We start from the raw sequence: 94,985 nt of genomic DNA, 5'->3' as shown, positions 1-94,985 counted from the left end.
CCCACCCGGACCGTCGAAACGCCTCGGATCAGCGCCCGATACGCCGCCGCCCGCGTCTCCCACCCAATCTTCTTACCCACACCACACCCCGTTCCTCAAGGTGTTGCGCTAAAAACTAGAGACTGCCGCGGGCAGAGCGTGGTGAGGTGCAGTTTCGGCGGGGCGGAGCCCAGCCTGGGCGCTCGGGGGACGGCGGGCGGATACTACTTCGCGTCGGCGTAGGAACGGACCACGAGGACGTTGACCGCAAATTCGATCGGTATCCTGCCGAACATCATTTCCGTGGCCGCTGCGGCCGACTCCTCGATCAACCGGCTGACCTCGCCGGCGCGCTCCTCGGGCACATGCAGCATGACCTCGTCGTGCAGGAAGAAGACGATTCCGGTCACTGCCGCGGGGCCGCCCAGCAGGCGGAGCCTCCGGCGAACCTCCGCCAGCCAGCACAGCGCCCATTCCGCGGCGGTGGACTGCACCACGAAGTTCCGGGTGAAGCGGCCCCGCGACCGGGCCGCCGTGTCGGCGCGGCGCTGCTCCTCCGCACTGGTGGTCCGCTGCGCGGCCCGCCAGCGTTCCGAGGCCGGCGGGCATCCCCTCCCGAGGTAACTGCCGACCGTGCCACCTGATTCGCCGACCCGCGCGGCCGCTTCGACGACGCCGATGGCCCGGGGGTAGGTGCGGGCGAGCTGGGGCATCAGGCGCCCGGACTCGCCGGTCGTCGCTCCGTACATGGCACCGAGCATCGCCAGCTTGGCTTTCGCCCGGTCCCCGCCGAAGCCCTGTTCGGCGATGCCCTGGTACAGGTCCTTGCCGCGGGCGGCGGTGGCCAGGGCCGAGTCCTGCGCCAGCGCGGCCAGGACGCGCGGTTCGAGTTGGGCCGCGTCGGCGACGATCAGCACGTGGCCCGGGTCGGGGCGGACGGCGTCACGCACCATCTTCGGAATCTGGAGCGCCCCGCCGCCGCGGGAGGCCCACCGCCCGGAGACCACCCCGCCGACCACGTACTCGGGGCGGAAGCGGCCGTCATGAACCCAGGTGTCGAGCCAGGTCCAGCCGTTCGCCGTGAGCAGGCGGGAAAGCTTCTTATAGGCGAGCAGGGGCTCGATCGCCCGGTGCTTCTGCTGCTCAAGCTCCCAGGAGCGGGTGGTGGCCACCTCGATGCCCGCCCGGTGGAGTGCCCGGATGAGCTCCTGGGGCGAATCCGGGTTCAGCGTCGGGCTGCCGAGGGCGTCCCGGAGTTCGGCGGCCAGACCTTCAAGGACCGGTGGGCGCTGGCCCTCGGGCGGGCGGGAACCCAGCAGCCGCTCGAGCAGCTCTTCGTGGATGTCACGCCGCCATGGAAGGCCTGTCGATTCCATCTCGGCGGCCAGCAGCGCTCCGGCCGACTCGGCGGCCAGGAGCAGGGAAAGCCGGCGGGGGTGGGTTGATCCGGCCACCGCCTGCAGCTGGGAGCGGAACTCCGCGGCGACGGACCCCGCCTCGGGCCCGGACGCCGTGGGCACGTCATCGAACAGGCTGCTCTGGTTGGGTGCGGGCGGGGGAGGCAGGATCTGGCGGGGGAGGGACGGCTCCTCTCCGTCCACCAGGCGCGAGCGCAGCTCCTCCGCGTAGACCGAGTAGGAGCAGTAGGGGGAGAGGGCCAGGACGGCGCGGGCGAGCGCAAGGTCGTGGCAGCGTTCCAGGCTGATGCCCGCCGCGAGCAGCCCCGGATACCAGGCGCGCGTGCTCTCCCAGACCCAGCGCGGCGAGCCGGCCTCGAGGCGGGCGAAGGTTCGGTGCAGGTCTCCGGCGGCGGCGTTCACCGCAGGTCCCGACGGCGTGCCGGCGGCGTCGAGGGGTTGGAAGACGGCGGCGGTGTCCCGGTCGGTGCTGGGCGGGTGCGCCACGACGACATACATGTCCTCATTCTGCCCGTCCCTGGGCGGGAGCGTGGGCAGCAGGCCGCCGCGACGGCCTGCGGGTCGGCAGCGTTGTCCACATACGCCGCCGGCCGCCGCTGGAGCGAACCGCGCCCGCACACCCTTGGAGGATGACGGAACGGCGTTCCTGGACTCCCGCGGGCACGGAGGACCAGCGGGTGGTGCTGGTGGGCGCGGCGCAGGCCCTGCGGGATGAGGCTGCGAGGGTTGCGGCGGCGGCCGGGGTGGCACTGATCGTGGCGTCCTCGGTGCCCGAGGCACTTCGGCAGTCTCCCTCGGTGCTCCTGCTTGCCCCGGATGCGGGCGGGGGCAGCCTCCCGCACGGGTGTCCAGTAATCCTGGTCGGCCTGCGGGAGGAGGAGGACGCCGTCTGGTCCGCGGCTGCCGCGCGGGGTGCCGGCAGGGTGGCGATCCTGCCGCAGGCCGCCGGGTGGCTCGCCGAACACCTGGGCCGGGCGCGGTCGGCCGCTTCGGGGCCGGTGCTCGGCGTCCTCGGGGCGGCAGGAGGAGCAGGGTCGAGTACGCTCAGCTGCTGGCTCGCAGACGGCGCCGCATCGACCGGTGCCGCGACCGTCCTGATTGACGGGGACCCGCTGGGCGGGGGCATCGAACTGGCCCTGGGGGACGCCGCCGCCGGGCTGCGGTGGCGGGATCTGGAGGGTGTGCGCGGGGCGCTGAACCCCGCGCAGTTCGCCGCCGCCCTGCCGCGGCCCGCCGGTTTCTCCGTGCTCTCCCATGGTCCCTTCCCGGCTGCGCCCGCCGGGGCTTCCTCCGCGGCCGGTCCGGTTCTGGACGCCGCGCGGCAGGCGTTCCAGCTGACCGTTGTCGACCTCGGGACCGCAGGGGGCCTTGACGATACGCTCCTGGCCGCCTGCGGCAGCGTGGTGCTGCTGGTGCCGGCCCGGCTGCGACCGGTCGCGGCGGCGGCCGTCCTGCTCCCTCGGTTCTCGCCCATACCGGTGCACGTGGTGCTGCGCGGTCCCGTCCGGGGAGGACTCCTGCCGCACCGGGTGGCGGAGGTGCTGGAGGTGCCCGAGCCTGCCTTCCTGCCGCATCTGCCCGGAGTGCCGGCGGCCGAGGCCCAGGGCCGGCTCCTGGAGCGGGGCCGCCAGCGCTCCGTCCGCAGGCTTTGCCAGGGTCTCCTCGAGACCGCCCTCGACGGCCGGGACGCGGCATGACCGGGGGTCTTCCCGGCTCCCGGCCCCGCCGGGCTGAGCGGGTGCCGGCCGGAACCCGGACCGGTGGAGCCGACCCGGACATGGTCGACCTCGTCCGCCGCAGGGTGGTCGCCGGTTCGGCGCCGGTGACCGGTGCCGGGCTCGCGGAGGCCGTCCGGTCCACGGGCCGGTTCCTGGGTTCGGAAGGGACCCTCACCGCCGTCGACGGTATCCGGGCCGAACTCCAGGGCCTCGGGCCGCTGCACCAGCTCGCCCAGGACGACACGGTCACCGACATCCTGGTGAACGGACCCGGGGACGTCTGGGTGGATGGTTCCGGCGGGCTGCGGCGTGTGCCGCTGGCCTTCGCCGGCGACGACGATGTCCGTGCCCTCGCCGCCCGCCTGGTGGCGGCCGGAGGGCGCAGGCTCGACGACGCGAATCCGTGCGTCGATGTGCGGCTCAGGGACTTCCGGATCCACGCTGTGCTCCCGCCGATCTCGACGGCGGGAACCCTGCTATCCATCCGCATCCGCCGGGAGCGGGTCTTCACGCTGTCCGAACTCTGCGCCTCGGGCGCCGTTCCGGCCGACCTTGCCGCCGTCCTGGCGGAGGTCGTGCACCGGCGGCTGAACTTCCTCATCAGCGGGGCGACGGGGACGGGGAAGACCACGCTGCTTTCGACCCTGCTGGGCCTGAGCGGCCCCGCCGAACGCCTCGTTCTGGTGGAGGACGCCGCCGAGCTGAACCCGCTCCACCCCCATGCCGTCGGCCTTCAGTCCCGTCACGGGAACGTCGAGGCCGCCGGCGCGGTCGACCTGGCGGAACTGGTGCGGCAGGCCCTGAGGATGCGCCCGGACCGGCTGATCGTCGGGGAATGCCGGGGCGCCGAGGTCCGTGAACTGCTCGCGGCCATGAACACCGGGCACGACGGCGCCGGCGGTACGGTGCACGCGAATTCCGCGGCCAGCGTCCCGGCCCGGCTGACGGCACTGGGAGCCCTGGCGGGCATGACCCCCCAGGCGCTGGCGGTACAGGCCTCAAGCGCTCTTGATGTTGTCATCCATCTGGTCCGCGGCGCCGAGGGGCGGAGGGTGGAGCGGATCGCGCTGATCGGGATGTCCGGCGGGCGGCTCGTCGTCCGGCCGGCGCTGATCTCCGGCGGCACGGAGTGTATCCGCGGCGAGGCCTGGGCGGCGCTCACGGCCCGCCTGTCAGGGGAGGCCCCGCGGTGACCGGCCTGCTGGTGGGGATGCTGCTCGCTTTCGCAGCCTTGGTGCTCCGGGCGGATTCTCCACTGCACCGGCGGATCTCCGCCGAGGCAGCACCACCGTCCGGTGTCCCGGCAGGCCGGTCCGGCCAGACCGGCTTCGCGCGGCGTTTCCGGCGGCAGTCCGCCGTGGAGGCGCACGAGCCGGCCCTCCTGGTGCACCAGATCACGGGCCTGCTCCGGGCCGGAAGGTCACCGCTGGTGTTGTGGCGGGATCTGGAACTCCTCTACGCGGAGGCGGCCGGAGAAGGTTCGGCCTTCGCCGCGCAGGCCCTCCCGGTCCTCAGGGCGGCCGGGCGCAGCGCTTCCCTGGGCCTGAGCGTCACGGCGGTGCTGCGCGCGCCACCCATGGCGGAGGGCACAGAGGCCGGGGCGCGTGCGGGGCCGGAGGATCCGGCGCCGACGCTGTGGGTGGACCTGGCCTCGTGCTTTTCGGTCGCCGAACGCAGCGGGGCGCCGCTGGCCGAGGTTCTGACCCGGTACGCGGTGCAGCTGGATGCCGCGGTGGATGCGCAGGCTGCCCGGGAGACGGCGCTGGCGGGACCGCGGGCCACCGTGACGCTGCTTGGCTGGCTGCCGGTCGTCGGCGTGCTGCTCGGCTACCTCATGGGGGTCAACCCCGTCGGGGTGCTCCTGGGCTCTCCGATCGGACTCCTGACGCTGATGCTCGGCCTCGGGCTGATGCTCGCGGGGCGGCTGTGGTCCCGGCGTCTGGTGGCCGCCGCGGTGCGGGGTCCGTGATGCCCGCAGGAGCCAGCGTGGGGCTGCTTCTGCTCGCAGCGTTCGTGGTGCTGAGCGTCTCCCGCGGAGTGCCTGAGGTGCGCGGCCGGGCTTCGGAATTCTCCGCGCCGCCGGACGGCATCACCGATGTCCCCCTGATGCTCGACCTGATCGGTGCGATGCTCACCGCCGGCGCGCCGGTGACGCACGCGCTGGGGGTGCTGGCCGACTCCTGCGCGGAACCTGTCGCACTGAAGCTCCGGGGCGTCCGGGCAGCCCTTGAACTGGGCGCGGAGTGGAACAACGCCTGGGATTCCGGCCCGGCTCCCCTCGGCAGGCCCGGCCGGGCGGCAGTTACTGAACTGCGGTCGGCCCTGGGGTTCGCCGCGGTGACCGGCGCGCCGTCCGCCGCGATCGTCCACGCCCGGGCCGCCCAGCTGCGGCGCCGGCAGAACCGTGCGCTGGAGCGGCGGGCGGCCGCTCTGGGCGTCCGCCTCGTGGTGCCCCTCGGCGTCTGCGCGCTGCCGGCCTTCGCCTGCCTGGGCGTCGTCCCGGTCGTCCTGGCGCTCCTGCCCACCGGCTAGACCGGGCCAGCCGGGTTATCCACTTAGGGCCGGCGCGGGACCCACGGGTCCGCCGCGGGCGGGAGAGTCGAAGGACGCCGCAGCCGCGGCGGTTATGGATAGGTCCCGCCGGGCATCGGCGGGACGAGCACCTGAGGAGCACCCCCATGGCGAAGACCATTCTGTCCCCCGCGGTCCGGCTGCCGGGACGGGCCGTCCCGATGACCGGCCGGCTCTGCCGCTGTTCCACGGCCTCCCGCACCCCGCAGGCCTCTCCCGGGCCCGCCCCGTGCGGGGCGGACCCGGCCCCGTCCGACTCGGCCGTGCCGGGGCCGTCGCTGCCGGAGCAGGTACCCGGCGGGATGCGCGAGGCAGGGCTGGCGACGGCCGAGTACGCGATCGTGACGTTGGCGGCCGTCGGGTTCGCCGCACTGCTGGTGGCGGTGCTCTCCAGCGGCGAGATCCGCGGAATGCTGATGTCCCTGATCACCAACGCCCTCAGTTTCGGGTGAGAGTGTGAGCCGGCAACCGCAGGACGGCGGTGGGCCCGAACGCGGGTCGGTCACCGCCGAGATGGCGGTGGCCCTGCCGGCGCTGGTCCTTCTGCTCGGGGTGCTCCTGGGAGCCGCAACCGTCGGTGTCGCCCAGCTTCGCCTGGAGGAGGCGGCCCGGGCCGGGGCGCGGGAGATTGCGCGTGGGGAGGCCGGGGCTTCGGTCGAGGCGACGGTGAGGCGTCTGGCTGGGCCCGGCGCGGGCCTGGAGGTGGCCGGCGATGGGGGATGGACCTCGGTCACCGTGACCACGCAGGTCCAGGGGCCGTTCCTCGACTTCCTGGAGGTCCGGCTCTCGGCCACGGCCACCGGGTGGTCCGAGCATGCCCGTTAATCGCCCTCGGGCGGAGCGGGGGAGCGGCACGGTGCTCGTGGCAGGCCTTGCTGCGGTCCTCATCCTGCTGCTCGCAGCGCTCGTGCTGCTGGTCCAGGGCGCAGTCGGCGGGGCGCGGGCGGCGGCCGCCGCAGACCTCGCGGCGCTCGCGGGCGCGGACGCCGCGCGCGGCCTGAGGAACGGAGATCCCTGCGACGTCGCCCGCGGAACCGCCCGCCGGCACCGGGCGGAGCTGGTGGACTGCCTCCGTTCGGGGCCGGGAGGGGTGATCGTCACGGTGCGGACCTCCGTGCCGGTCCCGGGAATCCTTCCGCCAGCCACCGGGGCCGCGAGGGCCGGCCCGCCCCCGCAGCGGGCCCGCCCGCCGCCGCTCCGTCCGCCGCGGTAGCGGACATGATGTCCACGACGGCAGCGGAGGCGGTGTCCGCGCGGCGGAAGTGGGTCTGCCCGGAGCCGCGGGTCCGCCCTGCAGCCCTAGTCGGAACCCCCGGGACGGACCGCCGCCCCTGCTTCCAGCGGTGCCTCCGCCGACCCGGCCAGGATCAGGGACAGCAGCCTGACGGCCCCGGCCTTGCTCAGCGGATTGTTGCGGTTGCCGCACTTGGGGGACTGCACACAGGAGGGGCACCCGTCGGAGCATTCGCAGGAGGCAATTGCGTCGCGGGTGGCGGCCAGCCACACCCGGGCGGCCTGGAATCCGCGCTCGGAGAATCCTGCCCCGCCGGGGTGGCCGTCGTAGACGAAGATCGTCGGGAGCCCGGTGTCAGCGTGGAGCGCCGTTGACACCCCGCCGATGTCCCAGCGGTCGCTCGAGGCAACGAGGGGCAGCAGTCCGATCGCGGCATGTTCGGCGGCGTGCAGGGCACCCGGAAGCTCCTCGGCGGAGATCCCGCCCTCCTGCAGCAGTTCGTTGTCGATCTCGAACCACACGCTCTTGGTGAAGAGGTCGCGGGCGCCGAGTTCGAGCGGTTCCTCGCCCAGGATCTCGTTGGAGGCAAACGCCTTGCGCTGGAAGGACACCACCTGGGTCGTCACCTTGACGTCGCCGAAGTTCACCAGCACCTCGCCCCACTGCTCGGCCTCGCCGCGGTCAATCACCTCGATCTGGGTGACGTCCCTGGCCTGGGTGTAGTAGTCGGGGCTGGCCCGGGACACCACCGCGCAGTGGTCCTGTTCATTGAGGGTTTCCACCACGTAGGTGCGGCCCTGGTGCACATACACCGCGCCCGGATGGGCCTGGTAGTGGCTTTGCGGGGAATCCATGGTGCCCAGCAGCGACCCCGTGCCGGCCTCGACGATACTGATCGGCCCGCCGCCGTCGGCACGGAGGTTGACCATACCCGCGGCGCTCTGCGGGTGCGTCCAGAACCAGCCGGCGGGCCGGCGGCGCAGGTACCCCTGGTCCGTCAGCTGGCCAAGCAGGCCGGGGGAGGAGGGGCCGAACAGCCCGAGGTCGGCATCGGTCAGCGGCAGTTCGGCGGCCGCCGCGCACAGGTGCGGGCCCAGCACATAGGGATTGGACGGGTCGAACACCGTGGCCTCGACGGCGACGTCGAACACCGCCTCGGGGTGGTGCACCAGGTAAGTATCGAGCGGGTCGTCGCTGGCTACGAACGCCGCCAGGGCGTCCTGCCCGGAGCGGCCGGCACGGCCGATCTGCTGCATCAGCGATGCCCTCGTGCCGGGCCAGCCGGCCACGAGCACGGCGTCCAGTCCGGAAATGTCGATGCCCAGCTCCAGGGCCGAGGTGCTGGCCACACCGAGAAGTTCACCGCTGCGCAGCGACGCCTCAAGCGCCCGGCGCTCCTCGGGAAGGTACCCGGACCGGTACGCAGCGACCCGGCCCGGCAGGCTCGGGTGGACCTCCTCGAGCAGCCGCCGCGAGGTCGCCGCAATGCTTTCGGCGCCCCGGCGGGACTTGATGAACGCGATGGTGCGCACCTGGGCCGAGACGAGGTTCGCCAGCAGGTCCGAGGTCTCCGCGATCACCGTGCGGCGCGAGCGGGCACCGTTCTCGCCGCGGAGTTCGGTGAGCTGAGGCTCCCAGAAGGCGACCGTGGTGGAGCCGTGCGGAGAGGAGTCCTCGGTGACCGCCTGCGCCGGCGCGCCGACGAGCCTGCCGAATGACGCCGCGGGTTCCGCCGAGGTCGCCGAGGCGCCGATAAACACTGGGGAGGACCCGTAGCTGGCGCAGATCCGCCGCAGGCGGCGCAGCAGGTTGGCCACGTGCGAGCCGAAGACCCCGCGGTAGCTGTGGGCCTCGTCGATGACGACGTATCGAAGCCGGCGGAAGAACCGTGCCCAGGCTGGATGGTTGGGCAGGACGCCGTAGTGGAGCATGTCGGGGTTGGCCAGCACGAGGTTGGCGTGGTCGCGGATCCAGCGGCGGGCACCCGGGTCGGTGTCGCCGTCGTACGTTGCGGGGCGGACGGTGGGCAGCTTCAGGGCCTCGATGGCGGAGAGCTGGTCGGCCGCGAGCGCCTTGGTCGGCGCCAGGTACAAGGCGACGGATCCGGCCGGCGCGAGGGTCGACTGGTCGGCGAGTTCGCTGCGGTGGATCTCGTCGAGGACCGGCAGCTGGTAGGCCAGCGACTTACCCGAGGCGGTGCCCGTGGCGATGATTGTGTGCGCCCCGGAGTGCGCAAGACCGGCCCCTCGGACCTGGTGGCGCCACGGCTCGCGGACGCCGAGGGAGGCATAGGCGTCCACCACGTCGGGGTGGGCCCAGGCCGGCCACGGCTCGTGCTCGGCCCGGCGGGCGGGAAGCTCCCGGACATGCAGCAGCTGCTCCGGATGTGCTCCTCCGCCGAGCAGCGGGATGAGGGTATCGTGCAGTGCCACTCCACAATTCTTCCACCCGCCCGCGGCGGGAGGCACACGGACGGCGGTTATCCCCTCAGGATGAACACGTCGGCCAGCTGTTTCCAGCCGAGGTACGAATACAGTTCGCGCCCGTCCGTGGTGGCCATGAGCAGGCCGATGCGGACGTCGTCCTCGAGCACGGCCGCGGTGAGGGCGCGCATGACGAAGCTTGCCAGGCCGCGGCGGCGGAAGTCCTGCTCCGTCTCAATCCCGTCGTACACCGCGAAGTCGCCGACGACGGAGACGGCGCCGCGGGCGGCCGGCTGGCCTTCGAAGGTGACCTCGACGCGGCGGCAGCCCGGCTCGTCGTGGCGCACCAGCACGAAACCATCGGGGGTCGGGGGGTCCTCGACGTCCTGGTCGGCCATATCGGCGCTCATGAGGGACTGCCGGTCCGCCACCTGCAGCGCGAGCGGCCGGGTGACGGCGAGCAGGTCCTCCATGCGGTTTGTGGCCACGGTCAGCACCCGGTTGGGATCGGCCTTGGTCTCCGCTGCCACCTGAAGCAGGAGCTCCTCCGACGGCTCGTAGAGAAAATGCTCGTCCCGGCCGCCCTTGTCCGTGAGCACCACAGAGGTGGTGCGCCCGTCATCCTGCCGGTCGTAGCCCCGGCAGGTGGCCCACCCCGTGATCCAGGTGGAGAGGAGATCGTTGCTTCCTTGTGTTCCCATGCACTGACGATAGATGGCCGAGGGGCCAAAAAACACAGTCCCGGCGGACAGTGACGATTTTGAGACACAACGTACGCTTTAACCCGTGCCTTTGAACCGGATCGTCCTGTACTACGCCTTCACGCCCCTGCCGGATCCGGAAGCGGTCCGGCTGTGGCAGCGGGCCCTCTGCGAGAGCCTGGGGCTGCGCGGGCGCATCCTGATCTCGAAGGACGGCATCAACGGCACGGTCGGCGGGAGCCTGAACGCCGTCAAACGGTATGTGAAGGCCACCCGCGAGTACCCGGCGTTCAAGACGATGGACATCAAGTGGTCCGAGGGCGGGGCCGAGGACTTCCCGCGCCTGAGCGTGAAGGTCCGCGAAGAGATTGTCTCCTTCGGCGCGCCCGGGGAACTGAAGGTCGGACCGGACGGCGTGATCGGCGGCGGCACCCACCTGCGCCCCGAGGAACTCCACGAACTCATCGACACCAAACGCAGCCAAGGCCAGGACGTCGTCTTCTTCGACGGCCGCAACGCCCTCGAGGCGCAGATCGGCCGGTTCAAGGGCGCCATCGTGCCCGACGTGTCGACCACCCATGACTTCGTCGCGGAGCTCGACTCCGGCAAGTATGACGACCTGAAGGACAAGCCGATCGTCACCTACTGCACCGGCGGGATCCGCTGCGAGGTGCTCTCCAGCCTGATGGTGAACCGCGGCTTCAGCGAGGTCTACCAGCTCCAGGGCGGCATCGTGAGGTACGGAGAGACCTACGGCGACAAGGGACTGTGGGAGGGATCGCTGTACGTGTTCGACAAACGCATGCACCTCGAGTTCAGCAGCGACGCCGTGACCATCGGCAAGTGCGCCCGCTGCACGGCCCCGACGAACAAGTTTGAGAACTGCTCCAACTCCGCCTGCCGCAACCTCACGCTGTACTGCGCGGACTGCGCCGCCCGTCCCGAGACGCTCCGCTGCCCGCAGGGCTGCGAGACGGACGAAGCCGAGGCGACAGCCGCCGGAGCCGCATAGTGGGCGGCTTCGACGCGGATGTGGCCGACGCGCCGTCGGTTCTGCACCCGGGCCTGCTCGAGTCGCTGGCCGCCGACCTCGCGGCGCTGAACTACACGGTCGGCGGGGTGGCGGACTTCGTCGGGCAGGAGGCGTACGCGGCCCTGAACCGCGACCAGCTGGTGCCGGTTCTCCTGGCATGCGAGGAGGAACTCCGCGCCGCGGACCCCTCGCCGCTGGTGGCGCCGATCCTGCTGTGGCTCGTCGGCGGAACCCTCACCCAGGACCAGCTGAATCTCGCCTTCCCGATCACCGGCGCGGACGGGCTCCAGGCCCTGCGTCTGATCGACCCGATGGACGCCCCGGCCCCGGACACGCTCCGGCGCGCCGCGGTCGAGCTCCGCCCCTACTCCTCGGACGCCGACGGCGACCTGTGGGTGGCCAGCGATCTGGGCGCCCTGCAGCGCCCCGGCGTCCTGCGCCACGACCACGTGCTCGGCATCGGCGGGGCGTCCCTGACCCTGGCGCAGATCACCGTGCGGCCTCGGGTCCGCACGGCGCTGGACCTGGGCACCGGCTGCGGCATCCAGACCTTCCACCTGCTCTCGCACGCCGACCACGTCACCGCCACCGACATCTCGCCGCGGGCCCTGGCCTTCACCCGGTTCAACCTGCTGCTCAACGCCGGGCCGCTGGGGATCGACCCCCGCGCCCTCGACGCGCGCGTCTCGCTGCGCCTGGGCAGCCTCCTGGAACCGGTGGCCGGGCAGCGGTTCGACCTCGTGGTGTCGAATCCGCCGTTCGTCATCACCCCTCGGTCCACCGAAGAGTCCCCCGAGGACCAGTTCACCTACCGCGACGGCGGCCTGCCCGGGGACGACATCGTCTCGGGGCTCCTCGCGAACCTGCCCGGGGTCCTCGTCGAGGGCGGCACGGCACAGCTGCTGGGCAACTGGGAGATCCCCGCCGGCCGGCAATGGGATGAGCGGCTCCGGGAGTGGCTGCCGGAGGGCACCGACGCCTGGATCATCCAGCGCGAGGTCCAGTCCCCGCTGCAGTACGCCGAAACCTGGCTGCGCGACGCCGCCGAGAACCGGGACCGCGCGGCCTACGTCAAGCGGTACGCGGACTACCTCGGCGACTTCGCCTCGCGCGGTGTGGACTCGGTCGGCTTCGGTTACATCTGGCTGCGCCGTGCGCCCGGCGGCGCCCCCGCCTGGGTGCGGTGCGAGGAGATCACGCACGAGGTGGAACAACCCCTGGGCCCGCACCTGGGGGCCGCCATCGAACGCGGTGACTGGCTGGCGTCGGCGGCCCCCGGCGGCGCCGGGACCGCACCGGGCCAGGACGGGGCGGGCCTGGACGGGCCGGGCCTGGACGGGCCACATCCGGACAGGCCGGACCGGGACGCGCCGGGCCGGGACCTGAACTGGGAGTACCTGCTGGTGGCCGGGGACGTCACCGAGGAACGCCACCAGCGCCCCGGGGCCGAGCACCCCGGGGTGATCCTGCTCCGGCAGGGCGCCGGCCTGCGGCGGACCACCCTGCTGAGCACCGAGCTCGCTGGGTTCGTCTCCGCCTGCGACGGCGATCTGACAGCCGGCCAGATCGCCGGAGCGCTCGCCGTCCTGCTGAGTGAGGATGGTCCGGATTTCGTGCCGGACCTGCTCGCCATGGCGGGTCGGCTCGTGCTCGAAGGATTCCTGATTCCGGCCCCCTGAATTCTGCCGCTACCCTAATGCAGGAATGCATACCGCATACTGGGAGGGGTAGAGCCAGCAGCGGAACCCCCGCCGCGCGCCATCGACGGACTGGCTCAGCACCCCCGTATCGAGGAGAGAAGTGCCCACTAAGGCATCGGACAAAAAGCACGGAAAAAAGCTCGTCATCGTCGAGTCACCCGGCAAGATCAAGACCATCGCCGGCTACCTCGGGGAGGGCTTCGAGGTCGCGGCTTCGATGGGCCATATCCGTGACCTGCCCCAGCCCTCCGACCTGCCGGCCGAGATGAAGAAGAGCTCGGTGGGCAAGTTCGCCGTCGACGTCGAGAAGGACTTCGAGCCGTACTACGTCGTCTCCTCGGACAAGAAAAAGAAGGTGGCCGAACTCAAGGCCGCTCTCAAGGACGCCGACGAGCTCTATCTCGCAACCGACGGTGACCGCGAAGGCGAGGCCATCGCGTGGCACCTGCTCGAGGTGCTCAAGCCCAAGGTTCCGGTCTACCGGCTCACCTTCCCCGAAATCACGAAGGAAGCCGTCCAGCGCGCCCTGCTGGAGATGCGCGATCTTGATATTCCGATGGTCGACGCCCAGGAGACCCGCCGGATCCTCGACCGCCTCTACGGGTACGAGATTTCCCCGGTGCTCTGGCGCAAGGTGGCCCGCGGCCTGTCCGCCGGGCGCGTGCAGTCCGTCGCCACCCGGCTGGTCGTGGAGCGCGAACGCGAACGCATGGCCTTCCGTGCCGCCTCCTACTGGGACCTCACCGGGTCCTTCACCCCTGCCGAGGCCGCCAAGGGCGGGGCGTTCCCCGCGAAGCTTGTCTCCGTCGACGGCAGCCGCATCGCCTCCGGCAAGGACTTCACCGACCGCGGAGAACTGAAGACCTCCGGGGTGGTGCGCCTCGATGAGCAGGCCGCCCGGTCCCTGGCCACGGGTCTCGAGGCCGCCGCCTTCACCGTGCGCTCGGTGGAGACGAAGCCCTACACCCGCCGTCCGGCCGCGCCGTTCACGACGTCGACCCTGCAGCAGGAGGCCGCCCGCAAGCTGCGCTTCTCCTCCAAGACCACCATGCAGGTGGCCCAGCGGCTCTACGAAAACGGCTACATCACCTATATGCGTACGGATTCCCCGGCGCTGTCCGACCAGGCCGTCAACGCCGCCCGCCGCCAGGCCTCGGAGCTGTACGGCGCGGAATACGTGCCCGAGGCCCGACGGATCTACAAGGGCAAGTCCAAGAACGCGCAGGAGGCCCACGAGGCCATCCGCCCCGCCGGGGATTCCTTCCGCACCCCCGCCCAGGTCGCCAAGTCCCTGCGCGGCGACGAGTTCCGGCTGTACGAGCTGATCTGGAAGCGCACCGTCGCCTCCCAGATGGCCGACGCCAAGGGCTCCACCGCCTCGCTGCGGCTCGGCGCCGTCAGCGCCGACGGGCGCGACGCCGAGTTCACGGCCTCGGGCACCGTCATCACCTTCCGCGGCTTTATGGCCGCATACGAGGAGGGCCGCGACGCGGACCGCAACCAGGACGGCGGCGACGACGCCGGCCAGGGCACCCGCCTGCCGAACGTGGCCAAGGGCGACGCGCTCGGCGCCGAGGCCATCGAGGCGCTCGGCCACGAGACCTCGCCGCCGCCGCGCTACACCGAGGCCTCCCTGGTGAAGGTCCTCGAAGAGCGCGGCATCGGCCGTCCCTCGACCTATGCCGCTACCATGTCCACGATCGTCGACCGCGGCTACGTGCGGGTCCGCGGCCAGGCCCTGGTGCCCAGCTGGATCGCGTTTTCGGTGGTGCGCCTGCTCGAGGAGCACTTCAACAACTACGTCGACTACGACTTCACCGCCGAACTCGAGGAGGACCTCGACCGGATCGCCCGCGGCGAGGCCGGCCGGGTCGAATGGCTCGACCGGTTCTACTACGGCGACCGCAAGGACACCGGGCTTCACACCATCGTGAACGACCTCGGCGAAATCGACGCCCGCCGCATCAACTCGGTGGAGATCGCCGACGGCATCACCCTGCGCGTGGGCAAGTTCGGGCCCTACCTTGAGAAGCCGCTGCCGGCCGACTCGCCCGAGGGCGCCGAGCCGCAGCGCGCCAATGTGCCCGAGGACCTCGCCCCCGACGAGCTGACCGCCGAAAAGGCGATTGAGCTGATGGAGTCCCCGGTCTCCCAGGAGCGGGTGCTCGGTGTCGACCCCGAAACGGGCCGGACCATCGTGGCCCGGGACGGACGCTACGGGCCCTACGTGATCGAACTGATTCCCGAGCCGACCGAGGCCGAGCTCGCGGCCCAGCCGGTGGAGTACTACAAGAACGGCAAGCCGAAGCCGCCCAAGAAGCCCGCCAAGGTCAAGCCGCGCACCGGTTCGCTGTTCAAGTCGATGTCGGTGGAAACCGTGACGCTCGACGAGGCGCTGAAGCTGATGAACCTGCCCCGGGTCCTGGGTGAGGACGCCGAAGGCAAGGAGATCACCGTCCAGAACGGACGATTCGGGCCGTACCTGAAGAAGGGCAGCGACTCACGCTCCATCGGGTCCGAAGAGGAAATCTTCACGATCACCCTCGAGCAGGCCCTTGAGATCTATGCCCAGCCCAAGCAGCGCGGCGGACGCACCGCGACCCCGCCGCTGGCCGAGTTCGGCGACGACCCGGAGAGCGGCAAGGCGATCGTGGTGAAGGACGGCCGCTTCGGTCCGTACATCACCGACGGCATCACGAACATCACGGTCCCTGGCTCAATGGCCCTGGAGGAGCTCAGCCGGGAACAGGCGATCGACATGCTGGCGGAGAAGCGGGCCAAGGGGCCGGCTCCCAAGAAGACGACCCGGCGCGCCCCGGCCAAGCGCAAGGTAGCGGCGGGGAAGTAGCCCGCGGCGGCACGGGGTGTGCTGCGGGGTGCCTCGATGGACAGGATGAGTGGCTCGACGGATGGCGGAAGAATGCGGATAGGCGGGCTGGACACTGGCGCGGTGCACCCGTCGGGCGGGGCGGTCTAGATGACGCTCCCCGAGGAACCCCGGACCCCGATCCCCGTGGCGCTTTCCAGCGCCTCGGTGTACCCGCTGTCGGTGCACGACGCCTTCGCCATGGCACAGGATCTCGGGTACGACGGCGTGGAGGTCATGGTGACCAACAACTCCACCAGCCAGAACCCGGACCTGCTGCGCGGCCTGAGCGCCCGCTACGACCAGCCGATCCTGGCCATCCACGCCCCGACACTCCTGCTGACCCAGCAGGTGTGGGGACGGGCGTGGACGAAGGTCGAGATGTCCGCGGCCATGGCCGCCGAAGTGGGCGCCAAGACCGTCGTCGTGCATCCGCCGTTCCGCTGGCAGAGCGGCTACGCCGAAAACTTTGCGGAGGGGATCCGCCGGGTCACGGACGAATACGGCATCAAAATCGCCGTGGAGAACATGTATCCGTGGAAGGTCCGGGGGAGGGAGGCGAAGGCGTACCTCCCGCACTGGAACCCGATCCCGGAGCCCTACGACGCGGTCACCTGGGATTTCTCGCACGCGGCGATCGCGGGCATGGATTCCTTCGAGGAGATCCGGGGCCTTGGGGAGCGGCTCTCCCATGTCCATCTCACCGACGGCACGGCCAACGGCAAGGACGAACACCTCGTGCCCGGCCAGGGGGAGCAGCGCTGCGCCGAGGCGCTGCGGCACCTGAAGGACTCGGACTGGGGCGGCGTCGTGGCGGTCGAAGTCAGCACGCGCAGGGCCCGCGGGGCGGGCGAGCGTGAGGAGTGGCTCGCACAGACGCTCTCCTTCGCGCGGGAGCACCTGGGCCACTGACCGCGCAGGTAACCGGTCACCGGCCGGTCCCGGCGGGCGCACCCCGTCCCGCGCCCGAGGCGAATCGGCCATGAAAACGGCGGTTAACGCAGTGACGCCGCCGGTGTGGCCAGGTACTGGGGGAACACGTGGCCTACCAGCGGCGCCGGACCGGATCAGGAGAATCCGGCCCTCATCACTCGCACCTTCATGAGGTACGCAGAACGCTACCGGTCCATCTTGTGACTCCCCGGCGAAAATGCTGGGAGAACGCTGGGAGTCGCCCGTGGCAGGATTGATCCATGAGCGAAACTTCCCTTCACCTTTCCTTCCTCGGCACCGGATCGATGAACGAGGCGATCCTCGGCGGGCTGCTCTCCGCGGGGCGCGACCCCTCAAGCGTCACGGCGACCGTGCGGCGTCCCGACCGGGCCCGGGAGCTCCGGGACCGGTACGGCATCGAGGTCCTCGCCGCCGGGGACAGCCCCGAGGCCAACCGGGAGGCGGCCGCCGCGGCGGACGTCGTCGTCGTCGGGGTGAAGCCAGCCGGCGTGCTGCCCCTGGCGCGGGAGATCGGCCCGTCCCTGCGGCCGGACACCCTGGTCCTCAGCGTGGCCGCCGCCGTGACCACGGCGATGATCGAATCGGCGCTGCCCGCCGGGCAGCCCGTCATCCGCACCATGCCCAACACCCCCTCCCGGCTGGGCAGGGGCGTCCTGTCCATCTCTGCCGGTGCGTCCGCGGGTCCGGAGCACCTGCGGACGGCCCGGGACCTCCTGTCCGCGGCCGGGACCGTGGTGCAGATCCCCGAGGAGCAGGTGGACGCGCTCTCGGCGGTCAGCGGCTCCGGGCCGGCGTATGCCTTTTACCTGGCCGAGGCGATGGCCGCGGCGGGGGAGCGGCTGGGCCTCGAACCGGACCTGGCACGGCTGATCGCCAATGAGACTGTCGCCGGGGCGGGCTTCATGCTCGCCGAGGACGGCGCCGACGCCGCAGCGCTGCGCCGCGCCGTGACCAGCCCGAACGGGACCACGCAGAGCGCCGTCGAGACCTTCGACCGGGAGGGCCTGGCCGAGATCGTGGCGCGCGGCGCCCGTGCCGCCACCGAGCGCGCCGCCGAGATCACCCGGGAACTCGGCGGCAGCTGAGGCGGGGGCCCCGGCGCACCTGAGCGGCCCCGGCCGGGATCAGGGGCGGGCGGCGAAGCGTTCGAGCAGGTCGACGTGGCCCGAGACGATCAGCATGTCCCGGCCGGAGACCTTCGTGTCGGCCTGCGCGTACGTGAAGTCCTCGCCCGGGGACTTCACCCCGACGACGGTGACCCCGTACTTGGAGCGGACCGAGGACTCGGCGAGGGTAAACCCCTGCGTCTCCTTGGGCGGGTACATCTTCACAATCGCGAAGCCGTCGTCGAATTCGATGAAGTCGAGCATCCGGCCGCCCACCAGGTGCGCAGCGCGCTGCCCGGCGTCGGCCTCGGGGTAGATCACGTGGTTGGCGCCGATGCGCTTGAGGATCTTTCCGTGCGACGGGGTGATCGCCTTCACCCACAGATGGTCGATGCCCAGGTCCACAAGGTTGGCGGTGATCAGCACGCTCGACTCGATGGAGGTGCCCACGCCGACGACCGCGGCGGTGAACTCCTGCGCTCCCAGCTGGCGCAGCGCATCGAGGTTGGTGGCGTCCGCCTCGACGACGTGGGTGAGGGTTCCGGCGAACTTCTGCACCAGCTGCCCGTCCCGCTCGATGGCCAGGACCTCGCGTCCCTGCTTGACGAGCTGCTCGGCCGTCGCGGCACCAAACCGGCCAAGACCGATCACCAGGACCGGGGCGTTGTGTGCTGGTCTGTCAGCCAATGATCGGCCTTTCTTCGGGGTAGTGGTACAGGGTGCTGCGCTGGCGCAGGGCCAAGGCGGAGGCAAGGGTAATTGTGCCCATCCGGCCCGCGAACATCAAAGCCGCGAGCACGTACTTGCCCGCCGGCGGAAGCTCCGCGCTGAGGTTGGTGCTCAGCCCGCAGGTCGCGAAGGCCGAGATCACCTCGAACAGCACCCGGTTCAGGCCCTCCCCGGAGATGGCGAGGATGGCGCCGGTGCCGACCAGCACCAGGGTGGCACCCATAAAGATCACCGAGATTGCCACCCGCAGCGTGCCCTGCGGGATGGTGCGCCCCCACGCCCGCACGTCGGCGTCGCCCCGGGCCTCGGCCACAATGGCAAGGAACATCACGGCGATGGTCGTCACCCGGATGCCGCCGGCGGTGGAGGCCGACCCGCCGCCGGCGAACATGAGGGCATCGGTCAGGAGCATGGTGGTGGAGTCCATCGCCGCCTGGTCGACCAGGTTGAATCCGCCCGAGCGGGTCATGACCGAGGCGAACAAGGCGTGGATGACCTTGTCGCTGGCGCTGAGGCCCCCGATCGTGTCGGTGTTGGACCACTCGAGGGCGCCCCAGGCCAGCGTGCCCACCGCCAGCAGGATCAGGGACACCGTCACTGTCAGCTTGGTGTGGAGGTTCCATTTCCGGTACCGCCAGCGGGTCTGGAGCAGGACCATGATGACGGGGAAGCCGAGGCTGCCGAGGAACACGCCCACCATGAGCGGCACGATGATCCACAGGTCGGTCTGGTAGGGGATGAGGCCGTCGGAGTGCGGAGTGAACCCGGCGTTGTTGAAGGCTGAGATGGCGTAGAAGATTCCGTGCCACACCGCCTGGCCCAGCGGTTCCCCCAGGATGACGAAGCGGGGGATCATGGCCAGGGCGAGCACGAGTTCGATCACCACGGAGGTGGTGATGACGATGCGCAGCAGGGTGCCGATCTCCCCGAGCCTGCCGGCGTTGTTGAGCGCCTCCTGGGCGATGAGCTTCCCGCGCACGCCCAGGCGCCTGCTCACCACCAGGGCCAGCAGTGAGGCCAGGGTCAGGGTTCCCAGGCCGCCGATGAAAATGCCGAGCAGGATGATCAGCTGTCCCAGAAAGGACCAGTGGGTGGCCGTCGAGACGACCGTCAGTCCCGTCACGCACACCGCCGAGACCGCCGTGAACAGCGCGTCATGAAGCGGGGTGACGGTCCCGTCCGAGGAGGCCGCCGGCAGGCTTAGGAGCCCTGTGAACAGGAGGATGACGGCGACGAAGATGCTCAGGGCCAGGCGGGCCGGCGAGCTGTTGGCGAACCCGTCAAGGAAGTCGCGCAGGCGCGCCAGGATGCGCGTGAGCCCGCTCCGATCTTCCCTCAGCCACGGAGGCTGCTGAGTAATCATTGACGCCGCTTGCCCCGTTGCTGTTGATGCCGCCGTAGCGGCCCGAATGTTGTCCTTGGAGTAGTAAATCACTTTCACCTCTGCTTCGTGGCCGAAGTTCGGGGCATCGCGTAGCCTGAGGGCGATGTCTAATTCCTCCGCGCCCGCGCCCCCGACACACGTTGTCTGGGACGATGAGATGCTCGCCTATAACTTCGGCCCGCATCACCCGATGAACCCGGCCCGGCTCGCGCTGACGGCCCGGCTGGCGCGCGAGATCGGACTGTTCGACCTCCCCACCGTGTCGGTGGTGCGCCCGTTCGTGGCCGCCGACGCCGAACTGGCCACGGTGCACAGCCCCACGTACATCGCCGGGGTGCGCGCGGTGAGCGCCGACCCGAACACCGCGCGTCCCGAGTTCGGCCTGGGCACCGCCGACACCCCGGGCTTCGCCGGCATGCACGAGGCCAGTGCCCGGCTGGTCGGCGGCTCGCTGGCTGCGGCCGACGCCCTCGTCGCAGGCACCGCACTCCACGCCGTGAACTTCGGCGGCGGCATGCACCACGCGGCGCGCGCGGCGGCCAGCGGCTTCTGCATCTACAACGACGCCGCCGCTAGCGTCCAGCGGCTCCTCGACTCCGGGGTGGCGCGGGTGCTCTACCTCGACGTGGACGCCCACCACGGGGACGGCACCCAGAGCATCTTCTGGAACGAGCCGCGGGTCATGACCATCTCCCTTCACGAGACGGGCATGAGCCTGTTCCCCGGAACCGGCTTCGCTAACGAGACCGGCGGCCCCGGCGCCGAGGGCACCGCGGTCAACGTTGCCCTTCCGACCTCCGCCGGCGACGCGGCCGTCCTGCGTGCGTTCCACGCCGTGGTGCCCCAGCTGGCAGAGGTGTTCGCGCCCGAGGTGATCGTCAGCCAGCACGGATGCGATTCCCACCTGGCCGACCCGCTGACGAACCTGAGGCTCAGCGTCGACGCGCAGCACGCGATGATGCTTGGCGCCCGGGACCTTGCGGAGCGCCTGTGCGGCGGGCGGTGGATCTCCACCGGCGGCGGCGGATACAACCTCACCAACGTGGTGCCCCGCTCCTGGAGCCTGCTCATCGCGGTGGCGGCGGGAGCCGCGGTCGGGCCGTCCACCCCGGTGCCGCCGGCGTGGCGGGACCACGTGCGCGAACGCTACGGCTCCACCCCGCCGGCCCTGATGGGCGACGGCGCCGACACGTGGTGGCGGTCCTGGGAAGTGGGCTACGATCCCGGCGACGACCTCGACCGCTCGGTCATGGCCACCCGCCGGGCCGTGTTCCCGCTGCACGGGCTTGACCCGTGGTTCGACTGAGGACCCAGCGGGTCGGGATGCCGTCGGCGGCATATATCGCTAGGGTGAAGTAATGGGTATCGACGACGTGTTTGCAGTCATCGCCGAGCGCACGCGGCGGGACATCCTCGAGCTGCTGCGCACCGAGGGGAAGTCGGTCGGGCAGCTCGTGGGAGAGCTCGGCGTGAGCCAGCCGACGGTGTCGAAGCATCTCAAGGTGCTGCGCGAGGCCGGCCTGGTCACCATGCGAGCGCAGGGCCAGAAACGCTTCTATTCGCTCGAATCCTCACCCCTGCTCACGGTGCAGGACTGGATCGCCGGCTTTACCGCCGGGCCGGTCGAGGCCGCCCCCGAGATGCCGGTTCCCTCCGCCGCCCCCGGGCCCGCTCCCGCGGCATCGGAGGCACCCGTCTCCGCGGAGGAGGTGCCGGTCGGCGCAGGGGCCCCGGCCGCAGGAGTGCTGGCGGCGGCTGCGCTCGCGCCCGCCGGATCACCGCGGGCCACGGCGGAGGCAACGCGGCAGCAGCAGATCGGCAGGACCATGGGGCGGGCAGCCGAACGGGCGGCCGACCTGATCTCCCAGCTGCGGCGCCGGAAGGACCACGAGCGGTAGCGCGCGGCCGATGCGCCTGCCGATGCGCCGCCATCGGACACCCCGGCCGGCCTTCGCCGGCGGGTGAAGGAGCCTCCCTACCACAGGGGCTTTCACTTTTGTCACAGGTGCCACTAGAGTACCGTCCTAGGCAGAAAATCCTCATGCTTCGAGGCGGCGTATCCATTACGCGCATCCGGCATCAGTTCGAATGCCGGTCTCAGGGTGGGAAGCCTTCAAGTAAAGGAATAGTGGTGAGATGGCAGACGGGAACTTCTCGGATGTGCAGTTCTTGACGGTGGCGGAAGTCGCCGAGGTCATGCGGGTGTCGAAAATGACCGTCTACCGACTCGTTCACTCAGGGGAACTGCCGGCCGTCCAGTTCGGGCGCTCCTACCGGGTTCCCGAGTCGGCTGTCGCCGATTACCTCCGCCAAGCGCAGGTCGACGGGCAGTCCGCCACCGCGTAGCCGCCGGTCGGGGGCGGCACCAATTGCCTGTACCCTGTTAAGGAACGTTTTGCGCGGTCGGTAGCTGCCGCGCAACTACCGGTTTTACCGGGCCCGCGCCAGTTCGTGCGTGCCCATGTCAGCTCCGGGTGGTCCTGCGCTGTTTTCGCAGCGGGGGCAGCCGCCTGGATTCCTATTAAGTTTGTGAGGACTCTGTGGGTTCAGTAATCAAGAAGCGCCGCAAGCGTATGGCCAAGAAGAAGCACCGCAAACTGCTTCGCAAGACCCGCCACCAGCGCCGCAACAAGAAGTAGGGCAACGCTCTTCTGCTCCACAGCTGGAGGGCCGCCGTCCGGCGGCTCCCCTTCCAGTTTTCCCGGTCCGCAGCCCCAACCCCAGGTTGGAGCGGTGGGCCGGATGTGGTTAACGCCGGCGCGGATGATGGCGGTGATTGACGGCGGAATCCGGTGAGCGGCGTTGTCAGCGGTCGCGCAGTTTCACAAACCCCCGCCACATTCCATAGACGGCTCCCACGCCGGTCGCCGCCTTGAGCCCCAGGGTTGCGGCGCGGCGGCCGCTGCGGAAATCGAACACCGGCCAGTTGTTCGCCCGCGCGTGCCGGCGCAGCCGGGAGTCCGGGTTGATCGCGACCGGGTGGCCCACGCTGCTCAGCAGCGGGACGTCGTTGAAGGAGTCGCTGTAGGCCCAGCAGCGATCAAGGTCGAGGTTGTCCCGCGCCGCCAGCTCCTTCACCGCCGCGGCCTTGGCCGCGCCGTGGAGGAACTCGCCGACCAGCCGTCCCGTGTACAGGCCGTCGGCTACCTCCCCGACCGTGCCGAGGGCGCCGGTGAGACCGAGCCGATTGGCGATGACGCTGGCCACCTCGACCGGCGTACCGGTCACCAGCCACACCTTCCTCCCGGCGGCAAGGTGCTGGTCCGTCAGTGCCCGGGCCCCGGGCCAGATCTTGGAGGCGATCATCTCGTCGTAGACCTCCTCGCCGAGGGCAAGGATGTCCGCGTGGGCGATGCCGATGGCGAAGGCGAGCGCAGCATCGCGCACCGAGTTGACGTCGATCATGGTCTCGCCGCGCAGAACGAACCGGATCTGCTTCCATGCCAGGCCCGCGGCGAAGCGGAGGGTGAACGCACGGCGCTGATACATCTTCCGCGCCACGTGGAAGAGGCTGGCGCCGCGCATGAGCGTGTTGTCAACATCGAAGAAGGCCGCCGACCCGGGCGCGCCGGGCGTATCCAGGGGGAAGGGAAGGTCCTTCCCGGCGGCACCACGCATGATGAAAGTCTAGCCACAAGCGGCGCCCGCGTTGGTGTGCCGCGGCGGGTAGGTTGAAAGGATGAACACCCAGCCCGAAGCCCCGCCGCCCGACGTCGTGCTCGTGACGAAACCGCAGTGCCACCTGTGCGAGGATGCGCGCGCCGTGGTGGAAAGGGTCACCGCCTCGCTGGGCCTGCGCTGGCGGGAACGTTCGGTCACGGACGCGCCCGAGCTGCTGGAGAGGTTCGCGGAGGAACTGCCCGTGCTGATGATCGACGGCGTCCAGCGCGACTTCTGGACGATCGACGAAGAGCGGCTGCGGCGCCTGCTGCAGCCCTAGGATCATCCGGCCCGCACCGGTAGCCGGCCCGGGAGCTCACGGAGGCGGAGGGCCTCCCGCCGCCCTTCCGTGGTGGAGGAAACCTCCGGCGTATGGCGGGGGAAACCTGTTGCACCGGGACCGGCGGTCCTAGGCTTAAGTTGCAGCGTTCAGGCTTCGGCGCAACCGAGCCCCGGAGCCCACCGGACCCGACGGAAGCGAAGGCAGGGATCCGCCATGACCGAGGATCGCCCTCCCATGCGGGCGGCCGAAATCGCCCGGATCGGGCACCAGGAGGCCATGCGGCTGGCGGCAGAGGAGAATCAGCGGTTCTCCACTCTCCTGCAGCAGCTCAGTGCCGGTGACTGGGGCAGGGGGACCGACTGTGCCCGTTGGACGGTGCGGGATGTGGCCGTGCATGTCGTTGCCTCCGCCGAGGCGCAGGCCTCACCCCTTGAGTTCCTGCGCCAGGCGGTGCGGGGGCGCAGGCTGACCGCGCAAATCGGCGGCCAGCACTGGGTGGACGGACTCAATGAGGCCCAGCTTCAGGCTCGACGGGACCTTGGCGCCCCGGACATCCCGGCGCGGTGGGCGAGTGCGGCCGGGGCCGCGCTCAGGTCCCGCAGGCGGCTGCCCGGGGCCATCGGAAGGCTTCGGCTGCTGCCCCTGGGCAGCATGGCCGGCGTCGACTTCGGCTGGCAGCCGCTGAGCTACCTCTTCGACATCGGGTTCACCCGTGACGTCTGGATGCACCGCATCGACATCGCCCGGGCGACCGACCGGCCGCTCAACCCGACCCGGGAACACGACGGGCGCATTGTCGAAGACATCATCGCGGAATGGGCGACCCTCCACGCCGACCCGTTCCACCTTCGACTCACCGGTCCGGCCGGCGGTACCTTCGTCCGGGACGACGACGGGAGCCCTCCCCTGAAAATCGATGCCATTGACTGCTGCCGGATCCTCTCCGGCAGGGGGACGCCCGCGGGAGTGCTCGAGCACCCGCTCCCGCTCTGAGGTCCGCGCGGGCTTCACCCCGGCGAAGTCCGCACTTGGTGGGCCCGACCGCTGCGGCATAGAGTTGAAGGGATTTCGAGTCGGGGCTTTGGGGGCACCGGCTGGAACCGGCGCCGCTTCGGTGGGCCACCTGATGCAACGGAGCAGATTACAGTGACGACGCCAGATGTGCCAGAGCTTCATTCGGTGAGCGCCGATGGCGGGCGCCGCATTCCGCCGGCCTCCCTGACCCGACTCACAATCTACCTGAGGGCACTGAACTCGCTTCTGGCCGAGGGGATCGAACGGGTCTCCTCCGAGGTCCTCGCGGACGCCGCCGGAGTCAATTCGGCGATCCTGCGCAAGGATCTCTCCTACCTCGGTTCGTACGGCACCCGGGGCGTCGGCTACGACGTGCAGTACCTGAACCGCCAGATCTCCACCGCGCTGGGGCTCACCCTCGACTGGCGGGTGGCCATCATCGGCGTCGGCAACCTGGGCCGGGCGCTGGCGGGCTATTCCGGGTTTGCCTCGCGAGGGTTCGAGATCGTCGCGCTGGTCGACGCGGACAAGATGATTGTCGGATCGGAGGTCGGCTGGCTGCGGGTGAGTGCCGTCGACGACCTTGAGACGGTCCTGGAACGGACCCGGGCGAACATGGCGGTCCTCGCGGTGCCGGCACCGGTCGCTCAACAGCTGTGCGACCGGCTGGTGGCCAGCGGGATCACCAGCATCCTCAGCTTCGCCCCCGTGGTGCTCCAGGTCCCTCCGCACGTCCAGCTGCGGAAGGTCGACATGTCAACGGAGCTGCAGATTCTTGCCTACCACGCCCAGCGGGCGCAGGACGCGGCCATCGAGTCGATCACCGACGCCCGCTCGGCGCAGTAGGCGGCGGCCTTCAGTAGCGCGGAGCGGCGGGCTTGAAGTACTCGCCGGCGGGCTTCAGGTAGCACAGGACGACGCCGGCGACGACGAGGATCAGCACGAGGGTCGACAGGAGACCAACCGGGGTGCCGCCTGCGAGGCCGAAGAGGAATCCGAGGACGGACAGGGCGGCCAGGACGGTCAGCGTGATTCGCGCCCAGTTCTTTCCCTTGCGGATCATGAACGCGAGCAGGACGTAGAGGGCGGCGAACAGAAGCCCGACGACGACGCCTACGGTCGTGGCGATCCCGCTGACGGACTCGGGGGAGACCCCCGAGCTTTCGAACTGCTCAAGCTGTTGCGGGGTCAGGCTGGCCAGGGGATCGAGCGAGCTGACGACCGTGCTGACGAGCCCGAGGACGGCCGCCGCGATGATGAGCCAGAAGGCCAGGACCACCCGCTGGGGTGCGGGGCCCTTGGCGGTGGGCGGCATCGAGGCGGAGCCCGGGTACACGTAGCCGGAGGGCTGGGCCGACTGGTAGCCGTACGGCTGCTGCCCATAACCCTGCTGCCCGGGGGAGGCCGGGGGATTCTGGCCGTAGGACTGCGGAGCATTCTGCCCGTAGGCGGGCGGAGCATTCTGCCCGTAGGCGGGCGGAGGGTTCTGCCCGTAGGCGGGCGGGGGGTTCTGCCCGGGGGACGGCGTCGGGTTCTGCCCGTACCGCGGCTGGCCCTCGTTCTGGCCGTACCGTGGCCCGTCCGGGTTCTGCGGGGTGGAGTTGGGGTTCTCGTCAGGTGTGCTCATTGCCGCATCCGTTCGTCAGGCGTGCAGGGTAGGACAAGCCGGCACCTGCCGTGTCGCGGCCCGCCGGATCTTGCGTTCACCCTACCGCGCCGGCGGGCAGAGTCGAGGGTTTGATCCGGCGCGCCCGGCTTCGGCACCGGCGTCCCGGCCGCGTGGTGAACGGAGCCGAACGCAGTGCGCCGCCGGCGTTCCCGAAGGCCCGCCGGCGGCGCAGTGTCAACCGGGTGGAAGACCCCGGCAGGAGTGGATCAGTTGGCCGAAGGTGCCACGAAGGCGGCGTCAACCGAGATGGTGACCTTGTCGCCGACAAGCACACCGCCGGCTTCGAGGGCTGCGTTCCAGGTCAGGCCGAAGTCCTTGCGGGAGATCGTGGTCTGGCCCGAGATGCCCGCACGGGTGGCGCCGAAGGGATCCACAGCGACGCCGTTGAACTCGGCGTCAAGGACCACAGGCTTGGTGATGCCGCGGATCGTGAGATCCCCGGCGATCTTGTAGGTTTCACCCTTGGTCTCGACGGAGGTGGAGGTGAAGGTCATCTCCGGGAAAACCTCGGCGTCGAAGAAGTCGGCGCTGCGCACGTGGGCGTCGCGGTTCTCGTCACCGGACTGGAAGGACACGGTCTTGATGGTGGCGGTGACCTTCGAGTCCCCGAGCGAGGAGCCGACGACCATGGTGGCGTCGACGTCTGCGAAGCTGCCGCGGACTTTGCTGATGCCAGCGTGGCGCACAGTGAAGCCGATCTCACTGTGTGAGGGGTCGAAGGACCAGGTGCCGGTGGTGAGGCCTGTGGGGATGCTCATGGATGTTTCTCCTTGATGGAAGCGGAAAGCTTATGACTATGTAAACATGTTTTTGCATGTTTTATTCCTCGGGGGGTCCCGGTCCGCTCCCGGGGCGCGCTCCGAGGCTTCGAGCCCTGCCGTGCGGGCTGTCCGGATTTAGTCCGGTGGCGGAACTCTGAGAAACTAGGCAGATGCCCCTTGCAACCGTCCACCTGGTGCGCCACGGTGAGGTCCACAACCCTGAGGGCGTCCTCTATGGACGCCTCCCCGAGTTCCACCTGTCCGAACTGGGACGCCGGATGGCGGACCAGATGGCCGCCCACTTCGAAAAGCGGCGCAGCGATGGGGCGAATATCGTCTACCTCGCGGCCTCCCCGCTGGTCCGGGCCCAGGAGACGGCGCAGCCGCTCGGGGTAGCCTTGGGCCTGCCCGTGCACACCGAGGAGCGCATCCTTGAGGCCGAGAACCGGTTCGAGGGGATGTCGAGGGTGAAGAACAGGCTGCGGAATCCCCAGTACTGGCCTTTGTTGACCAACCCCTTCCGCCCTTCCTGGGGGGAGCCGTACTCCCGCCAGGTCGAGCGCGTCATGGCCGCCGTGCAGTTCGCCCGTACCCGAGCCCTGGAACTGGGCGGCGACGCGGACGGTCCGGTCGAGGCGGTCCTCGTCAGCCACCAGCTGCCCATCTGGGTGACGCGGCTGGCGGCTGAGCACCGCCGCCTCTGGCATGACCCCCGGCAGCGCGAATGCACCCTCACCTCGGTCACCTCCCTCGACTTCTCCGGCAGCGACATCACCCGCGTCCGGTACGAAGAGCCGTGCGCGGACCTGCTGCCCGGAGCGGCGAATATTCCGGGAGCGTAGTAGAATTACTACACGCTGTAGAAATATCTGAAAGAAGCCGTGAAGCCTCCGATCCCCGCCCTGGCCCGCCGCCCGTGGTCCGCGTTCCGCGCCGCCGCGGTCCTCGGCGTCTCCGTTTCGCTCGGCCTCGCCGGCTGCGCGGCGGATGATCCGCTGGCCCAGCAGGCCGCCGCCGGGGACAACAAGAACTACATCGCCGGAGACGGCTCGGTCACCGAGTACGCAGCCTCCGACCGGGGGGAGCCCGTCGACCTCTCCGGGAAGCTTTTCGACGGCACCCAGGTGGCAAGCTCCGACTGGGCCGGCAAGGTGACCGTCCTCAACTTCTGGTACGCCGCCTGCGCCCCGTGCCGCAAGGAGGCCCCGGACCTCGTCGCACTCTCGGAAGAATTCGGGCCGCAGGGAGCGCAGTTCTACGGAGTCAACATCCGCGACGAGCGGGCGACCGCGGAGGCCTTCGAGCGGAACTTCGAGATCCCCTACCCGAGCTTCAACGACAAGGACGGCGGCGTCCTGCTGGCAATGACGAGCTACGTCCCTCCGCAGGCGGTGCCCACCACCCTGGTCCTGGACAAAGAGGGCCGGGTGTCGGCGCGGATCCTGGGACTGGCCGAAAAGAGCACACTCAAGGCCCTCGTCCGCGATGCGCTCGGGGAGTAAGGCACCATGACCCCGGCACTGGCTGCGACCGTGGGGCCCGCCCTGGCCGCCGGCAACGCCTTTGCCGACGCCGTGCTGAGCGGATCGATGCTCCTCGCCCTCCCTGTCGCCCTGCTGGCCGGGCTCGTCTCCTTCGCCTCGCCCTGCGTGCTGCCCCTCGTGCCGGGCTACCTGGGCTACGTCACCGGACTGACCGGTGTGGACCTCGAGCAGCAGAAACGCGGCCGCATGTTCGCCGGCATCGCCCTGTTCGTCCTCGGCTTCTCCGCGGTCTTCATGGCCTACGGCACGCTGTTCGGCCAGCTCGGGGCCTGGCTGAGGGTCTCGCAGGACTGGCTGATCCAGCTGCTGGGCATCGTGGTGATTCTGCTCGGGATCGTCTTCCTCGGCGGCTTTGCCCTGTTCCAGCGGGAAAGCCGGCTCCACGCCCGCGTCCCTGCAGGCCTGTGGGGTGCGCCCCTGCTGGGCATGACCTTCGGACTGGGGTGGGCCCCGTGCATCGGCCCGACCCTCGGCGCGGTCCAGCTCCTCGCCATCTCAGGCGACGACGCGAGCGCGCTCCGGGGCGCCGTCCTCACCTTCGTGTACTGCCTCGGCCTGGGCCTGCCGTTCCTCTTCATCGCCCTGGGCATCCGGCGGGGAATGGGCGCGCTGCGGTTCTTCCGGCGCAACCGGCTGATCCTGCAGCGCTCCGGCGGAGGCCTGCTCATCCTTGTGGGAGGGTTGATGGTCACCGGTATCTGGAACAGCTGGATCACCAGCATTCAGGACCTGCTGGTCAGCAATGTGGTCCTTCCCATCTAACCCGTCCGCAGCACGACGCAGAAAAGCGATCCCCACGAGAAGCAGGTCACGTTGAACAAGGACACGGCACGTACCACGGGCGCCACGCCCGACGCCGCCCTGCCCGCGCTCGGATTCACCGGCACCCTGCGGTGGGCATGGAAGCAGCTCACGAGCATGCGCATCGCGTTGTTCCTGCTGCTGCTCCTGGCCGTCGCCGCCGTTCCCGGATCGCTCTTCCCCCAGCGCTCGGCGAATCCGGCCGTCGTCACCACCTACCTCCAGGACCACCCGGACAGCGGCCCGATCCTCGACTGGTTCCAGCTGTTCGACGTGTACTCCTCGGTGTGGTTCTCCTCCATCTACCTGCTGCTGTTCATCTCCCTGATCGGCTGCGTGACCCCGCGCGCCATCGCCCACGCCAAGGCCGTCCGGGCCAAGCCGCCGGCCACCCCGCGGCGGCTCTCGCGCATGCCCGTGTACGGCACCCTGGAGATCCCCGCCGGGCAGACCCCCGGTGCCGCCATTACCCCGGCCTCCGCGGTGGCCGACGCCGCCGCGCTCCTGAAGAAGCGCGGCTACCGCGTCGACGTGCGCGACGCGGACGGCGATCGACCGTCCGTGGCGGCCGAGCGCGGGTTCAGCAAGGAACTCGGCAACCTCGTCTTCCACAGCTCCCTGATCGGGGTGCTGGTCAGCGTCGCCGTGGGAGGCCTGTTCGGCTACAACGGCCAGAAGGTGATCGTCGAGGGCGACACCTTCGTGAACACCCTGGTCGGCTACGACGCCTTCACCCCGGGCACGAATTTCTCCGATGACCAGCTCGAGCCCTACTCCATCCGCCTCGACGCCTTCGACGTGCAGTTCGACCGGGCCCAGGAGAGCCACTACGGCCAGCCTCTCGACTTCACCGCGAGCCTGACCACCCAGGACGGGCCCGACGCCGAGCCCAGGAAGCAGACCCTCAAGGTCAATGCCCCCATCGACATCGGCGGCACGAGCGTGTACCTGGTCGGCAACGGCTACGCCCCCGTGATCACCGTCCGCGACGGCGAGGGGAACATCGCCGTGCAGGGACCGGTGGTCACCATCCCCTCCGACGGGCTCTACACCTCACTGGCCGTGATCAAGGCCCCCGATGCCCGGCCGGACCAGCTCGGTTTCGTCGGATTCTTCCTCCCGACCGCCTTCGTCGACGAAAAGGGCGTTTCCTTCTCCCGCGACCCCGACCCCTTCAACCCCCAGCTCAACCTCAACTCCTACGCCGGGGACCTCGGCCTCGACGGCGGGGAACCGAAGAACGTCTACGTCCTCGACACCGACAACCTGACGGAGCTGAACAGCCGCAACAGCGACAACGGGGGCATCGTGCTGGGCCTGGGCGAGACCTACGACCTGCCCGAGGGGAAGGGGTCCATCACCTTCGACGGGCTGAAGCGATACATCGCCGTGGACATCCACCACGACCCGGCCCAGCTCGGGGCGCTGGTCTTTTCGGTCCTCGCCCTCGTGGGCCTGAGCGCCTCGCTGTTCATCGGCAGGCGGCGGGCCTGGGTGCGGTCCGGAGAGCACCCGGACGGGCGGGTCCTCGTTGAGTACGGGCTGCTGGCCCGCGGGGAGGATCCGAGGCTTCCTGCCGAGGGTGCCGCGGTGGAGAAGCTGCTGGCCGGCCACTGGCTGGCGCACCCGGACAAAGCAGGGGAAAATCAATTGCAGCCCGCCGGGGCTACCGCCGCCGGAACGGGCGCCGGGGCCGACGGCGACAACGGTAAGGACAACGAATGAAAAGCGTTAATGCCGAACTGGGCGCCACCAGCGAGCTCTTCATGCTCCTGGCCTCCATCGCCTATGTGGTGGCGCTGATCTTCTTTGTGCTCGACCTGGTGAAGTCGAGCCGCACCATCGGTGCCGTCGAGGCCCGGCTGGCCGCAGGCCAGGCTCAGGCCCCGGCGCAGGCAAAGGTCCTCGCCGGCGCCGGCGCCGGCGGCGCCTCCGCGCCCGCTCCTGCCGGCGCGGCCACGGCCGACACCTCGATGGACTACAGTGCCGGCCCCCGCCGGTCCTCGGCCCGGATCGCCGTGGCCCTGACCGCGGTCGCCACCGCCATCCACGGCGCCGCGGTCCTCACCCGCGGTATCGCCGCGGACCGGGTGCCCTGGGGCAACATGTACGAGTTCTGCACCACCGGTGCGCTCGTCGTCTCCCTGATCTTCCTGATCACCCTGACCCGCAAGGACCTGCGGTTCGTCGGATCCTTCGTGGTGGGCCTCGTTGTCATCATGCTCTGCGCCGCCACCGTGGGGTTCGCGACCCCCGTAGCCAACCTCATTCCCGCGCTGCAGAGCTACTGGCTGATCGTGCACGTCTCCATCGCCGTGGCCTCCTCGGCCCTGTTCACCCTCACCTTCGCCATGTCGGTGCTGCAGCTGGTCCAGTCCTCCCGCGAAGCCCGCATCACGGCCGGCGGGCCCGACAAGGCCGGCTTCATGCGGCTCGTGCCGCCGGCCCTCAGCCTGGAGAACCTCTCCTACCGCCTCAACGCCATCGCCTTCGTCGGCTGGACCTTCACCCTCATTGCCGGGGCAATCTGGGCTGAGGAGGCGTGGGGCCGGTACTGGGGCTGGGACACCAAGGAGGTCTGGACCTTCGTGATCTGGACCGTGTACGCCGGTTACCTGCACGCCCGCGCCACCAAGGGGTGGACCGGAACCCGAGCTGCCTGGCTCTCGATCGTGGGTTACCTGTGCATCGTCTTCAACTTCACCATCGTCAACATTTACTTTTCGGGGCTTCACAGCTACTCCGGCGTCTAAGCCGCGTAAGGCGCAGGCGGTACCGCAACAGAAAGCCGCACCCGCCCGTTCGTTGACCACGAGCGGGCGGGTGCGGCTTTTTCTCTGCGGAGGCTTGCCGGGTGTGTGGGGCTGCGGCCGGGGACGCGGGCTACGGGTTGTTGGGCCGGTGCGCGCCCGTGCTGCCCGTCTCGTCGGCGTCGTCGTCGGGGTCGGTGGCCGGTGCGGGATCCGAACCGTTCGAGGGGGTGCCGCCGGCGGGGGCGCCGCCCGCGGGGGTTCCCGCTGCGGAAGTGGCGGTTCCGCCGCCCCTCGCGCCGCCCTTCGATTGGGCTTCGCGGGCCTTGAGCTCCTCTTCCTTGCGTTTCAGTTCCTGCTCGCGGGCCTGCTGCCGGCGCCTGGTCTCGAGGTTCTGAAGGAACTGGGGATCGTCATCGGGCGCGGTCGGCTGCCGCGGGGCCGGGCGGGGAGGACGGGTGCCGCGCGTCGGCCGCGGCCTGCCGAACAGGAACCACAGGCCGGCTCCGACGAGGGGCACCACCAGGATCGTGATCAGCCAGGCGGGTTTCGAGATACTGCGTACCTCGTTGGATCGGGTCATGGCGCATTCGATCAGCGCGTAGACGATGACGGCGACTCCGAGGAGCACCAGGAACAGCAACAGGCGGGGCATACTCCAATTGTAGGCGAGTAAACTTGGAGGGTGCCCTTCCTCAAATTCACTGCCCTGCGCCTGCTCCTCGTCGTCGTCTTCTTTGTGATCTGCGTGGTTCTCGGGCTCGGTGCGGTGCTCTCCGCCGTCGTTGCCGCCATCCTCGCCTGGTGCGTGACCTACCTGTTCTTCCGCCCGCTGCGCGACGCCGCCGGCGCTTCCCTGCAGCGGCGGTTCAAGGACGGCGCTCCGCGGGCGAGCAACTTCATGGAGAAGGACGATGCCGCCGCGGAGGACTCTATCGACCCCAATGCCCCGGTGAACGCCGACCGCAGGCCGCGCGACGTCTGACCGGAGGTCTCCCTGCGCCTAGGCGAGGACCTCGGTGAGCACGATGCCGAGGGCGAACAGCAGGCTGAAGCCGAGGTTGATCAGGCTCGTCTGCTTGAGCACCGGGATGAGGCTGCGCCGTTTCTTGCCCGTGAGCATCAGCCAGCTGGGCATCAGGCCGGCCGGAACCAGCAGGAGCACCAGCAGCACCCACGGGTGGTTGTCGATGAGGAACAGCGGCAGCAGGACGGCCGCTGCCAGCATCATCACGTAACTGACCCGGGCCGTGCTGTCGCCCAGGCGCACCGCCAGGGTGAGCTTGCCGGCCTCCCGGTCGGTCGGGATGTCACGGACATTGTTCGCCATCAGCAGCGCCATGGCGATCAGGCCGGTGCTGATGGCACCCACCCAGGCCGGTCCGCTCAGCTGACCGGCCTGCGTGTAGGTGGTGCCGAGGGTCGCGACGAGGCCGAAAAAGACGAAGACGAAGACGTCCCCGAGGCCCAGATACCCGTAGGGGTTCTTGCCTCCGGTGTAGCCCCAGGCCGCCGCGATGCAGCCGACGCCCACCAGCAGGAGGAACCAGGCCTGCGACAGGATGATCAGGGCCGCCCCCGCCACCATGGCGAGCGCGAAGCAGGCAAATGCCGCGTGCTTCACGTCACGGGCCCGGGCGGCGCCGGAGCCGGTGAGCCGTAGCGGGCCCACCCGGACGTCGTCGGTGCCCCGGATGCCGTCGGAGTAGTCGTTGGCGTAGTTGACTCCCACCTGCAGCAGCACCGCCACGGCCGCGGCGAGCACGGCGTTGAGCGGCCGGAATGCGCCGAGCCCGAACGCGGCGGCACTGCCGGCGATCACCGGCGCCAAGGCCATGGGCAGGGTGCGGGGGCGGGCTCCTTCAAGCCACTGAGCGGCAGTCGCCACGGTGTGTTCCTTCACTGGTTGTGCTGGCGGGCCGGTGGCCCGAAACGGTTGGCGCGGTGTCCGGCGCTAGGAGTCCCGCTGTTCGAGCAGCGCCCGGACGGACTGCCGGTCCGGCTTGCCCCCCGGCAGCAGCGGCATCGCCTCGAGAGCCAGAACGGTCTTGGGGGCGGCGTGGGCCCCGAGTTCCTCTGCGACGTGCCGGCGGACCACTTCGGCCTCCACGGTGCCGACCACTGCGGCGGCCACCGAGGTGCCCCACTCGGAACTCGTGATGCCGAGGACCAGGGCCTGGTTCACTCCGGAGATCCCTTCGATGACCTCCGCGACGACCGCCGCGGAGACCTTGAGGCCGCCGGTGACGATGACGTCGTCGAGGCGGCCGTGCACCTCGACGGTGCCGTCGGCCGTGAGCGCCCCGGCGTCGTCCGTCCGGAACCAGCGCCGGCCCGAGTTGAAGACGAACCGTTCACCGGTCAGCTCCGGGTCGCCCAGGTACCCCTCGGCCAGCACCGGGCCGCTGATCCACAGCCGGCCGCCGTCCTCGCGGACCTCCACGCCGTCAAGGGGCCGCCCGTCGTAGACGCATCCGCCCGAGGTCTCGCTCATCCCGTACGTCTCCACAATGTTCAGGCCGTGCCGGCGGGCCTCGCCGCGCAGGCCAGATCCGAGCGGGGCGCCGCCCAGCAGGATCGCGTTGAACCGCCTGAGCGTCTTCAGGGTCTGCGGTGTGGGGTCCTGGAGGAGCCGGTGCAGCTGGGTCGGCACGAGGGAGGTGAACCGGACGCGGTCGGTCAGCTCGCCCGCCGCGGAGGTGAATGCGTCCGCCGTGAAGGCCGTGGCGGGGTCCATCGCCCAGGGCTCCGTCCCGGCGTACAGGGACCGGACGAGCACCTGGAAGCCCGCGACGTGATGCACGGGCAGGGTCAGCAGCCACTGGCCCTCGGCGCCCAGCGCGATCGCCGTCGCCATTGAGGACGCGGCGAGCGCATCGACGCTCAGCATCGTCTTCTTCGGCGCCCCGGTGGAACCGGAGGTGCTGAGCACGGCGGCGATCTCGTCGTTGGGCAGCTCGCCGGTGAAGTGCTGGCCGAGGGCGGCATGCGGTGCGACGGCCGGTCCCTCGCCGGCGAGGGAGGCCGCCAGGGGCTTCAGCAGTGCCTTCGGGTCGAACGCGGGAGGGGTGTAGATCGGCAGGAGTTCCATGCGCGTCCTAGAAGTAGTAGGGGAAGGCGGACCAGTCCGGGTCGCGTTTGGCGAGGAAGGCCTCCTTGCCCTCCACCGCCTCGTCGGTCATGTAGGCCAGCCGGGTGGCCTCGCCGGCGAAGACCTGCTGGCCGGCCAGGCCGTCATCGGCGAGGTTGAAGGCGAACTTCAGCATCCGGATGGCCTGGGGGCTCTGCCGGGCGATGTCCGCGGCGTACTCCAATGCCGTCCGCTCCAGGTCGTCGTGGTCGACGGCTTCATTGACCGCCCCCATGGCCACCATGTCCTCGGCCGAGTACTCCCGGGCCAGGAAGAAAATCTCGCGGGCCTTCTTCTGCCCGATCTGGCGTGCGAGCAGGGCCGAACCGTAGCCGGCGTCGAAGCTGCCCACGGTGGCGTCGGTCTGCTTGAAGCGGGCGTGCTCGCGGGAGGCGAGGGTCAGGTCGGCCACCACGTGCAGGCTGTGGCCGCCGCCTGCGGCCCAGCCGTTGACGACGGCGATGACGACCTTGGGCATGGTGCGGATGAGCCGCTGCACCTCGAGGATATGGAGCCGCCCGGCACGCGCCGGATCGATGCTTTCTTTCGTTTCGCCCTCCGCGTACCGGTACCCATCGCGGCCGCGGATGCGCTGGTCGCCCCCGGAACAGAACGAGTGGCCGCCGTCCTTGGGGGAGGGCCCGTTGCCGGTGAGCAGGACCGTGGCGACGTCAGGGCTCATGCGGGCGTGGTCGAGGGCGCGGTACAACTCGTCGACGGTCCCCGGGCGGAAGGCGTTGCGCACCTCGGGGCGGTTGAAGGCGATGCGCACCGCGGGCAGGTCCCTGAGCACGCTGCCGTCGGCGGTCCGTTGGACCTGGCGGTGGTAGGTCAGGTCGGCCAAATCGTCGAACCCCGAGACGGTGCGCCACTGCTGCGGGTCGAAGGTATCGGAGACCTGGACGGGAAGATCGGATGTCACCAACCGAGTCTAACGGCGCGCAACCGCCCGGGCATGCCGCGGCGGCTCAGGAGATGCAGAACTCGTTGCCCTCCGGATCGGTCATGGTGTACCAGACGAGGGGCCCCTGGCTTGCCTCGTAAAGGAACCGGGCGCCGCGGGCCACCAGGGCCTCGCGGGCGGCGTCCTTGTCCGTCCCGGTCAGGTGGATGTCGAGGTGCACCCGGTTCTTGACGCTTTTCGGCTCGGGAACGGGTTGAAAGACCAGGCGCATCCGGTCTTTGCGCTCCAGTTCACCGGCCCTGCAGACCGCCGCCCCGCCCGTCCAGACGCGGGCGCCGTTGTGGGAAGTGACGTCGGACTCCTTGGCGTATCCGGCCGCCAGCATCTTGTCGATGAAGCCCTCGTCGACCGGTTCGACGATCCAGCCCAGGGTTTCGGCCCACCAGTCCGCCTGGGTATGGGGGTCGGCACAATCGATCGAGATCTGAATATTGTGTTCCATGCCGACACGGTAACGCCGGCTCCGGGGCCGGCGGAAGGAAACCGCGGACAGGCCGTGTCCTCAAATGCCGAACCGCCCCCGCGCATTTTCCGCGGATTGGGGTCCGCGGAAGGTATCGCCTCTGCCGCCCGGAGAAACCGGTGCCCGGCAGCGGGAGCGCTCAGTTTGAGGACGGCGCCGCGGCCGTCGGCCGTGCGCGCCGCTGCGACGTAGGACGCTGTTCCACCCGGCAATGGTGAGCCGACGGTGATCGCCCAGTCGCGTTCAATCCCGCCGATGAGGCTCTCAAGCCGGTCCAGCCACTGCTTCCGGCACTGCCGAGCCCGGCCGCCCTTGCCACCACGTGAGGCGCTACGTTCCGCGCGAATCCGGTTCACCATCCGGCACCGGCCGGCGCACCCGGTGATGGCCCCTCGCCAGGTCCGGCCGGGGCCCGTAAAGTCCGCGGTGGCGGCAACAGGAGTCCGGCGTTGGAGGGATCATGGCAATTCTGGTTTTCACGGGGATCACCTCCCTGGACGGGTATGTCGCCGACGAGGCGGGCTCCTTCGACTGGAGCGTCCCCGACGAGGAGGTACACGCGTTCATCAATGACCTCCAGCGGGGCGTGGGCACGCACCTGTACGGTCGGCGGCTCTATGAGGTGATGCTCGCCTGGGAAACCCTGGAGACGGCCGGCCACCCGGCCGCCATCGCCGACTTCGCGGACATCTGGCGGGGCACCGACAAGATCGTCTACTCGAGGACCCTGCCGGCCGTGGCCAGCGCCCGGACCCGGCTGGAGCGCACCTTCGACGCGGCGTCCGTGAGGCGCCTCAAAGCCGGCGCATCCCGGGACCTGGCCGTGGGAGGGCCGGGCCTCGCAGCCGGGGCGATCAGCGAAGGGCTCGTCGACGAGATCCACCAATTCATCTCCCCGGTCGTCGTGGGTGGCGGGACGCGGTTCCTGCCCGGCGGGGTGCGCCTGGACCTGGAGCTGTTCGACGAACGCCGGTTCCGCAACGGGGTCGTGTTCCTGCGCTACGGCGTCCGGAGTTCCACCGGCTAGCCTCGGTCCATGGAACCCGATGTCCTCGCCACCCGTGCCGCCTACGATCTCGTGGCGGACCGGTATGCCGACCTTCTGCGCTTTGAGCTCGACGGGCTTCCCCTCGAGCGCGCGCTGCTGGGCGCGTTCGCGGAGCTGGCCCGATCCAACGACGCCGGACCGCTGGTCGACGTCGGGTGCGGACCCGGCCGGATCACCGCCCATCTCGCCTCGCTGGGCGTCCCGGTGCGGGGGATCGACCTGTCGCCGGGGATGATTGCCGCCGCGCGCCGGGACCACCCGTCGCTCGCGTTCGAGGTGGGATCCATGGAGCGGCTGGGCCTTGCCGACCGATCTGCGGCAGGCATTCTGGCCTGGTACTCGCTCATCCACATCCCGCCTCCGCGGCTGGAGGCGGTCCTTGCTGAATTTTCCCGCGTCCTGGTGCCGGACGGCCCGCTGCTCCTCGCCTTCCAGGCCGGGAATGAAAAGCGGCGGATCACCGAGGCCTACGGCAGCCGGGTCAGTCTCGACGCTTACCGGCTCGATCCGGCGGTCCTCACCGAGATGCTCTCCCGGCACGGGTTTGCGCTGGTTTCCTCAACCCGGCGGGAGCCGCGGGAGGGCGAGAAGACAGCTCAGGCTTTCCTCCTGGCCAGCAGGCGCTGACCAGCGGCGCCCCCCGTGCGGGCGCCGCTCGTCACCGGCGGGCGGCGGAGGCTGGCCCTCGGTCCCCGGCAATGCTTTGGCTCCATACCGGCGTCCCCGGCGGCCCCGCGCGGTGGGCCGCGCCGGTTGACCGGGGAAAACCGCCGTGCAATTCTTGATAGAGCTTTACAGAACGAGCGGTCGGTAATTCCGGATCCGCCCAGCCGTGCACCGGCCACCCGGCCCTGCGACATGGAGGCAGTCATGACCGAAGCATTTCTCGTGGGCGGAGTGCGCACTCCTGTCGGCCGGTACGGGGGAGGGCTCTCCCCGGTCCGGCCGGACGACCTGGCGGCCCTGGTCCTCCGCGAGCTTATCGGGCGGACGGGCATGGACCCCGGCGGCATCGACGAAGTGATCCTCGGAAACGCCAACGGCGCCGGCGAAGAGAACCGCAATGTCGCCCGGATGGCCGCGCTCCTTGCCGGCTTCCCGGACACCACGCCCGGCATCACGGTGAACAGGCTCTGCGCCTCCGGGCTTTCGGCGATCATCCAGGCGTCCCAGATGATCAAGTCGGGGGCGGCCGACGTCGTTGTCGCCGGCGGGGTCGAGTCGATGAGCCGTGCGCCCTGGGTGATGGAGAAGCCGGCCAAGGCCTACGCTCGACCGGGGGCCGTGTTCGACACGTCCATCGGGTGGCGGTTCACCAACCCGGAGTTCGCCGCCATGGACAAGGTCACCTACTCCATGCCGGAAACGGCGGAGGAGCTGGCCGAGCTTGACGGGATCACCCGCGACGACGCCGACGCCTTCGCGCTGCGCTCCCACCAGCGTGCGGTGGCGGCCACGGAGGCCGGACGGTTCGACGCGGAGCTGGTCTCGGTCCAGGTCAACGAGGGCAAGCGGTCCTACAATTTTGACGCCGACGAGGGCCCCCGGGCGGACACCAGCCTTGAGGCCCTCGCCGGACTCCGCCCGGTGGTCAAAAAGGGCGGAGTGGTCACCGCCGGCAACTCAAGCGCCCTCAACGACGGCGCCTCCGCGGTGATCGTTGCCTCCGAGGCCGCGCTGGAAAGGTTCTCCCTCACCCCGCGGGCCCGGATCCTCGACGGCGCCTCGGCCGGGGTGCCTCCGCACATCATGGGCATCGGTCCGGTCCCGGCCACCCGGAAGGTCCTCGAACGCACCGGCCTCTCCATCGGCGACCTCGGCGCCGTCGAGTTGAACGAGGCCTTCGCCACGCAGGCCCTCGCCTGCATCCGCCGGCTCAAGCTCGACGAGGACATCGTCAACCGCGACGGCGGGGCGATCGCCCTGGGACACCCCCTGGGGTCCTCCGGAGCGCGGATCGCCATCACCCTGATGGGCCGGATGGAGCGCGAACTCGGCCCGGGGGAGCGGCGGCTCGGCCTGGCCACCATGTGCGTCGGTGTGGGCCAGGGCACCGCGATGCTCATCGAGGCCGTGTGATGGAGTCCTTCGAAGCGCTGATGGTCGAGGAAGGCCCCGACCGGCTGCTCGTGCGGCTCAACCGGCCCGCCGTACGCAACGCGATCGACCGCCGGATGGTCGAGGAGCTCCACCAGCTGTGCTCCGGCCTTGAGGCGCACCCACGGGTGCTGATCCTGACCGGGACCGGGGGCGTCTTCGCCTCGGGAGCCGACATCGGCGAACTCCGGGAGCGCCGCCGCGACGACGCCCTCGCCGGAATCAACTCCACGCTGTTCACCCGGATCGCCCGCCTGCCGATGCCAGTGATCGCAGCCCTCGACGGGTACGCCCTCGGCGGCGGCGCCGAGCTGGCCTATGCCGCCGACTTCCGCATCGGCACCCCCGCCCTGAAGATCGGCAACCCGGAGACCGGGCTGGGGATCCTCGCGGCGGCCGGGGCGAGCTGGCGCCTTCGGGAACTCGTCGGGGAGCCCCTTGCGAAGGAGATCCTGCTGGCCGGGCGCGTCCTGGACGCCTCCGAGGCGCTCGCCGCGCGCCTCATCACCGAGATCCACGAACCCGACGCGCTGCTTGAGGGCGCGCATGCGCTCGCCGACCGCATCGCCCGCCAGGACCCGCTCGCCGTCCGCCTCACCAAGAGCGTCTTTTCGGCACCGGCGGAGGCCCACCCGCTGATCGACCAGCTCGCCCAGGGCATCCTGTTCGAGTCCGAGGCGAAGTTCGAGCGGATGCAGCGCTTCCTTGACCGCAGGAACGGTGCCCAGCCGGCTTCCTCGGCCGCCGAGGGCGGCGAGCGATGAGCGTCCCGGCCCGGGTCGGGGTGCTCGGCGGAGGACGGATGGGCGCCGGCATCGCCCACGCGTTCGTCGTCGCCGGGGCCGACGTCGTCGTCGTGGAGCGCGACGATCCGGCCGCGCTCGCCGCCCACGGGCGGGTGTCCGGCGCCCTACACAAGAGCGTGGAGCGCGGATCGACGGCGGAGCCTTTGCAGGCGCTGCTCGACCGGGTCCGGATCTCCACCGATTACGCCGCGTTCGCGGACTGCTCCCTCGTGGTCGAGGCCGTGCCCGAGGACGCCGGCCTGAAGGAGGCGGCCCTCGCCGCCGTGGAGGACCACCTCGCCGACGGCGCGTGGCTCGCGACGAACACCTCCTCGCTGTCGGTCGCCGGACTGGCCCGGGTGCTGAAGCGGCCCTCGGAGTTCTGCGGCCTCCACTTCTTCAACCCGGTGCCTGCCTCCACGCTGATCGAGGTGGTGCTCGGCCCCGGCACCTCGGAGGCCACCGCCGCGGCGGCACGCGGATGGGTCGAGGCCCTGGGGAAGACCCCGGTGGTGGTGCGTGACGCCCCCGGGTTCGCCAGTTCCCGGCTCGGGGTGGCTCTCGCCCTTGAGGCGATGCGGATGGTGGAGGAAGGGGTCGCCTCCCCGGAGGACATCGACACCGCCATGGTCCTCGGCTACAAGCACCCGGTGGGCCCGCTGCGGACCACCGACATCGTGGGCCTCGACGTGCGGCTCGGCATCGCCGAATACCTCGAATCCACGCTGGGCGGGCGGTTCTCCCCGCCGCAGATCCTGCGGGACAAGGTGGCCCGGGGGGAGCTTGGCCGGAAGTCAGGCCGTGGTTTCTTCGAGTGGAACGACTGACCCCGCGGCCCCCTCCGGGGATTCCCGGGGTATGACCCCGCCGGGAGCTGTCCAGCGCAGGGACGTCGGGTGGGAGGGCGCCGTGAACGCGCGCGACCTCGGCGGCGTGGCGGGCCGCGTCCTCCCCGGCCGGATCTACCGGATGGGACGCCGGGAATGGCTGACCGACCGCGGCTGGCAGCAGGCCTGGGACGACGGCGTGCGCACGGTCGTCGACCTCCGCAATCCCGGCGAAGTGGGCCGCCGCGCCTCCGATCCGGTACTGGGCGGGACGACGGCCGGGCGGTTCCTCGTCCGCAACCTGCCGACCGAGGACCCCTCCGACGCCGGGTTTCGGGCCCTGTGCGGGCCCTACCTGAACAATCCGCTTCACTACCGGGACAACCTGGAGCGGTGGCCCGGGAAATTCGCCGCGGTGGCCCGGGCCGTCGTCGCCGCGCCGGCCGGGGGCGTGATCGTCCACTGCGCGGCCGGGCGCGACCGCACCGGCATGGTGACGTCCCTGCTGCTCGCCGCGTGCGGGGTGCCGGCCGGGGACATTGCCGATGACTACGAGGTGGCCGTGCGGACCATGAACGAGCGCTACCGGACCCAGGCGGCGCCGCGGGAGAGTCCCCGGAGTGCCGAGGAACTGTCGGCCTGGCTGCACCAGGCGCGGACCCACCTTCTGGAATTGCTTTCGACGCTCGACGCCGGGGCGTACCTCCGGGAGGCAGGCCTGAGCCCCGGTGAGCTCACCGCGCTGAGGACGCGGTTGACCCTCTGAGCCGGGCCGGCGCCTGTCCGGACGCCGGGGCTCTACTGTGCGGGCCGCCCCCGCTGCAGGGCGGCCAGGTCAGCGCCGTCCAGCACGGCCGGGAGGTAGCCGGAGCGGTAGCCCTCGGCGTTGGGGTGGAGGCCGTCCGGTTCGCCGGCGCCGGTGATCCACGGTTCGGGCGCCCCCAGCCCATGGGATCTAAAGCCTTCAGTCGTCGGAACCCATAGGAAGCCGTGAGCGGCGGACGCCTCCTCGAGGACGGCGTTGAGCGAGTCGGTTCCGGCGTTGAAAGCCTCCTGCGCCGGAAGGCTCAGGGCCTCCGCCGTGCCGAATTCGGGGGAGAACAGGTGGGGGTAGCCGGTCACGACGACCGCCGCCTCCGGGGCCGCCCTCCGGAGCTGCCCATAGAGGGCATCGAGGTCCCGGGCCAGGGCGGGCAGGGCAAGCGCCGTCGTCTCCTCGATGAGGCGGCGGCATGACTCGAGGGGCGAGGCCGCGCAGGCTCCCGCCACCTGGCCGAACCCGGCGTCATTGCCTCCGGCCGACACGGTGACAAGATCGGTCTGCGGCCCGAGCGAGCCCTCCTTCACGAGCTGGGAGATCTGACCGGCGACGCTGGACGGCGCGGCGCCTGGGGCGGCGACGGCGCCGGCGCAGGTGCCGTCCGCGGCCAGATCGACCGTGTCCTCGGCGTCGAGCAGGCCGGGCAGGCCGAGCAGCGAACGGCCGCACTGCTCCGAGTAGGAGCCGGCGCCGAGGCCGGAGGCGTAGGAATCGCCGAGGGCGACGTAGGACAGGGGGGCCGGCGGAGCGGGCGGTGCCGACGCTGCCGGGGAACAGGCGGACAGCGACGCTGCGAGCAACGCCGCTGTGAGCAACGGCGCCGGCAAAACGCCGCGGCGGCCCGGCTTCCCATCCGGCCGGAGGGGCCGCACTGCGAAAGGGCGGCGTGTGGTCATGGCTTCCACGCTATCAAGGCCGGGAGGTCCGCTCAGCCGTTCTCCACCGCTGCGTTCCGGCGGGCCGCCCGCAGCCCCGCGAACGCGACGGTGCCGGCGCCGAGGGCCGCGGCGATTCCGGGGGCGCGGTAGCGGGGCAGGGTTCGCACCGCGGTTCCGGCGAGGCCCCATGCCACGGCCGCGGGATAGGCCGCGGAGACCGGGACGCGCCGGGTGACCGCGACGGAGGCGCCGGTCAGGGACGCGAGCAGGGCCGTTCCCCAGAAATCGGCGCCCGGGCGGGGTGCGCGGACGCCGCGGTCGATGAGGAGCTCGGTGACCGCCGCACCGCCGCCAGGGTGATCCAGCCGCTGAACAGCCCGAACGGGACCCTTACCAGCCAGCGGGCGGGGGCGGATGTCCGTTCGGCCTTGTCCATCGGCGTGGCCCGCGCATAGCCGAGGAGCGCCGCGCAGGTCGTCGCGGCGATGAGCGGCAACTGAACCGCGGGCGAGGACGTCCTCACCCACAGTCCCGACAGGCCCACGGCCGCGGCCGCCGGGCCGCCGGTCCGGCGGAGCAACTGATTGCGGCGTTGGGCGGGAAGCGCCTGGTAGCCGGCGTACCCGAGGACCCCGGCGTAGATGGGGAACCAGATGGAGAAGGCGTAGTTGGCCGGAAGGACCCGGCTGGTGCTCTCCCTGGCGTCCCCGTAGTCCCCGGTGGCGCCGCTGAGGATCCCTCCCGCCACGGCTGCCGCCACGGCGCACTGCCGAAGGAGGTCACGGTCGGGCATGGGCGGTCCTTCCGGGCCGGGGCAGGGCCCGTGGCTGGGCAGCCGGGCCGGGCGGCGCCGCCCGCCGGCGTCGGGGGTCGAGGATCCTGTCGGGAACGAATGGAGGTCCTGACCGGTACGGCACTGATGGGGGACATTGCCGGGGCCCGGTCAGGACCTCTACGCAAGGACTGTACAAGAGGCACCACCCCCCGCCGCAAGGGTCTCGACCGGGGAGTATCACGAAGGTCGAGAATATTCCGGCTCAACTATCACCCCTGTCCCACGGGTTCCCTTCCGTCACCCTTCACGGGCCGAGCCCGGAGAAAGGAGTGCTCAACGTTACGCCGTGTGACATGCGCGGTACGCCCCAAGACCGAGGGGGTCGCTGTTCATGGGAGTGCCGCCTGCGGGTCGCCGCCTCATTGCCGGCCTCGCTCCAGTGCAGCGCGTCGTCGGGTGGGCTCAGCCCGGGATGGGCCGGTCCAGCAGCAGGTTGGTGATCCGCATCGTGCACAGCCGCTGGCCGTCCTCGTTCTCGATGAGCACCTCGTGGGTGGTCAGGGTCCGTCCGAGGTGGATCGGCGTGGCCGTGACGGTGACCCGGCCCGAGCGGGCCGAGCGGTGGTGGGTGGCCGAGACGTCGACCCCGACGGCGGTCTTGCCCAGGGTGCTCGCGTGGATCACCGCGGCCCAGGATCCGACGGCCTCGCCGACGGCCAGCGAGGCCCCGCCGTGAAGCAGCCCGAAGGACTGCCGGTTGCCCTCGACGGGCAGTGTTGCGACGACCTTCTCGACGGACTGCTCGAGGATCTCCACGCCCATGGCGACGTCCAGTTCACCGGGGACAATGCGCCACGGGGTCCGGGCCGCGTCGGGTGCTGAAGTTTCGCTCACTGGGGCTCCTTGGGGTGCGCTGAAAAAGGCCGATCCTGTACGCTGGGGAAATATTACCGAACGTCCGTTCAGTTTATCCTCCGGGGGCGGCGGACGCGTTGAGATCAAGCTGAAAGGCGAGTCGATGACGACTGCTACCGCTGTGAGCACGGACATTGTCCCCAGCTTCATCGAGGACTCCTGGTGGGCTCCGGACCAGCAGGTCCTGGACAGTGGGAACTCCACCCGGGTCCGCGATGCAAGCACCGGCGAGGTCCTCGCCGTCGTCAGCACCGCAGGCCTCGATGTCGGCGCGGCCGTGCGGTTCGCGCGCTCGACCGGCCAGGCCGAACTCGGGAAGCTCACCTTCCACGAGCGGGCCCTGAAGCTCAAGGAACTCGCCCAGTTCCTCAACGGGCACCGGGAGCCGCTCTACGAGCTGTCGGCCCGGACCGGGGCCACCCGCGGCGACTCGATGGTCGACATCGACGGCGGCATCGGCGTCCTGTTCACCTTCGGCTCCAAGGGGCGGCGCGAGCTGCCCAACTCGCAGGTCATCGTCGACGGCCCGGCTGAAAACCTCTCCAAGGACGGCTCCTTCCTCGGCACCCACATCCACACCCGCATCCCCGGCGCCGCGGTGCAGATCAACGCCTTCAACTTCCCCGTCTGGGGCATGCTCGAAAAGCTCGCCCCAGCCTTCCTCGCCGGCGTCCCCACCATCGTCAAGCCCGCGACTCCGACCGGGTACCTCACGGCGGCCGTCGTGAAGCTGATCGTGCAGTCGAACATCCTCCCCAAGGGATCCCTCCAGCTCATCTCCGGACCGGCCCGGGACCTGCTCGACCACCTCGACTACCGCGACCTCGTCGCCTTCACCGGGTCCGCCTCGACTGCGAACCACCTCCGCTCCCACTCGAACGTGATGCACGGCGGCGTGCGTTTCAGCTCCGAGACGGATTCCCTTAACGCCGCGATCCTCGGGCCCGACGCGGTGCCGGGCACCCCGGAATTCGAGGCCTTCATCCGCTCCCTAGTCACCGAGGTCACCGTGAAGGCCGGGCAGAAGTGCACGGGCATCCGCCGCACCATCGTGCCCAAGGCCCTCGTCCAGGACGTGGTCGATGCCGCCCGCGCCCGCATCGAAGAGCGCGTCACCCTCGGCGACCCGCGGGCGGAGGGTGTCACCATGGGCGCGCTGGCGTCCCTCGAGCAGCTCGAGGGGGTGCGGGACGCGGTGCGGGAACTGATGTCCTCCGGCGGCGAACTGGCCCTTGGTTCGCTGGAGGCGCCGCCCGTGACCCGCGCCGACGGCACGGTCGGCCCTGCCGACGGCGGGGCGTTCATGGCGCCGGTGCTCCTCACCTGGGACGACGTCGAAGCCGGTGCCCTGCACTCGGTGGAGGCGTTCGGGCCCGTCGCCTCGGTGATCGGCTACGACAACCCCGCCCATGCGGTCCACCTCGCCGCGCTCGGCTCCGGCTCCCTGGTCGCCACCGTGTGCACCAACGACCCGGCGGTGGCCCGCGAACTCGTCATCGGCATTGCGGCCCACCACGGACGCGTGCTGATGCTCAACCGGGAGGACGCCCGGTCCTCCACGGGGCACGGGTCCCCGGTGCCCCACCTCACCCACGGCGGCCCCGGCCGGGCCGGCGGCGGCGAGGAGCTCGGCGGGATGCGCTCGGTGCTCCACCACATGCAGCGCACGGCGCTCCAGGGCTCCCCGAACATGCTCACGGCGGTCACCGGCATCTGGCACACCGGGGCCGACCGCAACTTCGACGGCGTCCACCCGTTCCGCAAGAACCTGGCCGAACTGCGCCTCGGCGACGCCGTACGCTCGGAGCTGCGGCAGGTGACCCTTGAGGACATCACGGCGTTCGCCGAGACCACGGGGGATAAGTTCTACGCCCACACCAACGAGGAGGCCGCCGCGGCCAACCCGTTCTTCCCGGGGATCGTGGCGCATGGGTACCTGCTGCTGTCCTGGGCGGCCGGGCTCTTCGTCGATCCGGCGCCGGGGCCGGTGCTGGCCAACTACGGGCTCGAGAACCTGCGCTTCCTCACCCCCGTTGCCGCCGGGGATTCGATCCGGGTGACCCTGACGGCCAAGCGCATCACCCCGCGCGAGACCGACGAGTACGGCGAGGTGGCCTGGGATGCGGTGCTCACCAACCAGTCCGACGAGATCGTGGCCACCTACGACGTGCTGACCCTCGTGGAGAAGTAGGGCTTTCCCGCCGGCGGGCCGCATGGGCGGCCCGCCGGAGCGGCCGCCGGTGTGGGCGGCTGCCGGCGCTGGACCGCATGCGCCGGGTGCCGGGCTCAGGGCCGGTGGTGCAGCCCGTCGAAGACCATGGTGATGACGTCGTCGGCCAGCTTGCCGGCGGTGAGCTGGCCGCCGGGTTTGTACCATTCGACGATCGAGTTGATCGTGCCGAAAAGCAGCCGGGTGGTGGTCCGCGGGTCGATGTCACTGCGCAGCGATCCCTCCGAGCGGGCCGCGTCGACGAGCGCCGCGACCTGCCGGTCGAAGGAGCGCCGGCGTTCCAGGGCGCCGCGCTCGACCTCCGTATTGCCGCGCAGGCGCAGCAGCAGGGTCACGAACGGCAGCCGCTCGGTCAGGACGGCGATGGTGCCCCGGAGGACGAATTCGAGCCGCGCGTCGGCCCGTCCCGATGTCGCCCGGGGGTCGGCGAGGACCGCCTCAAGCCCGCCGAGGGCGTGTTCGAGGGCCAGCCGGAGCAGGTCGCCCTTCGAGGGGACGTGGTGGTAGATCGCGGACTTGCTGATGCCCAGGTTCTCGGCGAGCACCCCCATGGAGGTCGCCTCGTAGCCGTGCCGGTTGAAGACGTCCACGGCGATGGTGAGGACCGCCTGCTGGTCGTAGCCGGGACGCCCGCGGCGTCCGGGCGTGGTGGCCGGTACGTGAGTGCTCGCCATATCCGTCATTTTCGCATGAACGTTCGGTCACTCCGCGCCGGAGCGGGGCCGGAGGTCGTAGACCCGCTTGAGCTTCCCGCTCGAGCGCACCAGGGAGCCCTGCTCGACGACGGTCACGGTGCAGCTCGAGCCGATGTGGATCTTGATCTGCTCCCGCAGCGTGGCCGCGGCGTCGCGCGCCGCCTCTGCGGACACGCCGTCGCGCGGCTCCACCTTCACGTTCAGCTGGTCCATCCGCTGGCCCTCAGGGCGGGTGAGCTCAAGCTGGAAGTGCGGGCTCAGCGCCGGAATCCGCAGGGCGAGCTCCTCGACCTGGGTGGGGAACAGGTTGACGCCGCGCAGGATGATCATGTCGTCGCTGCGGCCGGTGATCCGGCCCATCCGGCGCATCCCGGGCCGGGCGGTGCCGGGCAGGAGCCGGGTCAGGTCGTGGGTGCGGTACCGGATGATCGGCAGGGCCTCCTTGGTCAGGGAGGTGAAGACGAGTTCGCCGGCTTCGCCGTCGGGCAGGACCGAGTCGGTGAACGGGTCGACGATCTCGGGCCGGAAGTGGTCCTCCCAGATGTGCGAGCCGTCCTTGCTCTCCACGCACTCACCGGCCACGCCCGGGCCCATGACCTCGGAGAGCCCGTAGATGTCGCAGGCATCGAAGCCCATGCGCTCCTCGAGCTCGTGGCGCATCTCCTCGGTCCAGGGTTCGGCGCCGAGCACGGCCGTCTTCAGGGAGGTCGAGCGGGGGTCGATGCCCGCGGCGGTCATGGCGTCGAGGATGGTGAGCAGGTAGGTGGGAGTGGCGAGGATGGCGTCGGGCTCGAAGTCGCGGATGAGCTGGATCTGCCGTTCGGTCTGGCCGCCGGACATCGGGATGACGGTGCACCCGAGCTTCTCGGCGCCGTAGTGGGCGCCGAGGCCGCCGGTGAAGAGCCCGTACCCATAGGCGTTGTGGACCTTCCACCCGGTCTTGACGCCGGAGGCGCGCAGCGACCGGGCCACCAGGGTGGCCCAGCGGTCGATGTCCCCGGCGGTGTACCCGACGACGGTGGGCTTGCCCGTGGTGCCCGAGGACGCGTGGATGCGGACCACCCGGTCCTGAGGGACAGCGAACATCCCGAAGGGGTAGGACCGGCGCAGGTCCTCCTTGGTCGTGAAGGGAAACTTTGCGAGGTCCGACAGCTCGCGCAGGTCCCCGGGGTGCACGCCTGCGTCGTCGAACTTCCGCCGGTACAGTTCCACCTTCTCGTACGCGAGCGCCACGGTGCGCTGCAGGCGCCCGAGCTGGAGCGATTCGATGCGGTCCCGGCTGTACTCCTCCTCGGGGTCGAGGGTTCCGGGAGCGGCCGCCGAGGCCTTGAGGGCTGTACCGGTCATGAGGGGTCCTTCGCCTTGGGGGGACGGGCGGGTGCGGGAACCGTGCGGGAGCGCCCGCGGAACTCGGCGACGGGCCGCCCCGCAGCGCCGTCGTGCGCGGTGATGGTGATGTCGTAGAGCCCGCTGCGGCCGGTGGCGGCCCGCCGTTCGGCGACCGCGGTCAGGACCTCGCCGGCCCGCACGGGGCTGAGGAAGGTGATGTCGGCCCCTGAGGCGACCGTCACCGTCCCGGCGTCCTGCGCCCCGGACGCGGAATCCGGCCCGGGCGAGGCGGGATTGCAGGCGAGGGCGAAGGCGGAATCCGCGAAGGCGAAGATCATTCCGCCGTGGGCGATGCCGAAGCCGTTGAGCATTTCCGGGCGCACGGTCATCGCGATCCGGGCGGAGCCCTCGCCGACCTCGAGCAGTTCTATGCCCAGCCAGGCCGAGGCGTGGTCCTCCGCGAGGATCTGGTGCCGCGGTGCCGCGGGCCCCGCCGTCCGGACGTCGCTGTCCATTCGTGCCGCCTTCCGAATTATTTACCGAATGTTCATTAGGTAATACCGGCCGACGGGCACTGTCAAGGCGGGGTGGGCGGAGGCCTTGCTTTTGAGCCATTATATCTGTTAGATATAACTCTCGAAGGAGGGGACTCCATGTCGCGTACGGAGCAGACCCAGACCGCAGTGCTCGGCGCGCTGAGCGTGATGCCCATGACCGGATATGCGCTGCGGGAAGAGATCCGGTCCGTCCTCGGGCACTTCTGGAGCGAGAGTTTCGGCCAGATCTATCCGGCGCTCGCCGAACTTCAGCAGCAGGGCCTGGTCGAGCGCAGGGGTGCCGACAGGGCGCGGACTTCGGTCTTTGCCATCACTCCGGCAGGGACGGCGCGGCTCCGCGAACTGCTCTCGGAGCCGGCGCAGCCGGCCCGGCCGCGGAACGGACTGATGCTCCGGCTCTTCTTCGGCCGCCAGCTCGGGCCCGAGGCCTGCCGGCACCTCATCCGGAAGGCCCGGGAGGAAGCAGAGGCGCGGTTGGCCGAGCTTGCCGTGGCACGCAGCGAATCGCAGGAGGCCCCGCACGCCCAGGACCGCCCATACTGGCTCCTCACAATCTCCGCAGGCGAGCATGCGGCCCGGGCGGCCATCGCCTGGGCCGACGAAGCCCTCGAGGCCCTTGAAACTCACTCCGACTCGACAGCGCCCCATCCTGCCGCAGAACCACCCGCAGTTTCCAAGACCGCCCATCCTGCCAGGGAGCAGCAATGAACGCTTTCCCCTTTCCAGTCCTCCGGGGCGCCCCAGCCCCTCAACGGACGGCGGCCGCTGCGGCGGCCGGTTTCTCGGTCATCGCGGCCTTCCAGGCATCCCTCGCACTCGGAGCGCCCTTCGGGGAGGCCGCATTCGGCGGCTCCAGCAGCGGCCGGCTGCCACCGGGGCTGCGTGCGGCCAGCGCCGTCTCCATGGTGGTGTGGCTGCTGGCGGCCCTGACGGTCCTGGCCCGGGGCCGTCCGGGGCCGGTTCCGGCGGGCAGGGCCCTCCGCTGGGGAGTCCGCGGACTCATCGTCCTGCTTGCGGCAGGGACCCTGCTGAACGCAGCTTCCTCGAGTCCCTGGGAGCGGTTCTTCTGGGCGCCGCTTGCGCTCGTCCTGCTGCTTCTGTGCCTGCGCCTTGACCGTCACCGCGGAGCGCACGGGAACGCGGACGGCCCTGCGGCCTGAGCGGGCGGCGCCAAAGAGCCCGCAGCCTTCACCCAAAGTCTGTCATCCCCTGTTGGGAACGTAGCGGCTGTGGTTCACTGCGGAGACGAGGGTGCGCAGCACGGCAGGAGCGGAAGACGCGCCGATGAGCCACCCCGTTGGAGACTCAGGAGGTCGGTCCGGTGGGCATTGTGAGCTGCGGTGTGGCGGTGTCGCTGGACGGGTTTGTCGCCGGCCCGCGCCAGAGCCTTGAGGATCCCCTGGGCGAGGGCGGTGAACGCCTGCACGCCTGGATGTTCGACCACCCGGAGGAGCACGCCGCCCAGCGGGAGGAACTGCTCTCCCACGGCGCGTACGTGATGGGCCGGAATATGTTCGGGCCCGTGCGGGGTGCCTGGGATGAACCCTGGCGGGGCTGGTGGGGTGAGGACCCGCCGTACCACGCGCCGGTGTTCGTCCTAACCCATTACCCCCGGGAGCCGGTGGTGATGGAGGGAGGGACCACTTTCATCTTCGTCACCGACGGCGTGGCGGCTGCTGTGGAGCAGGCGAAGGCGGCGGCCGGCAGCGGCTCCGTCGGCGTCGGCGGGGGCGCCTCCACCATCAACCAGTGCCTGGCCGCGGGCGTGATCGACGAACTGACCCTGCATGTGCCGCCGGTCCTGCTGTCCGCCGGTGAACGGCTCTTCGCCGGCGTCGGGGACCTTGAGTTCGCAATTGCGCGGACGCGGAGCACACCCCATGTCACCTCCACTACCTACAGGGTGGTCCGTTAGGGACCGCCCCGGCCCGCAGGCCAATAGGTCAGGTAAAAATGCGCATATTCTCCGGGTTCAAAGCCCTCCAGCGGTGCTAGGTTTTTCGGAAGAAGGGTGTGCTGTGGCCGCCGGACCTCCGGCGTCGCCGGCACCTGGAATTCCCGGATTGTGCCCACCCAGGAGGAAGTCATGACGGACCATGTAGCCAACGTTTCCGCGTGCGATGTGGAAACCTGCTCCTTCAACCACCACCACGACTGCACCGCCTTCGCCATCACCGTCGGCGGCAGCCCCGAGCACGCCAGCTGCTCGACGTTCATCGACACGTCGGCCAGCGGCGGGCTGCCGAAGGTGCTGGCGCACGTCGGTGCCTGCCAGCGCTCCGAGTGCCAGTTCAACGACCACCTGCTGTGCGATGCGGAGAACGTGCGCGTCGGCCCGGGCGCTGAGGCCGCCGACTGCCTCACCTACCAGCCCCGGTAGCGGCCCGCAGGGTCCCGGCGAAAGGGGCAGTGTGTCCCCGGTGCCGCATCGAGGATGCAGCACTTACCGCCCGGGGCCGAACCTCCGGTAATTAGTGCGTCCTCGACGGCGGAGGAGGCCGTCCCAGGCGGCAGGCCCTACTCCCGCGCGTCGGCGAAGGGCCGGAGCTCGGCGGCGCCCAGGGCATCGGCGGCGAAGGCGTAGTCCCATGCCACGTCCTTCCACCGGGCGTACCGGCCGCTGGCGCCGCCGTGGCCGCCGTCCATCTCCGTCTTGAGCACGATCGGCTCGGAGCCCGTGGTCTTCTCCCGCAGTTCCGCAACCCACTTCGCCGGCTCGACGTACAGCACCCGGGTGTCGTTGAAGCTCGTCACGGCGGCGATGCGCGGGTAGTCAGCGGTGCGGACGTTCTCGTACGGCGTGTACTCCTTCATGTACCGGTACACCTCGGGGTCGGTGATCGGATTGCCCCACTCCTCCCACTCCAGCGCCGACAGCGGCAGCTCCGGGTCGAGGATGGTGGTGAGGGCGTCGACGAACGGCACCTGGGCCACGATGGCCCGGTACTTCTCGGGGGCGAGATTCGCAACGGCGCCCATGAGCAGGCCGCCCGCGGAGCCGCCCATCGCGGCGATGCGCCGCGGGTCCACCCAGCCGGAGTTCACCAGGTGGTCCGTCGCGTCGACGAAGTCCGTGAAGGTGTTCTTCTTGTTCAGCTTCTTGCCCTGCTCGTACCAGGTGCGGCCCATCTCGCCGCCGCCGCGGACGTGCGCGACGACGTAGATGATGCCGCGGTCGAGCAGGGACAGCCGCGCCACGGAAAAACCGGGGTCCATGCTGACCTCGTAGCTGCCGTAGGCGTAGACCAGGGCCGGGTTGGATCCGTCCTGCCGCAGGTCCGCCCGCCGCAGGACCGAGAGCGGAAGCAGCGTGCCGTCGGCGGCCTTCGCCCACTGGCGTTCGGCCACGTAGCGCTCCGGCCGGTAGCCGCCGAGTACCTCGGTCTCCTTGCGCAGCGCCAGCTCCCCGGTGACCAGGACGTAGTCGTAGATCCGCGGAGGGGTCAGGAAGGAGGTGTAGGACAGGCGGATGATCGGAGAGTCGAACTCGGCATTGGCGAGGTTGCTCGTAATCAGCTCCTCCTCGAAGGCGGGCTCTGCGGCCGCGGCCTGGGCCGGCGTCCCGAGGCCCTCGAGGTCGAAAACCTGCACGCGTTCCGTGGTGTCCCGGCGGACCGAGAGCACCAGGTGGGTGCGGGTGACCGCGGCTCCGTTGACCCGGACGGCGTCGTCGTGCGGGACCACCGTCGTCCACTGCTGGTCCTTGAGCGGACGGGAGAACTCGGAGGCGGCCACCAGGCTCACCATTGAGTTCTTGGCGTCGCGGTTGTGCGTCAGGACGTAGTGAAGCACTCCGTCCAGCCGCACCGGCTCCGCCTCGTACAGGATCCGCTCGTCCCGGGAGATCAGCGGAGTCAGCTCGGCGCCCGGGGTCATCAGGTCGAGGACCCGGTATTCGCTGTACTCGGAGGAGCCGACGCTGATCAGCAGCTGCGTGCGGTCGGCGGAGAGCTCGAAGCCGGTCCACATGGCGACGTCGTCCTCCTGGTAGAGGACCTCGTCCTCCTCCACCGGGGTGCCCAGAGTGTGGACCTTGACCTGGAAGGGGCGCCAGGAGTCATCGACGACGGTGTAGAAGACCCGGGTGCCGTCGGGGGAGAAGCCGAGGCCGTAGAAGACGTTGGACACCTCGTCGGGCAGCAGGTCACCCGACTCGAGGTCCTTGACGCGCAGGGTGAACCGCTCGTCGCCGGCGTTGTCCTCGCAGTAGGCAAGGAGGGTGCCGTCCTCGCTGACGGCGAGCCCGCCGAGGGAGAAGAAGGGCTTGCCCTCGGCCAGGACGTTCCCGTCGAGGAGGACCTGTTCGCCCTCGACCGGACGGCCGGGCACCACCTCGGGGGGAGTCCAGTCGGCGGCGAGGTCGCCGGTGTCCACGGCGGCAACGCGGCACTGGATGCCGTACTGCTTGCCCTCCTCGGTGCGCGAGTAGTACCACCAGCCCTTCTTGCGGGCCGGAACCGAGAGGTCGGTCTCCTGGGTGCGGTTCTTGATCTCGGTGAAGATCCGCTCCCGCAGCTGCTCCTGGCCGCGGGTGACGGCCTCCGTGTAGGCGTTTTCCGCGGTGAGGTGCGCGGTCACCTCCGGGTTGTCCTTTTCCCGCAGCCACTCGTAGGAATCGGTGAAGGTGTCGCCGTGGTGGGTGCGCTCCACCGGCATTTTCTTCGCGGCGGGCGGGCGGGGGACGGCATCCACGGGGGTCTCGGCAGTCATGGGTCCATCTTGCCAGAAGCGCGCGGAGGGGCCCGGGCTCGCAGTTGCCCCGCTTGGCGGGCCGCAACCCGGGCCGCGGAGGGGTGCCCGGCAGGCTCCCAGCGGAGGATTTGGTGTTGACGCCCTCCCGGCACGCCGCATATCCTGAACGAACGGTCGGTAATTATTCTTGGCACGATCCGCACAGTGAGGTGATCCCATGGCAGCACCAGCAGCGACCCAGCACGGCAGCCCGGACGTCGACGCCGCCGGCCAGCAGCAGTTCGACGAGCTGATGGCCCAGGACTCCCGCGTTGAACCGCGGGACTGGATGCCCGAGGCGTACCGGAAGTCCCTCACGCGGCAGATTTCCCAGCATGCCCACTCCGAGATCATCGGCATGCAGCCCGAGGCCAACTGGATCACCCGCGCGCCGTCCCTGAAGCGGAAGGCCATCCTGATGGCCAAGGTCCAGGACGAGGCCGGTCACGGGCTGTACCTCTACTCCGCCGCCGAAACCCTCGGCACCCCGCGCGACAAGATGACTGAGGACCTGATCGCCGGCAAGGCCCGGTACTCGAGCATCTTCAACTACCCCGTGCTGACGTGGGCCGACATCGGCGCGATCGGCTGGCTCGTCGACGGCGCCGCCATCTGCAACCAGGTCCCCCTGTGCCGGGCCTCCTATGGACCCTACGGCCGGGCGATGGTGCGCATCTGCAAGGAAGAGTCCTTCCATCAGCGGCAGGGCTTCGAGATCCTGCTCGAACTCGCCAACGGTACCCAGGCCCAGCGCGACATGGCCCAGGACGCCATCAACCGCTGGTATGCGCCCTCGCTCATGATGTTCGGCCCGCCGGACGACGACTCGCCGAACTCCAAGCAGTCAATGGCCTGGAACATCAAGCGCTTCTCCAACGACGAGCTGCGCTCGCGCTTCGTGGGCATGATCGCCGAGCAGGTGAAGGCCCTCGGGCTCACCCTTCCCGACCCGGACGTGCGCTTCAACGAGGACACCGGCAAGTGGGAGCACGGCCCGCTTGACTGGGAGGAGTTCAAGGAGGTCCTCGCCGGCCGCGGCCCCTGCAACGCCCAGCGCATGGAGCGCCGCCGCGAGGCTCACGAGGACGGCGCCTGGGTGCGCGAGGCAGCGGCGGCCTACGCCGACAAGCAGGCACGCAGGGCCACAGCGACGGAGGCAGCATGACCGGCGGATCCACAACCGGCGACGACGGCTCGACGGCCCCGGCCGCAGGGCCCGTGGAAAAGCGGCAGCCCTGGCCGCTGTGGGAGGTGTTCGTGCGGTCCTCGCGCGGGCTCTCCCACGTCCACGCCGGCTCCCTCCACGCGCCCGACGCCGACATGGCGCTGCGCAACGCCCGTGACCTCTACACCCGGCGCAACGAGGGCCTGAGCCTGTGGGTGGTGCCGTCCTCGGCCATCATCACCAGCGACCCGTCCGCGAAGGAGCAGTTCTTCGAATCCCCGCAGGGCAAGGACTACCGGCACGCCACCTACTACACCAAGAGCGAAGGGGTGAAGCACCTGTGAGCGAGGCCAACGCCAGCGCCACCCGCATTACCCCGGGCAACGCGCTGCGCCCCGAGGACATTGCCGCCTCGGACGCCGTGCCCTCCCCGGCGGCCGCGGAGTACGTGCTGTGGCTCGGGGACGACTCGCTGATCCTCGCCCAGCGCCTCGGCTGGTGGATCTCCCGCGCCCCCGAGCTCGAGGAGGACGTGGCGCTGGCCAATATTGCCCTCGACCTCATCGGACACGCCCGCTCCTTCCTCACCTACGCGGGCCACGCGTCGGGCCGGACCGAAGACGACCTCGCCTACTTCCGCCGCGAGCCCGAGTTCCGCTCCGCGCACCTGTTCGAACAGCCCAACGGTGACTTCGCCCGCACCATCGCCCGCCAGTTCGTGGTCGCCCACTACCAGTGGGAGCTGTACTCGCGCCTTCAGCACTCACCCGACGCCACTCTCGCCGCGATCGCCGCCAAGGCCGTCAAGGAGGTCGACTACCACCGCGACCACAGCCTTCAGTGGGTGCTGCGCCTGGCCCAAGGGACCGAGGAGTCCCGCCGCCGCATGATTGCCGGGCTGAAGCTGACCTGGCCCTACGTCGAGGAACTGTTCGCGGACGAGCCCCTGATCGATGCCCTTGGCGGCGTGGCCGTCCGACCCAGCAGCCTGCGGGAGCCCTTCGATACCGCGGTCGCCGCGGTGCTCGCCGAAGCCGACGTCGAGGTCCCCGCCGTGCCCGGCGCCACGGGCGGTGGCCGCCGCGGCATCCACAGCGAGCACCTCGGCTACATCCTCGCCGAACTCCAGGTCCTCGCCCGCGAGCACCCCGACGCCTCCTGGTAGCCCTCATGAGCACCGACACCCGCACCTCCACCTCGGCGCACCGGCCGGCCGATCCGGCCGCCGCCGCCGTCTGGGACATCGCCGCCACCGTCTGCGACCCGGAGATCCCCGTGCTCACCATCGAGGACCTGGGCGTCCTCCGGGACGCCCGCGTCGGTCCGGGCGGAACCGGAACCACCGTGGTCATCACGCCCACCTACTCGGGCTGCCCCGCCATGGACGCCATCCGCGACGACGTGCTCGCCGCCCTCAGTGCCCACGGCTACGCGGACGCCCGGGTGGAACTGGTGCTCGCTCCGGCCTGGACCACCGACTGGATGACCGAGGACGGCAAGGCCAAACTGAACCGGTACGGCATCGCCCCGCCCACGGGGAAGGCGGCGGCCGGGCCCGTGCGGGTGGGTCTGAGCGTTAAATGCCCCCAGTGCTCCTCACTGAACACCCGCGAGCTCACCCGCTTCGGCTCCACCTCCTGCAAGGCGCTCTACGTCTGCCAGGACTGCCGGGAACCCTTCGACTACTTCAAGGTGCTCTGACATGGCCGTTTCCTTCGCCCCGACCAACAAGCGGCGCACCGCCTTCAACGAACTCACCGTGGCCGAGGTGCGCCGGCTGACCGAGGACGCCGTCGAGGTGACCTTCGCCGTGCCGGCGGACCTGGCCGGTAAATACGACTACGTTCCCGGCCAGTACGTGGCGCTGCGGACCACGCTCGACATCGACGGCGAGCCGAAGGAAGTGCGCCGCAGCTACTCCATCTGCGCCGAGCCGCGTCCGGGGGAGATCCGGGTGGCGATCAAGCGGGATTTGGGCGGGGTGTTCTCCAGCTGGGCCAACGAGTCCCTCAAGGCGGGGGACCGGCTCGACGTGATGAGCCCCATGGGTCAGTTCATCTCCAAGCACGAAATGACTGAGCTGAACCACCCCGAGAAAATCGACACCGCGACCCAGAACAGCTTCGTCGCCGTGGCGGCCGGTTCCGGCATCACCCCGGTCATCTCCATTGCGCGCTCGGTCCTCGCCGGCGGGGAGAACGTCCGCTTCGACCTCATCTACGCCAACAAGGCGGCGATGGATGTGATGTTTCTCGAGGACCTCGCCGACCTCAAGGACCGCTACCCGGCCCGGTTCGCCGTCCACCATGTGCTCTCCCGCGAACAGCGGATCTCGCCGCTGCTCTCGGGCCGGATCGACGCCGAGAAGCTGCAGGCCCTGCTGGGGGGCGTGCTGCGCACGGAGGACGTCGACGAATGGTTCCTCTGCGGGCCCTTCGAACTCGTGCAGCTGTGCCGGGACACCCTCGCCGAGCGGGGCGTGCCGGCCGAGAAGATCCGCTTCGAGCTGTTCAGCACCGGCGAACCGGCCCGCCCGGAGGGCCAGACCGGGCGGCCCGTCCGGCCGGCCGACAACGGCGAGAACTACACCATCTCCTTCCGCCTCGACGGGCTGCAGGGCACCGTCGAAAGCCCCACCCACGCCCGGGAATCCCTGCTCAACGCCGCCCTGCGGGTGCGCCCCGACGTGCCCTTCGCATGTGCCGGCGGGGTCTGCGGAACCTGCCGAGCAAAGATCGTCTCGGGCACCGTGGAAATGGAAGAGAACTACGCCCTGGAGCCCGACGAACTCGCCGAGGGGTACGTCCTGACCTGTCAGGCCCGCCCCACCAGCGACGCCGTGTCGGTGGACTACGACGCCTAGGAGAGGCATGACACTGCAGGACACCATGATTTCGCTTGAGCTCAACGACGGCGTCGCCGAGATCACCCTCAACGCCCCCTACAAGCTCAACGCCCTCGACGAGCAGGCGCTCGCAGACCTGTCCCGGGCGTACGACGAGGCCGAGGCGGCCGCCGCCGACGGGTCCGTCCGCGCACTGCTGCTGCGCGGGGAGGGCCGCGCCTTCTGCGCCGGCCGCGATATCTCCGGGGTCTCCCCGGACACCGACGATGCAGACGCCTACCTCGCCGGGCTGGTCACCCCGCTGCTGAAGAGGATGTCCGCCTTCCCGGCGCCGACCTTCGCGGCCGCCCAGGGCGCGTGCCTCGGCGTCGGGCTGGGCCTGCTCATCGCCACGGATGTCGTCTACGCCGCCGAGAACGCCAAGATCGGTTCGCCGTTCGCCAACCTTGGCGCCACCCTCGACTCGGGCGGCCACTGGCTCTTCACCGAGCGCCTCGGCGCCCACCGCACCCTCGACCTGATCTACACCGCCGAGCTGATGAGCGGTGCCGAGGCCGTGCGGTCGGGCCTGTTCAGCCGCTCGCTGCCCGCCGGCGACCTCCTGGAAACCACCCGCGCCACCGCGGCCCGGGTGGCCACGGGGGCCACGGGGGCCTTCCGCGCCTCCAAGCAGCTGGTAGCCGAGATCCGCGACCGGCGGCTGGGGCTGTGGGCTGCGGTGGACCAGGAGAACGCGGCCCAGGCCGCCCTCTGCCGGACGCCGGACTACGCCGAGGGGTTCACCGCTTTCCAGGAGAAGCGCGCGCCCCGTTTCGCCGGGCGGTAGCGGCACCGGCCTGGGTGCCTCGATGTCGCGGCAGCCCGCGGCACCCAGGCACCGCGGCAGCCCGCGGCACCCAGGCACCCAGGCACGCCGGGAGCTGGTCCGCGCCCTACCGGGTGTCGAGGTCCTCGAACACCAGGAAGGTCTGGGTGTCGAGGACGCCCGGCATCGACTGAAGCCGGTCGAAGATCACCCGGCGGAGGTCGAGGTTGTCCTCGGCGCGCACCAGCAGGATCACGTCGAAGTCCCCGCCGACCAGGGCGATGTGGTGGATTTCGGGGATCTCCCTCAGCTTCTCCCGGAGCTCCCGCCAGGAGTGCTGGCGCACCTTCAGGGTCACATACGCCGAGGATTTCAGCCCGGCCTTCACTGGGTCCACCAGGGCCGTGAACTTCGTCAGCACCCCCTCTTCGGTGAGACGGGAGATCCGCGAGTAGGCGTGGGCCCGTGAGATGTGGACGTTCTCGGCGAGCGAAGTGACCGACTGCCGTCCGTCCCGGGTCAGCTCGGCCAGAATCCTGCGGTCGACCTCGTCCAACAGGCCATCGGCCATCTGTCTCTCTCCGCTCCTGTAATCCAGCTCACATGCGCCGTTCGTCTCCGATCCGGCCTCTCAGGAGTCAATCCTTCCAGACTTTCCGCATTTGATGGATACGAAATGCATCCTGAAGCGATACTAAGGTGACACAGCATCCAATACTGCCTTCTGCGATCCGCGGGCGGCGCCGACGCTGTCGAGGACACGGCCAACGGAGGCGGACATGACGATTCCAACGAACAGCGACTCCACCCGAACGGAGGGCGGGGCCGACACGCAGCTGCTGCCCTCGCCGGTTCCGGTGCAGCTGATCGACCACCACGGGGAGGCCCGCTCCGACGCCCGCTACGCGCTTCCGGACCCCCGGGCCCTCCTGGCGGGATACGCGCGGCTGATCTCGGGCCGGCGTATCAACGACCAGGCCAACGCCCTGGTACGCCAGGGGCGCCTTGCCGTCTACCCCTCCTCCCACGGGCAGGAGGCCTGCCAGGTGTCCGCGGCCCTCGTCCTGCAGTCCCAGGACTGGCTGTTCCCCACCTACCGCGACACCGTCGCCGTCATCACCCGGGGCGTGGATCCGCTGGAGGTCTTCACCCTCCTGCGCGGCGACTGGCACTCGGGCTACGACCCCTACGAACTGCACGTCGCCCCGCAGGCCACCCCGCTGGCCACGCAGCTGCTCCACGCCGTCGGCGTCGCCCACGCCGCCAAGCTGCGCGGCGAGGACACCGTGGTCCTTGCCCTGTGCGGCGACGGGGCAACCAGCGAGGGCGACTTCCACGAGGCGCTGAACTTCGCCGCCGTGTTCCACGTTCCGGTGGTGTTCTTCGTGCAGAACAACGAATACGCCATCTCGGTGCCGCTGAAGAGCCAGTCCGTGGCGCCGTCCCTGGCCCACAAGGCAATCGGCTACGGCATGCCGGGGGAGCGGGTGGACGGCAACGACCTCGCCGCGCTCCTGTCGGTGCTCGGTGCGGCCGTCGACTCCGCCCGCAGCGGCGGCGGGCCGGCCCTGATCGAGGCCCACACGTACCGCATGCAGGCCCACACCAACGCCGACGACGCCACGCGGTACCGGTCCGCCGAGGACGTCGACAAGTGGATCCCGAAGGACCCGATCAGCAGGCTGCGCACCTACCTGCGCGGGATGTCCCTGCTCGACGACGCCGTGGAGGAGCGGTTCGCCGCCGACGCCGAAGCCCTCGCGGCCTCGATCCGCGCCGGGCTCAACGCCGACGTCGAGGTCGACCCGCAGGAGTTGTTCGCCCACGTCTACACCCAGAAAACAGCGCAGCTCCGGGAGCAGGCCGACCTGCTGCGCGACGAGCTCTCACGTGAGGCAGTCCAGCCATGACCCAGATCTCTGAACGCGCGGCGGCCCCGGTGAAGGCGCCCGACCGGCCCGCCGACCCGTCGGCGGCCCAGTCCGAGGCCACAGTCCCGTCCGCGGCGACGGCCGTGACCTTCGCCAAGGCCCTCAACACCGCCCTTGCCGACGCCATGGAGGCGGACGGTTCGGTGCTGATGTTCGGCGAGGACGTCGGGCCCCTCGGCGGAGTCTTCCGGATCACCGACGGGCTGACCGCCCGCTTCGGCCCCGGGCGCTGCTTCGACACCCCGCTGGCCGAGGCCGGGATCATGGGCATGGCCGTCGGGATGGCGATGAACGGCATGCGCCCGGTCGTGGAGATGCAGTTCGACGCCTTCGCCTACCCGGCCTTCGAGCAGGTGGTCAGCCACGTCGCCAAACTGCCCAACCGCACCAAGGGCCGGGTGCTGCTGCCCATGGTCATCCGCATTCCCTACGCCGGCGGCATCGGCGGGGTGGAACACCACTGCGATTCCTCTGAGTCCTACTACGCGCACACCCCCGGCCTCACGGTCCTCGCCCCGGCCACGGTCCGCGACGCCTACCTCATGCTGCGCGAGGCGATCGCCCTGCCGGATCCCGTCGTCTTCCTCGAACCGAAGAAGCTGTACTGGTCCAAGGAGGTCGTCGACCTCGGGGAGCTGCGCCGCACCTTCGAGGACGGCTCCGCGCCGCGGACCATCGGCAGCGCCGTCGTCGCCCGTTCCGGCACCGACGCGACCCTGATCGCCTACGGCCCCTCTGTGCCCACCGCCATGGCCGCCGCGGCGGCCGCCGCCGAGGAGGGCCGGTCGCTTGAGGTCATCGACGTCCGCTCTCTCGTACCCTTCGACGACGAGACGGTGTGCGCGAGCGTGCGCCGCACCGGGCGGGCCGTGGTGATCGCCGAAACTCCGGGATTCGCCTCGGTCGCCGCGGAGATCGTCGCCCGGGTCCAGGAGCGGTGCTTCCACTCCCTGGCCGCGCCGGTCCGGCGCGTCACCGGATTCGATATCCCCTATCCGGCACCCAAGCTGGAGCATCACTTCCTGCCCAGCGTCGACCGGATCCTCGACACCGTTGACGAGCTGCAGTGGGAGGACGGGCAATGAGCACCGAAGCGCTGCCGGCGTCCCTGCAGGTGTTCCGTTTGCCCGATCTCGGTGAGGGCCTGACCGAGGCCGAACTGGTCAACTGGCTGGTCAAGGAGGGCGATGAGGTCCGCGTCGACCAGCCGGTCGCCGAGGTCGAGACGGCCAAGGCCGTCGTCGAGGTGCCCTGCCCCTACGCCGGCACCATCGCGGTGCTGCACGGGGCGGCAGGGGAGACCCTCGAGGTCGGCGCCCCCCTGATCTCCGTCCGGGCCGCCGGCGCACCGGCGGCAGAAGAGCCCGCCGTCCAGCCGCCAGCCGCCGGTGCCGCCCCGCGCGTTGACCCCGTCGCCGGAACCAGCGCCGGGCCGGAGGCCGAAACCTACCGGAACGAGGAGCGGGCCGGCATCTCGACCGCCGCCGCGGCCGCCGCAGCACCGGAGCCGGAGCAGGGTTCAGGGAACGTCCTGATCGGCTACGGCACCCCCGGCGGCAGCACGGGGAAGCGGACCCGTGCGCGCCGGACCGCCGGTGCATCGCCGCGCCCGGCCACCCAGGCCACCCCGGGGCCCGCGGCCCCGGCGCCGACCAGCGGGCGGAGCGCCGTGCAGGCCGTGCGCTGCATCTCGCCCCTGGTCCGCCGGATGGCGCTCGAGGGCGGGCTGGTGCTGCGGGAGCTCACCGGAAGCGGCCCCGACGGGCTGATCCTGCGCCGGGATGTCGAGGCGGCGCTCGCCGGCCGCGGAACCGGCAACCTCGCCGCCCTGGACAGAGAACGGCCGGCGATGGAACGGCCGGCGGTGGAGGCGCCCACGGCGGAGCAGCCGGCGTCCGGCACCGACCAGCGGTCCGGACTTGCCGTCCTCGAGCGCATCCCCCTGCGCGGGATGCGCAGGACGATCGCCGACACCCTCTCGCGCAGCCGCCGGGAGATCCCGGAGGCGACGGTGTGGGTCGACGTGGACGCCACCGCCCTGCTGGACCTGCGGGCCTCGCTGAAGTCCGAGGGCGGCGCCCCTGGCCTGCTGGCATTCATCGCGCGGTTCGTCGTAGCCGGGCTGGCGAAATATCCCGAACTCAATACCCGCGTCCTCACCGGTGAGGACGGCTCCCAGGAGCTGCTGACCGTCGAGGGCATCAACCTCGGGGTTGCCGCCCAGACCGACCGCGGCCTCGTGGTGCCCAGCATCCGGAGGGCCGACCTGCTCAACGCCCGGGCCCTGGATGCCGAGATCCGCCGTCTGACCGAAGCCGCCCGCGCCGGGAAGGCCACTCCGGCGGAGCTGACCTCCGGGACCTTCACGCTGAACAACTACGGCGTCTTCGGGGTGGACGGCAGCGCCGCGATCATCAACCACCCGGAGTCGGCGATCCTCGGCGTCGGACGGATCATCGACCGGCCCTGGGTTGTCGACGGGGCGCTGGCGGTGCGGAAGGTGACCGAGCTGACCCTGACCTTCGACCACCGGGTCTGCGACGGCGGGACCGCCGGCGGGTTCCTGCGGTTCGTGGCCGACGCGATGGAGAACCCCGCCCGGCTGCTGGCCGACCTGTAGCGGAGCGTTCCCGGCGGCGGCGACCGGCCTCGCGGAGTCCGTGGAGCCGGCCCCGCGGGAGCTCAGGCGGGAACCATCTCCGGGACGGGCTTCGGCTCGACGTGGCGGATCATGCGCAGGCCGCAGTTTTCCTCGACCAGGGCCCCAAGGCTCCGGTACTGGAAGCTCTTGCTCGTGGTTCCTGGCCACCGCTTGCGCAGGAGCATGCCCAGGCGGGCCCCATTGACCCGGCCGTCGATGAGCAGTTCGGGATCCGCACCGACCAGCGAGAGGATGGCCTCCCGGTATTCGGCCAGGGTCGGCGGTGGCGCGGGCTGTGCGGCAGCCGCCGGCGCCGGTGCAGGCGGCTCAGGAACCGCGACGACGTGGAACTGGTCCGCGGCCGACCGGAGCATGCTGCTGACGGCCCCGACGTCGGGACCGGAGGTCGTCACCACGATCACATACTTGCCCAGCGCATGCAGCCGCCGCACCAGCGGGACATACCCGCCGTCTCCGCTGACGATCACGAAAACCTCGATCCACGGCGCCTCGGCAGCGACCCGGAGCGCGTCGACCACGAGCTCGATATCGGCTGCGTTCTTGATGTCCTGGTTGAAGGAGAAGATCTGAACCGGCTCGACGCCATGCCCGAGCAGCTGGCGGCGGTAGGTGCCCATCTCCGCCCGCCCCCAGTTCGCGTAGGCGCGGGCCACCGCAGTCAGCGCTCCAACTCCGCTGTCGCGGACGAGCCGGCCAATGTCCTTGATGATCGAGCCCACGGGAACGGAGGTTGGGTGCCCGGAAACCCCGCCGTACAGATTCTCCATGTCCAGGAAAACCGCAACGTTCCGCCGGGGTGGTGTTCCGCCGGGTTCCATAGTCACCTGTCCTGGTTGGAGCGGAAGGAATTACCTCATATGGCGTATTCAGGTATTTGAAGAAAGTAGCCCACATGTTTCAGGTGTGACTAGAGCTAATTGGATATGAGATTCATTTTCCGGTGCCGGAACCATGCCGTTCGGCGACGGTACGCCGCTGGTAGTCTCTGCCCATGGATGAATCAATGGGGAAATTTTTGTCCGACTTCGCTGCCCTGGTGGAGCTGGCGCAGGCGCAGGGACCGCGCGGTCCCCAGGGTGAACAGCTTGTCCCGCTCCTGAGCGAACACCTTGGGCGGCCGGCACCCGAGGTTCCGGTGGTCCTCGAACAGGTTCCCTCCCACCGCTTCGTGGACCTCGACATCGTCCTGGCCGGAGAGGCCGGAAAGGACCCGGCCGCCCGGCTTGTCGGCATCGGCGGGGGAGACCAGCGCCACCATTTATCCCTGAGCGACATGCTCCAGCAGCAGCAGTTCTTCCCGCGGCTTCCGCTCTCCCAGCCCGACTACACGAACGTGGCCGTGGGGCCCGACGCTCAGCGGCAGGCGGTGGCGCTGGGCGTCTGGCTGTTCACCCGGGACGGGGTCCCGCTGGTCGTGCTCCAGCGCAGCGCGAGCCCCCAGTACGGCCGGATGACCGCATCGCTCGAGGTCCTCTCGCCCGACCCCGGCGCAACGGACTCGTTCCTCGCCGAGCTGCGCCGGCAGCTGCAGAGCGACAGCGTGCTCAAGGGCCAGGTGATCTCCCTGACGATGGACGACTACGGGCAGGGCAGCGCCGGCGTCACCTTCCACCACCGCCCGGCCCTCGGGGAGGCGGACGTCATCCTGCCCGAAGGCCTTCTGCAGAAGATCTCCGACCATGCGGTGGGCGTCGCCGCGCACCGTGCGGCACTCAAGGCCCTGGACCAGCACCTCAAGCGCGGAATCCTGCTGTACGGGCCGCCGGGAACGGGAAAGACCCACACCGTGCGCTACCTGCTCGGAAGGACCGGGGGGACGACGGCGATCCTGCTCTCCGGCGGCACCCTTGCCTTCGTGAGCGAAGCCGCCCGGATGGCCCGCGCCCTTCAGCCCTCGGTGGTGGTCCTTGAGGACTGCGATCTGATCGCCGAGGACCGCAGCTACGGCCACGGCCCGCAGCCCCTGCTGTTCGAGGTGCTCGACGCCATGGACGGACTGGACGATGACGCCGACGTCACTTTCGTCCTGACGACGAACCGGGTGGACATGCTCGAACGGGCGCTGGCCGAGCGTCCGGGCCGGGTCGATCTCGCGGTGAACATCCCGCTGCCCTCCGAGCGCGAGCGCATCGAGCTGCTCCGCCTTTACTCACGCAGGATCCGCTTCAGCGAGGAGGCGCTGGCCGCGGCCGCCGCGCGCATCGAAGGAACCACCGCCTCCTTCGTCCGGGAGCTTGTGCGCCGGGCGGTTCTCGGGGCCCAGCTCGCCGGCGCCGACGTCTCCGACGTCCATCTCGAGGCCGCGGTGGAGGAGCTGATGGCCGACGGCGCCACCCTGACCCGCAGCCTGCTCGGGAGCCAGCACCGCCCGAACTCCCCGGCCGGGCAGGGCTATCCTCCGGGTCCCGGCACCGCGCCGGGCCCGGGGTTCTTTCCGGGGCAGGAGTTCCCGCCGGGGGACTGGGCCCACCACGGCCCCGTGGGATGAGTCCCGTCGGAGCCCGGGGCTCCTAGACTGGAAGTCCATCGCCTATGGAGAGGGATCTTCGTGTCCGCTATACCCGATGCCCCGGGGCAGGAATCGTCGTGGCAGGAACCGGCGCCCGGCATCCGCGTTCTTTCACTGCCCGGATTCGCCGCGAACGTCGGCTTCGTCCTCGGTTCCGAGCGCGGGCTGATCATCGACACCGGGGCCGGGCCCCGGCAGGCGGAGCAGATTCTGCGCAGGGTCCGGGAGGTGACGGACCTGCCGCTGGCCGCCGTCATCACCCACGCCCACGGCGACCACTACTTCGGCAACAGCTACCTTGCCGCGCACGGCGTCGAGCAGATCTGGGCCACCTCGCGCTGCAGCGAGGCAATGCTCGAGGGCGGCGAGCAGCAGCGTGCCCTCGTCGCCGGCGTCGAACCCGAGATGGCCGCCGGAGAAGGCCTGCACACCGACCTCGCGGCGGCGACCCGCCTGGTCGAGGGCAAGCCGGTGGACCTCGACCTGGGCGGCATCCAGGTCACCCTGTTCCATCTCGGCCGCGGCCACACCGACCACGACCTCCTAGTGGGCGCCGGCAACGTGCTCTTCACCGGTGACCTCGTCGAAGAGGGCGCCGACCCGGCCTTCGAGGACTCGTTTCCCAGCGACTGGATCCGGACGCTCGGAAAGATCACGGCGCTCGAGGACCTCTACGACGTCTTCGTTCCCGGGCATGGGGCGCCGGTGGACGTGCGGTTCGTCGGCACGCAGATGGAAAAGATGCGTGCGGCGATCCGGGTCACCAAGATCGCCATGGACGAGGCCTCGATCGATATGACCAAGGCGGTCCCGCTCCTGCCCTACGGTCCGGAGCGGTCACGGGTGCTGCTGGACAGGCTCCGGACCCTCGCCCATTGGAAGTGGCTCTCCCGTCAGCCCTGAGCGCCGGGCCGCGCGGCGGCTTTGTGGGGGTGCGGGCGGTCCCCGGTGATCCGGGCCTGAGAGGTGAAGAGCCAGCCGGCGGCTCCGGCCAGGGTGAAGCCGGTGCCCACGATCGAGGCAAGGCCGGCCCAGAAGAACAAGGGCACGCGCGCCGTCCCGGGGATAGGTGCCGGACCGATCTGCTGCACCATGACATAGAGCAGCGCGGACAGCACCAGGCCCGCCAGGCCGGCCACCCAGCAGAGCGCGAGCCACCAGCGCGACGACGCCCAGTGACGGCCGAAGCCGGGCCAGACGTTCCACTCGTTGCCGGTGCGCATCACCAGCAGGCCGCCCAGGAGCGTCCACGCCCCCACGACGAGGAGGGCGGCGATCACGTCGGCCGGGCGGTGCCACAGGTTGACGAAGGTCGCGGCGCCGGCCAGCACCGAATAGATCCCGCCGCCGGCCGCAATGAGCGGGCGCCAGCGCGGCGAGGACACGAGGAAGACCGCAGCCACCGCGGACGCCGCCAGCGTCGTATGCCCCGAGGGTAATGAATTGAAATCGAGGGTGGGCACGCCGCGGTCGGGGCGGTCGAGCACCATGTTCTTGAGGATCTGGGTGGTGAGGTTGGCGCCGGCCATGGCGCCGAGGGCTAGAAGCGCCGCGGCCCAGCGCCGCCGCACCAGCGTGACGAACAGGAGGGTGGCCGCGGCGATGACCACGGAGATCAGCGGCAGGTTGTCGAGGAAGCGGAGAAACGGCAGGGCGCCGTCCGGGGCGGCGGTGTCGGCCTCCGCCCATGCCGATTCATCGGCGAACTGTCCGGTGGTGGTCCGAACGAACAACCAGTAGGTCCAGCCGAGGGCCGTGAAGCACGCCGCTGCTCCCAGAACGAACAGCTGGGGGCTGCGTGCCGCCCTGGCCCGCCGACGGGTCCACCGAAGAGGTCCTCGTTGCAAGGTCATCCACCAACTGTTCCATATCCGGCTGAAAGTTCCTGAATTGCCCCGCCATCCCGTCGAGTCCGCAGTTCACCACGTTCTGCGGGGATGAAAGCGTGGTGAGCTGCTGTTTCGGCGGCAGCGACAGCGCGTCGGGCACTCCAGCGCCACGTAGCCTAGACGCGTGAGCACACCCGACCCCCACGCCCCCTTCCTCCCCCCGCTGGCAGAGCTTCGGGAGCGTGCGCGCGTCGTCGCCGTGCCCATGCGGGTCCGGTTCCGGGGCGTGCTGGTCCGGGAAGCGCTTCTGATCGAGGGGCCCGTCGGCTGGGGCGAGTTTTCGCCGTTCCCCGAATACGGAGACCGTGAAGCGGCGAGCTGGCTGCGCTCGGCGCTTGAGGCGGGGTGGCATGGATTCCCGGAGCCGGTGCGGCAGCAGGTGCCCGTGAACGCCACGGTCCCGGCAGTGCCCGCGGTCCGTGTCGAGGAGATCCTGGCCCGGTTCGACGGCGTCGGCGCGGTGAAGGTCAAGGTCGCCGAACGGGGCCAGGACCTTGCCCAGGACCTTGCCCGGGTGGCCGAGGTGCGCCGGCTGCTGCCCTCCGCGGCTCTCCGTGTCGACGCGAACGGTGGCTGGACCGAAAGCGAGGCGCTGACTGCGCTGACCGAGCTCGCCCAACACCGGCTCGAATACGCCGAACAGCCCGTGGCCGACATCCCGGGGCTGCGCGCGGTGCGCAATGAGCTGCGCCGGCGGGAGGTGCCAGTGCTCATCGCCGCTGACGAGAGCGTGCGGCGCGAGGAGGACCCGCTGCGGGTCGCCCGGGAGGACGCCGCCGACCTCCTCGTGATCAAGGCCGCCCCCCTCGGGGGAGTGCGCAGGGCGCTGGACCTCGTGGCCCGGGCGGGGCTGCCCGCCGTCGTCAGTTCCGCGCTCGACACCTCCGTGGGCATCCGTGCCGGGGTGGCCCTCGCCGCGGCGCTGCCGGAGCTTCCCTACGCCTGCGGACTCGCCACGGTCTCCCTCATGGAGGGCGACGTCACCGATGAACCGCTGGTGCCCGACGGCGGGTTCCTCCCGGTCCGTCGGGTCACCGCGTCCCCGGCTCTGCTGGAGGCCTTCGCCGCGCCGGCGGACCGGCGGCAGTGGTGGCTTGACCGGCTTGAGCGGGTCCACCGGGTGCTCGCCGCGGCCGGGGGCTGAGGCGACCCGGAATCACCCGGCGAGGGCCGCCGTCACGGCCGCCTCCGCGTGAAGGCGGGTGGTGGCGAACACCGGCAGCTCCGAATCGCCCTGCCCGATCAGCAGTTCGATCTCCGTGCAGCCCAGGATGATGCCCCCGGCACCCCGTCCGGCCAGGTCCTTCATCACCGCCTGGTACCTGCGCCTCGATTCGTCCCGGATGTCACCGAGCACCAGTTCGTCGTAGATGATGGCGTTCACCACCGCCTGGTCTTCGGGGCCGGGAAGCAGCACCTCGAGTCCGTGGGCGGCGAGGCGGTCCACGTAAAAGGCCTGCTCCATGGTGAATCTCGTTCCGAGCAGTCCCACCGTCCGGAGTCCTGCATCAAGGACCGCGCGGGCCGTGACGTCGCCCAGGTGGAGAAACGGGATGGACACTGCGTCTTCGATGGCTGCCGCGACCTTGTGCATGGTGTTGGTGCAGAGCACCAGCAGGTCGGCGCCCGCTTGCTCGATCCGCCGCGCCTCCCCGGCGAGGATCTCGCCCGCCCGCTGCCACTCACCCTGGGCCTGGAGGCGTTCGATCTGCGCGAAGTCCACGGAGATCAGGACGCAGGAGGCGGAGTGCAGGCCGCCGAGCCGGTCGCGGACTCCCTCATTGATGAGCGAGTAGTAGAGCGCCGAGCTTTCCCAGCTCATCCCGCCGAGCAGGCCGATGCGTTTCATGCGCCCACCGTAGCGGACCGGGTGCGGGCCGGTCCTTCGCTTACGCGGGGGTGTTCCATATGAGACCGGTGGGTCAAGTGTTTCGTCAGGGTTTCCTGCCCGTTCACCGGCGGGAACGGAGGAGGTCGGTTTCCACCGCCAAGGTCGGACGAGAGTCCAACGCCAGTTCGTCCCCTTGGAAGGCACACCCCATGAGTGAAACCACCCGCCGGATGCTCCCCATGCTCGGACACACCAAAGGCAAGCGAAGCGCCGTCACCTGTGCCCTGAAGTGCGACAACGCCTGCGCGTCTGCGGTCTGCAACACCTCGGAGAACAACTACTTCCGCGACGTCGTCTCGGCCGAGTTTTCCCGGCGCAACCTGCTGGGCGCCGGCGCCGCGGGGGCCCTGACCCTGCTGGTGGGCTCGGCCGCCGGGCCCGGGACGGGGCTTCCACAGGCGGTCGCCCTGGGCGGGCCGCGCAGCAAGCTCACCTTCACGCCCATCGCGCCCGTGGACGCCCTGATCGATGACATGACGGTTCCTGCCGGCTTCACCTGGAAGCCGGTCATCCGCTGGGGCGATCCGCTGTTCTCCAACTCACCCGCCTTCGACGCCGGAAACCAGAGCGCGGCCGCTCAGGCCCTCCAGTTCGGCTACAACTGCGACTACACCGACATCCTCACCCTGCCCGGCAGCAAGGGACGCCGTGCGGTCCTGTTCGCCAACCATGAGTACACCAACGAGGCCATCATGGTGCCGCCGAGCCTTCCCCCCGCCGAGGTGCGCGGGATCGGCAAGGCTGCCCATGGGCTGTCCGTCGTCGAGCTTGAACGCAAGAACACGACGAAGCCGTGGAGCTACGTTCAGGGCGCACCCCGAAACCGGCGCTTCCTCACCACGACCCCCTACGAACTCACCGGTCCTGCCGCGGGATCCGATCTGGTGAAAACCATCGACGACCCGGCCGGCCGCACGGTGCTGGGCACGCTGGGGAACTGTGCGGGCGGCACCACCCCGTGGGGCACGATCCTCTCCGGCGAGGAGAACTTCAACGGGTACTTCGTCAGCGCCGGAACCAGCGCCGGGGACCGCCGGTACGGTCTCGGCTCCAAGCCCACCGTCCGCGGCTGGGAACTCGATGAGGCCCGCTTCGATACGCGGATACCGGGCTACGAAAACGAGAAGCACCGCTTCGGCTACATCGTGGAGGTCGACCCGTTCGATCCCACCTCCACCCCCCGCAAGCATTCGGCGCTGGGGCGCTTCAAGCACGAGGGCGCGAACGTGACCGTCGCTCCCGACGGCCGGGTGGTTGCCTACTCCGGGGACGACGAGCGGTTCGATTACCTCTACAAGTTCGTCTCCACGAATCCGGTCCAGCCCGGGAACACCCCCGAGGCCCGGCGCGCGAACATGTCACTGCTCTCCCAGGGCTCGCTGTACGTCGCGCGGTTCCAGGGCAACTCCGTGCCCGAGATCAACGGCACCGGGGCGCTGCCGGCCGACGGCGCGTTCGACGGCGTCGGGGAGTGGCTGCCGCTGCTGCTGGACAACGAATCGGCGGTGCCGGGGATGAGCGCGGCCGAGGTGGCGGTCTTCACACGCCTGGCCGCCGACAAGGTGGGCCCCACCAAGATGGACCGGTGCGAGGACGTCGAACCGAACCCGGCGACCGGCAGGGTGTACGTGGCCTGCACCAACAACACCAACCGGGGAACCGGCACCAACGCGGCGGCGGACGAGGCGAACCCGCGGACCGCCAACCGCGACGGCCACGTGGTGGAGCTGACGGAGGCCGGCGGGGACGCCACGGCCACGCGCTTCACCTGGAACCTGCTGCTGGTGTGCGGCGACCCGGCGAAGAATTCCACGGCGTACTTCAGCGGATATCCCGCAGACAAGGTCTCCCCGATCAGCTGCCCCGACAACCTCGCCTTCGATTCGGTGGGCAACCTGTGGATCTCCACGGACGGTCAGCCGGGCACCATCGGCTACTGCGACGGCCTGTTCAAGGTGGGCCTCGAGGGCGCCGAGCGGGGGCGGGTCGAGCAGTTCCTTGCCGTGCCGCGCGACGCCGAGACCTGCGGGCCCATCATCCACGACGACGAACGCTCGGTCTTCGTTGCGGTCCAGCACCCGGGGGAGGACGGCACCTGGGCGGCCCAGGTGTCCCGGTTCCCGGATTACGTGCCCGCCGGCGTTCTGCCGGCCCCCGGCCAGGGTGCGCTTCCCCGGCCCTCGGTGGTGCAGGTTTACCGGGGCTGAGCCCGCCGGGCGCTACCCGGCCGGGTAGGGGTGGTCGCGGAGCAGGCGGGCTAGGTGGGCGGCGTTGCGGGCGACACCGGCCGTGGTGGCCGCCACCTTCTCCGGTACGGCGTCGAGGTCCTGGTAATCGACAGTCTGCATCGCCTCGCCGACCCAGTAGGTGCCACCCTGGGCCGGGATGCTGAAGCCGACGTCGTTCAGGGCCTGCAGCATGTCGGCGATGGTCTTGTGCGCGCCGTCCTCGTTGCCCACGACGGCGACCACACCCACCTTCTGGTACATGGTCGGACGGCCTGCGTCGTCGGTTTCGGAAAGCTCGGCGTCGAGGCGCTCCACCACCCGCTGGGCGATGCTGCACGGGTGGCCCATCCAGATGGGGGTGGAGAGGACCAGGATGTCGGCGGCGAGGATCCGGGCCCGGATGGCGGGCCAGTCGTCGCCGGCGCCCATATCCGTCCGCACCCCGGGCAGTACGTTGTAATCCACGACGCGCACGGTGGATCCCGTGACGCCATGGAGGGCCAGCTGATCAAGGACGTGGTGGGCCATCCGATCGCTGCTTGAGGGTGCAGGGGAAGGCGAGAGGGAACAGATCAGTGCGACGGCGGAGAGTTCGGTCATGGCGGTCCTTTCCGGGGAGCGGCGGCGGGGATTATCGGGTTAAACGGTCCGGCCACCGCAGCGGGGGAACACTGCGGTGGCCGGTGTCGACGCTCAGTCAGAGGTAAGCGTCAATCGTGCGGTGTTGCTTAGGCCTGATCGGCGCTGCGGCGGCGGACCATGTAGGTTCCGCCTGCTGCTGCGGCCAGGACGAGGCCACCGCCGAGGGCGAGGGCGCCGACGTTGGATCCGGTCTCCTGGGTGGCTCCCGTGTCAGCGCCACCGTTGGGCATCGCGCCCATCTGCGAGGCGACAAGGGTTCCACACAGTGCCGGTGAGGTTGCTGCCAGCGGAAGGTCCGGGGTCAGGTCGCTCTTGGCTTCCTGGGCTTCGGGGCTCAGCGTTGCGGGGTCAAGGCCGTGGACGACGACGACGGCGGTGCCGGCTTCGAGGGAGGCCTTGGTCTCGGCGTTGAGGTCGATCTCACGCTGGATGGTGTAGCTGCCGCCCTGGCCGCCGAGCTTGACGTTCAGGCCCTCTTCGGGGCTGGTGGCGCCGGAGGTGGTCAGCGTGGTGAGGATGCCGCCGTAGGAGGGTGCGCCTTCAGTGGTGCTGATGACACCGTCGCCGTTTTCATCGGCTGCGGGGGTCGGGCAGACACCCTCGGCGCCGCCGTGGATGTGCTGGACGTGGGGGTAGGGCCCGTCCATGAAGGTCTCGGCCAGGCCGGAGACCTGCAGGTTGACCATTGCCTTGTCGCCGGTGACATCCACGGTGATGGTGCCTGCGCCGGTGCTGCCGTTGAGCTGGCCGAGGGTGGAGGAGTAGGAGCCGTCCGCCGCCAGGGCGGGGGCGGCGGAGAGCGCCAGCATGCCGAGGGCGAGGGAGGGTACTGCGAGGAGCCGCATGTTCTTGTTCATGGAGATCAATTTCCTTCACTGTGCGGTGAGCGCACATCTTGGGATGTGCTTATAGGGTGTTCGGCGGGCCCTGCAAAGTGGATTGGTTGTTTCGGGAAATAACCAAAAAATATTCAGCAGCCTTACCTTGTTCTGCATGTTACGGCTGTTTTCCGGCAAAAAACTTTTCCCTGTTACAGGTGATTCGGTTGTTGCGGATGGTGCCGGGGTGCAGGACCATATCCCTATGGAATCGCTGAGCGCCGACGTCATCGACCTGCAGGAGGCCGCGGAAGGCCGGGAGCAGGGCCGGGCGGGTGATCTCGAAGAACTGGAGACGCTGCGGCTGCGGCGGGTACAGATCCTCCTCGATGCGCGCCTTGCCTGTGAGAAGGCGGAGGCGAGCGGGAAGGACGCCGGTCCGGGCACGGCCCAGAGCCGGTTATGCGAGGCCGTTAGGGCACTGGAGGAGGTTGACGACCTGCTGTTCAGTGCCAGGCTCCGCCGGGCGGCTCCACTCGCCGGATAGCCCGCCGGCCCACGACGCCGCTGCCGGGGACGCACCCGACCGTGCTTCCCGGCAGCGGCCCTCCCGGCGGCGCAGCCGGGCCCCGCGCCCTGAAGCGCCCTCCGCCGCTAGGAGACAGGGACCCGCGGCGCGAACATGATGATGGCCACGCCGGCAAGGCACACGCCGGCCCCGAGGATGTCCCACCGGTCCGGCCGGAAGCCGTCGAGCGCGACGCCCCAGGCGAGCGAGCCCGCCACGAACACCCCGCCGTAGGCGGCCAGGATCCTCCCGAAGTGGGGATCGGGCTGGAGGGTCGCTAGGAAGCCGTACACGCCCAGCGCGATCAGGCCGATGCCCGCCCACCACCAGGGGCGGCCTTCACGCACCGCCTGCCACACCATCCAGGCCCCGCCGATCTCAGCGACCGCGGCCAGGGCGAAGAGCACCACCACTTTCAGGATCATCCCCTTAGTGTCGCCCATTCCGCGGAACTGGGGATGGGGGAGGAACCGAAGCCAACGCCGGCCGGTCCCAGATGGCGGCCGGGTACCTTGAATTGCCATCTCTCAGGCCGTCCCTCAGCTCATGACCACCGAGCAGGTCCAGGCCTCCGATGTCGTGATCACCATAGGTGGCGGGGATGTGTGCCCGGACTTTCCCGGCAAGCGCTACGAGGACTGGGAGTTGGCCGATCCCCGGGGCCGGCCCCTCGAGGAGGTCCGCGCCATCCGTGATGACGTCCGGGCCCGGGTCGAAAATCTCCTGGCCGGGCTGTTCCCGGCCGGCGCCCAGAGGGCCGACGCGCGTCCACGCCTGTCCCGGACATCCCAGCACGGGTCCGAAGGAAGGACCGAACCGCCAACAGTACGGTCAGTGGATGAGCTTGAGCCCAATGATGCCGCCGATGATCATCGTCAGGAAGACGATCTTCAGCAGCGACGCCGGCTCGGTTCCGGTGGCCATGGCGTAAATGATCGTCAGCGACGCGCCGATCCCGACCCACACGGCGTAGGACGTGCCTACGGGCAGCGTGCGCATGGCATAGGCCAGGCCGGCCATGCTGGCAAGGATGGAGACGACGAAGACGATGGTCGGCCCCATCCGGCTCAGGCCGTCCGACTTGCCCAGCGCCGTCGCCCAGACCGCCTCCAGGACACCGGAAATCACGAGCACGATCCACGCCATCACAGACTCCTCCGGGCCGTCTTGTCGCACACCGGGTACGGCACCCATCGTCCGGGAGCGCCCTGCTGGGCCGCTCCCTCCCATTTAGTCACGCCCGGGGCGAAACCTCCAAGGTGCCGCGCCGCCCGGGCACAGCGCAGGCCTGGGGCGCGGCCGGCGCCTCCTGCAAGTATGTGGGCGGATCCCGTCTGGGTTCTTTCGTCCTACTTCGTGAGGTCCACGTGGGCGGCGATCTCCACCAGCTGGTCGGGAAGCGCCAGATCGGTCACGCCCCAGGCATTGCTGGCGGGCCGGTAGTCGCCGAAATACTCCTTGTGGAGCGCTCCAAAGGTGGCGAAGTTCTCGCGGAAGTCCCGCAGGAAGACGTTCGTTTCAACGATCTGGTCGCGCCTGGCATGAAAGTGCGCCAGGACATGGTCGATGTTTTCGAACGTCACCCGGACCTGCGCGCCGAAGTCTCCGACGTGAAGGAAGTTGCCCTCCAGATCGTGGGACAGCTGCCCGGATATCCTCAAGTTAGTCCCGACCCGCAACCCCTGGCAGTAACCGAACGCGTCTTCCCAGGGGAGGCCAAAGCTGAAGACCGAATCCGTATTTTCCATCTCGTGTCCCATCTGATCGTGAAGGTCAATGGGCGCGCCGATGGGTTGCCTCCGTCAGCACCCCATCCGGTCTCGGACGTGGGTTCAGTTCCAGTCCGATAACTTCACCATAGGTACGGCATCCGGCCCGGAGAAGGGATGGAGCTTCGTTGGTGGAATGTGACGGGCCCCGGGCGTCAGTGCCCCCGGTCGATCCACTCCTGCAGGTGCGGGGCCTCCGCCCCGATGGTCGTGGAGTCGCCGTGGCCGGTCAGCACCTCGGTGGCCGCCGGGAGGGTGAGCAGCCGGGTCCGGATCGACTCGATGATGGTGCCGAAGTCGCTGTAGGACCGCCCGGTGGCGCCGGGCCCGCCCGAGAAGAGGGTGTCACCGGAGAAGAGCACCCCGTCGGGTCCCAGGCCGGGAGCCCGGAAGCAGACCGACCCAGGGGAGTGGCCGGGGGTATGCAGGGCGGTGAGTTCCACCCCGCCCACGGAAAACACGTCGCCGTCGGTAATCTCAGCGTCGGCGGCGGTGTCCGGATGCACCTGCTCCCACAGCATGGTGTCGGCCGGGTGCAGGTGGACCGGCGCGCCCAGCCTCGCCGCGACGTCCCGGACGGCTCGGATGTGGTCGTCGTGGCCGTGGGTGAGCAGGACCGCCTTGACGGTGCGTCCGTTGACGGCGTCCACGACGGCCTGAGGGTCGTGGGCGGGGTCGATCACCACGCATTCCTGATCATCACCGACGATCCACACGTTGTTGTCCACCTCCCACGTGCCGCCGTCGAGGGAGAACGTTCCGGAGGTCACCAGGTGCTCGACGCGGACCCGGCCCGTGGCGTCGGTGCGCGGGGATGCCGGACCGGCGCTCACCGTGCGGCCTCCGTCTGGGCTGCGGCAGCGGAGGCCGATCGGCTGCGGGTGATTTCCACGACGGAGCGCAGCACCTTGCCGGCCTTCATCTTCTCGAAGGCGGGCTCCACGTCGCCGAGTCCGATCCGCTCCGAGACGAAGCCGTCGAGGTCCAGCCGGCCCAGCCGGTACTGATCCACCAGCATGGGCAGGTCCCGGGAGGGCAGGGTGTCCCCGTACCAGGCCGACTTGATCGATCCGCCGCGGCCGAAGACCTGGTCGAGCGGAATCTCCCAGGTGGTGCCGGGGTCAGGGACGCCGACGAGGACCAACCGCCCGGCGAGATCGCGCGCCTCGAAGGCCTGCCGAAAGGTGGCGGCGATCCCGACGGCGTCGATGACGACGTCGGCGCCGAAGCCGCCGGTGAGTTCCCGGATCGCCTCGACGGGGTCCTGTTCCCTGGAGTTCACGGTGTGCGTCGCGCCGAAGGAGCGGGCGGTGGCGAGCTTGTCGTCGTCGAGGTCCACGGCGATGATCGTCGTGGCGCCGGCCAGCTGAGCCCCGGCGACCGCGGCCGTACCGACACCGCCGCAGCCGATGACGGCCACGGACTCGCCGCGCTGCACGGCACCGGTGTTGAGCACCGCGCCGATGCCGGCCATCACGCCGCAGCCGAGCAGGCCCACGGCCGCGTACTGATGCTCCGCAAGGTCGCCTTCGATCTTCGTGCACTGTCCCGCGGCGACGAGGGTCTTCTCGGCGAAGGCGCCGATGCCCAGTGCCGGGGACAGCTCGGTGCCGTCGAGCAGGGTCATCTTCTGCGTGGCGTTATGGGTGTTGAAGCAGTACCAGGGCTGGCCCTTGCGGCAGGCCCGGCACTGCCCGCACACGGCACGCCAGTTCAGGATCACCCGATCCCCGGGGGCCACCTCCGTGACGCCCTCGCCGACCGCGGAGACGACGCCGGTCGCCTCGTGCCCAAGCAGGTAGGGGAAATCGTCGCCCACCGCACCGACCTTGTAGTGATGGTCCGTCTGGCAGACCCCGCAGGTGAGCACGTCGACCAGCGCCTCACCGGGCCCCGGATCGGGAACCAGGATGGTCTCAACGGCGGCGGGCCCGTTCTTGGCCCGTACGACGACGGCTTGAACCTCATGCATGGAAATCCCTTTCGGCTGGAGGAGAGCCCACCGGGCCCGCAGTGCCGTTCCCTGTGGAGAAACTCGTCTTCCCCACACTACTGAAGACCAGCGGACGCACGCATGATGCCACCTTCACGAGACGAGGAGCCTTGACGTCGCGCCCCTATTGACGCCCTCGGAATGCGGTTCGACGATTGAAGCTCCACAGCGCGGCGTCGGAAAGATCATGGAGCACGATTTCGGGACCAGCCAGGGAAGGGAACGCCCGCACGATGACGGCCGCGTGGCTTACCGGTTGCTCGGACCGCTGGCGGTGACCGTTCGGGGGCGGCTGCTCCCCCTCGGGGGCCTCCGCCGCCGGGCCGTCCTGGCACTCCTGCTCGTCGCCCGGGGGGCATCCGTGGGCGAGGACGCAATCATCGATGCCGTCTGGGGGGATAATCCGCCGAGGGATGCACGCAACGGTCTCCAAAGCCATATCTCGAGACTGCGTGCATCGTGGGTACAGGCGGCCCCTGACCTGGAATGCCCGGTGCTGCGCACCCCTGGCGGTTACCGTCTGGCGATGACAGGCAGCGACGTCGATGTGGACGAGGTGACCTCCTCCGTGGCTGCCGCAGCACAATCGCTGGATTCCCGTCCGGCCTCCGCTGTCTCGTTGCTCCTCCGCGCACTGGCTTGTTGGCGGGGCCGGCCGCTGCAGGAGTTCGCCGGTCTGCCCGGCTGGCCGGATTCCGCGCTGGCCGCAGAGCAGCTCCATCTTGATGCACTGCACCGGAGGATCACCGAGGAGCTGGTCGAAGCCCGCCTCGCGGCAGGGCTGTACGACGAGGCGCTGCCGGACCTGCGCCGGATGACGGCGCAGGATGTTCTGAGCGAGAGGCCGCACCGCCTGCTGGCCCTGGGGTTGTACCGCGGCGGGAAACCCACCGAGGCGTTGGATACGCTCCGCGGATACCGGGCGCGCCTGGCCGAAGAGGCCGGATTGGATCCTTCGGCGGAGCTCGGCGCACTGGAAGCCAACATCCTGGCGCAGCACCCCGCTCTGGAACCGCAGCGCGGTAGGTCTACCACTAATGCCCCGCGGCCTCCGCGGGCCTGGCTGAGCCCTCCGGCCCCGCTGCTCGGCCGGGATGCCGATCTGCGGCGGGTGCGGGACGCCATGGCCGTGTCACCGCTGGTGACGGTGACCGGCACGGGAGGGGTGGGGAAGACGCGGTTGGCCATGGAAGTTGTCTCCGCCATGGCACGGGACCCCGATGCGTTCCCCGTGGTGGTGCTGGAGCTTTCGTCCCTGCGCCGTGGTGACAGCATTGACCCGGTTCTTGCCGGCATGCTCGGCGTTCGTCCGGGCCCGGAGGAACCGCTCGGGAAAATCCTCGTGGACTACCTGAGGACCCGGCGGCTGGTCCTGGTGCTCGACAACTGTGAGCACCTGCTCGGCGAGGTCGCGGACCTCCTCGAGCGGGTGCTCAGTGATGGCCCTGCCCTGACGGTCCTGGCCACCAGCCGGGAGCGGCTTGGGCTCCGGTCCGAGCAGGTGGTTCCGCTGGGACCGCTCTCCACCCACAACGAAGCACAGGATTCCACGGAGGCGCCGGCCCAGGGGCATCGATCGGTGGCAGCGCGGCTCTTCGAACAACGCGCGCGGCGGGTCCAGGACGACTTCACGCTTGACGAGCGAACCCTTCCCGCCGTCGACGAGTTGTGCCGCCGCCTCGACGGCCTTCCCCTGGCGATCGAACTCGCCGCCGGTCAGGTGCGGACCCTTGGTGTGATGGGCCTGCGGGACCGGCTCGACGACCGGCTGGATCTGCTGTCCCTGCCGCGGCAGTCATCGCTGCGGACAGTCATCGACAGGTCCTACGCGCTGCTCACGGCTCCGGAAAGAGCGATGTTCGCCGGGCTGTCGGTATTCGACGGTGGGTTCACCCTCGAGGCCGCCGAGCGGGTCGCCGGCGGGACCCTTGCCGGGTGCTCGACGGTCAAGGCCCTCACCCGTCTGGTCGACGCGTCCATGGTCTCGGTCCGCCAGGACAGGAGTGGACGCCTCCGCTACTCGTTGCTCGAGACCCTCCGCGCCTACGCCGCCGAACGGCTCGCGGCGGATACGGCGGCCGGCGGTGCGGAGCTTTCGCACACCGCGTGGGTCGTGGAACTCGTGGAGGAAGCCGAGGGTGCTCTCGAGGGACCCGATGAGGCGCAGTGGGTCGGAATCCTGGAAGCCGAACTGCCCAATATCCGCACGGCGTGGCAGGGATGTATCAGCCGGTCCGACCTCACGGCGGCCGCAAGGATCACAGTCGCCCTGGCGAACTACGCGCAGATCCACGAACAGTCCGAACTGTGGCCCTGGGCCCGGGCCCTGGCGGTCCATCCCGACCTGGCAGGACATCCCCTTTCCGTGGCCGTCCAGAGCGCGGCTGCGCAGGCCGCCTGCCTGCAGGGTGATCTCGATGAAGCGGAGCGGCTCCTGGTTGCAGCGCGGCAGACCCTCAAGGCCCACCCGCAGGTCTCACAACGGGCATGGCTGTGCCCGGCGTCGGCGAACATCGTGGCGATCTTCAGGGGCTCCTACCTCGAGGCGGAAAGACTTGCCCGTGAAGCCTTCGATGCCCCGTCCGTCTCGCCGCTGTGGAGGGTCATCCTGCTGGCGGACATCGCCCTGGCCCGGCTGTACCGCGGCGATGTCGAGGGCGCGCGCGACGCCGTGACCCCCTGTGGCCGGCTCGCGGCCGCCGTTGGCTGCCCCGCCGGACGCTCGTTCGCTTACTTCGTCGACGGGGAGGTGGCGCTGGTCGACGACCCTGACAGGGCTGCCACCGCTCTGGAGGAGGCGGTGGCAGCCGCCCGGACCGTGAAGGCGGGCTACGTAGAAGGCGTTGCGATGGTCTCCCTTCTCTCCGGCGCCATGCGGGGGCGGGACTACGGCCGTGCGGCCGCGGCGTTCCCTGCCGTCATCGAGCACTGGCAGCGCTCGGGCATGTGGGTCCAGCAGTGGACCACGCTGCGCCTGCTGGCCGAACTGCTCACCGACCTCGATCGGCCCCGGCCCGCCGTCGTCCTGCTGTCCGCGGCCGAGTGCGCACCCGAAGCGTCGGTTGTCGGAGGCCCAGAGGCAGACCGCGCCGCGGAGCGGTGGGTGCATCTGGCCCGCTGCCTCGGTCCGTCGGACACCACGCGTTGCGTGGCCATTGGCTCGGCGCTGACCCGGTCCGAGGCAATTGCCTACGCGCTCGGCACCGCCGTTCCCCAGGCGCGCGAGGCGGCCGGAAGCCGAGGCGCCACCCGGCAGTGAGGTGACCGTCGGGGTGGCATGCCGGTTTGTCAGCCGATGGTGCGTGACCTGCAAGGGTCTCCTGCGACCGTGGTTCCACCACCTCAACAAAGGAGTTTCCGTGACTATCAATGAAACCGAGCTGAACGTTCTGACCGCACAGCTGGCCACCGAGCTTGCAGGCGCGTGGGGGGTCGTCTCAGTCCATCTGGGGGTGCGGCAGGGCCTCTACCGGGCCCTCTCCGCCGGCCCCGCGAGTGCAGGCGAACTGGCTGGGCGGACCGGCACCAACGAACGCCTGCTTCAGGAATGGCTGGTGGGCCAGTCCCTGGCCGGATACATCACCGCGGATCCCGACGGCCGGTACAGCCTCTCGCCGGAACAGGGCATGGTTCTGGCTGTCGAGGAATCACCGGCCTACCTTGGCGGCCTCACCGAGGTGCTTGCCGCCACGGTCCAGGGGCAGCAACGCATCGACGCCGCGTTCAGCTCGGACGGAGCGTTGGCCTGGGGAGACCAGAATCCGGGGCTGTTCGACGGCTTCGACCGCTCGTTCGGTCCGGTATACCGTGCGTGCCTCTTCAGCCAATGGCTTCCGGCGCTCTCGGGGATCGAGTCCAAACTGGCCGCAGGCGCCAGTGTTGCCGACATCGGCGCCGGGCATGCGACGGCGTTGACGCTCATGGCTGCCGAGTACCCGGCCTCGCGGTTCGTCGCGGTCGACCTGCACCAGGGCTCGTTGGACGCGGCGGCCAAGAAGGCGGCGGCAGAAGGAGTGGCAGGCCGGATCCGGATGGAAAGCGCCTCCGGAGCCGAGTACGGGGGAGGGCCGTATGACCTGATCACCTTCTTCGACTCCCTTCACGACATGGGGGACCCGGAACGGGTGATCGCGCACGCTGCCCGGCAGGTGGCCGAGGACGGCTCCGTGATGGTCGTTGAACCGATGACCGCCGAGGGCCCCGACGACGCGGCGGGATTGTTCGCCGCGCGGCTGTTCTACCCCAGCTCGGCGATGCTCTGCACCCCTTCGGCGCTGGCCGGCGGCACAACGGCCCTCGGCAATCAGGTCCCGGACGAAACGTGGGCGTACCTGTTCCACCGCAATGGGTTCACATCCTTCCGCCGCGTGGCCCAGACGCCGTTCAACCGCGTCTTCGAAGCACGCCGCTGAAGCCTGCAGGAATCCGCGCCCCCCTGATCGCTGCCGCCGGCGGCCGTCAGGGGGGCGCGGATGGGCGCCACCCAGGATGACACCTACCCCCGACCGCAGCCGCGCACTATACAAAGCCGGCCGCATTTCGGCTAGGGGATATAGAAAAAGTGGCTCGTAGTGAAAACAAGGCGGGAAACCGGTGAAGCGCGGTGTTACCGTCCTCCCAGAACGTGTGCTTAGGCAACAGGTTCGCCACGGCGGCCTCCATCACGGAGCTCCGCCCAGCTGGGACATTTCACTAAGGAGAACCCTTGAATTCCACTACCCCTCCACGGCGGATGCGGCGCGCGATGGCGCTCGCCGTCACCGGCGCCGTCGTGCTCGCCCCCGTGAGTGCGTATGCCGCTCCCGGCTCCGATCCGGTCTCACCGTCAACCACCTCCTCACCCGGTGCCGACGGCGCACCCCCCAAGTCCGACGACCGCTCCGACCCGGTGGCCGACGCCCGCCGCGACCTCAACCAGAAGGCGGTGGAGAAGGTCATCTCCGGCGAGGCCAAGGTTGAGAACCGCAACGGCTCTCGAGCCGTCCGGGTCGCTCCGGGCCAGTGGGCCGAGTACGGGCTGACCGGCAGCGACCAGATCCTCTCCTTCCTCGTGGACTTCGGCGACCAGGTCGACCCCCGCTACCCGACCTCCGCGCCCGGTCCGAAGCGCAACACCATCAAGGAACCGAACCGAGCGGTGGACAACTCCACCTACTGGGCGCCACGCTTCGACCGGGCGCACTTCCTGGACATGTTCTTCAGCGGGGACGGCGAATCCCTCAAGGGCGTCTACGAGGAGATGTCCAGCGGCCGCTACACGGTCGACGGCGACGTGAGCGACTGGGTGACGGTCCCCTTCAACTCGGCCAGCTACGGCGAAACCGAGAGCCAGGCCGACATGACCCGGTTCGTGCAGGACACCGCCAATGCCTGGTACGACTCGCAGCTCGCCGCCGGGAAGACCCCCGCCGAGATCGACGCGTACCTGGCCACCTTCGACCAGTGGGACCGCTACGACTACGACAAGGACGGCGACTTCAACGAAGCCGACGGCTACATCGACCATTTCCAGGCCATCCACGCCGGCGAGGGCGAGGAAGCCGGGGCGCCCTCGTCTGCCATCTGGTCCCACCGCTGGGCCGTCGGCCAGGCCGGCCGGGGCACCTCAGGGCCCGCGGCGAACCCCTATGGCGGCATTAAGATCGGCAACTCCAACCTCTGGATCCGGGATTACACCACTGAGCCCGAGAACGGCGGCCTCGGAGTCTTCGCCCACGAATACGGCCACGACCTCGGCCTGCCCGACCTCTATGACACCAGCGGCGGCGAGAACGGCACCGGCTTCTGGACTCTCATGAGTTCCGGCTCCTGGCTGGGCCACGGCAAGGGCTCGATTGGCACCACCCCGAACCACATGGGAGCGTGGGAGAAGATCCAGCTCGGGTGGCTCGACTATGAGGTGGCCACGGCCGGCCGCGCCTCGACCCACACCATTGGTCCGTCCTTCCATGCGACGAAGGCCCCGCAGGCCGTCGTCGTGAACCTGCCCAAGGACGCGGCGGGCAAGAGCCGCTTCTACATCGCCGAGAACCGCCAGTACCTCGGCTACGACGGGATGCTCGCCACCGGCCCGTATAACTTCGGCTGGAGCCTGAGCGCCCCGGACACCGTGGAGCACTACACCTACCAGGACGGCCTGAGCATCACCTACTGGAACACCGCGCAGCGCAACAACAACACGCGCCAGCACCCGGGCGAGGGCCTCGCCCTGCCCGTGGACGCCCACCCGAAGCCACTGACCTGGTCTGACGGCACGGTGGTGCGCAACCGCATCCAGAGTTACGACGCCACCTTCGGCCGCCAGGCCACCGATCCGCTCAGCCTCCACCGCGAGCAGGCGACCGGCATGACGACGCTCACCGCGCCGTCGCAGCCGGGCGTCCCCCGCTTCGATGACACCAATCCCAACGCCTACTACGATCCGGCGAACCCGCAGGGCTCCGTCATCGTCGCCGGTACCGGCACCAGCATCGAAGTGATCCAGTCCAACCCGAACGGAATGCTCACCCTCCAGGTGCGCTGACCCGCCGGGCACCGGCAAGGAGCCGGGAGGTTTCTCCCGGCTCCTTCTGCGTTCATCGACGGTCAGCTGAGCGGGCGGATGGCCACGCCGTCCTCCCAGTGGAACAGGCGGCGTCCCTTTCCCCCGTCCAGCTCCACCCAGAGCACACTGGCATCCTCGACCAGGGCATCGACCACCCCGCGCACCGAACGGCCGTTGCCGAGTTCGACGACGACCGCGTCTCCGGCGCTCAGCTCCTGCCAGCGGCCCCGCGCCGCGGCGGCACCGCCCACGGACGACCAGGCCTCCGGCCGGCCGCGTTCAATACTCCTGGAAAGCACTTCGGCTCCTCTCAACGGACCTACGGCTCAATGGACATACGGCGCAAACCCGTGCCAGCCTGACAGGCAAAGATGAGCGTCTCCTGAGCCGCCGCTGGGAATCTCCCCACCTCCGGGCGGAGACCGCGGCCTCCGGATCGTCCGCCCGCCGGATCCGGCTCCGCTGCCGACATTGCCCCGCAGGCCCCGGCTCCGCTGCTGACATTGCCCCCGCAGGCCCCGGCGCGTAGAGTTCCCGCGCATGACCACCGTTGATGACCAGGGCCGGGTTGAACCTCCGCTCGCAGGCACCGAAGCCGAGACCCTGCTCGGTTACCTCGATTACCAACGCGCCACCCTTGCCTGGAAGGCGGGCGGACTCGACGCGGCGGGGCTGTCCGCCACGGTCGGCGTCTCGGCCCTGACCCTCGGAGGCCTGCTCAAGCACATGTCCTTCGTCGAGGACCACTGGTTCACCTATACCCTGCACGGACAGGACCGGAAGCCGCCGTGGGACGCAGTGGACTGGAAGACCGACCCCGACTGGGAGTGGCACTCCGCCGCCGGTGACGCCCCCGGTGAGCTCCTGTCCCTCTGGGAAGGGACGGTGGGACGGTCCCGCTCGCTGACCACCCAGGCGATTCGCGCGGGAGGGCTGGACCAGCGTGCCCAGCGCCCCTGGGCCAGCGGCGAGGCGCCGAGCCTGCGCTGGATCCTCGTCCACATGATCGAGGAGTACGCCCGGCACAACGGCCACGCCGACCTGCTGCGGGAATCCGTCGACGGAAGCACCGGAGAGTAACCCGGTACCTCTGTGGCCCGGCCGGCCCCACCGCGGCGCCGGCCACCCGAGGGGGCGGGCGGCGGGCGGCTGCCCCGAGCGTGGAAGTATTGGGGAATGAGCGATTCCCTTCCATCCCTCGAAGCGGCGCGGCGTGCGGTGACGGCCCTGGCCGGAGGGGGTGTGCACGACGTCGTCGTCGCCCCCGGCTCCCGCAGCGCACCGCTGGCCTACGCGCTGGCCGAGGCGGAGGCCGCCGGGCAGCTGACGCTCCATGTGCGTATCGACGAGCGCTCGGCCGGGTTCACGGCGCTGGGCCTGGCCCTGGGCGGGAAGCGGCCCGCGGCGGTGCTGACGACCTCGGGCACGGCCGTCGGGGAACTCCTGCCGGCCGTCATGGAGGCCAACCACGCGGCCGTGCCGCTGGTGGTGCTCTCGGCGGACCGGCCCGAGGAACTGCGCGGAACCGGCGCCAACCAGACGACGCAGCAGCCGGGCCTGTTCGGCAGCCACGTCCGGTGCGCCTTCGACGTGCCGGCGGGGGAGGACCCCGGGCCCTTCGTGGCCCGCGCGGTGCGCGAGGCCTGCGGCGGCGGAGCACCGGCAGGGCCGGTCCAGCTCAACCTTGCCTTCCGGGACCCGCTGGTACCGGCCGGGGACGCCTGGGACGCGCCGGTCGCAGCGCCGGCACTCCCGCACGATGCCGCGGCGGTGCCGTCGGTCGGCGGAGACGGCGCGGCCGGCTCCGCGGAGGCCCTCCAGGACGGAGAACGCCGGGCACCCTCAGCGCCGGCGGCCGGCGGCCCCGTCGTCGTGGCCGGCCACGGTGCCGGTGAGCTGGCGGCGGTCTTCGCCGCCCACCTCGGGCTGCCGCTGCTGGCCGAGCCGTCCTCCAATGCCCGGTTCGGCACCAGCGCCATCGCACCCTACCGCCTGCTCCTCGGGCACCTGGGCGCCGGCATCACCCGGGTGGTGGTCTTCGGCCGCCCGACGCTGTCCCGGCCGGTGGCCGCGCTGCTGGCCCGTACCGACATCGAGCGGGCACTCTACCTTCCGGAACCGGCGGCGTGGTTCGAGCCGGGCCGCCGCCCCGAGCGCATCATCGACAACCTTCCCGACCTCCTCGAGTTCGCCGGCCCGGCGGCGCCGGGCTGGCTTGAGGCCTGGCGCTCCGCCGGTGCGGCCGCCGATGCGGCCATCGCCACCCTGCTCGCCGGCGAGGAGGGCCTCACCGGTCCCGCCGTCGCCGAGGCCGTCTGGGAGCAGACGGACGGGTTCCTGGTGCTCGGCTCATCGAACCCCATTCGGGACGTCGACCTCACCGCAGCTCCGGGCTGGCACCCGCTCGAGGTGTTCGCCAACCGCGGGCTGGCAGGCATTGACGGCACGGTGTCGACGGCCACCGGCATTGCCCTGGCCACCGGGGTGCCCACCCGGGTGCTGATGGGCGACCTGACCTTCCTTCACGACGCAGGCGGGCTGCTCATTGGCGCAGGGGAGGCCGAGCCCGACCTACAGCTGGTGGTGCTGAACGATCACGGCGGCGGGATCTTCGGCCTGCTTGAACACGGGGAGCCCGCGACGAAGGCACGCTACGGGGCCGCCGTGGAGCGGCTCTTCGGGACGCCGCAGCAGGTGGACCTGGCGGCGCTGGCCGCGGCGTACGGGGTGGCCTTCGAACGGGTCACCACGCTGCAGGGCCTTGAAACGGCAATGGAGCGGCCCCTCAGGGGCCGCTCCATTATCGAAGTCCAGGCGGACCGGCAGTCGCTGCGGGCGCTGCACGGCCGGATCCGGGATGCCGTCGATGCGGCATTCCGGGCGGTGGAGGGTTAGAGCACCTTCGAGAGGAACTCTTTGGTGCGCTCGTGCTGAGGGTTGCCGAGGACGTCCTCGGGCTTGCCCTGCTCCACCACGACGCCGCCGTCCATGAACACCACGCGGTCCCCGACCTCGCGGGCGAAACCCATCTCGTGGGTGACGACCATCATGGTCATGCCCTCCCGGGCCAGCTGCTTCATGACCTCGAGGACGTCGCCGACGAGCTCCGGGTCCAGTGCACTGGTGGGCTCGTCGAAGAGCATCATGTCAGGATCCATCGACAGCGCCCGCGCGATGGCGACACGCTGCTGCTGGCCTCCGGAGAGCTGCGCGGGGAAGGCATCCGCCTTCTCCGCGAGGCCGACCTTGGCCAGGTTTCGCCGGGCGACCTCGATGGCCTCTGACTTGCTGCGCTTCTTGGCGCGCTGCTGGGCGAGGGTCAGGTTGGCGAGCACGCTGAGGTGCGGGAACAGGTTGAACTGCTGGAAGACCATCCCGATGCGCGTGCGCATCTTGTCCAGGTCGGTCTCCTCATCGGTGATGTCGACGCCTTCGATCATGACGGTGCCCGTGGTCGGCTCCTCCAGCCGGTTCACGCAGCGCAGCAGCGTGGACTTGCCGGAGCCGGACGGCCCGATCACGCACACCACCTCACCCTGGTCGACGTGGAAGTCGATGCCCTTGAGGACCTCATTGCTGCCGAAGCTCTTGCACAGGGCGCGGACGTCGATCGCCGGTTCGGTGGTGCTCACTGCGGAGGCACCCTTTGACGAACTGGTCACTGCCATCACCGGCCTCTCTTGTTGTGTCGTTCAAGTTTCGCGACAAGCTGCGTCAGCGGCAAGGTGATCGCGAGGTACATCAGGGCGGCGACCACCAGCGGGGTGGCGTTGGCCTGGCTCGTCACCGAGTCCCGGGCGAACACCGTGAGCTCGCGTTCGCCCAGGGCCATGCCGGCGATGAACAGCAGCGAGGTGTCCTTGATCAGGATCACCAGTTCGTTGGTCAACGGCGGGGTGATGATCCGAAACGCCTGGGGCAGCACGACGGACACCATGGTCCACGCCGGGTTCATGCCCAGCGAGCGGGCCGCCTCGACCTGGCCTTTGGGGACGGCCTCGATTCCCGCCCGGATCGTCTCGGCGATGTAGGCGGCCGCGACGACGATCAGTGCCATCAGGCCCGCTCCGGCGCTGCCTCCCGGCGGGCGCCACTGGAAGGCGATGGGGATGGCGAAGGCGAAGCCGAAGATCACCAGCAGCGCCGGAAGTCCCCGGAAGAGTTCGATGTAGGCGGTTGCGAACCAGCGGTAGGGCAGGACCGGGGACAGCTTCATGAGGGCCAGCAGGAGCCCGAGGAACAGCCCGCCGACGAACGCGATCGCCGTGTAGAGAATGGTGTTCCTGGCCGCGATGACGACGATTTCAGGGAATGTTTCCGCCGCTACTTCAAGGTTGAAGAAGTAGGAGCCGATCGTGTCCCAGTCGGCGAGGAGAACGACGACGAGGACCACGAGGATAAAGACCGCGTAAAGAACGCCTTGGACGAGGCGCCGGCGCGTAGAGGCTTTCACGCTGGGATGTACCTTCCTTCAGGAGATGGCGCGCTGGTGCCCCGGCGGCGTGCGGCCACCGGGGCACCAGCGGTGGTTTTTCTACTCCGCGAAGTAGGTGTCGTAGATTTCCTGGTACCTGCCGTTGTCGCGCAGGGTGGACAGCTGCTCGTCGACGGCGGAGACGAGGTCCTCGCTGCCTTCCTTGGCGAAGGCGAAACCGTACTGTTCGTCAGTCTTGTACTCCTCGGCGATGGTGAACGCGCCTTCTTCGGTGTGCCCGATGTTCACGGGCAGGTCCTGGAGCAGGGCGTCGACGTTGCCGGCCTGGATGGCGGCGTACATCTCCGCGTCGGACGGGAACGCGACGACCTTGGTGTCCGCAGGGACGTTCTCGCGGGTGTAGGTCTCCCCGGTGGTGCCCTGCTGGACGCCGACCGACTTGCCGGCGAGGTCATCGATGGACGCGACGTCCGAGTCGGCCGGTACCAGCAGTGACTGCAGCGAGTCGTAGTACGGCTCGGAGAACGTGAGGTTTTCCGCGCGCTCTTCGGTGATCGTGATGGCGCTGGCGCCGACGTCGCACTGCCCGGCGGCGATGACCGCGCCGCTCTGAAGTCCGTCGAAGCCGACGTCCTGGACGTCGAGCTCAAGATCGAGGCCCGTGGCGATCTCGCGCATCAGATCGATATCGAAGCCGGTGTACTCGCCGTTTTCCTCGAACTCGAACGGGGGGTACGGAATATCGGAGCAGACGGTCAGGGCGCCGTCCTTCACCAGGTTGAGGCCGCCCGCCTCGCCTGAATCGCCTGCTTCATCGGAGCCGCCGCCGCAGGCGCTCAGCGCCAGCGTTCCGGCGGCCAGTGCGGCCAGCATTGCGGTTTTCTTGGAAGACATCGGATACCTCTGCTTTTGGACGGGTAGGAAAGGTCGTGTTGATTCTAACTGCACAAGAGATGTGCGTCACAGGCTACAGGAGATGCGTATTGGTAACCAAGCACTTTCCCTGGGCAATACGGTCGAGCTACCGGGAGAGGCCCAGCGCCTCGATCATCGGGCGGAATTTGCTCCACGTTTCGGCCAGTTCGGCCTGCGGTTGTGAGCCCTCGACGATTCCGCACCCTGCATACAGCCGCACCCGGGTGCTGCTTTCAATCACCGCGCCTCGCAGCGCGATGCCCCACTCGCCGTTGCCCTCGGCGTCGATCCAGCCGACCGGTCCGGCGTACGGTCCGCGCTCAAGGTGTTCAAGCTCACGGATCAGCGCGCCGGCAACGGTCGTCGGAGTGCCGCAGACCGCGGCCGTGGGGTGCAGCGCCTCGACCAGGGCGAGCGAGGTCGGCACCTCGCCGCCGCCGTCCCGGGTCAGCCGGGCGCGGACGTCCGAGGCCAGATGCCAGACATTGGGCAGCTGCAGCACGAAGGGCTCGCTGTGGGAGGTCATCGAGTCGGTGAACGGTTCAAGCTGGCGGGTCAGGGAGTCGATGGCGATCGAGTGCTCGTGGAGCTGCTTCGCGGACCCGGCAAGCACCCGCTCGGCATACCCCGGATCATCCGCCGGGGCTCCCGCGCGGTCGAGGGTGCCGGCGAGCACGCGGGCCTGCGCCGTCGAATCCTCAACCTTGATCAGCATTTCCGGGGTAGAGCCGATCAGCCCGTCCACGGAGTAGGTCCAGCAGTCCTCGTACCGCACCGCCAGCTCACGCAGGACCTGCGCCGTGGCGACGGGGGATCCGAGTTCGGCCACCACGTCGCGGGCCAGGACCACTTTGCTCAGCTCCCCGGCCTGGATCCGCCGCACCCCGCCGGCCACCGCCTCAAGGTACTGCTCCTCGGTGAGCACCCCCGGGGCGAGCCGGTCCTCGGGGTGCGGGGCCCGGGCGGGATCCACCTCCTCGAGGTAGGCGGCCAGGGCCGCCTCCGCTGCTTCGGCGCTCAGCTCGGTGTCGGCGTCGTTCGAGATATAGGTCAACCAGCTCTGCCCGTCGCGGCAGCCGATGATGATTTCCGGCACGATCAGCCGCGAGGCGTGCCGTGAGGTCTTCGAGAAGGCAAAGGAGCCGAACGCCACCAGACCGGTGCCCGGGACAGTGAGGCCGTTGACCACCTCGGCCGATTCCAGTTCCTTCCGCCACCACCGCTGCGCCTCCGCGAAGCGGTCCGGGCCGGAGGTGGTGAAACGGGTCACCTCGCCGAAGGCGACAAGGCCGCCTCCGCGCCGGATCCAGGTATGGGCGTCGTTGCGGACCACGTAATCGAGAAGACCCGTCTCGGGTTCAATCCGCCCCCGGGGGATGGTGATGCTTCTCAGGCCGCCCGCGCGCCCGGGTGCCGGGGCAAGCGCGGCAGGAAAGGGATTGCTCATGATGATCCAAGCCTACTCCGGTGCGCGGGTGCGGCTTCCGGGGTGGGGCCCGTCCCGGCGGCCGCGGTCGGGTGGGCCGGTTTTGTTTGAGACAATGGGCGGGTGAACCGTGCATCACTGGAAAAGCGCCCTGATGAAGTAGCAGCCATGTTCGACGGCGTCGCGCCCCGGTACGACGTGGTCAACGATGTGCTCTCCCTCGGGCAGACGCACCGCTGGCGGCGCCTCGTGGTGCAGGCGGTGGGTGCCGAGCCGGGACAGCGGGTCCTCGACCTTGCCGCCGGGACGGGCACCTCCAGCGAGCCCTATGCGGACAACGGCATCCACGTCGTCGCCTGTGATTTCTCCCTCGGCATGCTCACCGTGGGCAAGCGCCGCCGCCCCGACATCGACTTCGTCGCCGGGGACGCCACAAACCTGCCGTTCGCCGACAACTCCTTTGACGCCACGACCATCTCCTTCGGGCTGCGCAACGTCAATGAGCCGCGCAAGGCCCTCGAGGAGATGCTTCGGGTCACCAAGCCCGGCGGCCGGCTCGTCATCGCCGAGTTCTCCCAGCCCACCGTGGCGCTGTGGCGCAACCTCTACACCGAATACCTGATGCGCGCCCTGCCGGCGATCGCCGAGAAGGTCAGCTCCAACCCCGACGCCTACGTGTACCTGGCCGAGTCCATCCGGGCCTGGCCGAACCAGGATGAGCTGGCCGCCTGGATCACCGGAAGCGGCTGGGGCGAGGTGGCCTACCGCAACCTCAACGGCGGGATCGTCGCCATCCACCGCGCGGTCAAACCGGGCGGGACGCCACGGCCCTCAGCGGCGCCCGCCGCCCGCGCGCGGCTCCGCCGCCGCAGCACCCGGGCAGTCAACTAGTGTCAGTCCTCATTGTCGGGGCTGGCCCCGCAGGTTCCACCGCCGCCTACTACCTCGCCCGGGCCGGCATCGAGGTCACCGTCCTTGAGAAGACCTATTTCCCGCGGGAGAAGGTCTGCGGCGACGGACTCACGCCGCGCGCGGTGCGTGAAATCCAGCTTCTTGGCCTCCCGCACGACGAAGCGGACGGCTGGCGGCGTAATAAGGGCCTGCGCCTGCTCGCCGGCGGCCGCACCGTCGAGGTCCCCTGGCCCGAGCTGAGCGACTTCCCCGGGTACGGGCTGGTGCGCACCCGCCTCGGCTTCGACGAGGCCCTCGCCGGCCACGCCCGCGCGGCCGGCGCCACCATCCTCGAGGGACATTCGGTCTCCGCGGCCGTCCGGGACGAGACGGGCCGGGTCACCGGCGTCACCGCGAACCTGCTCGACGACGGTGGCCGGAAGACGGGTGAGTCGCGCACCTTCTCCGCCGACGTCGTCCTTGCCGCCGACGGAAACTCCACCCGCACCGCCGTCAGCCTCGGGATGGCCAAACGCGACGACCGGCCCCTCGGCGTCGCCGTGCGCACCTACTTCACCAGCCCCCGGCACGACGACGACTGGATGGAGGGCTGGCTTGAACTGCCCGACGCCACCGGGCGCCCGCTGCCCGGCTACGGGTGGGTCTTCGGGGTGGGCGACGGCACCTCCAACGTCGGGCTGGGCATCCTTAACTCCTCGTCGGAGTTCGGGAAGCTCGACTACAAGCAGGTCCTCCGGGACTGGACCGCAGGCATGCCGGCCGAGTGGGGGTTCACCCCCGACAACCAGGTCGGGGAGATCCGTGGGGCCGCCCTGCCCATGGGCTTCAACCGGACCCCGCATTACAGCCCCGGCCTGCTGCTGCTCGGCGACGCCGGCGGTATGGTTTCCCCCTTCAACGGCGAGGGCATCTCCTACGCCATGGAATCGGCGCGCTTCGCCGCGGAGTTCATCGCCTCGGCCCAGGATGTCACCTCCCTCGCCGGAAGGGACCAGGTCCTCACCGGCTACGCCCCGCACATCCGGTCCCAATGGGGGAGCCACTTCACGCTCGGCCGGGTGTTCGCCCAGCTGATCGGTAAACCGGCCATCCTGCGGCTGGCCCTGCGCACCGGGATGCCGATTCCGCTGCTCATGCGTTTCGTGGTGAGGATGCTCGCCAACCTCACCGACGCCGGCGGGCGCGGCTTTGAAGACCGGGTGATCCACCTGCTCGAAGCGCTGGTGCCGCCCACCGCGAATCAGCCGCTGGCCCCCCGCGGTACCCGTGCGTCATCCGCCACCCCACTTGGTTAGGCTTATACAGTGACTTCCTCCTTCGACTCCGGCATGACCAGCGTGGAAAACGGCACGCTCGACACCGCTGAGAACCCGGACGACGGCCTTTCAGCCTTCAAGCTGCCGCCGGGGTTCGCGCTCATCGCCGACGATCCCAACCTTGGCCCGGCCGTCTCCTCCTGCCTGACCGAGGTGGAAAAGCAGCTCCGCGGGGCCATTGCCAGCGCCGATCGGCTGGCCGATGCAACCTCCCGCCACCTGGTGGAGGCCGGCGGCAAGCGCATCCGCCCGCTCCTGACGCTCCTGGCGTCCCACCTTGGCGACCCCGGCCGGCCCGAGGTGGTCCAGGCCGCCGTCGTCGTCGAGCTGACCCACCTGGCCACTCTCTACCACGACGACGTGATGGACTCGGCGCCCTACCGCCGGGGCGCCCCCACGGCACACGAGGTGTGGGGCAACACCGTGGCCATCCTCACCGGTGACCTGATCTTCGCGCGGGCCTCGATCCTGGTATCCGAACTCGGCGGAGAGGCGCTCGGGATCCAGGCCCGCACCTTCGAGCGGCTGTGCCTGGGGCAGCTCCACGAGACCGTGGGGCCGCGCGAGAACCAGGATCCGCTCGAGCACTACCTCTCGGTCATCGCCGACAAGACCGGCTCCCTCGTGGCCGCCTCGGGCCAGCTGGGTGCGCTGTTCGCCAACACCTCCCAGGAAGTCATCGACGTCATGGTGGAGTACGGAGAGAAGGTCGGGGTGGCCTTCCAGCTTGCCGACGACGTCATCGACGTCACCGGGCTGAAGGTAACCTCCGGTAAGTCGCCCGGCACCGACCTGCGCGAGGGCGTGCCGACCCTTCCGGTCATCCTGCTGCGGCGCGCCGCCGCCGCCGGCGACACTTCGGCCGCGGACGTGCTGGCCCTCGTCGACGGCGACCTCAGCTCCGATGAGGTGCTCGAGGAGGCAGTGGCCGCGGTGCGTGCGCACCCGCAGACGCAGGAGGCCTGGGCGTTCGCCCAGCGCTGGGCCGATGACGCCGTCGCCGCCCTGGAGCCCCTGCCCGAGAGCGTCGTGAAGCAGGCCCTCACGAGCTTCGCGCAGGCTGTCGTCAGCCGGGACGTGTAACCCTCGAGAGCTCACCGGCCCTCGGCCGGCCGCTCCGCCAGTTCGATCCGGGCCTGCTCCCCGTCGGCTCCCCGCGTGAATTCGACGTCGACGGTGT

Annotated in this window: 96 protein-coding genes and 1 riboswitch (1 of these 97 only partly in view); of the genes, 58 read left to right on the top strand and 38 right to left on the bottom strand. The window is 70.0% G+C overall.

Features of this window, described 5'->3' with window-relative positions; all coding sequences use genetic code 11:
• Positions 1 to 203: 203 nt before the first annotated feature.
• On the bottom strand, positions 204 to 1,895 hold the full coding sequence (locus GVV77_RS09580) for a bifunctional 3'-5' exonuclease/DNA polymerase (RefSeq protein WP_159617860.1): 1,692 nt from the start codon (positions 1,893 to 1,895) through the stop codon (positions 204 to 206).
• A gap of 131 nt (positions 1,896 to 2,026) precedes the next feature.
• Between GVV77_RS09580 and ssd the strand changes: the two genes are divergently transcribed.
• The 7 genes from ssd to GVV77_RS09545 all read left to right on the top strand — a co-directional run bounded on the left by ssd (position 2,027) and on the right by GVV77_RS09545 (position 6,899).
• Positions 2,027 to 3,094 (top strand): septum site-determining protein Ssd, encoded by a 1,068-nt coding sequence (gene ssd / locus GVV77_RS09575; RefSeq protein WP_159617859.1) that lies wholly within the window; start codon positions 2,027 to 2,029, stop codon positions 3,092 to 3,094.
• The gene (locus GVV77_RS09570; protein ID WP_425483354.1) at positions 3,091 to 4,308 is read left to right on the top strand and encodes a TadA family conjugal transfer-associated ATPase; all 1,218 of its coding nucleotides are present in this window, start codon (positions 3,091 to 3,093) and stop codon (positions 4,306 to 4,308) included. Before ssd ends, GVV77_RS09570 begins: the two co-directional genes overlap by 4 nt.
• On the top strand, positions 4,305 to 5,084 hold the full coding sequence (locus tag GVV77_RS09565) for a type II secretion system F family protein (RefSeq protein WP_159617858.1): 780 nt from the start codon (positions 4,305 to 4,307) through the stop codon (positions 5,082 to 5,084). The genes GVV77_RS09570 and GVV77_RS09565 overlap by 4 nt, the downstream gene beginning before the upstream one ends.
• A 17-nt stretch (positions 5,085 to 5,101) precedes the next feature.
• Positions 5,102 to 5,647 (top strand): type II secretion system F family protein, encoded by a 546-nt coding sequence (locus GVV77_RS09560; protein ID WP_246199728.1) that lies wholly within the window; start codon positions 5,102 to 5,104, stop codon positions 5,645 to 5,647.
• Between the two features lie 146 nt (positions 5,648 to 5,793).
• Positions 5,794 to 6,138 carry a DUF4244 domain-containing protein gene (locus tag GVV77_RS18315; protein WP_246199727.1) on the top strand — a complete coding sequence of 115 codons (345 nt, stop codon included), beginning with the start codon at positions 5,794 to 5,796 and terminating at the stop codon, positions 6,136 to 6,138.
• 4 nt (positions 6,139 to 6,142) lie between these two features.
• The gene (locus GVV77_RS09550) at positions 6,143 to 6,511 is read left to right on the top strand and encodes a TadE family type IV pilus minor pilin (protein ID WP_246199726.1); all 369 of its coding nucleotides are present in this window, start codon (positions 6,143 to 6,145) and stop codon (positions 6,509 to 6,511) included.
• A complete protein-coding gene (locus GVV77_RS09545) occupies positions 6,501 to 6,899 on the top strand; it encodes an Rv3654c family TadE-like protein (protein ID WP_159617856.1) in 399 nt (132 codons plus the stop codon). The genes GVV77_RS09550 and GVV77_RS09545 overlap by 11 nt, the downstream gene beginning before the upstream one ends.
• Before the next feature lie 86 nt (positions 6,900 to 6,985).
• Here GVV77_RS09545 and GVV77_RS09540 read toward each other — a convergent pair whose 3' ends face one another.
• Entirely contained in the window at positions 6,986 to 9,352 is a 2,367-nt protein-coding gene (locus tag GVV77_RS09540; protein WP_159617855.1) for a DEAD/DEAH box helicase, read from the bottom strand.
• Between the two features lie 47 nt (positions 9,353 to 9,399).
• Positions 9,400 to 10,044, bottom strand: a complete 645-nt coding sequence (locus tag GVV77_RS09535; RefSeq protein WP_159617854.1) for a GNAT family N-acetyltransferase — start codon at positions 10,042 to 10,044, stop codon at positions 9,400 to 9,402.
• An 85-nt stretch (positions 10,045 to 10,129) separates the two neighbouring features.
• On the opposite strand from GVV77_RS09535, the gene trhO reads away from it, so the two are divergent.
• From trhO to proC, 5 genes are all read left to right on the top strand, one after another.
• A complete protein-coding gene (trhO, locus tag GVV77_RS09530) occupies positions 10,130 to 11,056 on the top strand; it encodes an oxygen-dependent tRNA uridine(34) hydroxylase TrhO (RefSeq protein WP_159617853.1) in 927 nt (308 codons plus the stop codon).
• A complete protein-coding gene (locus GVV77_RS09525) occupies positions 11,056 to 12,756 on the top strand; it encodes a DUF7059 domain-containing protein (RefSeq protein WP_246199725.1) in 1,701 nt (566 codons plus the stop codon). Before trhO ends, GVV77_RS09525 begins: the two co-directional genes overlap by 1 nt.
• Positions 12,757 to 12,877: 121 nt before the next feature.
• Complete coding sequence (gene topA / locus GVV77_RS09520; protein ID WP_159617852.1) at positions 12,878 to 15,625, top strand: type I DNA topoisomerase; 2,748 nt, start codon at positions 12,878 to 12,880, stop codon at positions 15,623 to 15,625.
• 129 nt (positions 15,626 to 15,754) lie between these two features.
• The gene (locus tag GVV77_RS09515; protein ID WP_159617851.1) at positions 15,755 to 16,555 is read left to right on the top strand and encodes a sugar phosphate isomerase/epimerase family protein; all 801 of its coding nucleotides are present in this window, start codon (positions 15,755 to 15,757) and stop codon (positions 16,553 to 16,555) included.
• A 281-nt stretch (positions 16,556 to 16,836) separates the two neighbouring features.
• Positions 16,837 to 17,682, top strand: a complete 846-nt coding sequence (proC, locus tag GVV77_RS09510) for a pyrroline-5-carboxylate reductase (protein WP_159617850.1) — start codon at positions 16,837 to 16,839, stop codon at positions 17,680 to 17,682.
• 39 nt (positions 17,683 to 17,721) lie between these two features.
• Here proC and GVV77_RS09505 read toward each other — a convergent pair whose 3' ends face one another.
• Positions 17,722 to 18,390: a potassium channel family protein gene (locus GVV77_RS09505; RefSeq protein WP_120167756.1), complete on the bottom strand. Its 669-nt coding sequence runs from the start codon at positions 18,388 to 18,390 to the stop codon at positions 17,722 to 17,724.
• Positions 18,383 to 19,795: a TrkH family potassium uptake protein gene (locus tag GVV77_RS09500; protein WP_159617849.1), complete on the bottom strand. Its 1,413-nt coding sequence runs from the start codon at positions 19,793 to 19,795 to the stop codon at positions 18,383 to 18,385. The genes GVV77_RS09505 and GVV77_RS09500 overlap by 8 nt, the downstream gene beginning before the upstream one ends.
• Before the next feature lie 124 nt (positions 19,796 to 19,919).
• Between GVV77_RS09500 and GVV77_RS09495 the strand changes: the two genes are divergently transcribed.
• The 4 genes from GVV77_RS09495 to GVV77_RS09480 all read left to right on the top strand — a co-directional run bounded on the left by GVV77_RS09495 (position 19,920) and on the right by GVV77_RS09480 (position 22,455).
• Positions 19,920 to 21,122, top strand: a complete 1,203-nt coding sequence (locus tag GVV77_RS09495; RefSeq protein WP_246199724.1) for an acetoin utilization protein AcuC — start codon at positions 19,920 to 19,922, stop codon at positions 21,120 to 21,122.
• 52 nt (positions 21,123 to 21,174) lie between these two features.
• Complete coding sequence (locus GVV77_RS09490) at positions 21,175 to 21,714, top strand: ArsR/SmtB family transcription factor (protein WP_159617848.1); 540 nt, start codon at positions 21,175 to 21,177, stop codon at positions 21,712 to 21,714.
• Between the two features lie 238 nt (positions 21,715 to 21,952).
• Positions 21,953 to 22,162, top strand: a complete 210-nt coding sequence (locus GVV77_RS09485; RefSeq protein WP_159617847.1) for a helix-turn-helix domain-containing protein — start codon at positions 21,953 to 21,955, stop codon at positions 22,160 to 22,162.
• Positions 22,163 to 22,356: 194 nt separating this feature from the next.
• On the top strand, positions 22,357 to 22,455 hold the full coding sequence (locus GVV77_RS09480; RefSeq protein ID WP_003792170.1) for a 30S ribosomal protein bS22: 99 nt from the start codon (positions 22,357 to 22,359) through the stop codon (positions 22,453 to 22,455).
• Between the two features lie 166 nt (positions 22,456 to 22,621).
• Here the strand turns inward: GVV77_RS09480 and GVV77_RS09475 are convergent, their stop codons facing one another.
• Positions 22,622 to 23,434 carry an HAD family hydrolase gene (locus GVV77_RS09475; protein WP_159617846.1) on the bottom strand — a complete coding sequence of 271 codons (813 nt, stop codon included), beginning with the start codon at positions 23,432 to 23,434 and terminating at the stop codon, positions 22,622 to 22,624.
• A 61-nt stretch (positions 23,435 to 23,495) separates the two neighbouring features.
• Between GVV77_RS09475 and GVV77_RS09470 the strand changes: the two genes are divergently transcribed.
• The 3 genes from GVV77_RS09470 (at position 23,496) to GVV77_RS09460 (ending at position 25,619) form a co-directional block, all read left to right on the top strand.
• Positions 23,496 to 23,756 (top strand): glutaredoxin family protein, encoded by a 261-nt coding sequence (locus tag GVV77_RS09470; protein WP_159617845.1) that lies wholly within the window; start codon positions 23,496 to 23,498, stop codon positions 23,754 to 23,756.
• Between the two features lie 216 nt (positions 23,757 to 23,972).
• Complete coding sequence (locus tag GVV77_RS09465) at positions 23,973 to 24,752, top strand: maleylpyruvate isomerase family mycothiol-dependent enzyme (RefSeq protein WP_201293202.1); 780 nt, start codon at positions 23,973 to 23,975, stop codon at positions 24,750 to 24,752.
• A gap of 153 nt (positions 24,753 to 24,905) precedes the next feature.
• Positions 24,906 to 25,619 (top strand): redox-sensing transcriptional repressor Rex, encoded by a 714-nt coding sequence (locus tag GVV77_RS09460; RefSeq protein WP_159617844.1) that lies wholly within the window; start codon positions 24,906 to 24,908, stop codon positions 25,617 to 25,619.
• Positions 25,620 to 25,629: 10 nt separating this feature from the next.
• On the opposite strand, the gene GVV77_RS09455 is transcribed toward GVV77_RS09460, so the two are convergent.
• The gene (locus tag GVV77_RS09455; RefSeq protein WP_159617843.1) at positions 25,630 to 26,400 is read right to left on the bottom strand and encodes a hypothetical protein; all 771 of its coding nucleotides are present in this window, start codon (positions 26,398 to 26,400) and stop codon (positions 25,630 to 25,632) included.
• A gap of 248 nt (positions 26,401 to 26,648) precedes the next feature.
• On the bottom strand, positions 26,649 to 27,200 hold the full coding sequence (locus GVV77_RS09450) for a YceI family protein (protein ID WP_159617842.1): 552 nt from the start codon (positions 27,198 to 27,200) through the stop codon (positions 26,649 to 26,651).
• A gap of 173 nt (positions 27,201 to 27,373) precedes the next feature.
• Here GVV77_RS09450 and GVV77_RS09445 point away from each other — a divergent pair, with 173 nt between their 5' ends.
• From GVV77_RS09445 to ccsB, 5 genes are read left to right on the top strand one after another with little or no spacing between them, the layout of a single operon-like run.
• Positions 27,374 to 28,045, top strand: coding sequence for a histidine phosphatase family protein (locus GVV77_RS09445; protein WP_159617841.1), 672 nt, complete (start codon positions 27,374 to 27,376; stop codon positions 28,043 to 28,045).
• Between the two features lie 39 nt (positions 28,046 to 28,084).
• Entirely contained in the window at positions 28,085 to 28,705 is a 621-nt protein-coding gene (locus tag GVV77_RS09440) for a TlpA family protein disulfide reductase (protein ID WP_425483353.1), read from the top strand.
• Positions 28,706 to 28,711: 6 nt separating this feature from the next.
• Positions 28,712 to 29,509, top strand: coding sequence for a cytochrome c biogenesis CcdA family protein (locus tag GVV77_RS09435; RefSeq protein WP_246199722.1), 798 nt, complete (start codon positions 28,712 to 28,714; stop codon positions 29,507 to 29,509).
• A 51-nt stretch (positions 29,510 to 29,560) separates the two neighbouring features.
• Positions 29,561 to 31,273 carry a cytochrome c biogenesis protein ResB gene (gene resB, locus GVV77_RS09430; protein WP_246199721.1) on the top strand — a complete coding sequence of 571 codons (1,713 nt, stop codon included), beginning with the start codon at positions 29,561 to 29,563 and terminating at the stop codon, positions 31,271 to 31,273.
• On the top strand, positions 31,270 to 32,301 hold the full coding sequence (gene ccsB / locus GVV77_RS09425) for a c-type cytochrome biogenesis protein CcsB (RefSeq protein WP_159617840.1): 1,032 nt from the start codon (positions 31,270 to 31,272) through the stop codon (positions 32,299 to 32,301). The genes resB and ccsB overlap by 4 nt, the downstream gene beginning before the upstream one ends.
• A gap of 130 nt (positions 32,302 to 32,431) precedes the next feature.
• Here the strand turns inward: ccsB and GVV77_RS09420 are convergent, their stop codons facing one another.
• Positions 32,432 to 32,953 carry a PLD nuclease N-terminal domain-containing protein gene (locus tag GVV77_RS09420; protein ID WP_159617839.1) on the bottom strand — a complete coding sequence of 174 codons (522 nt, stop codon included), beginning with the start codon at positions 32,951 to 32,953 and terminating at the stop codon, positions 32,432 to 32,434.
• 30 nt (positions 32,954 to 32,983) lie between these two features.
• On the opposite strand from GVV77_RS09420, the gene GVV77_RS09415 reads away from it, so the two are divergent.
• The gene (locus tag GVV77_RS09415; RefSeq protein WP_159617838.1) at positions 32,984 to 33,283 is read left to right on the top strand and encodes a DUF4229 domain-containing protein; all 300 of its coding nucleotides are present in this window, start codon (positions 32,984 to 32,986) and stop codon (positions 33,281 to 33,283) included.
• An 18-nt stretch (positions 33,284 to 33,301) separates the two neighbouring features.
• Here the strand turns inward: GVV77_RS09415 and GVV77_RS09410 are convergent, their stop codons facing one another.
• The 4 genes from GVV77_RS09410 to GVV77_RS09395 form a co-directional block, all read right to left on the bottom strand.
• Entirely contained in the window at positions 33,302 to 34,186 is an 885-nt protein-coding gene (locus tag GVV77_RS09410; protein ID WP_159617837.1) for a 1,4-dihydroxy-2-naphthoate polyprenyltransferase, read from the bottom strand.
• Positions 34,187 to 34,252: 66 nt separating this feature from the next.
• Positions 34,253 to 35,389 (bottom strand): AMP-binding protein, encoded by a 1,137-nt coding sequence (locus tag GVV77_RS09405; protein ID WP_159617836.1) that lies wholly within the window; start codon positions 35,387 to 35,389, stop codon positions 34,253 to 34,255.
• 7 nt (positions 35,390 to 35,396) lie between these two features.
• Positions 35,397 to 36,350, bottom strand: coding sequence for a 1,4-dihydroxy-2-naphthoyl-CoA synthase (locus GVV77_RS09400; RefSeq protein WP_159617835.1), 954 nt, complete (start codon positions 36,348 to 36,350; stop codon positions 35,397 to 35,399).
• 46 nt (positions 36,351 to 36,396) lie between these two features.
• Positions 36,397 to 36,834 (bottom strand): VOC family protein, encoded by a 438-nt coding sequence (locus GVV77_RS09395; protein WP_159617834.1) that lies wholly within the window; start codon positions 36,832 to 36,834, stop codon positions 36,397 to 36,399.
• Between the two features lie 481 nt (positions 36,835 to 37,315).
• Between GVV77_RS09395 and GVV77_RS09390 the strand changes: the two genes are divergently transcribed.
• From GVV77_RS09390 to GVV77_RS09365, 6 genes are all read left to right on the top strand, one after another.
• Positions 37,316 to 37,882, top strand: a complete 567-nt coding sequence (locus GVV77_RS09390) for a dihydrofolate reductase family protein (RefSeq protein ID WP_159617833.1) — start codon at positions 37,316 to 37,318, stop codon at positions 37,880 to 37,882.
• A 9-nt stretch (positions 37,883 to 37,891) separates the two neighbouring features.
• Positions 37,892 to 38,530 (top strand): class I SAM-dependent methyltransferase, encoded by a 639-nt coding sequence (locus tag GVV77_RS09385; protein WP_159617832.1) that lies wholly within the window; start codon positions 37,892 to 37,894, stop codon positions 38,528 to 38,530.
• A 243-nt stretch (positions 38,531 to 38,773) separates the two neighbouring features.
• On the top strand, positions 38,774 to 39,982 hold the full coding sequence (locus GVV77_RS09380) for a thiolase family protein (RefSeq protein WP_159617831.1): 1,209 nt from the start codon (positions 38,774 to 38,776) through the stop codon (positions 39,980 to 39,982).
• On the top strand, positions 39,982 to 40,764 hold the full coding sequence (locus GVV77_RS09375) for an enoyl-CoA hydratase/isomerase family protein (protein WP_159617830.1): 783 nt from the start codon (positions 39,982 to 39,984) through the stop codon (positions 40,762 to 40,764). Before GVV77_RS09380 ends, GVV77_RS09375 begins: the two co-directional genes overlap by 1 nt.
• Positions 40,761 to 41,612: a 3-hydroxyacyl-CoA dehydrogenase family protein gene (locus GVV77_RS09370; protein WP_159617829.1), complete on the top strand. Its 852-nt coding sequence runs from the start codon at positions 40,761 to 40,763 to the stop codon at positions 41,610 to 41,612. Before GVV77_RS09375 ends, GVV77_RS09370 begins: the two co-directional genes overlap by 4 nt.
• Positions 41,613 to 41,643: 31 nt before the next feature.
• Positions 41,644 to 42,378 (top strand): tyrosine-protein phosphatase, encoded by a 735-nt coding sequence (locus GVV77_RS09365; protein ID WP_159617828.1) that lies wholly within the window; start codon positions 41,644 to 41,646, stop codon positions 42,376 to 42,378.
• A gap of 32 nt (positions 42,379 to 42,410) precedes the next feature.
• On the opposite strand, the gene GVV77_RS09360 is transcribed toward GVV77_RS09365, so the two are convergent.
• The 4 genes from GVV77_RS09360 to GVV77_RS09345 all read right to left on the bottom strand — a co-directional run bounded on the left by GVV77_RS09360 (position 42,411) and on the right by GVV77_RS09345 (position 44,907).
• The gene (locus GVV77_RS09360) at positions 42,411 to 43,328 is read right to left on the bottom strand and encodes an SGNH/GDSL hydrolase family protein (RefSeq protein WP_159617827.1); all 918 of its coding nucleotides are present in this window, start codon (positions 43,326 to 43,328) and stop codon (positions 42,411 to 42,413) included.
• Between the two features lie 32 nt (positions 43,329 to 43,360).
• The gene (locus GVV77_RS09355) at positions 43,361 to 43,504 is read right to left on the bottom strand and encodes a hypothetical protein (protein ID WP_159617826.1); all 144 of its coding nucleotides are present in this window, start codon (positions 43,502 to 43,504) and stop codon (positions 43,361 to 43,363) included.
• A 59-nt stretch (positions 43,505 to 43,563) separates the two neighbouring features.
• The gene (locus GVV77_RS09350) at positions 43,564 to 44,103 is read right to left on the bottom strand and encodes a hypothetical protein (protein ID WP_159617825.1); all 540 of its coding nucleotides are present in this window, start codon (positions 44,101 to 44,103) and stop codon (positions 43,564 to 43,566) included.
• Between the two features lie 444 nt (positions 44,104 to 44,547).
• Complete coding sequence (locus GVV77_RS09345) at positions 44,548 to 44,907, bottom strand: PaaI family thioesterase (RefSeq protein WP_159617894.1); 360 nt, start codon at positions 44,905 to 44,907, stop codon at positions 44,548 to 44,550.
• 196 nt (positions 44,908 to 45,103) lie between these two features.
• Between GVV77_RS09345 and paaZ the strand changes: the two genes are divergently transcribed.
• Complete coding sequence (paaZ, locus tag GVV77_RS09340) at positions 45,104 to 47,191, top strand: phenylacetic acid degradation bifunctional protein PaaZ (protein ID WP_159617824.1); 2,088 nt, start codon at positions 45,104 to 45,106, stop codon at positions 47,189 to 47,191.
• A gap of 95 nt (positions 47,192 to 47,286) precedes the next feature.
• Here paaZ and GVV77_RS09335 read toward each other — a convergent pair whose 3' ends face one another.
• From GVV77_RS09335 to GVV77_RS09325, 3 genes are read right to left on the bottom strand one after another with little or no spacing between them, the layout of a single operon-like run.
• Positions 47,287 to 47,904, bottom strand: coding sequence for a TetR/AcrR family transcriptional regulator (locus tag GVV77_RS09335; RefSeq protein ID WP_159617823.1), 618 nt, complete (start codon positions 47,902 to 47,904; stop codon positions 47,287 to 47,289).
• Between the two features lie 27 nt (positions 47,905 to 47,931).
• Positions 47,932 to 49,272, bottom strand: a complete 1,341-nt coding sequence (gene paaK, locus GVV77_RS09330) for a phenylacetate--CoA ligase PaaK (protein ID WP_159617822.1) — start codon at positions 49,270 to 49,272, stop codon at positions 47,932 to 47,934.
• The gene (locus GVV77_RS09325) at positions 49,269 to 49,769 is read right to left on the bottom strand and encodes a hotdog fold thioesterase (protein WP_159617821.1); all 501 of its coding nucleotides are present in this window, start codon (positions 49,767 to 49,769) and stop codon (positions 49,269 to 49,271) included. Before GVV77_RS09325 ends, paaK begins: the two co-directional genes overlap by 4 nt.
• A 138-nt stretch (positions 49,770 to 49,907) precedes the next feature.
• On the opposite strand from GVV77_RS09325, the gene GVV77_RS09320 reads away from it, so the two are divergent.
• The 4 genes from GVV77_RS09320 (at position 49,908) to GVV77_RS09305 (ending at position 52,191) form a co-directional block, all read left to right on the top strand.
• On the top strand, positions 49,908 to 50,519 hold the full coding sequence (locus GVV77_RS09320; protein ID WP_159617820.1) for a PadR family transcriptional regulator: 612 nt from the start codon (positions 49,908 to 49,910) through the stop codon (positions 50,517 to 50,519).
• Positions 50,516 to 50,971, top strand: coding sequence for a hypothetical protein (locus tag GVV77_RS09315; protein WP_159617819.1), 456 nt, complete (start codon positions 50,516 to 50,518; stop codon positions 50,969 to 50,971). Before GVV77_RS09320 ends, GVV77_RS09315 begins: the two co-directional genes overlap by 4 nt.
• A gap of 161 nt (positions 50,972 to 51,132) precedes the next feature.
• Positions 51,133 to 51,726, top strand: a complete 594-nt coding sequence (locus tag GVV77_RS09310) for a dihydrofolate reductase family protein (protein WP_159617818.1) — start codon at positions 51,133 to 51,135, stop codon at positions 51,724 to 51,726.
• A 171-nt stretch (positions 51,727 to 51,897) separates the two neighbouring features.
• Entirely contained in the window at positions 51,898 to 52,191 is a 294-nt protein-coding gene (locus tag GVV77_RS09305; RefSeq protein ID WP_120168038.1) for a DUF1540 domain-containing protein, read from the top strand.
• 137 nt (positions 52,192 to 52,328) lie between these two features.
• Here GVV77_RS09305 and GVV77_RS09300 read toward each other — a convergent pair whose 3' ends face one another.
• Positions 52,329 to 54,521, bottom strand: coding sequence for a S9 family peptidase (locus GVV77_RS09300; protein ID WP_159617817.1), 2,193 nt, complete (start codon positions 54,519 to 54,521; stop codon positions 52,329 to 52,331).
• 199 nt (positions 54,522 to 54,720) lie between these two features.
• Here GVV77_RS09300 and paaA point away from each other — a divergent pair, with 199 nt between their 5' ends.
• The 6 genes from paaA to GVV77_RS09270 are packed head-to-tail and all read left to right on the top strand — an operon-like array spanning position 54,721 to position 59,378.
• Positions 54,721 to 55,707: a 1,2-phenylacetyl-CoA epoxidase subunit PaaA gene (gene paaA, locus GVV77_RS09295; RefSeq protein WP_159617816.1), complete on the top strand. Its 987-nt coding sequence runs from the start codon at positions 54,721 to 54,723 to the stop codon at positions 55,705 to 55,707.
• Positions 55,704 to 56,051, top strand: coding sequence for a 1,2-phenylacetyl-CoA epoxidase subunit PaaB (gene paaB / locus GVV77_RS09290; protein ID WP_159617815.1), 348 nt, complete (start codon positions 55,704 to 55,706; stop codon positions 56,049 to 56,051). The genes paaA and paaB overlap by 4 nt, the downstream gene beginning before the upstream one ends.
• Complete coding sequence (gene paaC / locus GVV77_RS09285) at positions 56,048 to 56,872, top strand: 1,2-phenylacetyl-CoA epoxidase subunit PaaC (protein ID WP_159617814.1); 825 nt, start codon at positions 56,048 to 56,050, stop codon at positions 56,870 to 56,872. The genes paaB and paaC overlap by 4 nt, the downstream gene beginning before the upstream one ends.
• Positions 56,873 to 56,877: 5 nt before the next feature.
• Positions 56,878 to 57,408: a 1,2-phenylacetyl-CoA epoxidase subunit PaaD gene (gene paaD, locus GVV77_RS09280; RefSeq protein WP_159617813.1), complete on the top strand. Its 531-nt coding sequence runs from the start codon at positions 56,878 to 56,880 to the stop codon at positions 57,406 to 57,408.
• A 1-nt stretch (position 57,409) separates the two neighbouring features.
• The gene (gene paaE, locus GVV77_RS09275) at positions 57,410 to 58,570 is read left to right on the top strand and encodes a 1,2-phenylacetyl-CoA epoxidase subunit PaaE (RefSeq protein WP_159617812.1); all 1,161 of its coding nucleotides are present in this window, start codon (positions 57,410 to 57,412) and stop codon (positions 58,568 to 58,570) included.
• A gap of 25 nt (positions 58,571 to 58,595) precedes the next feature.
• Positions 58,596 to 59,378, top strand: a complete 783-nt coding sequence (locus tag GVV77_RS09270) for an enoyl-CoA hydratase/isomerase family protein (protein WP_159617893.1) — start codon at positions 58,596 to 58,598, stop codon at positions 59,376 to 59,378.
• Between the two features lie 106 nt (positions 59,379 to 59,484).
• Here the strand turns inward: GVV77_RS09270 and GVV77_RS09265 are convergent, their stop codons facing one another.
• Positions 59,485 to 59,928: an Lrp/AsnC family transcriptional regulator gene (locus GVV77_RS09265; protein ID WP_120167838.1), complete on the bottom strand. Its 444-nt coding sequence runs from the start codon at positions 59,926 to 59,928 to the stop codon at positions 59,485 to 59,487.
• A 208-nt stretch (positions 59,929 to 60,136) separates the two neighbouring features.
• On the opposite strand from GVV77_RS09265, the gene pdhA reads away from it, so the two are divergent.
• From pdhA to GVV77_RS09250, 3 genes are read left to right on the top strand one after another with little or no spacing between them, the layout of a single operon-like run.
• Positions 60,137 to 61,267 (top strand): pyruvate dehydrogenase (acetyl-transferring) E1 component subunit alpha, encoded by a 1,131-nt coding sequence (gene pdhA, locus GVV77_RS09260; protein ID WP_159617811.1) that lies wholly within the window; start codon positions 60,137 to 60,139, stop codon positions 61,265 to 61,267.
• The gene (locus GVV77_RS09255; protein WP_159617810.1) at positions 61,264 to 62,373 is read left to right on the top strand and encodes an alpha-ketoacid dehydrogenase subunit beta; all 1,110 of its coding nucleotides are present in this window, start codon (positions 61,264 to 61,266) and stop codon (positions 62,371 to 62,373) included. Before pdhA ends, GVV77_RS09255 begins: the two co-directional genes overlap by 4 nt.
• Positions 62,370 to 63,908 (top strand): dihydrolipoamide acetyltransferase family protein, encoded by a 1,539-nt coding sequence (locus GVV77_RS09250; protein WP_159617809.1) that lies wholly within the window; start codon positions 62,370 to 62,372, stop codon positions 63,906 to 63,908. Before GVV77_RS09255 ends, GVV77_RS09250 begins: the two co-directional genes overlap by 4 nt.
• A gap of 62 nt (positions 63,909 to 63,970) precedes the next feature.
• On the opposite strand, the gene GVV77_RS09245 is transcribed toward GVV77_RS09250, so the two are convergent.
• The gene (locus GVV77_RS09245) at positions 63,971 to 64,768 is read right to left on the bottom strand and encodes an NYN domain-containing protein (RefSeq protein WP_246199736.1); all 798 of its coding nucleotides are present in this window, start codon (positions 64,766 to 64,768) and stop codon (positions 63,971 to 63,973) included.
• 173 nt (positions 64,769 to 64,941) lie between these two features.
• Here GVV77_RS09245 and GVV77_RS09240 point away from each other — a divergent pair, with 173 nt between their 5' ends.
• Together GVV77_RS09240 and GVV77_RS09235 are read left to right on the top strand one after the other, a co-directional pair.
• Positions 64,942 to 66,438 carry an ATP-binding protein gene (locus tag GVV77_RS09240; RefSeq protein WP_159617807.1) on the top strand — a complete coding sequence of 499 codons (1,497 nt, stop codon included), beginning with the start codon at positions 64,942 to 64,944 and terminating at the stop codon, positions 66,436 to 66,438.
• A 60-nt stretch (positions 66,439 to 66,498) separates the two neighbouring features.
• Positions 66,499 to 67,362, top strand: coding sequence for an MBL fold metallo-hydrolase (locus GVV77_RS09235; RefSeq protein WP_246199720.1), 864 nt, complete (start codon positions 66,499 to 66,501; stop codon positions 67,360 to 67,362).
• Here GVV77_RS09235 and GVV77_RS09230 read toward each other — a convergent pair.
• Positions 67,353 to 68,312, bottom strand: a complete 960-nt coding sequence (locus GVV77_RS09230; RefSeq protein WP_159617806.1) for a phosphatase PAP2 family protein — start codon at positions 68,310 to 68,312, stop codon at positions 67,353 to 67,355. The genes GVV77_RS09235 and GVV77_RS09230 overlap by 10 nt on opposite strands.
• 160 nt (positions 68,313 to 68,472) lie before the next feature.
• On the opposite strand from GVV77_RS09230, the gene GVV77_RS09225 reads away from it, so the two are divergent.
• On the top strand, positions 68,473 to 69,492 hold the full coding sequence (locus GVV77_RS09225; RefSeq protein ID WP_159617805.1) for an o-succinylbenzoate synthase: 1,020 nt from the start codon (positions 68,473 to 68,475) through the stop codon (positions 69,490 to 69,492).
• A 12-nt stretch (positions 69,493 to 69,504) separates the two neighbouring features.
• Here the strand turns inward: GVV77_RS09225 and GVV77_RS09220 are convergent, their stop codons facing one another.
• On the bottom strand, positions 69,505 to 70,197 hold the full coding sequence (locus GVV77_RS09220; protein WP_159617804.1) for an aspartate/glutamate racemase family protein: 693 nt from the start codon (positions 70,195 to 70,197) through the stop codon (positions 69,505 to 69,507).
• A 191-nt stretch (positions 70,198 to 70,388) separates the two neighbouring features.
• Between GVV77_RS09220 and GVV77_RS09215 the strand changes: the two genes are divergently transcribed.
• Positions 70,389 to 72,446: a PhoX family protein gene (locus GVV77_RS09215; protein ID WP_159617803.1), complete on the top strand. Its 2,058-nt coding sequence runs from the start codon at positions 70,389 to 70,391 to the stop codon at positions 72,444 to 72,446.
• 12 nt (positions 72,447 to 72,458) lie between these two features.
• On the opposite strand, the gene GVV77_RS09210 is transcribed toward GVV77_RS09215, so the two are convergent.
• Positions 72,459 to 73,067, bottom strand: coding sequence for a flavodoxin family protein (locus GVV77_RS09210; RefSeq protein WP_159617802.1), 609 nt, complete (start codon positions 73,065 to 73,067; stop codon positions 72,459 to 72,461).
• A 128-nt stretch (positions 73,068 to 73,195) separates the two neighbouring features.
• Entirely contained in the window at positions 73,196 to 73,966 is a 771-nt protein-coding gene (locus tag GVV77_RS09205) for a CHRD domain-containing protein (protein ID WP_159617801.1), read from the bottom strand.
• A gap of 226 nt (positions 73,967 to 74,192) precedes the next feature.
• On the opposite strand from GVV77_RS09205, the gene GVV77_RS09200 reads away from it, so the two are divergent.
• On the top strand, positions 74,193 to 74,474 hold the full coding sequence (locus tag GVV77_RS09200; protein ID WP_159617800.1) for a hypothetical protein: 282 nt from the start codon (positions 74,193 to 74,195) through the stop codon (positions 74,472 to 74,474).
• 107 nt (positions 74,475 to 74,581) lie between these two features.
• On the opposite strand, the gene GVV77_RS09195 is transcribed toward GVV77_RS09200, so the two are convergent.
• The 5 genes from GVV77_RS09195 to GVV77_RS09175 all read right to left on the bottom strand — a co-directional run bounded on the left by GVV77_RS09195 (position 74,582) and on the right by GVV77_RS09175 (position 78,236).
• The gene (locus tag GVV77_RS09195) at positions 74,582 to 74,920 is read right to left on the bottom strand and encodes a YnfA family protein (RefSeq protein ID WP_159617799.1); all 339 of its coding nucleotides are present in this window, start codon (positions 74,918 to 74,920) and stop codon (positions 74,582 to 74,584) included.
• A gap of 406 nt (positions 74,921 to 75,326) precedes the next feature.
• Positions 75,327 to 75,641 (bottom strand): DMT family transporter, encoded by a 315-nt coding sequence (locus GVV77_RS09190; RefSeq protein WP_159617798.1) that lies wholly within the window; start codon positions 75,639 to 75,641, stop codon positions 75,327 to 75,329.
• Between the two features lie 10 nt (positions 75,642 to 75,651).
• Positions 75,652 to 75,720, bottom strand: a riboswitch (guanidine-III (ykkC-III) riboswitch).
• 124 nt (positions 75,721 to 75,844) lie between these two features.
• Positions 75,845 to 76,243: a RidA family protein gene (locus GVV77_RS09185; RefSeq protein ID WP_201291314.1), complete on the bottom strand. Its 399-nt coding sequence runs from the start codon at positions 76,241 to 76,243 to the stop codon at positions 75,845 to 75,847.
• 176 nt (positions 76,244 to 76,419) lie between these two features.
• A complete protein-coding gene (locus GVV77_RS09180) occupies positions 76,420 to 77,097 on the bottom strand; it encodes an MBL fold metallo-hydrolase (RefSeq protein WP_159617796.1) in 678 nt (225 codons plus the stop codon).
• Positions 77,094 to 78,236 (bottom strand): S-(hydroxymethyl)mycothiol dehydrogenase, encoded by a 1,143-nt coding sequence (locus GVV77_RS09175; RefSeq protein ID WP_159617795.1) that lies wholly within the window; start codon positions 78,234 to 78,236, stop codon positions 77,094 to 77,096. Before GVV77_RS09175 ends, GVV77_RS09180 begins: the two co-directional genes overlap by 4 nt.
• 208 nt (positions 78,237 to 78,444) lie before the next feature.
• On the opposite strand from GVV77_RS09175, the gene GVV77_RS09170 reads away from it, so the two are divergent.
• The 3 genes from GVV77_RS09170 (at position 78,445) to GVV77_RS09160 (ending at position 84,780) form a co-directional block, all read left to right on the top strand.
• On the top strand, positions 78,445 to 81,516 hold the full coding sequence (locus GVV77_RS09170; RefSeq protein WP_159617794.1) for an AfsR/SARP family transcriptional regulator: 3,072 nt from the start codon (positions 78,445 to 78,447) through the stop codon (positions 81,514 to 81,516).
• Between the two features lie 100 nt (positions 81,517 to 81,616).
• A complete protein-coding gene (locus tag GVV77_RS09165; RefSeq protein WP_159617793.1) occupies positions 81,617 to 82,669 on the top strand; it encodes a class I SAM-dependent methyltransferase in 1,053 nt (350 codons plus the stop codon).
• Positions 82,670 to 82,962: 293 nt separating this feature from the next.
• Positions 82,963 to 84,780 carry an immune inhibitor A domain-containing protein gene (locus GVV77_RS09160; protein ID WP_343033049.1) on the top strand — a complete coding sequence of 606 codons (1,818 nt, stop codon included), beginning with the start codon at positions 82,963 to 82,965 and terminating at the stop codon, positions 84,778 to 84,780.
• Between the two features lie 62 nt (positions 84,781 to 84,842).
• On the opposite strand, the gene GVV77_RS09155 is transcribed toward GVV77_RS09160, so the two are convergent.
• Positions 84,843 to 85,100: a hypothetical protein gene (locus GVV77_RS09155; RefSeq protein ID WP_246199719.1), complete on the bottom strand. Its 258-nt coding sequence runs from the start codon at positions 85,098 to 85,100 to the stop codon at positions 84,843 to 84,845.
• A 241-nt stretch (positions 85,101 to 85,341) separates the two neighbouring features.
• Here GVV77_RS09155 and GVV77_RS09150 point away from each other — a divergent pair, with 241 nt between their 5' ends.
• Both GVV77_RS09150 and menD read left to right on the top strand, forming a co-directional pair.
• Positions 85,342 to 85,881, top strand: a complete 540-nt coding sequence (locus GVV77_RS09150) for a DinB family protein (protein ID WP_159617792.1) — start codon at positions 85,342 to 85,344, stop codon at positions 85,879 to 85,881.
• Positions 85,882 to 85,977: 96 nt separating this feature from the next.
• A complete protein-coding gene (menD, locus tag GVV77_RS09145; protein ID WP_159617791.1) occupies positions 85,978 to 87,696 on the top strand; it encodes a 2-succinyl-5-enolpyruvyl-6-hydroxy-3-cyclohexene-1-carboxylic-acid synthase in 1,719 nt (572 codons plus the stop codon).
• Here menD and GVV77_RS09140 read toward each other — a convergent pair.
• The 4 genes from GVV77_RS09140 to GVV77_RS09125 all read right to left on the bottom strand — a co-directional run bounded on the left by GVV77_RS09140 (position 87,693) and on the right by GVV77_RS09125 (position 91,598).
• On the bottom strand, positions 87,693 to 88,469 hold the full coding sequence (locus GVV77_RS09140) for an amino acid ABC transporter ATP-binding protein (protein ID WP_159617790.1): 777 nt from the start codon (positions 88,467 to 88,469) through the stop codon (positions 87,693 to 87,695). The two genes, menD and GVV77_RS09140, sit on opposite strands and share 4 nt — an antisense overlap.
• A complete protein-coding gene (locus tag GVV77_RS09135; protein WP_159617789.1) occupies positions 88,469 to 89,254 on the bottom strand; it encodes an amino acid ABC transporter permease in 786 nt (261 codons plus the stop codon). Before GVV77_RS09135 ends, GVV77_RS09140 begins: the two co-directional genes overlap by 1 nt.
• 81 nt (positions 89,255 to 89,335) lie before the next feature.
• Complete coding sequence (locus tag GVV77_RS09130) at positions 89,336 to 90,130, bottom strand: transporter substrate-binding domain-containing protein (protein WP_159617788.1); 795 nt, start codon at positions 90,128 to 90,130, stop codon at positions 89,336 to 89,338.
• A 127-nt stretch (positions 90,131 to 90,257) separates the two neighbouring features.
• On the bottom strand, positions 90,258 to 91,598 hold the full coding sequence (locus GVV77_RS09125; RefSeq protein ID WP_159617787.1) for an isochorismate synthase: 1,341 nt from the start codon (positions 91,596 to 91,598) through the stop codon (positions 90,258 to 90,260).
• Positions 91,599 to 91,700: 102 nt separating this feature from the next.
• Here GVV77_RS09125 and GVV77_RS09120 point away from each other — a divergent pair, with 102 nt between their 5' ends.
• Genes GVV77_RS09120 through GVV77_RS09110 form a run of 3 tightly spaced genes read left to right on the top strand, consistent with a single transcriptional unit; the run spans position 91,701 to position 94,888 of the window.
• Positions 91,701 to 92,468: a demethylmenaquinone methyltransferase gene (locus GVV77_RS09120; RefSeq protein ID WP_159617786.1), complete on the top strand. Its 768-nt coding sequence runs from the start codon at positions 91,701 to 91,703 to the stop codon at positions 92,466 to 92,468.
• Positions 92,468 to 93,784 carry a geranylgeranyl reductase family protein gene (locus GVV77_RS09115; protein WP_159617785.1) on the top strand — a complete coding sequence of 439 codons (1,317 nt, stop codon included), beginning with the start codon at positions 92,468 to 92,470 and terminating at the stop codon, positions 93,782 to 93,784. The genes GVV77_RS09120 and GVV77_RS09115 overlap by 1 nt, the downstream gene beginning before the upstream one ends.
• A 9-nt stretch (positions 93,785 to 93,793) precedes the next feature.
• Positions 93,794 to 94,888, top strand: coding sequence for a polyprenyl synthetase family protein (locus GVV77_RS09110; protein ID WP_246199718.1), 1,095 nt, complete (start codon positions 93,794 to 93,796; stop codon positions 94,886 to 94,888).
• Here the strand turns inward: GVV77_RS09110 and GVV77_RS18305 are convergent.
• Positions 94,872 to 94,985: the end of a trypsin-like serine protease gene (locus GVV77_RS18305; RefSeq protein WP_246199717.1), read on the bottom strand. The gene runs 231 nt beyond the window's last position; 114 of the gene's 345 nt are visible here — the last part of the coding sequence; its start codon lies off the right edge, out of view; it ends in the stop codon at positions 94,872 to 94,874. The two genes, GVV77_RS09110 and GVV77_RS18305, sit on opposite strands and share 17 nt — an antisense overlap.

This window comes from Arthrobacter zhaoguopingii, assembly GCF_009828605.1.
Classification (GTDB): domain Bacteria; phylum Actinomycetota; class Actinomycetes; order Actinomycetales; family Micrococcaceae; genus Arthrobacter_D; species Arthrobacter_D zhaoguopingii.
The sequence above is the reverse complement of the archived record's forward strand: the minus strand, read 5'-3'. Positions and strand labels throughout refer to the sequence as shown.

Coding starts and splice junctions, on each gene's coding strand:
- GVV77_RS09130 (WP_159617788.1), bottom strand. CDS start 90,130: ATGTCTTCCAAGAAAACCGCAATGCTGGCCGCACTGGCCGCCGGAACG.
- ssd (WP_159617859.1), top strand. CDS start 2,027: ATGACGGAACGGCGTTCCTGGACTCCCGCGGGCACGGAGGACCAGCGG.
- GVV77_RS09175 (WP_159617795.1), bottom strand. CDS start 78,236: ATGCATGAGGTTCAAGCCGTCGTCGTACGGGCCAAGAACGGGCCCGCC.
- GVV77_RS09535 (WP_159617854.1), bottom strand. CDS start 10,044: ATGGGAACACAAGGAAGCAACGATCTCCTCTCCACCTGGATCACGGGG.
- GVV77_RS09490 (WP_159617848.1), top strand. CDS start 21,175: ATGGGTATCGACGACGTGTTTGCAGTCATCGCCGAGCGCACGCGGCGG.
- GVV77_RS09345 (WP_159617894.1), bottom strand. CDS start 44,907: ATGGGCGTGGAGATCCTCGAGCAGTCCGTCGAGAAGGTCGTCGCAACA.
- GVV77_RS09580 (WP_159617860.1), bottom strand. CDS start 1,895: ATGTATGTCGTCGTGGCGCACCCGCCCAGCACCGACCGGGACACCGCC.
- GVV77_RS09570 (WP_425483354.1), top strand. CDS start 3,091: ATGACCGGGGGTCTTCCCGGCTCCCGGCCCCGCCGGGCTGAGCGGGTG.
- GVV77_RS09250 (WP_159617809.1), top strand. CDS start 62,370: ATGAGCACCGAAGCGCTGCCGGCGTCCCTGCAGGTGTTCCGTTTGCCC.
- paaD (WP_159617813.1), top strand. CDS start 56,878: ATGAGCACCGACACCCGCACCTCCACCTCGGCGCACCGGCCGGCCGAT.
- GVV77_RS09300 (WP_159617817.1), bottom strand. CDS start 54,521: ATGACTGCCGAGACCCCCGTGGATGCCGTCCCCCGCCCGCCCGCCGCG.
- paaA (WP_159617816.1), top strand. CDS start 54,721: ATGGCAGCACCAGCAGCGACCCAGCACGGCAGCCCGGACGTCGACGCC.
- paaK (WP_159617822.1), bottom strand. CDS start 49,272: ATGACCGGTACAGCCCTCAAGGCCTCGGCGGCCGCTCCCGGAACCCTC.
- GVV77_RS09405 (WP_159617836.1), bottom strand. CDS start 35,389: ATGGAACTCCTGCCGATCTACACCCCTCCCGCGTTCGACCCGAAGGCA.
- GVV77_RS09265 (WP_120167838.1), bottom strand. CDS start 59,928: ATGGCCGATGGCCTGTTGGACGAGGTCGACCGCAGGATTCTGGCCGAG.
- GVV77_RS09370 (WP_159617829.1), top strand. CDS start 40,761: ATGAGCGTCCCGGCCCGGGTCGGGGTGCTCGGCGGAGGACGGATGGGC.
- GVV77_RS09445 (WP_159617841.1), top strand. CDS start 27,374: ATGCCCCTTGCAACCGTCCACCTGGTGCGCCACGGTGAGGTCCACAAC.
- GVV77_RS09485 (WP_159617847.1), top strand. CDS start 21,953: ATGGCAGACGGGAACTTCTCGGATGTGCAGTTCTTGACGGTGGCGGAA.
- GVV77_RS09220 (WP_159617804.1), bottom strand. CDS start 70,197: ATGAAACGCATCGGCCTGCTCGGCGGGATGAGCTGGGAAAGCTCGGCG.
- paaE (WP_159617812.1), top strand. CDS start 57,410: ATGGCCGTTTCCTTCGCCCCGACCAACAAGCGGCGCACCGCCTTCAAC.
- paaZ (WP_159617824.1), top strand. CDS start 45,104: ATGACGACTGCTACCGCTGTGAGCACGGACATTGTCCCCAGCTTCATC.
- GVV77_RS09125 (WP_159617787.1), bottom strand. CDS start 91,598: ATGAGCAATCCCTTTCCTGCCGCGCTTGCCCCGGCACCCGGGCGCGCG.
- GVV77_RS09240 (WP_159617807.1), top strand. CDS start 64,942: ATGGATGAATCAATGGGGAAATTTTTGTCCGACTTCGCTGCCCTGGTG.
- GVV77_RS09350 (WP_159617825.1), bottom strand. CDS start 44,103: ATGCCCGACCGTGACCTCCTTCGGCAGTGCGCCGTGGCGGCAGCCGTG.
- GVV77_RS09140 (WP_159617790.1), bottom strand. CDS start 88,469: ATGGCAGTGACCAGTTCGTCAAAGGGTGCCTCCGCAGTGAGCACCACC.
- GVV77_RS09215 (WP_159617803.1), top strand. CDS start 70,389: ATGAGTGAAACCACCCGCCGGATGCTCCCCATGCTCGGACACACCAAA.
- GVV77_RS09315 (WP_159617819.1), top strand. CDS start 50,516: ATGAACGCTTTCCCCTTTCCAGTCCTCCGGGGCGCCCCAGCCCCTCAA.
- GVV77_RS09320 (WP_159617820.1), top strand. CDS start 49,908: ATGTCGCGTACGGAGCAGACCCAGACCGCAGTGCTCGGCGCGCTGAGC.
- GVV77_RS09170 (WP_159617794.1), top strand. CDS start 78,445: ATGGAGCACGATTTCGGGACCAGCCAGGGAAGGGAACGCCCGCACGAT.
- GVV77_RS09435 (WP_246199722.1), top strand. CDS start 28,712: ATGACCCCGGCACTGGCTGCGACCGTGGGGCCCGCCCTGGCCGCCGGC.
- GVV77_RS09515 (WP_159617851.1), top strand. CDS start 15,755: ATGACGCTCCCCGAGGAACCCCGGACCCCGATCCCCGTGGCGCTTTCC.
- GVV77_RS09385 (WP_159617832.1), top strand. CDS start 37,892: ATGGAACCCGATGTCCTCGCCACCCGTGCCGCCTACGATCTCGTGGCG.
- GVV77_RS09380 (WP_159617831.1), top strand. CDS start 38,774: ATGACCGAAGCATTTCTCGTGGGCGGAGTGCGCACTCCTGTCGGCCGG.
- GVV77_RS09395 (WP_159617834.1), bottom strand. CDS start 36,834: ATGGAACACAATATTCAGATCTCGATCGATTGTGCCGACCCCCATACC.
- GVV77_RS09255 (WP_159617810.1), top strand. CDS start 61,264: ATGACCCAGATCTCTGAACGCGCGGCGGCCCCGGTGAAGGCGCCCGAC.
- GVV77_RS09245 (WP_246199736.1), bottom strand. CDS start 64,768: ATGGAACCCGGCGGAACACCACCCCGGCGGAACGTTGCGGTTTTCCTG.
- GVV77_RS09365 (WP_159617828.1), top strand. CDS start 41,644: ATGACCCCGCCGGGAGCTGTCCAGCGCAGGGACGTCGGGTGGGAGGGC.
- GVV77_RS09200 (WP_159617800.1), top strand. CDS start 74,193: ATGGAATCGCTGAGCGCCGACGTCATCGACCTGCAGGAGGCCGCGGAA.
- GVV77_RS09500 (WP_159617849.1), bottom strand. CDS start 19,795: ATGATTACTCAGCAGCCTCCGTGGCTGAGGGAAGATCGGAGCGGGCTC.
- GVV77_RS09390 (WP_159617833.1), top strand. CDS start 37,316: ATGGCAATTCTGGTTTTCACGGGGATCACCTCCCTGGACGGGTATGTC.
- paaB (WP_159617815.1), top strand. CDS start 55,704: ATGACCGGCGGATCCACAACCGGCGACGACGGCTCGACGGCCCCGGCC.
- pdhA (WP_159617811.1), top strand. CDS start 60,137: ATGACGATTCCAACGAACAGCGACTCCACCCGAACGGAGGGCGGGGCC.
- GVV77_RS09450 (WP_159617842.1), bottom strand. CDS start 27,200: ATGAGCATCCCCACAGGCCTCACCACCGGCACCTGGTCCTTCGACCCC.
- GVV77_RS09210 (WP_159617802.1), bottom strand. CDS start 73,067: ATGACCGAACTCTCCGCCGTCGCACTGATCTGTTCCCTCTCGCCTTCC.
- menD (WP_159617791.1), top strand. CDS start 85,978: ATGAGCGATTCCCTTCCATCCCTCGAAGCGGCGCGGCGTGCGGTGACG.
- GVV77_RS09375 (WP_159617830.1), top strand. CDS start 39,982: ATGGAGTCCTTCGAAGCGCTGATGGTCGAGGAAGGCCCCGACCGGCTG.
- ccsB (WP_159617840.1), top strand. CDS start 31,270: ATGAAAAGCGTTAATGCCGAACTGGGCGCCACCAGCGAGCTCTTCATG.
- GVV77_RS18315 (WP_246199727.1), top strand. CDS start 5,794: ATGGCGAAGACCATTCTGTCCCCCGCGGTCCGGCTGCCGGGACGGGCC.
- GVV77_RS09230 (WP_159617806.1), bottom strand. CDS start 68,312: ATGACCTTGCAACGAGGACCTCTTCGGTGGACCCGTCGGCGGGCCAGG.
- GVV77_RS09465 (WP_201293202.1), top strand. CDS start 23,973: ATGACCGAGGATCGCCCTCCCATGCGGGCGGCCGAAATCGCCCGGATC.
- GVV77_RS09305 (WP_120168038.1), top strand. CDS start 51,898: ATGACGGACCATGTAGCCAACGTTTCCGCGTGCGATGTGGAAACCTGC.
- GVV77_RS09420 (WP_159617839.1), bottom strand. CDS start 32,953: ATGCCCCGCCTGTTGCTGTTCCTGGTGCTCCTCGGAGTCGCCGTCATC.
- GVV77_RS09475 (WP_159617846.1), bottom strand. CDS start 23,434: ATGCGTGGTGCCGCCGGGAAGGACCTTCCCTTCCCCCTGGATACGCCC.
- GVV77_RS09325 (WP_159617821.1), bottom strand. CDS start 49,769: ATGGACAGCGACGTCCGGACGGCGGGGCCCGCGGCACCGCGGCACCAG.
- GVV77_RS09185 (WP_201291314.1), bottom strand. CDS start 76,243: ATGGAAAATACGGATTCGGTCTTCAGCTTTGGCCTCCCCTGGGAAGAC.
- GVV77_RS09195 (WP_159617799.1), bottom strand. CDS start 74,920: ATGATCCTGAAAGTGGTGGTGCTCTTCGCCCTGGCCGCGGTCGCTGAG.
- GVV77_RS09335 (WP_159617823.1), bottom strand. CDS start 47,904: ATGGCGAGCACTCACGTACCGGCCACCACGCCCGGACGCCGCGGGCGT.
- GVV77_RS09270 (WP_159617893.1), top strand. CDS start 58,596: ATGATTTCGCTTGAGCTCAACGACGGCGTCGCCGAGATCACCCTCAAC.
- GVV77_RS09495 (WP_246199724.1), top strand. CDS start 19,920: ATGTCTAATTCCTCCGCGCCCGCGCCCCCGACACACGTTGTCTGGGAC.
- GVV77_RS09205 (WP_159617801.1), bottom strand. CDS start 73,966: ATGAACAAGAACATGCGGCTCCTCGCAGTACCCTCCCTCGCCCTCGGC.
- GVV77_RS09190 (WP_159617798.1), bottom strand. CDS start 75,641: ATGGCGTGGATCGTGCTCGTGATTTCCGGTGTCCTGGAGGCGGTCTGG.
- GVV77_RS09150 (WP_159617792.1), top strand. CDS start 85,342: ATGACCACCGTTGATGACCAGGGCCGGGTTGAACCTCCGCTCGCAGGC.
- GVV77_RS09360 (WP_159617827.1), bottom strand. CDS start 43,328: ATGACCACACGCCGCCCTTTCGCAGTGCGGCCCCTCCGGCCGGATGGG.
- GVV77_RS09545 (WP_159617856.1), top strand. CDS start 6,501: ATGCCCGTTAATCGCCCTCGGGCGGAGCGGGGGAGCGGCACGGTGCTC.
- proC (WP_159617850.1), top strand. CDS start 16,837: ATGAGCGAAACTTCCCTTCACCTTTCCTTCCTCGGCACCGGATCGATG.
- GVV77_RS09455 (WP_159617843.1), bottom strand. CDS start 26,400: ATGAGCACACCTGACGAGAACCCCAACTCCACCCCGCAGAACCCGGAC.
- GVV77_RS09470 (WP_159617845.1), top strand. CDS start 23,496: ATGAACACCCAGCCCGAAGCCCCGCCGCCCGACGTCGTGCTCGTGACG.